The 115343-nt window shown below is 39.8% G+C and carries 105 protein-coding genes, 3 pseudogenes and 1 riboswitch (2 of these 109 running past the window's edge); of the genes and pseudogenes, 17 read left to right on the top strand and 91 right to left on the bottom strand.

Going from position 1 to position 115343, the window contains the following annotated elements; translation table 11 throughout:
* From RI196_RS07555 to RI196_RS07540, 4 genes are all read left to right on the top strand, one after another.
* A protein-coding gene (locus RI196_RS07555) for a nucleobase:cation symporter-2 family protein (RefSeq protein ID WP_375338791.1) crosses the window boundary here: on the top strand, positions 1-604 show its final stretch. It extends 719 nt beyond the left edge of the window; the window shows 604 of its 1323 coding nt (coding positions 720-1323); its start codon lies beyond the left edge, outside the window; it ends in the stop codon at positions 602-604.
* A 20-nt stretch (positions 605-624) separates the two neighbouring features.
* A complete protein-coding gene (gene uraD, locus RI196_RS07550; protein WP_066246748.1) occupies positions 625-1134 on the top strand; it encodes a 2-oxo-4-hydroxy-4-carboxy-5-ureidoimidazoline decarboxylase in 510 nt (169 codons plus the stop codon).
* Positions 1135-1405: 271 nt separating this feature from the next.
* Positions 1406-1768, top strand: a complete 363-nt coding sequence (gene uraH, locus RI196_RS07545; RefSeq protein WP_063386895.1) for a hydroxyisourate hydrolase — start codon at positions 1406-1408, stop codon at positions 1766-1768.
* Positions 1769-2764: 996 nt separating this feature from the next.
* Positions 2765-3205 carry a hypothetical protein gene (locus RI196_RS07540; protein WP_117016829.1) on the top strand — a complete coding sequence of 147 codons (441 nt, stop codon included), beginning with the start codon at positions 2765-2767 and terminating at the stop codon, positions 3203-3205.
* A 344-nt stretch (positions 3206-3549) separates the two neighbouring features.
* Here RI196_RS07540 and RI196_RS18545 read toward each other — a convergent pair.
* From RI196_RS18545 to RI196_RS07480, 13 genes and pseudogenes are all read right to left on the bottom strand, one after another.
* Positions 3550-3627: pseudogene (locus RI196_RS18545) on the bottom strand (IS3 family transposase); the annotation flags it as partial.
* A gap of 282 nt (positions 3628-3909) precedes the next feature.
* A pseudogene (locus RI196_RS07535) lies at positions 3910-4191 on the bottom strand (IS3-like element ISEnfa5 family transposase); the annotation flags it as partial.
* A gap of 167 nt (positions 4192-4358) precedes the next feature.
* On the bottom strand, positions 4359-4889 hold the full coding sequence (locus RI196_RS07530; RefSeq protein ID WP_082829479.1) for a (2Fe-2S)-binding protein: 531 nt from the start codon (positions 4887-4889) through the stop codon (positions 4359-4361).
* Positions 4871-7126, bottom strand: a complete 2256-nt coding sequence (gene pucD / locus RI196_RS07525) for a xanthine dehydrogenase subunit D (RefSeq protein WP_311067184.1) — start codon at positions 7124-7126, stop codon at positions 4871-4873. Before pucD ends, RI196_RS07530 begins: the two co-directional genes overlap by 19 nt.
* A gap of 50 nt (positions 7127-7176) precedes the next feature.
* The gene (locus RI196_RS07520; protein ID WP_311067183.1) at positions 7177-8220 is read right to left on the bottom strand and encodes an FAD binding domain-containing protein; all 1044 of its coding nucleotides are present in this window, start codon (positions 8218-8220) and stop codon (positions 7177-7179) included.
* Between the two features lie 270 nt (positions 8221-8490).
* Complete coding sequence (locus RI196_RS07515; RefSeq protein ID WP_311067182.1) at positions 8491-9516, bottom strand: XdhC family protein; 1026 nt, start codon at positions 9514-9516, stop codon at positions 8491-8493.
* Positions 9517-9578: 62 nt separating this feature from the next.
* Positions 9579-10277, bottom strand: coding sequence for an NAD(P)H:quinone oxidoreductase (gene wrbA / locus RI196_RS07510; RefSeq protein WP_063386893.1), 699 nt, complete (start codon positions 10275-10277; stop codon positions 9579-9581).
* Between the two features lie 93 nt (positions 10278-10370).
* On the bottom strand, positions 10371-11633 hold the full coding sequence (locus tag RI196_RS07505; protein ID WP_311067181.1) for an amidohydrolase family protein: 1263 nt from the start codon (positions 11631-11633) through the stop codon (positions 10371-10373).
* Positions 11599-12957 (bottom strand): amidohydrolase family protein, encoded by a 1359-nt coding sequence (locus RI196_RS07500; protein ID WP_311067180.1) that lies wholly within the window; start codon positions 12955-12957, stop codon positions 11599-11601. The genes RI196_RS07505 and RI196_RS07500 overlap by 35 nt, the downstream gene beginning before the upstream one ends.
* A gap of 42 nt (positions 12958-12999) precedes the next feature.
* Positions 13000-14010, bottom strand: coding sequence for an ABC transporter substrate-binding protein (locus RI196_RS07495; RefSeq protein ID WP_311067179.1), 1011 nt, complete (start codon positions 14008-14010; stop codon positions 13000-13002).
* 123 nt (positions 14011-14133) lie between these two features.
* The gene (locus RI196_RS07490; RefSeq protein WP_311067178.1) at positions 14134-15474 is read right to left on the bottom strand and encodes an FAD-binding oxidoreductase; all 1341 of its coding nucleotides are present in this window, start codon (positions 15472-15474) and stop codon (positions 14134-14136) included.
* 52 nt (positions 15475-15526) lie between these two features.
* The gene (locus tag RI196_RS07485; RefSeq protein WP_130158033.1) at positions 15527-16369 is read right to left on the bottom strand and encodes a creatininase family protein; all 843 of its coding nucleotides are present in this window, start codon (positions 16367-16369) and stop codon (positions 15527-15529) included.
* 164 nt (positions 16370-16533) lie between these two features.
* The gene (locus RI196_RS07480; RefSeq protein WP_063386888.1) at positions 16534-16902 is read right to left on the bottom strand and encodes a Na-translocating system protein MpsC family protein; all 369 of its coding nucleotides are present in this window, start codon (positions 16900-16902) and stop codon (positions 16534-16536) included.
* 176 nt (positions 16903-17078) lie between these two features.
* Between RI196_RS07480 and RI196_RS07475 the strand changes: the two genes are divergently transcribed.
* Positions 17079-18416 (top strand): 5'-deoxyadenosine deaminase, encoded by a 1338-nt coding sequence (locus RI196_RS07475; protein WP_063386887.1) that lies wholly within the window; start codon positions 17079-17081, stop codon positions 18414-18416.
* A 141-nt stretch (positions 18417-18557) separates the two neighbouring features.
* Here the strand turns inward: RI196_RS07475 and RI196_RS07470 are convergent, their stop codons facing one another.
* A complete protein-coding gene (locus RI196_RS07470) occupies positions 18558-19355 on the bottom strand; it encodes an ABC transporter ATP-binding protein (RefSeq protein ID WP_066248677.1) in 798 nt (265 codons plus the stop codon).
* Between the two features lie 220 nt (positions 19356-19575).
* Between RI196_RS07470 and RI196_RS07465 the strand changes: the two genes are divergently transcribed.
* Complete coding sequence (locus RI196_RS07465; RefSeq protein WP_311067177.1) at positions 19576-20319, top strand: DUF3784 domain-containing protein; 744 nt, start codon at positions 19576-19578, stop codon at positions 20317-20319.
* Positions 20320-20498: 179 nt separating this feature from the next.
* On the opposite strand, the gene RI196_RS07460 is transcribed toward RI196_RS07465, so the two are convergent.
* The 41 genes from RI196_RS07460 to RI196_RS07260 form a co-directional block, all read right to left on the bottom strand.
* Positions 20499-21704: an ABC transporter substrate-binding protein gene (locus RI196_RS07460; protein WP_311067176.1), complete on the bottom strand. Its 1206-nt coding sequence runs from the start codon at positions 21702-21704 to the stop codon at positions 20499-20501.
* A 51-nt stretch (positions 21705-21755) separates the two neighbouring features.
* Complete coding sequence (locus RI196_RS07455) at positions 21756-22463, bottom strand: ABC transporter ATP-binding protein (protein WP_063386884.1); 708 nt, start codon at positions 22461-22463, stop codon at positions 21756-21758.
* A complete protein-coding gene (locus RI196_RS07450) occupies positions 22456-23220 on the bottom strand; it encodes an ABC transporter ATP-binding protein (protein WP_063386883.1) in 765 nt (254 codons plus the stop codon). The genes RI196_RS07455 and RI196_RS07450 overlap by 8 nt, the downstream gene beginning before the upstream one ends.
* A gap of 2 nt (positions 23221-23222) precedes the next feature.
* Entirely contained in the window at positions 23223-24227 is a 1005-nt protein-coding gene (locus RI196_RS07445; RefSeq protein ID WP_066248688.1) for a branched-chain amino acid ABC transporter permease, read from the bottom strand.
* The gene (locus RI196_RS07440) at positions 24224-25090 is read right to left on the bottom strand and encodes a branched-chain amino acid ABC transporter permease (protein ID WP_063386881.1); all 867 of its coding nucleotides are present in this window, start codon (positions 25088-25090) and stop codon (positions 24224-24226) included. Before RI196_RS07440 ends, RI196_RS07445 begins: the two co-directional genes overlap by 4 nt.
* 53 nt (positions 25091-25143) lie before the next feature.
* Positions 25144-26814 carry a long-chain fatty acid--CoA ligase gene (locus RI196_RS07435; RefSeq protein ID WP_311067175.1) on the bottom strand — a complete coding sequence of 557 codons (1671 nt, stop codon included), beginning with the start codon at positions 26812-26814 and terminating at the stop codon, positions 25144-25146.
* A 592-nt stretch (positions 26815-27406) separates the two neighbouring features.
* Positions 27407-28576, bottom strand: coding sequence for a thiolase family protein (locus tag RI196_RS07430; protein WP_063386879.1), 1170 nt, complete (start codon positions 28574-28576; stop codon positions 27407-27409).
* Between the two features lie 243 nt (positions 28577-28819).
* Positions 28820-29221: a MaoC/PaaZ C-terminal domain-containing protein gene (locus tag RI196_RS07425; RefSeq protein ID WP_130158402.1), complete on the bottom strand. Its 402-nt coding sequence runs from the start codon at positions 29219-29221 to the stop codon at positions 28820-28822.
* Entirely contained in the window at positions 29218-29667 is a 450-nt protein-coding gene (locus RI196_RS07420; RefSeq protein ID WP_311067174.1) for a MaoC family dehydratase N-terminal domain-containing protein, read from the bottom strand. The genes RI196_RS07425 and RI196_RS07420 overlap by 4 nt, the downstream gene beginning before the upstream one ends.
* A gap of 22 nt (positions 29668-29689) precedes the next feature.
* Entirely contained in the window at positions 29690-30454 is a 765-nt protein-coding gene (locus tag RI196_RS07415; RefSeq protein WP_130158406.1) for a beta-ketoacyl-ACP reductase, read from the bottom strand.
* 80 nt (positions 30455-30534) lie between these two features.
* Positions 30535-31713 (bottom strand): acyl-CoA dehydrogenase family protein, encoded by a 1179-nt coding sequence (locus tag RI196_RS07410; RefSeq protein ID WP_144598324.1) that lies wholly within the window; start codon positions 31711-31713, stop codon positions 30535-30537.
* A 116-nt stretch (positions 31714-31829) separates the two neighbouring features.
* Positions 31830-33017, bottom strand: coding sequence for a thiolase family protein (locus RI196_RS07405; RefSeq protein ID WP_066248708.1), 1188 nt, complete (start codon positions 33015-33017; stop codon positions 31830-31832).
* Positions 33018-33125: 108 nt separating this feature from the next.
* Entirely contained in the window at positions 33126-34277 is a 1152-nt protein-coding gene (locus tag RI196_RS07400; RefSeq protein WP_311067173.1) for an acyl-CoA dehydrogenase family protein, read from the bottom strand.
* A 387-nt stretch (positions 34278-34664) separates the two neighbouring features.
* The gene (locus tag RI196_RS07395) at positions 34665-35645 is read right to left on the bottom strand and encodes an electron transfer flavoprotein subunit alpha/FixB family protein (RefSeq protein WP_311067172.1); all 981 of its coding nucleotides are present in this window, start codon (positions 35643-35645) and stop codon (positions 34665-34667) included.
* Between the two features lie 22 nt (positions 35646-35667).
* Positions 35668-36441, bottom strand: a complete 774-nt coding sequence (locus RI196_RS07390; RefSeq protein WP_311067171.1) for an electron transfer flavoprotein subunit beta/FixA family protein — start codon at positions 36439-36441, stop codon at positions 35668-35670.
* A 79-nt stretch (positions 36442-36520) separates the two neighbouring features.
* Complete coding sequence (locus tag RI196_RS07385) at positions 36521-38140, bottom strand: long-chain-fatty-acid--CoA ligase (protein ID WP_311067170.1); 1620 nt, start codon at positions 38138-38140, stop codon at positions 36521-36523.
* A gap of 220 nt (positions 38141-38360) precedes the next feature.
* Entirely contained in the window at positions 38361-39131 is a 771-nt protein-coding gene (locus RI196_RS07380) for a glucose 1-dehydrogenase (RefSeq protein ID WP_066248722.1), read from the bottom strand.
* A gap of 20 nt (positions 39132-39151) precedes the next feature.
* Entirely contained in the window at positions 39152-40300 is a 1149-nt protein-coding gene (locus RI196_RS07375; protein ID WP_063386868.1) for an acyl-CoA dehydrogenase family protein, read from the bottom strand.
* A 284-nt stretch (positions 40301-40584) separates the two neighbouring features.
* Positions 40585-42261 (bottom strand): sigma-54 interaction domain-containing protein, encoded by a 1677-nt coding sequence (locus RI196_RS07370; RefSeq protein ID WP_063386867.1) that lies wholly within the window; start codon positions 42259-42261, stop codon positions 40585-40587.
* A gap of 215 nt (positions 42262-42476) precedes the next feature.
* A complete protein-coding gene (locus RI196_RS07365) occupies positions 42477-43109 on the bottom strand; it encodes a HoxN/HupN/NixA family nickel/cobalt transporter (RefSeq protein WP_311067169.1) in 633 nt (210 codons plus the stop codon).
* 26 nt (positions 43110-43135) lie between these two features.
* Complete coding sequence (locus RI196_RS07360) at positions 43136-43945, bottom strand: urease accessory protein UreD (protein WP_066248729.1); 810 nt, start codon at positions 43943-43945, stop codon at positions 43136-43138.
* A 2-nt stretch (positions 43946-43947) separates the two neighbouring features.
* Complete coding sequence (gene ureG / locus RI196_RS07355; protein WP_063386865.1) at positions 43948-44556, bottom strand: urease accessory protein UreG; 609 nt, start codon at positions 44554-44556, stop codon at positions 43948-43950.
* 167 nt (positions 44557-44723) lie between these two features.
* Positions 44724-45407 (bottom strand): urease accessory protein UreF, encoded by a 684-nt coding sequence (locus RI196_RS07350; RefSeq protein ID WP_311067168.1) that lies wholly within the window; start codon positions 45405-45407, stop codon positions 44724-44726.
* A complete protein-coding gene (ureE, locus tag RI196_RS07345; RefSeq protein ID WP_063386864.1) occupies positions 45400-45849 on the bottom strand; it encodes an urease accessory protein UreE in 450 nt (149 codons plus the stop codon). Before ureE ends, RI196_RS07350 begins: the two co-directional genes overlap by 8 nt.
* Before the next feature lie 11 nt (positions 45850-45860).
* Positions 45861-47570, bottom strand: coding sequence for an urease subunit alpha (ureC, locus tag RI196_RS07340; RefSeq protein ID WP_066248737.1), 1710 nt, complete (start codon positions 47568-47570; stop codon positions 45861-45863).
* Positions 47567-47890: an urease subunit beta gene (locus RI196_RS07335; protein WP_311067167.1), complete on the bottom strand. Its 324-nt coding sequence runs from the start codon at positions 47888-47890 to the stop codon at positions 47567-47569. The genes ureC and RI196_RS07335 overlap by 4 nt, the downstream gene beginning before the upstream one ends.
* 13 nt (positions 47891-47903) lie before the next feature.
* Positions 47904-48206 (bottom strand): urease subunit gamma, encoded by a 303-nt coding sequence (locus RI196_RS07330; RefSeq protein ID WP_063386861.1) that lies wholly within the window; start codon positions 48204-48206, stop codon positions 47904-47906.
* A gap of 206 nt (positions 48207-48412) precedes the next feature.
* On the bottom strand, positions 48413-49114 hold the full coding sequence (urtE, locus tag RI196_RS07325) for an urea ABC transporter ATP-binding subunit UrtE (protein WP_094245567.1): 702 nt from the start codon (positions 49112-49114) through the stop codon (positions 48413-48415).
* Positions 49108-49857 (bottom strand): urea ABC transporter ATP-binding protein UrtD, encoded by a 750-nt coding sequence (gene urtD, locus RI196_RS07320; RefSeq protein WP_063386859.1) that lies wholly within the window; start codon positions 49855-49857, stop codon positions 49108-49110. Before urtD ends, urtE begins: the two co-directional genes overlap by 7 nt.
* Positions 49832-50896 (bottom strand): urea ABC transporter permease subunit UrtC, encoded by a 1065-nt coding sequence (gene urtC, locus RI196_RS07315; RefSeq protein WP_311067166.1) that lies wholly within the window; start codon positions 50894-50896, stop codon positions 49832-49834. The genes urtD and urtC overlap by 26 nt, the downstream gene beginning before the upstream one ends.
* Positions 50897-50907: 11 nt before the next feature.
* Positions 50908-51810, bottom strand: a complete 903-nt coding sequence (gene urtB / locus RI196_RS07310) for an urea ABC transporter permease subunit UrtB (protein ID WP_094245564.1) — start codon at positions 51808-51810, stop codon at positions 50908-50910.
* A 24-nt stretch (positions 51811-51834) separates the two neighbouring features.
* A complete protein-coding gene (gene urtA, locus RI196_RS07305) occupies positions 51835-53082 on the bottom strand; it encodes an urea ABC transporter substrate-binding protein (RefSeq protein ID WP_311067165.1) in 1248 nt (415 codons plus the stop codon).
* 335 nt (positions 53083-53417) lie between these two features.
* Entirely contained in the window at positions 53418-54215 is a 798-nt protein-coding gene (locus RI196_RS07300) for an energy-coupling factor transporter transmembrane component T family protein (protein WP_063386855.1), read from the bottom strand.
* 11 nt (positions 54216-54226) lie between these two features.
* Entirely contained in the window at positions 54227-55684 is a 1458-nt protein-coding gene (locus RI196_RS07295; protein ID WP_311067164.1) for an ABC transporter ATP-binding protein, read from the bottom strand.
* A gap of 11 nt (positions 55685-55695) precedes the next feature.
* Complete coding sequence (locus RI196_RS07290; protein WP_063386853.1) at positions 55696-56271, bottom strand: ECF transporter S component; 576 nt, start codon at positions 56269-56271, stop codon at positions 55696-55698.
* Between the two features lie 15 nt (positions 56272-56286).
* Positions 56287-56967 (bottom strand): thiaminase II, encoded by a 681-nt coding sequence (gene tenA, locus RI196_RS07285; RefSeq protein ID WP_144598343.1) that lies wholly within the window; start codon positions 56965-56967, stop codon positions 56287-56289.
* Positions 56968-56984: 17 nt separating this feature from the next.
* A complete protein-coding gene (gene tenA / locus RI196_RS07280; protein WP_063386916.1) occupies positions 56985-57662 on the bottom strand; it encodes a thiaminase II in 678 nt (225 codons plus the stop codon).
* Positions 57663-57694: 32 nt separating this feature from the next.
* Positions 57695-58960 (bottom strand): acetylornithine deacetylase, encoded by a 1266-nt coding sequence (locus tag RI196_RS07275; RefSeq protein ID WP_311067163.1) that lies wholly within the window; start codon positions 58958-58960, stop codon positions 57695-57697.
* Positions 58961-59084: 124 nt separating this feature from the next.
* Positions 59085-59185: riboswitch (TPP riboswitch) on the bottom strand.
* Between the two features lie 65 nt (positions 59186-59250).
* Positions 59251-59919 (bottom strand): hypothetical protein, encoded by a 669-nt coding sequence (locus RI196_RS07270; protein WP_063386850.1) that lies wholly within the window; start codon positions 59917-59919, stop codon positions 59251-59253.
* A 230-nt stretch (positions 59920-60149) separates the two neighbouring features.
* Entirely contained in the window at positions 60150-60605 is a 456-nt protein-coding gene (locus RI196_RS07265; protein ID WP_063386849.1) for a TlpA family protein disulfide reductase, read from the bottom strand.
* Between the two features lie 92 nt (positions 60606-60697).
* On the bottom strand, positions 60698-61246 hold the full coding sequence (locus RI196_RS07260; RefSeq protein WP_063386848.1) for a peroxiredoxin: 549 nt from the start codon (positions 61244-61246) through the stop codon (positions 60698-60700).
* A gap of 350 nt (positions 61247-61596) precedes the next feature.
* On the opposite strand from RI196_RS07260, the gene RI196_RS07255 reads away from it, so the two are divergent.
* Positions 61597-62454, top strand: a complete 858-nt coding sequence (locus RI196_RS07255; protein ID WP_311067162.1) for a mechanosensitive ion channel family protein — start codon at positions 61597-61599, stop codon at positions 62452-62454.
* 97 nt (positions 62455-62551) lie between these two features.
* On the opposite strand, the gene RI196_RS07250 is transcribed toward RI196_RS07255, so the two are convergent.
* The 12 genes and pseudogenes from RI196_RS07250 to RI196_RS07195 all read right to left on the bottom strand — a co-directional run bounded on the left by RI196_RS07250 (position 62552) and on the right by RI196_RS07195 (position 74963).
* Positions 62552-63679: an N-acetyldiaminopimelate deacetylase gene (locus RI196_RS07250; protein ID WP_066248000.1), complete on the bottom strand. Its 1128-nt coding sequence runs from the start codon at positions 63677-63679 to the stop codon at positions 62552-62554.
* A 49-nt stretch (positions 63680-63728) separates the two neighbouring features.
* Positions 63729-64439 carry a 2,3,4,5-tetrahydropyridine-2,6-dicarboxylate N-acetyltransferase gene (dapD, locus tag RI196_RS07245; RefSeq protein WP_063386845.1) on the bottom strand — a complete coding sequence of 237 codons (711 nt, stop codon included), beginning with the start codon at positions 64437-64439 and terminating at the stop codon, positions 63729-63731.
* A 74-nt stretch (positions 64440-64513) separates the two neighbouring features.
* Positions 64514-65386 (bottom strand): transcriptional regulator CcpC, encoded by an 873-nt coding sequence (gene ccpC, locus RI196_RS07240; RefSeq protein WP_063386844.1) that lies wholly within the window; start codon positions 65384-65386, stop codon positions 64514-64516.
* Positions 65387-65476: 90 nt separating this feature from the next.
* Complete coding sequence (locus tag RI196_RS07235) at positions 65477-66982, bottom strand: MDR family MFS transporter (RefSeq protein WP_094245559.1); 1506 nt, start codon at positions 66980-66982, stop codon at positions 65477-65479.
* 183 nt (positions 66983-67165) lie between these two features.
* A complete protein-coding gene (gene cbpB / locus RI196_RS07230; RefSeq protein WP_063386842.1) occupies positions 67166-67621 on the bottom strand; it encodes a cyclic-di-AMP-binding protein CbpB in 456 nt (151 codons plus the stop codon).
* Between the two features lie 218 nt (positions 67622-67839).
* Positions 67840-68031, bottom strand: a complete 192-nt coding sequence (gene abbA, locus RI196_RS07225; RefSeq protein WP_066247994.1) for an antirepressor AbbA — start codon at positions 68029-68031, stop codon at positions 67840-67842.
* 1031 nt (positions 68032-69062) lie between these two features.
* Positions 69063-70079, bottom strand: coding sequence for a FecCD family ABC transporter permease (locus tag RI196_RS07220; protein ID WP_375338790.1), 1017 nt, complete (start codon positions 70077-70079; stop codon positions 69063-69065).
* Positions 70076-71080 carry a FecCD family ABC transporter permease gene (locus RI196_RS07215; protein ID WP_066247992.1) on the bottom strand — a complete coding sequence of 335 codons (1005 nt, stop codon included), beginning with the start codon at positions 71078-71080 and terminating at the stop codon, positions 70076-70078. The genes RI196_RS07220 and RI196_RS07215 overlap by 4 nt, the downstream gene beginning before the upstream one ends.
* Before the next feature lie 83 nt (positions 71081-71163).
* Complete coding sequence (locus RI196_RS07210) at positions 71164-72081, bottom strand: iron-hydroxamate ABC transporter substrate-binding protein (RefSeq protein WP_066247990.1); 918 nt, start codon at positions 72079-72081, stop codon at positions 71164-71166.
* Positions 72032-72877 carry an ABC transporter ATP-binding protein gene (locus RI196_RS07205; protein ID WP_066247988.1) on the bottom strand — a complete coding sequence of 282 codons (846 nt, stop codon included), beginning with the start codon at positions 72875-72877 and terminating at the stop codon, positions 72032-72034. Before RI196_RS07205 ends, RI196_RS07210 begins: the two co-directional genes overlap by 50 nt.
* A 515-nt stretch (positions 72878-73392) precedes the next feature.
* A pseudogene (locus RI196_RS07200) lies at positions 73393-74437 on the bottom strand (IS30 family transposase).
* Between the two features lie 196 nt (positions 74438-74633).
* The gene (locus tag RI196_RS07195) at positions 74634-74963 is read right to left on the bottom strand and encodes a hypothetical protein (RefSeq protein WP_311067161.1); all 330 of its coding nucleotides are present in this window, start codon (positions 74961-74963) and stop codon (positions 74634-74636) included.
* Between the two features lie 709 nt (positions 74964-75672).
* Here RI196_RS07195 and RI196_RS07190 point away from each other — a divergent pair.
* Positions 75673-76101 carry a hypothetical protein gene (locus tag RI196_RS07190; protein WP_311067160.1) on the top strand — a complete coding sequence of 143 codons (429 nt, stop codon included), beginning with the start codon at positions 75673-75675 and terminating at the stop codon, positions 76099-76101.
* An 843-nt stretch (positions 76102-76944) separates the two neighbouring features.
* Here RI196_RS07190 and RI196_RS07185 read toward each other — a convergent pair.
* Together RI196_RS07185 and RI196_RS07180 are read right to left on the bottom strand one after the other, a co-directional pair.
* Positions 76945-77808, bottom strand: coding sequence for an SAR2788 family putative toxin (locus RI196_RS07185; protein ID WP_311067159.1), 864 nt, complete (start codon positions 77806-77808; stop codon positions 76945-76947).
* An 18-nt stretch (positions 77809-77826) separates the two neighbouring features.
* Entirely contained in the window at positions 77827-78804 is a 978-nt protein-coding gene (locus RI196_RS07180) for a S8 family serine peptidase (protein ID WP_311067158.1), read from the bottom strand.
* A 1560-nt stretch (positions 78805-80364) separates the two neighbouring features.
* On the opposite strand from RI196_RS07180, the gene RI196_RS18540 reads away from it, so the two are divergent.
* Positions 80365-80613 carry a transposase gene (locus RI196_RS18540; RefSeq protein ID WP_144598134.1) on the top strand — a complete coding sequence of 83 codons (249 nt, stop codon included), beginning with the start codon at positions 80365-80367 and terminating at the stop codon, positions 80611-80613.
* 197 nt (positions 80614-80810) lie between these two features.
* Here RI196_RS18540 and RI196_RS07175 read toward each other — a convergent pair whose 3' ends face one another.
* Together RI196_RS07175 and RI196_RS07170 are read right to left on the bottom strand one after the other, a co-directional pair.
* On the bottom strand, positions 80811-81050 hold the full coding sequence (locus tag RI196_RS07175; protein WP_117016837.1) for a hypothetical protein: 240 nt from the start codon (positions 81048-81050) through the stop codon (positions 80811-80813).
* Positions 81051-81097: 47 nt separating this feature from the next.
* The gene (locus tag RI196_RS07170; RefSeq protein ID WP_153028131.1) at positions 81098-82315 is read right to left on the bottom strand and encodes an EAL domain-containing protein; all 1218 of its coding nucleotides are present in this window, start codon (positions 82313-82315) and stop codon (positions 81098-81100) included.
* Between the two features lie 1002 nt (positions 82316-83317).
* Between RI196_RS07170 and RI196_RS07165 the strand changes: the two genes are divergently transcribed.
* The 3 genes from RI196_RS07165 (at position 83318) to RI196_RS07155 (ending at position 87192) form a co-directional block, all read left to right on the top strand.
* Positions 83318-84499: an IS701 family transposase gene (locus tag RI196_RS07165; RefSeq protein WP_311066339.1), complete on the top strand. Its 1182-nt coding sequence runs from the start codon at positions 83318-83320 to the stop codon at positions 84497-84499.
* A 435-nt stretch (positions 84500-84934) separates the two neighbouring features.
* A complete protein-coding gene (locus tag RI196_RS07160) occupies positions 84935-85792 on the top strand; it encodes a metallophosphoesterase (protein WP_144598129.1) in 858 nt (285 codons plus the stop codon).
* 128 nt (positions 85793-85920) lie between these two features.
* The gene (locus RI196_RS07155) at positions 85921-87192 is read left to right on the top strand and encodes a Mef(A)/Tet(V) family efflux MFS transporter (RefSeq protein WP_311067157.1); all 1272 of its coding nucleotides are present in this window, start codon (positions 85921-85923) and stop codon (positions 87190-87192) included.
* A gap of 503 nt (positions 87193-87695) precedes the next feature.
* Here RI196_RS07155 and RI196_RS07150 read toward each other — a convergent pair.
* Positions 87696-88010, bottom strand: coding sequence for an ArsR/SmtB family transcription factor (locus RI196_RS07150; RefSeq protein WP_063389325.1), 315 nt, complete (start codon positions 88008-88010; stop codon positions 87696-87698).
* A 140-nt stretch (positions 88011-88150) separates the two neighbouring features.
* Here RI196_RS07150 and RI196_RS07145 point away from each other — a divergent pair, with 140 nt between their 5' ends.
* Positions 88151-88627, top strand: a complete 477-nt coding sequence (locus RI196_RS07145; protein WP_066247978.1) for a YkyB family protein — start codon at positions 88151-88153, stop codon at positions 88625-88627.
* A gap of 14 nt (positions 88628-88641) precedes the next feature.
* Here the strand turns inward: RI196_RS07145 and RI196_RS07140 are convergent, their stop codons facing one another.
* Complete coding sequence (locus RI196_RS07140) at positions 88642-89583, bottom strand: chemotaxis protein (protein WP_063389327.1); 942 nt, start codon at positions 89581-89583, stop codon at positions 88642-88644.
* 341 nt (positions 89584-89924) lie between these two features.
* Here RI196_RS07140 and RI196_RS07135 point away from each other — a divergent pair, with 341 nt between their 5' ends.
* Positions 89925-90296 carry a hypothetical protein gene (locus tag RI196_RS07135; RefSeq protein WP_063389454.1) on the top strand — a complete coding sequence of 124 codons (372 nt, stop codon included), beginning with the start codon at positions 89925-89927 and terminating at the stop codon, positions 90294-90296.
* 114 nt (positions 90297-90410) lie between these two features.
* Here RI196_RS07135 and RI196_RS07130 read toward each other — a convergent pair whose 3' ends face one another.
* Complete coding sequence (locus tag RI196_RS07130) at positions 90411-90965, bottom strand: TIGR00725 family protein (protein WP_144598128.1); 555 nt, start codon at positions 90963-90965, stop codon at positions 90411-90413.
* Positions 90966-91316: 351 nt separating this feature from the next.
* A complete protein-coding gene (gene corA / locus RI196_RS07125; protein WP_186439280.1) occupies positions 91317-92285 on the bottom strand; it encodes a magnesium/cobalt transporter CorA in 969 nt (322 codons plus the stop codon).
* Between the two features lie 109 nt (positions 92286-92394).
* Here corA and RI196_RS07120 point away from each other — a divergent pair, with 109 nt between their 5' ends.
* Positions 92395-93549 carry an aminotransferase A gene (locus RI196_RS07120; RefSeq protein WP_311067155.1) on the top strand — a complete coding sequence of 385 codons (1155 nt, stop codon included), beginning with the start codon at positions 92395-92397 and terminating at the stop codon, positions 93547-93549.
* A gap of 15 nt (positions 93550-93564) precedes the next feature.
* Here RI196_RS07120 and RI196_RS07115 read toward each other — a convergent pair whose 3' ends face one another.
* Together RI196_RS07115 and RI196_RS07110 are read right to left on the bottom strand one after the other, a co-directional pair.
* Positions 93565-95358: a PAS domain S-box protein gene (locus tag RI196_RS07115; RefSeq protein WP_066247971.1), complete on the bottom strand. Its 1794-nt coding sequence runs from the start codon at positions 95356-95358 to the stop codon at positions 93565-93567.
* A 566-nt stretch (positions 95359-95924) separates the two neighbouring features.
* Positions 95925-98000, bottom strand: coding sequence for a peptidoglycan D,D-transpeptidase FtsI family protein (locus RI196_RS07110; protein WP_066247970.1), 2076 nt, complete (start codon positions 97998-98000; stop codon positions 95925-95927).
* Between the two features lie 345 nt (positions 98001-98345).
* Here RI196_RS07110 and RI196_RS07105 point away from each other — a divergent pair, with 345 nt between their 5' ends.
* On the top strand, positions 98346-99131 hold the full coding sequence (locus RI196_RS07105) for a CAP domain-containing protein (protein WP_066247968.1): 786 nt from the start codon (positions 98346-98348) through the stop codon (positions 99129-99131).
* A gap of 145 nt (positions 99132-99276) precedes the next feature.
* Here the strand turns inward: RI196_RS07105 and RI196_RS07100 are convergent, their stop codons facing one another.
* The 13 genes from RI196_RS07100 to RI196_RS07040 form a co-directional block, all read right to left on the bottom strand.
* The gene (locus RI196_RS07100; protein WP_311067154.1) at positions 99277-100146 is read right to left on the bottom strand and encodes an NAD(P)-dependent oxidoreductase; all 870 of its coding nucleotides are present in this window, start codon (positions 100144-100146) and stop codon (positions 99277-99279) included.
* Between the two features lie 95 nt (positions 100147-100241).
* Positions 100242-101027 carry an SDR family oxidoreductase gene (locus RI196_RS07095; RefSeq protein WP_130158864.1) on the bottom strand — a complete coding sequence of 262 codons (786 nt, stop codon included), beginning with the start codon at positions 101025-101027 and terminating at the stop codon, positions 100242-100244.
* Positions 101028-101460: 433 nt separating this feature from the next.
* On the bottom strand, positions 101461-103443 hold the full coding sequence (locus tag RI196_RS07090) for a methyl-accepting chemotaxis protein (protein ID WP_066247963.1): 1983 nt from the start codon (positions 103441-103443) through the stop codon (positions 101461-101463).
* Positions 103444-104082: 639 nt separating this feature from the next.
* Positions 104083-105798, bottom strand: a complete 1716-nt coding sequence (ptsP, locus tag RI196_RS07085; RefSeq protein ID WP_311067153.1) for a phosphoenolpyruvate--protein phosphotransferase — start codon at positions 105796-105798, stop codon at positions 104083-104085.
* On the bottom strand, positions 105798-106064 hold the full coding sequence (locus RI196_RS07080) for a phosphocarrier protein HPr (protein WP_063389338.1): 267 nt from the start codon (positions 106062-106064) through the stop codon (positions 105798-105800). Before RI196_RS07080 ends, ptsP begins: the two co-directional genes overlap by 1 nt.
* Before the next feature lie 127 nt (positions 106065-106191).
* Complete coding sequence (gene ptsG / locus RI196_RS07075; protein ID WP_311067152.1) at positions 106192-108261, bottom strand: glucose-specific PTS transporter subunit IIBC; 2070 nt, start codon at positions 108259-108261, stop codon at positions 106192-106194.
* Positions 108262-108432: 171 nt separating this feature from the next.
* The gene (gene glcT / locus RI196_RS07070; RefSeq protein ID WP_063389340.1) at positions 108433-109272 is read right to left on the bottom strand and encodes a glucose PTS transporter transcription antiterminator GlcT; all 840 of its coding nucleotides are present in this window, start codon (positions 109270-109272) and stop codon (positions 108433-108435) included.
* A 216-nt stretch (positions 109273-109488) separates the two neighbouring features.
* Positions 109489-110364, bottom strand: coding sequence for a cation diffusion facilitator family transporter (locus RI196_RS07065; RefSeq protein WP_311067151.1), 876 nt, complete (start codon positions 110362-110364; stop codon positions 109489-109491).
* A gap of 252 nt (positions 110365-110616) precedes the next feature.
* The gene (locus tag RI196_RS07060; RefSeq protein WP_063389342.1) at positions 110617-110763 is read right to left on the bottom strand and encodes a YvrJ family protein; all 147 of its coding nucleotides are present in this window, start codon (positions 110761-110763) and stop codon (positions 110617-110619) included.
* A gap of 66 nt (positions 110764-110829) precedes the next feature.
* Positions 110830-111048, bottom strand: a complete 219-nt coding sequence (locus tag RI196_RS07055) for a DUF2922 domain-containing protein (protein WP_311067150.1) — start codon at positions 111046-111048, stop codon at positions 110830-110832.
* A gap of 19 nt (positions 111049-111067) precedes the next feature.
* Positions 111068-111286 carry a DUF1659 domain-containing protein gene (locus RI196_RS07050; RefSeq protein ID WP_063389344.1) on the bottom strand — a complete coding sequence of 73 codons (219 nt, stop codon included), beginning with the start codon at positions 111284-111286 and terminating at the stop codon, positions 111068-111070.
* 360 nt (positions 111287-111646) lie between these two features.
* On the bottom strand, positions 111647-112606 hold the full coding sequence (gene pfkA, locus RI196_RS07045) for a 6-phosphofructokinase (protein ID WP_311067149.1): 960 nt from the start codon (positions 112604-112606) through the stop codon (positions 111647-111649).
* Between the two features lie 97 nt (positions 112607-112703).
* Positions 112704-113399, bottom strand: a complete 696-nt coding sequence (locus RI196_RS07040; protein ID WP_311067148.1) for a thermonuclease family protein — start codon at positions 113397-113399, stop codon at positions 112704-112706.
* A gap of 208 nt (positions 113400-113607) precedes the next feature.
* Between RI196_RS07040 and RI196_RS07035 the strand changes: the two genes are divergently transcribed.
* Positions 113608-113829, top strand: a complete 222-nt coding sequence (locus RI196_RS07035; protein WP_082829436.1) for a hypothetical protein — start codon at positions 113608-113610, stop codon at positions 113827-113829.
* Positions 113830-113856: 27 nt separating this feature from the next.
* Here the strand turns inward: RI196_RS07035 and RI196_RS07030 are convergent, their stop codons facing one another.
* On the bottom strand, positions 113857-115343 hold the 3' portion of the coding sequence (locus RI196_RS07030) for a heavy metal translocating P-type ATPase (protein ID WP_063389348.1). It continues 412 nt past the right edge of the window; only the last 1487 of its 1899 coding nucleotides appear in the window; its start codon lies beyond the right edge, outside the window; its stop codon occupies positions 113857-113859.

Genomic DNA, 115343 nt, shown 5'->3' with positions numbered 1-115343 from the left:
AGTGGGCATTGTCATCATGATTGAATCGACTGGCGCCTTTTTAGCCCTAAGCAAAATTTGCGGAAAAGATCTTAGCGACCAAGATCTTGCGCGCGGATATCGTGCCGAAGGATTGGCTTTCATCATCGGCGGTTGTTTGAACGCTTTCCCGTACAACACGTTTGCTCAAAACGTCGGACTTGTGCAGCTGACAAATATAAAAACAAGAAGCGTTGCGATCGTTGCCGGCTTTATACTTGTCACCCTTGGATTTATTCCGAAAATTGCTGCTTTTGCCACGATGATCCCAACATCTGTATTAGGGGGAGCAATGGTGATCATGTTTGGCATGGTCGTTGCTTCAGGCATTAAAATGTTAAGCACTGTTGATTTTCAACAGCAAAGCAATTTGTTAGTAATTGCCTGCTCCATTTCCCTCGGATTGGGTTCCACAGTTGTTCCTGATTTGTTTGCACAGCTGCCGCCTATGCTGCGAATTCTTTTTAGTGATGGGATTATAACAGGCAGTCTTACAGCCATCTTTTTAAACTTATTTTTTCACTATTTCTCACTGAAAAAATCTTCTGCTGCCGAACAGTTAAAACCGACAACGATCAAATTTTAAAAACGAAAGGAGAAAGCCGAATGGACATAGAACAAGTTAACCAACTCAGTGCGGCTGAATTTATTGAGAAGCTAGGCGGGATATTTGAAGATTCAACATGGGTGTCAGAAAAAGCAGAAAAATTCCGCCCGTTTTCTTCCGTGCAATCGCTTTTTTCCAAAATGGCTGAGATCGTGGATCAAGCTGACGAACACGAAAAATTGGCGCTTATTCGCAATCACCCTGCTTTAGGCGCAAGAACAAAAATGACCCGATTTTCGCAAACAGAACAACAAAAAGCGGGGCTGCAAAAACTGACAGATGAAGAATTCGATCGATTGTTAAAATTAAACGAAACGTATATGGAAAAATTTCAATTCCCGTTTATTTTGGCTGTGCGCGGCAAAACAAAGCAGGAAATATTTGCATCGATTGAACAGCGAATCAAAAACAATGCGGAAGCAGAGATAGAGCAAGCAATAGCAGAAATTAAAAAAATTGCCTATTTTCGACTGAAGGATATAGTGAAAGAAGAGAGAAACCTATGCTGACACGTACATTCCATTTTGATAGAACAAATTGACTTTCGTTATTTTTGATCTTTTGCACAGTACGAAGCCATATTCTTTTTAAGCGCCATAAATGGCGGTACAACTGAATCTGCTGAGAAATAATAACCAAAGAAATTACACGCTTGTTAAATAGTGAAAGAAAGCCGTGATTCAAATGCCATGCCCCGTCAGACAAGCGCTTCCAAAGTAACAAAACGGGCTTCCAAAATGAAAAACGAGGCAAATAAAAAGGTCAATAAGGAGATGGAATATGAAAGGATTAACAACACATATTTTAGATTTAACTCACGGTACGCCTGCACAAAACGTCAAAATCGAGCTGTTTTCTGTTACAAATCAAAACGAAACGGAAAAACAGCTGCTCAAAACCGCATTCACAAACGAAAACGGTCGGGTTGACGAACCGCTCATCACTGAGCAGCAATTAACACCGGGAACTTATGAACTTTTGTTTTACATTGGAGATTATTTTAAAAACAAAGGTTTATCCTTGAAGGAACCGCTGTTTCTTAATCACGTCGTCGTCCGCTTCGGCATTTCTGATGCAAATACCCATTATCATGTTCCATTGCTTATTTCACCGTGGGGGTATCAAGTGTATCGGGGAAGTTAATCGGATACAAATACTTTCTTCAACAACGTCATGAAAAAACGGGGCCTTCCAAAAGTCAGCGTTACTGACTTTTGGGAGACCCCCTTTATTTAAAAAAGCAAAAAAATCGTCCCTTCTAGTAAAAGAAAGTTGCCTCACAACATTTCAGAAAGGACGATTTTATGAGCAACAATTGGAAGCTGGAGCGAAACAAAAGAAAAACAATCAATACAGATAAAGATGAGAACCAAACCTAGAGGAAGCCGCTATGAAATTAGAAGAAAAAGTGGAAAAGTTATCAGAAGAAATCGAAAAGGAAACAGATACAAACATACATAAGGACAAGCAACAACAGCGCAGTCAATGAAAGAAATTTGTGAAGCAAATTCGAGAAGATTTTATCCTACGGCAGGTTAAATACAAGGAACAAAAAGAAATCTTTGGCAACCGTAACAGCTATTCTAAAACGGATAAAGACGCAACCTTCATGCGCATGAAAGAAAACCGTATGAAAACGGAACTCATCAATATATATTCAAATTTACTATTTACGTTCATCTCCTCTATCAAATACATCAGGCTATCAGCAAACAGGCTTACGCCCATAATAATGCGATTCGCTACTTTTATTTTACATTCAACAAACACTTTGGATATGAGGATAAATTTTTTAATATTGTAAAAAGACTAGTAAATGTGTTAATATTTTAAAAAATCAGAAATAAGTAGGATTTTAAAATGCTTAAGAAAATAGGTTTATGTAATTGCATTTTTATTTTCCCTAAATTTAGTAGAATTTGCTGCAGAAAACGATGCAAATGTTAATGAAGACAGTCTTACACAAGAAGAATTAAACTATCTGTAAATGAAGTTGGCAACACTCAAGAAGAAGCTGATGCTCTGCCCATTGAAGTTGCTAGACAATTAATTGAAGAGGAAGCTAAAGTTATAGATTCTGGACCAGAAATTATTACTATATATGAACCAAAAGATGTTAAACCAGGACAAATTAGTACTATGGGAACTATTGCTTCTTCAACTTTAAAATTAGGTGGAACAGTATATAAAGTAACTAGTGATCGTTCAAAAGAAGATAAATTTTATATATATGGTAACTTTCAATGGTTAAAAACACCTTCTTTTCATTTAGTTGATAAAATGACTATTGGTTTCCCTTCAAATTCAGGATTATATCTACCAACTAGCGGAGGAACAGTAAAACAGCACCAACATAGATATTCTCAAGATCCTCAAGGAAATGGACGTTCGATTGATTATTCAATTAAGTATTCTCCGAGTAATTGGGAGCCAAGTGCTGGTGTGGCTGGCTCATATGATTTAAAACCTTCTACTAGTCATACAAAACACAAAGGGTACATTGGTCAATATGTATATGTTCCTAAATCAAAAAATGCTAAAAATGGAATATGGTCATCAAAGAATTGCTGGAACACCTAGTATATCAGTTTATCCAGCAGGTTTATCAATCACGTCAACTCCAAAAACAGATACAAAATCATACGCATTAACTTTATCTTATTAATCTAGTTGGAGTGGTAAGTCTATGATACAAACGATTGCCAACTTTATTCTTATTCTAGTTGTATCGGTCATTTTATTTTATATACTTAATTATGATACTTCTTTAGATAGTGAATTAATACTATCTCTTTTAATTATCATTTCTCTACAAACATCATTGATATTAGCTATTTTATTAAAAAGAAAATAACTTTCTTAAAGGGATTGTCCAAAAGTTGAACTGTCCCCTGTCAAGCAGACAGTGGAAATCATAAATTGCTTTAAACGGCTTGAGCTCTAAATTCTAATGGGCTTAAGCCGTTTAATTTTTCTTGATCGCGTTTGTTATTATAAAACTCTTAATCGCTTGTTGTAACGCTTTAAACGTTTCATATCGCTTCAGATCATACCTTTCACACGTTCAGGTTGCCCAAAAAGATTCCATTGGGGCGTTTTCCATGCAGCGTCCCACTCTTGACATACTATGTGTTCGCTTTACTTCGATTATTCGCTTCTCAAGCCCATGAGATGTACTATAAATCAAAAGTTGTTTATGTTCTTTTAAACTTGTGATAGATTAAGTCCTGAATGTTGTGTAAAAAAAGCAGCGGTTTGATTTGCCAGGAATCTAGGGCAGGGTTGGACTTGACCCTTGCGATTGCGTGATCAACTGTTTGAAACACAAGTTGATGATTGTTCGAATGCCCTAATACATAACTATACAGATCTAGAATTGCACTCAAATACGCTTTTTTACCGTTTCCTATCTTGAATTCCGTGACATCCGCCAGCCATTTTTCATTTGGCTTACTTGCTGTAAATTTGCGATTTAATACATTCTCAGCCACATGCACCGCTGATGATGAAACGTAACGGTTCTTTTTACAACGAATCACAGATTGAATACCGGCTGTTTTCATCAGGCATATATTCGTTTATGGGCCACTTATTTTCGATGTATGACGAATTTCATTCGGCGATAGCCATAAATTTTTAACGCTGCAGACAAGGAAACAAGCCGAAAACGCTAAAATCTATAATTTCTTTCAACTGATCATGTTAAAAAAAATCGCCGAACTGCTCCGCCTTCTTAACATTTGCTGTCTAAGCGAGATGTTTCTTTTTCAGCAAGCTTTTGAACTGCTCTAATAATACCGGAGTAGCCTGTGCATCGGCAAAGATTTCCTGATAAACCGTCAACTATTTGCTGACTAGTTGGATTCGGATATTGATCCAAAATCGCTTTGACAGCCATAATCATTCCTGGGGTGCAATATCCGCATTGGAAACCTCCCTCTTCCAAAAACGCCTGCTGAATCGGATGAAGCCCTTTTTCCGCAAGTCCTTCAATTGTAACAATTTCTTTTTCATTTGCTTGATAAGCTCTAACTAAACAGGCATTCACTAGCCTGCCGTTCATGATGACAGAGCAGGCGCCGCAGCGGCCAATTCCGCAGGAAATCTTTGTGCCAGTCAGATGCAGCTGCTCTCTTAAAATGTCAACTAGCCGAGCGGCCGGATGAATCTCAAGCTCTTTCTTTTTACCATTCACAAAAATCGACATGCGCATTCGTTCTTCAGACGGTAATTTTATGCTTGCGCTCATTTGCTTGTCAGCCATTTGCTCATCTCCGTTTCCATCATCTTATTGACGATTTCTTCCCTTGATACCGGCAGCTTATTCACCCAGATGCCAGTCGCATCATAAATGGCCATTGCGATGGCAGGGGCAACAGCAACCGTGCCAATTTCCCCGACGCCTCTTGGCCCATAATCATCCTCTTCGCACAGCTCCTCGATTGCGGTGATGTCAATCGAAAGGGGGACATCCTTTATCGTCGGAATTAAATACGTATCAAAGTTTTCCGTTACATATGTTCCGTTTTCCATCAGCACTTCTTCCGTTAATGTATAGCCTAACGCCATCACGGATCCGCCTTCAATTTGTCCCAAATATCCTTGCGGAAAAATAACTGGACCAGCGGCAATGGCTTGCTCTAATTGTTTTACACGAACAAATCCAGTTGCCAGATCCACTTCCACCTTAACGGCACAAGCTGCAAACGAATATAAAAAATGTCCGCCTGGTATGGAGCAAGGGGTTGCCGGAAAGTCAAATCGAGTTTCAATGATCAGCGGCTTGTCTATCGTTTGTTTTGCCAGTTCTTTGTATGAAATCAGCAGCTCATCTTGGTGCCAAACACCTTTTTCGCCTATTTTTAATTGGCTGACGGGCACATCCGTACATTGCGAGGCTCTTTCCAACAGGCTGTTTTGAAACGGAGCTTTCATCCGTTGAATGGCTTGCCAAACCATGCTCGTACCCCTTGAAGCAGTTGATGATCCTGAACGCGGGACTTTGTCCGTATCGCCGATGACAATGTGTAAATCCTCTCGGGAGCAGCCTATTGCTTGAATGGCAATTTGTTCAATCACTGCGAGCAAGCCTTGGCCAAATTCTTCAAACCCAAAAGCAATTTCGATTTTTCCTTCCTCGTTCAATGAAATTCTCCCGCCAGCCGGATCTAAACGTCCATAGCCCAGCCCTCCGCCGTGCATGGTGATTGCCACCCCGACGCCTGTCTTAATCAAGCCGTTATGATCTTGTTTTCGGCAGCTGTTTAATAGTTTCGATTGGCTGATCTGTTTTAAAACTTGTTGAGCGCCGTCAGTTGGGGCGATTTTTTGCCCGACAGGCCCGGGATCATGTGCCTGGCGCAGATTTTTTTGTCTGAGTTCAAGCGGACTCATTCCAAGCGTGACCGCCAAGCGATCGATTTGCCCTTCCAATGCGAAGGTTACTTGGTTTCCACCAAAGCCTCTAAATTCACCGGCAACGCCGTTATTCGTAAAAACCGAATAGCCTTCAACTTGAATATTCGGGATCATGTATGGGCCTATCGCATGTTCAACCGCAAAATCCAATACTGCGGGGCCTAACGTTGCATATGCGCCGGTATCCGCTATAATTCGCACTTGATGGGCGATGATTTTGCCGTTTTTTTTCGCACCTGTTTTCATTTTAATTTTCATCGGATGCCTTTTGATACCTGACCGCACCGATTCCCTTCTCGTTTGATGAATTTTTACAGGAAATCCCGTTTTCAGCGCCAATAAGGCTCCGTACGGCTGGATGTTTAATTCGTCTTTTCCGCCAAAAGAGCCGCCAAGCGGGCTTGAGACGACGCGGATGTCTTCTTCCGGCATATTTAAAATGCGGGCTAATTGATATCGGTCTTTATATCCATGCTGAGTGCCGGCATACACCGTCAAAGTGCCGTCTTTTTCCGGAACAAACACCCCGCCCTCTGTTTCCATGTACGCATGCATTTGCCTTGGAAGTTGATACGTTTCCTCTACAATACAGTCGCATGATTGAAATGCTTCTTCCACATTGCCGCTTTGATAAGATGCTTGGTGTAGGATATTCCCGTTCGGATGGAGCTGCGGAGAAGAAGGGAGCATAGCCTGTTCCGGATCATCAACAACCGGCAGCGGCTCATATTCCACTTCGATCAGCTGAAGCGCCGCTTCAGCGATTTCCTCTGTTTCCGCAGCAACAGCCGCGACAGCATCGCCGACAAAACGAACTTTATCTTTGCATAAAACAGGCTGATCAGGAAAGATTAAGCCAAACCCGTTTAAACCTGGAACATCCTTGCTAGTAATGACAGCCCGAACTCCCGGCAATTCCTCCGCTTTTTCCGTTGAGATCGAAACGATATTGGCATGCGGATATTCGCTTCGCAAAATTTTTGCAAACAGCATATTCGGAAACGAAAGATCTGTTAAAAACTTTAAATGTCCAGTTACTTTTTCTACTCCGTCCGGTCTGATGCACACTTGTTTCAATCTCAATCCCTTCCCTTCTTCATAATCCAAATTGAAAAAGCTCGTATCTGAATATATTAATCTTTCTCCTCTAATTTTTTTAGCTCTGCTATGACTATGTTGGCGGCGACCCGCCTGCGGTAATCCGCTGAAAAAAAAGCATCGCCGACAGGTTGAAATTCAGAAAAGACCGCCTCATGCACCTTTTTTAGCATAGCGGACTCAACCTTGCGTCCGGCCAGCAATTGCTCCGTTATTCTTAACCGCCTTGGACGATTCTCGCCTCCGCCTGCTGCCAACCGCGCAAAGTCAATTGTTCCGTTGTCATTTTGGCCGATTATCCCTGCAATGGTGACGACAGAACCTGAAAACGCCTCTCTCCTCCCAATTTTTTGATAAAAATGGACATATGATGGCGGAGCTGAAATTTCCGGCACCACTATTTCCGTTATAAGATCATCCTTGAATTCTTCATTCAACCAATGATCTAAATCGATTTTTTTTATGTCGTCCCCATCAAAACAACCGATTTTCGCTTCCATCACTAACAGGGCGGGGATGGCATCACCAATTGTTGAGGCGACGTTTCCGCCGATCGTTCCAACATTGCGCACGGCTGGTGCAGCAATGGTCTTGACAGCTTTGGTCAATAAAGGCCATTTCGCTTTTATAATGGGATAGCGGAGGCAGTCAGCCAATCGGATAAGCGCCCCCAAGTGAAGAAAGTTTTGGCCGCCATCTTCTTTTTCATATATCGCTTCTAAAATTTTTATGTTCTCAAGGCTGATTAAATGAGATGGCTGCGGTGCTCCTTTTTCCCATTTTGTTTGCCATAATGTTCCGCCGGCTATAAAGTGTGATTCTAATTGCAATAGCTGCCGCAATCGCCATGCTTCTCTTAAATCTGTTGGCATCCATATTTTTGAGGACAATGTTTTCAACTTCATCCCCCTTCCTTTGATAGTAAAATAACGTGCTTTTGCAACCATATTGCGATAAGAAACGGAAATGCCTTGTGGACGTCCGCATTTGACCGATTGTGCACCATTATCGCCTGTCCGCTTCCTTAAATGGGGATAACAAAATCGGCGGACTCGGCAAGCGATCCAGCTTGGCAGCATCCTCATCAAACAACTTATTGCTGCGTATCAAGTTTCGTATTGAAAAATGAGATCGTTGATGATTTCCAGTTGAATAAACGGCTGTTTTGTGCAATTGCACCGCTTGCTCTGCTATCGACTTTTCCAAGCCGACTGTAAAAGAACTCTAAAAAGGGGCTTGACAAGTTTAGATACCGCGTCGGTACATAACCATCGGTTCGTCTATTGGTCAAGTGAGCTTTGGCATTCCGATTAGTGCCTGGCTTTTTGTGAAATGTGATTGCGGCTTCATTATGCACGCACCTTCTGAGGAGATCGAAGCTTTTTCAATTGAATTAATTCTGCTAAAATGCTGATCGCAATTTCTTCAGGGCCTTCTGCCCCAATAGACAAGCCGACAGGTGAATGAACGTTTCGGGGAATTTCCTGATCTCCCAGCAAGCGTTTTGTCCGTTCTTTTGAACCGATGACCCCGATATATCGCAGGTTTTGCTGCAACAACAGCTTTAAAAGCTCTTGATCCTGTTGAAATTGGTGTGTCAGCAGCACAACAAAATCGCGGGGGGAAAAAGATATTTTCGTTGCCGCTTCCCGCGGGAAAGCGATGATAAGCTGATCGGCATCAGGAAAACGCCATCTATTGCACAACGCTTCTCTCCAATCACTAACGATAACCGAAAAACCGGTCCGCGAAGCGAAATGCGACAGTGGTACAGCATCCGAACCGGCACCGAAAATAATCAATCTCGGTTTAGGCTCAAATCGCTGAACATATACATATGAGGACAGTTCATTGCCCCAAACTAATCCGCTTTTCTCTTGCGCAGCTATGGCATCGATTTGTTTCGGCACCGCACCAGCCCATTCCCCGAACGTTTCCGTGTCTTCTGTAAAAAATAAATAATTGCTTACGGAAAAATTTTTGCCGAGTTGTTTTAGGATGAAAACGTCCTTGCCGTTTTGAAGCAAATCATGCAGCCGGGATAAATGCTTTCGCAAACGGTCATCGATGCACTCCAACAGGATGCGTATGACGCCGTTGCAGCCGGCGCCTTTTCCCCACGACAAGTCATCTTCGCTTTTCAAGTCATATACGATACATTGCGACTCGCCCTCAAGCAAAAGCTTCGCCCTTTCTTGCAGGTCATTTTCAAGGCAACCGCCGCTTATTACGCCGATTGTTTCCCCATCCTCCTGAATCAGCATTGCTGCTCCTTCTTTTCGGTAAGCGGAGCCTTCCACATCAATAATAGTGGCAAGCACAGCCTTTTTTGGCTCAGTTGTTGCAATCTTTAAAATTTCATGGATATAGTCCATAACAATTCCCCTCTTACTGAAAGAAAAGTAATGAGAATGATTGTTTTGTTCAAACGCAATCATCAACTGTTTCTTTCTCTTTGCATACACAATGCGTTGGCAATATACGCCACGTTTCTCCCCAGGCGACCAGCCATTTTTAATTCTTCATCAGACGGCTTTCGCGAACCATCAGGGCCGGCTAAAACTGTTGGTCCATACGGAGTTCCGCCAATGGGGGCGTCTGTTAAATATTCCGGATTTTGAGTATAAGGTAATCCGATAATGATCATTCCGAAATGGAGAAGCGGTACGATGGATGTTAAGATGGCCGCTTCATGCCCGGAATGAATGGAACCAGCGCTTGTAAAGATGCCCGCGGGCTTTCCCTCCAGTACGCCTTCCACACAAAGGTCGCCGATAGTTTCTAAAAAATATTTAACTTGGGACGGCATCGATCCAAAATACGTCGGAAATCCCCATATCACTCCATCTGCCCAGTGGAAATCTTCTATTTCCGCTGTTTTAAATATTTTCTGCTTTTCGCTTTCACGCTCATAATTTTCTTTTCTTTTTCCAATTTGAAATGTTGCGGAAATTCCTTTTTTATCAATCATCAACGGATTTTCTCTAATAGCCGGAATTAAACGATCAGTAAATTCGGGAATTTTTACACATCGTACATCTGTTTTCTCAATCGCCTTTGCTCCTTCGCAAACAGATTGCGCCATTTGTCTTATATGTCCGAAAGCACTATAAAAAACAACTAAAATATTTGCCATAAAGCTTTCTGCTCCTAACCTTTTAAAATTACAAATAAAAACCGATTTGAATATTTCTATATCAGTATTGGGACAGAATCAAAGCCTTTTAAATTACATATAAAAAACGGTTTCCATCGGATTGGTGTGAAGCAAAACTCTGCCCTTCTTTATCACATAGCGGCAATGGGGCTGAAGGCGAATCAAATCTATAGCATGATCAACCGGGAACGTAATGATATTTGCTTCATTTCCTACCTTTATTCCGTAATCGTTGATTTGCAGAGCTTTAGCTCCGTTTATCGATATCATGCTAATCAATTCCTCCAATTCCTTCATTCCCGTTAAATGACCTGCATGAGCAGCCATATGTGCAGCCTGCAATATATTCCCGTTACCTAACGGATAAAACGGGGTCATGATATCGTCATGGGCGATGCAAACATTGATATTTTTTTGCAGCATCTCTTTTATTCTCGTAATCCCTCGCCCTTTAGGATAGGAATCATATCTTCCTTGCATTGCCGTGTTGATCAGAGGACAAGCTACAATATGAATTTTGGAACTCGCAATCAAATCTAATAATTTGGCAGCATAATTATCCGGATAATAGGCCATTGCACACGCATGACTTGCAGTCACTTTGTCCTCCAGTCCTGATGAAATCGCCAATGATGCAACTGTTTCAATAAACCTCGATTGCGGATCATCGATTTCGTCACAAAAGAAATGAAGAAATAGGCCGTATTTTTCAGCCAAAGAAAAGCAGAATCGAATGGATTCGATCCCTTCCTCCCTCGTTCGCTCCAAGTGAGGAACAGCACTGACCCCGTCAGCGCCCAGCTTGATTGCTTCAAGCATCCGTTCCTGATTTTCCGGACATGAGAATAAACCATTTTGAGGAAAAGCAATGATTTGCAAATGGATGATATCCTGCAAGTCTGATTTCAGCTTCAGCAATGTTTTGAAAGCAACGAGACGTTCATCGGAAATATCTGCGATCGCTCTTACATATAAAACACCGAATTTCATTAACTGATTCAGCGCCTTCCTGGCTCGCTCGTAGACATCTTCCATCGTCAAAGTTTGCTTCCGTTCGTTCCATAATAAAATTCCTTCTAATATCGAGCCGCTTTGATTCCAGCTCGGCTCTCCGGCAGTAAATGCCGTATCAAGATGAATATGTGGTTCGACAAATGGCGGCATGGCTAAATCTCCACAGCCGTCTATCACTGCTTTTCCTTGCAGGGGATAAGGGGAAATTTCAGCAATGATCCCGTTTTGAATCCCGATAAAATGATGCCTTTCTTGATTGGGTAGTCTGATATTTTCTAATACAAGGTCATACATATTGTAAATTCCTTTCAAATTTTGCATATTGGCTTTCCGTCTCGTGCTGATACATCAACAACTGGCGATCGTTCCAATGTTCAGCTTTTTTAGATTGATAGAGCAGTTTTCCGTTTCGAAACACATATCTTTCAACAGGCAGATTCGTAAAGATGTCTTCTACTGATCTAGCTTTTAATAGAACGAAGCTTGCCTTCGTTCCGCATCTTACACCGTAATTTTTTAAATTTAATAATTTTGCCGGATATTCGGTAATCATCCGAATAATTTGTTTTAGGCCTTCACCGCTTCCTAAATGGGCAACATATGCAGTTAGCAAACCGATTTGCAGCAAATCCGCCTTCCCGAATGGATGAAATGGATCATGAACATTATCGGAAGCAGCCGCAAGCGTCGCCCCGCTTTGCAAAATTTCATGAATTCTTGTGACGCCACGGCGGACAATCCCTTGATCAAATCGACCTTGCAAGTACATATTGGCACCCGGCAGCGTCATCGCTCCAATTTGTGCCGCCGCCATCCGTTCAATTAAAGAAAGAGCTTTTTCTTGTTCCATTGGCGCCAAAGAGCAAAGGTGGCCGGCTACAACTCGATTGTGAAATTGCCGCTCCATTGTTTTTTGGATAATATAATCCAGTGTGCATACGTTCGGATCATCACTTTCATCTACATGCAAATCAATCGGTTTGTCGTACTTTTCTGCCAACGAAAACAAACCGTCAATTTGCTTCTCAGGGTTTTCAGCTAAATGAGGAGCTCCGCCAATTCCATCAGCCCCCATTTTGATCGCTTGTTCAATCCATTCCAGCTCTCTTTTCGAATCGTCGTCAGGCAGTAAAAACATTGGAATGACTTGAATCGTAATGTATTGTTTTAATTTTTCTTTTACGTTTAAAACAGCTGTCAACGCCCGGAACACAACGTCTTCCCCTAAAGGCAATTCAAAATTGACATGTGTGCGAATGGCTGTTGTACCATGGCTTAGTGCATTCAGTGCAGTTTTCATCGCCCGATACTCAATTTCTTCCACCGTGAAATGGGGAGATTGCTTCCGGTAATTTATTACTGCTTCTTGAAGCGTCCCGCTTGCGTTCGGAACTTTACTGAGAGAATAGGCTTTATCTAAATGCATATGAGCATCAACAAAGCCGGGCAGCAACACATATCCTTGACAATCAATGAATGAATCGGAAGATGAGTTAAGGGCCTCTAAAGTTTTAAAGTCTTCGCGCTGAAGATAAGAAGGCTGCTTTGTGATTTTTTCATATCGATCATCGTTAATGATGATTTCAAAGAGAGAACCAGGATCTTCAAGCGGCAGACAAACATTCAGCAAATGCAGTTGACTCATAGCTTTCTCCCCTTTTTGTCCAACTTGCTCCGAGGCGCATTTTTAATTTTTCGCCAAAAACTCGTTTGTGTAGGCATTGGCGATATCTTCTTTCTTTTTAATTAAACCTAGTTCATAGAGTTGATTTTGCAAGGTGTTCCACCGTTCTTGAGACATATAGCCGAAGCCGTGGTCTTTCGCATCGTGCCCGAAAATTAAGTTCAGCTGCTGTTCAGCCCCATATTTGAGCGCCTCCATTGATAAATCAGGATTATATTCATGTATAAATGGATTTACTTCATCCGAATGATCTTTATAATACTCCCACCCTTTCGTTGTCGCTTCCATAAACCGTTTGACGAGTTCAGGTTTTTCTTTGACCATTTTTTCGGTTGTAAATATTACATTGCCATAAGGCTGGTAGCCGGAATCGTGAATCAGTAAATATTTCGTTTCGATTCCTTGCTGCTTTAAAGCGAAAGGCTCCGCCGTAATGTAGCATTGGGTAACTGACTCTTTATTCTCTATAAATGGAGTCAGCTGTCCGCTATATGCCATTTCTTTCGCATTGTCGAGCTGATAAGCCTTTTTTATATATGCCCAGTACCCTGTTCCAGGTGCCGTGTACACCGTTCGCCCATTCAAATCGGAAAAATCTTTAATATTTTGATCAGCATGGTACAACAACGCCTGCGGATTCACTTGAAAAATGGCTCCGATCGCCACAATGGGTATTCCTTTATCGCGAGCTAATAAAATATCGTCAGCTTGAGTGATTCCAAAATCGGCTTCCCCAGATGCCACTATTTGAATGGGGGAAACTTGCGGCCCGCCTGGCTCTATTGTCATATCAATGCCTGCTTCTTTATAAAAGCCTTTCATCAAAGCTGCATAGTTGCCTCCATGTTCCGGTTCGGCAAACCAGTTCGTGACTTGCTTCACTTTTTCCAATTTTTCTGAGTCCTCTTTGACTTCTTCGTTATTAGTTGAAGCTGATTGGCTGCCGCATCCAGCTAAAAGAACGAGTAGAAATAAAATGAAGATTTTTGTATATCCCTTCCCTTTTGCCTGCATACGAATCCTCCTGCTATTTTTGATATTTTTCTAGTTACATTTCTGCTTCATGCCAAGAACCTAGTGCCGATAATAAGAACTTTTTTCGGTATATTTCAGCCGTTTCAATTCATTTTCCCATCGTTACACTTGTGCATAAGAGGTGACGTCCGCTATTTTTCCTGGATTCAGCAAATGAAACGGATCATTTTTTTGCTTGGTTTTTATGATTTCATCCATTCGTAAACTCCAACCGCCGAATCCCAACAAATAAGTATGCGGATCATGCACTTTAGCTCCTATATTCAGGAAAAATTGTATGATTTCATACAGCCGTTTCTCGCTTGTAAAGCGAACGACCGGCAAGGCCGTTGGAATAATTGCTCCGTTTCTTTTTATAAATTCAAAATGAAGAAGGACTTCTTCACCAAATTCCTTTTTTAACAAATGGACTTGATGATAAAGGTGTTGAATATCAAACTCAACTTGCAAGTAAGTAATATTGTCTTCATTTTTGCAGGCCCACAGCGTGGAGTGGTTCCAAGTAAAATCCGAAAGGCGGACCCCTTTTCGATACTGCTTGGCAGGAATGGTATGTGCCAATATTCCTTTATGTTCGGCAACGAGTTCGACAAATTCACTTTTTGCTTTTTCATCGACCTCAATCATCGTTAACGTTTTTTCAGGCAAAATATATTGTTTTAAAGGAGCGAAATGCTTTGTCAAAGCTCCTTCACATACTGATAAGAGCCTTTTTTTCATAGTTTCTATGCCCGAAAATTGATGGGCGAAATTTATCGCTTCATCTAAATGGTCATGAAAAACCATTGCTTGCATCCAATCTGTTTTCTCCTCGATCGGCAATTGCAGCTCTGTCATGACACCTAAAGTTCCGTAATTGTGAATATATTGCTCGAGTTTATCGCCTGAAACAACAATTTTTCTCGGCTTTTCCTCAATTGTGTAAACCAAAGCGCTGTGCACATTGCCATCCCACAAATTGCCCCATGTAATGGAGCCGATTCCTCCCGATCCTCCCGCCACAAAACCGCCAATCGTTGCTTGAATATATGTGCTCGGCATAATTCGCAGCTCTTTTCCGTTTCGCTCTAATATCCGTTCAAGCTTGCCGATTCTTATTCCCGCTTGTACCGTTACAGCGTTTTCGCCGATTTCAAGTACTTGATGAAACCTCGTCATGTTGATCACAATACCGCCTTGAAGAGGTACGGCCTGACCATAATTTCCTGTTCCAGCACCTCTGACCGTAATCGGAATTTTTCTTTTTACGGCGAATGATATTAACGAAACTAATTCCTCTTCTGACTCCGGAAAGGCGATGCAATCGGCCAGTTTATCCTTTAGCTTTTGTGTGAGAATGGGTGAATACCAATAATAATCTTTAGAAAATTTTCCTCTTGAAGCTGCATCGAACAGAACTTTTTCCTTCCCTAAAAGCTGCTGTATTTCTTTTTTCCAAGCCATACTTCCACACCTCCAAAGTTTTCTTTATGTTTGAAACAATTGATCATCCTTTCTATGTCAAAGGACTGTACTGCTTTTCGGTAGAAATGTTGATGAGATCATCCATTTCGAATTCCGCCATTTCCCGCAAAACAACCGCCAGCTTTTCACCCAAACGGTTGGCGATGATTTCTCCCGTTTCTTTTGAAGCTTTTTTTGCATTTCCTAAAACCCCGGATTTCGAAATATCTTCCATCCTCCAAGCAACATAATGGCTGCCTTTTAATTGAAGATGCTTTGCGCTTTCCGGAAACTGGATGAACTCATCGGGACAAAGCTCTTTTTTCACCCAATCGGTTTTGAAGGAAAGAATGAAGGATGTTTCGATTTCTCCCCCGTGGATTCCGTATGCAGCCTCTTTTTCCTCAATGAGATCCTCTGAGACATTGAAGTCATAGCTGTTCAACCGGAAAGTCATCAAACCTGTTTCAATGCGGATATCGCGGGCAACGGAATTGAGTAAATCATGGTTTCCTCCATGTGAATTAAATAAGACAAATTTTCTAAATCCGCTTTTTTTCAGACTTGCGGCAATATCCTTGATCATTGCCTCTAAAGTGCTCCCAGATAATGAGATGGTTCCTGCATATCCGAGATGTTCGATGCTTTTGCTGTACGCAATTGGAGGCAAAATCCAAATATTATCTTCTTCTTTTAAATGTTTGCAAGCTGAATGCAAAATCCCCTCCGCTATTAAAGAATCAGTAAATACCGGTAAATGAGGCCCATGTTGTTCAACTGCACCAACCGGCAAAATGATTAAAGCATTTTGCTTTGGCAATTCAGCAATTTCCTTACTCGTTAGTCTTGCAAAAAATTTCTGTTCAAATGCTTCTCCCTGGTAGCGAAATTCCATGCCGTTTCCCCTCCGAACAAATGATTACTTTTGTGAAAAAAGAAAAGCCGCAGGAAAAGAAAAACAATAAGTTTTTTCTTTCCTACGGCTTGTTTCCATCCCGTAAACAGGATCAAAACAATACCGAATGATCTATGGATAGCCTAAAGGACGGAAAACGTCCTTCAAGCTAACTCATTTTTTTTAAGAATAATTGTCATGCATGCTGAGCCAGTGGAAGGATCATAATCTTTTAAAACCGAAAAAACGTTTAGTCCGACAATTGTTTCCATTTTATATTTAAATCGCTTTTTAAATTCATCAATTAATAACGAATCTGCCCACATTGTCAAAGCTCCATCTACTTTTTCAAGAATTTGCAAAGCAGGATCCCGTTTATGCAACCCGAAAATTAAAATTTTTTCATCCGTTACTTCAACTCGCAGTTGAATCACACCTGTTTGAAAAATTTCTTTATTTACTTCGTTGTAAATTCTCGCAATATCTTTTTTTAATGATTGCCTCTGTTCTGTCAAAAGGCTTTTGTCTTTCAAAAAACCACCTCTTTTCTTAAAAATGATTTTACAATTTTTCAAAATGTTTGATTATTTCTTTGTTAAGTTTTTTTCCACATTTTTTTATTTTTGTCATAAATTCTTACACTTTTATTGAATTTACCTGCATACATTCTTAGAATGAATTTCAATACTTATAGCAAGGAGAAAGGAATATGAAGAGCCTGTTGATCAAAAACGCACAAATTATTACGATGAATCATGCGGATGAAATTTTCACGGGAGATATTTTCATCGAAAATGGCATCATAAGCAACATAGGGAAAAATCTTGCATGTGACGCCGATCAAATCATCAATGCAGAAAATCGGACCGTCATTCCGGGCTTCATTCAAACCCATGTTCACCTATGTCAGACACTTTTCCGCTCACGGGCGGATGACTTAGAATTGTTAGATTGGCTGAAAAAACGAATTTGGCCATTGGAAGCAGCACATGATGAGGAATCGATCTATTATTCTGCATTGCTCGGCATTGGAGAATTGATTGAAAGCGGGACCACAACGATTGTCGATATGGAAACCGTTCACCATACAGAAGCAGCGTTTCAAGCGATTGCAGGAAGCGGAATCAGAGCTTTATCAGGCAAGGTGATGATGGATCGTGGCGACGATGTGCCAATGGAGCTTCGCGAAAAAACAGCTGATTCTCTCCAAGAAAGCGTTGATTTGCTTGAAAAATGGCATATGTTTGCAAACGGAAGAATTCAATATGCCTTTTCTCCCCGATTTGTCCTTTCATGTACAGAAGAACTGTTAAAAGAAGTTCAACGGCTTTCTGAAATATATCAAGTAAAAGTTCATACTCATGCAGCGGAAAATCAGGAAGAAATCATGCTGGTTGAACAGCAGACAGGGATGCGAAATATCGAATATCTTGACTATCTTGGACTTGCCAATAAACGATTGATTTTGGCGCACTGCATCTGGCTGGATGAAAAAGAAAAGAAAATCATTAAAGACAGAGGAGTAAATGTTAGCCATTGCCCCGGGTCTAATTTAAAATTAGCTTCAGGAATTGCGGATATTCCCGGGCTGATGGAAATGGGAGTTTCGTTAAGCTTAGGCGCAGACGGAGCGCCTTGCAACAATAATTTAAATATGTTTCAGGAAATGAAGCTTGCTGCCCTCATCCAAAAGCCGAAACACGGCCCTTCCGCAATGAAAGCAAAAGAGGTATTTAAAATGGCGACCATCGGCGGGGCAAAAGCGGTCGGATTGGAAAAAGAGATTGGCAGTATTGAAATCGGCAAAAAGGCAGATTTAGTGATTCTAAATTTACATCATTTTCATACTTTCCCTTCCTTTGAGGCTGATCCGATTTCGCGGATCGTTTATTCTGCTTCAAGGGATAATGTAGAAACAACCATTATAAATGGGGAGATTATAATGGAAAACAAAAAAATAAAAACACTCGACAAAGAAATTGTTTTAAGAGAAGCAGACCGCTCGATCAAAAGAATGCTCAAAAAAGAAAAAGCAGTTTTCCACTGAAATCCGAAAAAGGGGGTGTCTAATAAGTCGTTTTTACGGATTATTGACGCCCCCATTAATGTTTTAGAAACGTTGATATATCGGTGTTTATGATTTTTTGTTTTCAATGGGGATTTGACTTTCTGGACAGCCCCACTCTCCCTATGACAATCTATTATGATTGTTTTGCAAAAGCTTCGCATAATATCGGCCATGAAAATTTTCCACCTCGATGCCTGCTTCAAAAAAGTCTGACAATCGTTCACTTGAAAGCAGCTCTTCTGTTCTTCCCTCAGCAAAAACCTTTCCTTCCTTTAATAACAGGGAATTGGTGAAGCAAGGCAAAATTTCTTCAACATGATGCGTCACGTACAGGATCGTTGGCGCATTGGGCCTTTTGGCAATTGTTTCAATCAGCCCTAAAAGCTCTTCTCTCGCCAATAGATCAAGACCATTACACGGCTCATCTAAAATAAGGAGCTTCGGCTGAGGCATAAGCGCACGCAAAATCAGCACTTTTTGCTTTTCCCCTTGGGAAAGGCTGTCATATGTACGCCCGCTTAGTTTTTCCACCCCGAATAGCGTCATCAAAGACCGCATCTCTTCTAAATCGTGTTCATCCGGTGTTTCATATAAGCCGATTGACGCGAATTTTCCGCTCAAAATAACTTCTTCAACAAGATCATGTCCGTAAATTTTTTCTTGGAGCGATGAGCTGACAAGACCGATTTTTTTCCGAACCTCGCGAAAATCTGCCTTGCCAAAAGTAAATCCAATGACGGAAACCGTTCCTTTTGAAGGAAACAAATAGCCGTTTAACAAATTGAGCAATGCTGTTTTCCCCGCTCCATTTCTTCCTAAAATACACCAATGCTCGCCTTCATCAACATTCCAATTTATATTCTCCAAAATATATTTTTTGTTGCGAATGAGCGAAACATTTTCAAGTGCAATCACCATACGCTTGCTCCTCTCCATACGTTACATTATAATTATTATTCCAAAAATTTCTGTTGAAGGAAAGAGAGGATCATTGAAAAATCTGATTTTTCCATCAAAAGTGTTTCCTTCTTTCTTCAGATTGGTTTAGTTCCATTAGGTATTTATGCGAGTGAAACATTTGTAAGATAAAACCGTAGAAATAATCAAAATGTTTTGTAAAGCGTAAGGGGGAAGCATTGTGTCAACAGATACGATCGTTTTTTTAATCACTATGGGGTTCACACTTATTATACACGGGGGCCTGACGTATTTAGTCGTAAAGAAGCAGGATTACAGCTTAATATCGGGCTTCTACAACAGACCGGAAGAAGAACAGCAGCGATTAATTGAAAACGGTTATCCGCAGGCAATTGGTAGATTGCTGCTTTATACGTTCATCATTTTGTTCATTTCGGTCATTTTAGCACTTTTTCAAATCCCATATGGATTTGAAATAGGCATGCTGCTGTTTCTCATCGTACTGCTCGGCGGTTCGATCTATGTACAAAAATATGAACTAAAGCATAAACGGAAAAAATATTATTGGATTACCGGAATTATTGCGGCTATTGTGATCATATTCGTTATCGTTTTAGGCTATTTGGGACTTGAGGAGCATGATGTGATCATAAATGACCGTCAGTTAAAGGTAACGGGTTTATATGGGGTGGAATGGCCGATTGATGAGATTGACCGTGTGAAGCTGTTGGATGAACTTCCCGATGTCGTTGCCAAAAGTAATGGCTTTGCGGCTTTTAATCGTTTGAAAGGATCTTTTCGGCTAAAAGAGCCGTACGGTGGAGGAGGAAAATTGTTTGTTTACAAAGGGCGTGCACCGTATGTATATATCGAAAAAGATGATGATTATATCATTTTGAATCAAAAAGACGGGAGCGAAACGCAAAAGCTGTATGACAAATTACTGGAAAAGATAAGCGAATGATAATTGTGCACATGGAACCCTGATCTACAAATATATAACGGAAACTTTACAGCAATTCTCTTTTTCATGCCCGATATCCGAATATTCATTAACATTGCATTGGAAAATGTATTTAGAGGCTCCCCATTCAGGCAGCCTCTTAAATTTTCAATCATTGCTCAATCCGATCGGAAAACCTATTAATCTACTACTTTCAAAACAATTTGACCATCTTCTACTACCGCGACTTTTCTTTTCACTTCCAATCTTCCGTCATCACCGATTGATGGAATCTCGTATACACGTTTGTCTTTTGGCAGATTATCCAGTCCATCTTGCATATGTTTGCGAATAGCTTCCGCATCGTCAACAGTTTTTGCTGCTTTCATCGCTTCAACGAAAATATACGTAGCGATATAGTTGAGCCCTGATTCAGAGCTAGGTTCATCTTTAAATTTTGCTCGATAGTTTTCGACAAATGCCGGCGCTCCCGGATCATTAGATTTTACGAGCGGCAGCACTCCAACAGAACCTTCTAATACGTCATAGGAACCTGTTATTTTTTCCATAAAATCCAGTTTTGCCTGATCCATGATAATGAATCCGCCTTTAAATCCTAGCTCTCTAGCTTGCTTTGCCACTTTTGCAGTAGGTTCTGAAGCTCCGCCTATAAATAGAACATCCGGTTTCTCTTTAAGAGCATTGGTGACAATGGTGAAAAAGTCGGTTTCCTTTGAAAAATCAATGGATGAATGATATACAACCTTTCCGCCCTTCTTTTCCCATTGTGGAAGCAAAGTTTTTGTCCAGTCTTTCCCATATTGGGTAGACGGCGGAAGAGCGGCTAATTTTTTGCCAAACCGTTTCATGGCATAATCTGTAAAAGGTTCCACGTAGCCGTCATAACGCGGCGGTATGCCGATCGTAAGGGAGTTCCCGGCATCAGTTACATCCGGTTCACTCGTATAGGCACCAATCAAAAACTTTTCAGTCTCATTAAATACTTGAAGCGCCATCACTCCACCGCTGTGCGGCGTAAAAATAATAGGTGTTTTATATTCTTGAAGAAGCCGTTTGGCATTAGAGGCTGTTTCATTCGGCAAATATTTGTCATCAAGAGGGACGATGTTTAATTTATAGGTTTTTCCATTTATTTCAAAGCCTCCGTTGTTATTAATTTCTTCTGCGGCCATTTTTATGCCGTTCAGTGTCCGTTCTCCATATAAAGCAGCCGGTCCGCTTAAAGGACCGCTAAAGCCGATATTTACCGTTCCTTCTCCGCTTTTGCTTGATGATTCCTTCTGGCCGCCAGTAGATTGGCTAATTTGAGAGCCTGCACAAGCTGCTAAACCAACCATCATTAAGAGCAGAAGCCCCGCAGCAAAAAGACGTTTCAGTTTTTTCATATTTTTCCCTCCGGTTTTATTTTCTTAATTTTCAATAAAATTAAAAATGATTTATGCACCGAGATATGCCTTCCTTACGTTGTCATCAGCAAACAATTCCTCTGATGAACCTTCGACGACAATGGAGCCATTTTCAAGTACATAGCCTTTATGCGCAATATGAAGCGCTGCATTAGCATTTTGCTCAGCAAGTAAAATCGTCGTTTCGGTCTTATTAATCTGTTTGATCACTTCAAACATTTGGGCAACGATGATCGGTGCGAGCCCGATTGACGGTTCATCAAGGAGCAAAAGCTTCGGTTTTGACATTAACGCTCTTCCAATCGCTAACATTTGCTGCTGTCCGCCGCTTAAAGAACCTGCCAAATCGTTTCGTTTTTCTTTTAAAATCGGAAACAACTCATAAACTTCGTGTAATGTGTTTTCAATCTCTTTTTTTTGTTTGCGGTGAATAAACGCGCCCATCATAAGATTTTCGTATACGGTCATTCTTGGAAATAATTTGCGGCCTTCCGCACATTGAACAATGCCTGTTTTGACAATCTGAGCCGGGGAGCTTTGATCAATTCTCTTTCCTTCAAACATAATTTCTCCTTCTGTACACTTGTGTAAGCCCCCGATCGTTTTGAAAACTGTGCTTTTGCCGGCACCATTAGAACCCAATAAAACTACAATCTCACCTTTGCCCACTTCGATGTCGACATTTCTAACAGCCTTATATGCTCCGTACTGAACGGAAACACCCTTTAGTTTAAGCAATGGCACTCCCTCCAAGATAAGCCTTAATGACTGTTTCATTATTTTGTATTTCTTCAGGTGTTCCTTCTGCAATTTTTTTCCCATGATTCAGAACCATTATTTTATGAGCCAAATTCATCACCATTTTCATTTTGTGTTCGATTAAACAAACGGTAATGTTATGTTGAACGATTTTTTCGATTAAGTTTGCCAGCCCCTCCGTTTCTTCCGGATTGATGCCGGCAGCAGGCTCATCTAGAAAAATGATTTCCGGCTCTGTTGCAAGTGCAAGTGCGATCGCCACTCTTTTTTTCTCTTCCTGCGAAATGTTGGCGACGATCTTATTTTCCATATTGGTTAATCCGACAAACTTTAAAACTTCGAACGCTTTTTCCTTCGATTGTTCCTCCTCCCTCTTTAACCGCTTTGTAAGAAATAACGCATCAATCAGATTGGATTTTGTTCGCAAACGAAACCCGATCAAAACGTTATCCAATACATTTGCCTGTTCAAAAAGATGGGTTGTTTGAAACGTACGGGCAATTCCAAGCTTGGCAATTTTGTTGGGAGGAAGACGAGTAATGTCCTGCCCTTTAAACATCACTTGTCCTGAGCTCGGCGGATAAAAACCGCTGATCAAGTTGAAGAAAGTCGATTTGCCTGCGCCGTTAGGACCAATGATTGCATTGATTTTTCCTTTTTCAACCGAAAAATTCACATGATCTACAGCTACAAGACCACCAAATTGTTTCGTTAGCTGGCGGGTTTCCAAAAACAATGTTATCCCTCCTCCGCTCTTTGTGTGGCTGACTTAGCAGACATTGAAAGACGCTTCTTTTTTTCTTGCATTTTCATTTTCCAACTGAAAATTCCACCGACAATGCCTTTCGGATAGAAAATAATTAACAAGGTTAATAAAGGGCCAAAAATAAGCATTCTATAATCTTGAAGAAATTGGAGCTGCTGAGAAATCCAAACAATTAACAGCGTTCCAACAATCGGACCGGAAAGAGTTCCAATTCCTCCGACAAGAAGAAAGATTAAAAAATCAAATGTCATCGTTATATAACTTATATCTGGACCGATAAAACGAATAAAGGATGCATACAAAATTCCCGACAATGCAGCAAAAAAAGTTGAAAGGACAAAGGAAACCAATTTATTTTTCATTGTGGATATTCCGATCGTCTGGGCCAGCTCTTCACTGTTTCGAATGGCGATCAACGTTCTTCCTGTCAGCGAATGAACAATCCGGTACATCATGAAAATAGCAGCAAGCAGGAAAAATAAGTTAAAATAATATTGACTGACGGGTGAACGGAACGAGATAGGGCCAAGATCAGGCGGAACAGGAATCCCAATCAGACCTCTCACTCCGCCTGTTAAACTTTCCCATTTATCAATCACGAGATAAATTATATAGCCAACACATAGCGTATAAATGGCAAAAAAGTGTTCTTTTGTTTGTAAGGCAACGAGGCCGATGACCAACCCAATGATGCATGTGATCGCACATGCAAGAAAAAAGGCCAGCCAATAATGAATCTCGAATTTTACCGTTAATATCCCCAGCGAGTAAGCTCCGATAGCAAAAAAGCCTGCGTGCGCCAAAGACAAATATCCCGTATAGCCAGCTATTAAATTTAAGCCGTACACTCCGATCATCCAAATAAATGACAGCGTCATGATATGGAAAAAATAATCATTTTGAATGATGAACGGAAGCAAAAGGGCAAGGAGGACAATGCTCAATACAACAGCTTTTTGTTTGAAACGAGCTGTCATGAATGTCCCCCCTTTGCGAATAATCCGGTCGGCTTAAATGTTAAGATGAGAACGAGGAGAATAAAAGCAAAAATATCTTTATAATCGTTCGATATATATGTTGCCCCTAAGCTTTCAGCAAACCCTAAAATGTATCCGCCAATAATCGCTCCCGGGATGCTCCCCATCCCTCCAATAATAATAATGACGAACGCTTTTAAGATCACAAGATGACCCATCCCCGGAAAGACAAGATTGATAGGGGATGACAAAGAAGCTGCAATCGCAGCAAGCGCTCCGGAAATCATAAAAGTAAGCATTGCCATTTTGTTTGTATTGATGCCGACTAAATGAGCACCCTCTCGGTTTTGGGACATCGCAATAATAGCAGATCCAATGAACGTTTTTTTCAGGAATAAAAACAGTAATATCATCACGACAACGGTAGAGATAATAATAAGAAGCCTTTGCATGGTGAACGTTAACCCCATTACGGAGACCACCTGACCATATGGGGTCGGCATTGTTTGATAGTCAGCCCCCCAAACAAATTGGGCAAACGCCTCAAGAAACAGGAGAATTCCGATTGCGGCTATTTTATCCTGTATCGGCGGAGCATCTCTTAACGGATAAAAAATAAACCGCTCCATCAGCACTCCCATCAGCCCGACTATTACCATGGAAATCATGATGGCAATCCAATAATACAGCCCAAATTTCGTCATCATGGTTAATGTTATATATCCCCCCATCATATAAAGGGCTCCGTGGGCAAAGTTAGGGATATGCAAAATGCCGTATACAAGCGTTAATCCTAAAGCAACCAAACTGTAAACGCTTCCAACTGTTAGTCCATTAAAGATCTGCTGCGCAAAAATCTCCATCATTCTCCCCCTTTCGCAGAATGAAAACATTGCTTACAACAAATTGCGACAAATTAGTTACCCGCCGTTTTTTTCTTTTCTTCCTCTTGAAGCTGGCGCCATAAAATTTTGCCGCTGCCTGTGACAGGCAACTCTTTTCTAAATTCAACATAGCGAGGATACTTGTAAGCAGCCATATGCTTTTTTGACCATTCAATCATATCGTCGACACTTATTTTTCCTTCATAACCTTCCTCTAAAACGATAAAGGCTTTAACAGTTTCTCCTCTTTTCGGATCGGGAATTCCGATTACACATGCTTGCTTAACAGCTGGATGTTTATAAAGGTACGACTCTATTTCAGACGGCCATACTTTAAATCCAGATATATTAATCATTCGTTTGACTCGATCGACGATGAAGAAATATCCATCATCATCATAACGTCCTAAATCCCCTGTTCGAAAAAATGTTTTTCCATCCAATTCGATAAAGGCTTTGCGATTTTCTTCTTCTCTGTTATAATAGCCGACCATCACTTGCGGACCATGAACGATAATTTCTCCTACTTCGCCAACTCCTAGTTCTTGCAGTGTTTCCGGATCAATAATGCGAGCATCCACATCAAAAGTCGGGATGCCGAGACATTGCCATTTTGGTCTGTCAGAAGGATTCAAGTGAGTTTGCGCAATGGTTTCAGAAAGACCGTATCCTTCGATAAAATATAGTCCGGTCATTTTATACAGCTTCTCTCCCAGCGCTTCAGGAAAAGCCGCTCCTCCTCCTGAAATAGAAGTTAAGGAAATCAAATCTTCCGCTTTTAGGCTAGGATTGGAAAGGAAATCAACAAGCATCGTGCTGATCGTAACCCAATGAGTGCATTTTTGGCTTTTGATCAGCTCAACTGCTGCTTCTCGATCCCATCTCGTCATGATCACGATCCGGCTTCCTGCAAAAATTGGTAAATGCATGCCCATGATCATGCCTGTTACATGAAACATTGGCAAAGTTGCAAGATGAACCGTATTTGCTGTTGCCCGAGCCCAATAATATCCTCCAACAATGTTGGCTTGGACGGTCTTGTTCGTATGCATACAACCTTTTGGCACACCAGTAGTACCGGATGTATATGGAATAACTGCTAAATCTTCAGGCAAGGCAAAATGTTCGCCTGGAATATCATTCGCCTGAATGGCATCCATCCATAGAAACTGGTTATAACTGTTAAAACGAATTGGAGGCATTTTCACTTCTTTTGGCAGCTTGCCATCAAACCCAACTCCAACATAATCCGAGTATGCTGCGATGAGAAGCTTCGTAAGAGATGTGTTGTGGAGCAGCGGTTCAACCTTTTCATTTAATTCCTGACCGATAATGGCAGTTTTTATTTCAGCATCTCGAATATAAAACTCCAGCTCCTTTGTTGTCAGCATAGGGTTAATGGGAACTACAACTGCATTTGCTCTTATGATTGCATAGTAGGCAATGATAAATTGCGGGGAGTTTTGCATAAACAATAAAACTCGTTCTCCTTTTAATACATTGAATTTTTGCTGTAAAAAACCAGCTATTCGATTTACTTCTTCATCCAGTTGGCGATACGTGATCGAACGGCCGTAATAATAGATAGCTTCATGATCAGGATAGCGTCTTGCTGTTATTTCTACATTTTCGTAAATAGAAGTTTCCGGAACCGTTAACGATTTCGGAAGTTTAGGCCAAAATTTGTGATGAAGTGTCAGCAAACGGACCACTCCTTCATGAAATATATTCAAGAAAGCATAAGAATTTAAAAAACAATGATTAATATTTTATCTAAAAAAAACTCTATTGATTATTGGCAAAAAGAAAGGGGAAATCTTTTTAAATATCTAACATCTGCCCATTTAACACTTTTAAAATAAAATTTTGCAAGTTTTCCTCCGAAGCTTTCCCCTTCAGAATAAAATCAATTGTCACCCATGAAATTGCAAATTCCCACTGCGGAAAATGCTTTTTAATCCTCTTTGCATTCCGATTTCAATCAATGTTTGACCTCGTTTCCCCTTTCTTTCAATGCTGTGGAAGCTAAACGACGCATGTTTTTTAGGAAATTGTTGTAATATGCCTATAGGCGATTTCAGGCAAATTTACGGTGCACCTCAATTTCTTCTTTAGTTTCAATAGATTTTCAATGGAACTGATGCAAATATTTTTAACAATTCTTCTTTGTTAACAAAATAATCTCATTGCCACACCTATCAAATGAACCGTTTCTTTAATACTTGTTTTGATTATTGCCTTGAAAATTTTTTCATTTTTCTATTAAGAGGCGAAGAGAGGCAGTTTTTACTTTTGTTATTCCCGTTCGATAATCGTTGCAATTCCCTGTCCCCCGCCGATGCAAGCTGTTATTAAAGCATACCTTCCTCCTGTTCGCTGCAGTTCATAGACAGCTTTTGTGATTAAGATCGCGCCCGTTGCACCAAGCGGATGGCCGTGAGCAATCGCTCCGCCGTTTACATTTAATTTTTCAGGGTTTATATTTAACTCCCTGTCGCATGCGATGACTTGAGCGGCAAACGCCTCATTTATTTCAATGAGATCGATATCGTCCAAAGTCAGTCCTGCTTTTTTCAGCACCTTTTTTGTTGCTGGAACGGGTCCAATCCCCATAATATTTGGATCTACTCCAGCTACAGCATACTCGCGAATGGCTGCCAACGGGGTTAAACTTAATTCCTCTGCCTTTTCCCTTGACATAACAACTAATGCTGAAGCGGCATCATTTAAACCAGAGCTGTTTCCAGCCGTAACTGTTCCGCCTTCTAAAAAAGCCGGCGGCAGCTTTGACAAAGCCTCCATCGTCGTTTGAGGACGGGGATGCTCATCCGTTTGAAAAACGATCGGCTCTCCTTTTTTGACAGGGATGGCTATCGGAACAATTTGCTCGTCAAACCGCCCCTCCTTCATGGCGGCGGCCATTTTTTGCTGGCTCTTAAAAGCGAATGCATCCTGTTCTTCACGACTGATCCCATACTTTTTCGCAAGATTTTCTGCAGTAATTCCCATTGGCGGATCACCAATTTCCTTTGGTGACAATTGGGACTTCCGAAAGCTTGGAGGCTTCGGACTATATGGTTTTTCCGGCCGGTCCATTAAATATGGCGCTCGACTCATGCTTTCGGTTCCGCCGGCAATATACACATCCCCGTCTCCAGCCCGGATTGCCTGCGAGGCAAGGTTTACCGCATTAATGCCAGAACCGCATTGCCGATCAACGGTTACGCCGGGAATTTTAATCGATAAACCTGTTTGCAGTGCAGTCAGCCTGGCAATATTCCCGCCGCCGCTTAATACATTTCCAAAAATCACATCATCAATCATATCTGGTCGAATATTAGCCCGTCTTACCGCTTCTTTTATCACTTCAGCTCCAAGCACGTGTGCCGGAACAGAAGCTAGTGCACTGCCTTGTTTTCCTATTGCTGTACGTACCGCCGAAACAATCACGGCATCTCTCTTCACTAATCTCGCGCCTCCTTTATATGCTTTCTTTCACCTTGCAGTTTAAAGCTTTTGAAAAAACTTGAATCTATGTCGGCCAGCTTAGATTGTAAAAACGTATTACGGCAGCTTTTTCCTCATACATTAGAAGTTTACGTACTGCACTTTAGAACAAGCGAAAACTTACATTAATGCGTTTTGGTCTGCTGACCCAACAATAGTGAACTTTTTGACAGTAATGTAGGGCCCCCTCAAACTTTCTCCTTAATATTTCGAAAAGATGACCTCTCCTTTTACGACTTCGCTGTCATGTTGATTTACGGCCGCCACATCAAAACGGTATTGTTGGTCGAATTTTTCTTTTAATGTCGCTTTCAACGTGATCACATCATTTAGAAACACTTTCCCTATAAATCTTACAGAATAATCCTTCACAAACCCTTCATGATAATAAGGGGTAAAAAGTTTTGCCAGATTCCCCATTGTCCACATGCCATGTGCTATAATGCCCGGCAAACCAGCTTTTCTTGCTTCTTCATCTATTGTATGAATCGGGTTATAATCGCCTGAAGCTCCAGCGTATTTAATTAAATCTAATCTTGAAACAGGTTTGAGCTGAATGACTTGTAATGACTTCCCCTCTTGTAAATCAGACAGGCTGTTCAAACGATCATCTCCTTTCGAACCGCTTCCGTAATAATAATCGTTTGTTTAGAAGTAAAAATTATTTCACCGGTTGGATCTTCTCCAAAGCCTTTGAGGACTAAAAATCCCATTTTACCGCTCTTTCCCGTTTTCTCTACATAATCCTCCACTTTTAACCAACAAAAAATTTCTTCTCCTACTATTAACGGCCGTACATAATGAAACACCTGCTCACCATGAATTAGCCCTTTTTTCGGCAGATTCAATCCGGCAATTACCCCAAAATCAAATACTCTCGGAAATGTCGGCGGTGCAATATTGCGTTGATAGCGTGATTTTTTTCCTGTTTCTTCATCGATGAAAATCGGGTGAGGATCTCCGATAGCTTCGGCAAATTTCTTTACAGCACCACTTTCAACGATATTTTTTACCTTGTTAGAACACTTTCCGATATGCTGTTCAAACATTTGGAACCACCCCCGTCGATTTCTAGTTTTTCGGGCCCCCGGTTACATATAACACTTGCCCGTTCACAAAAGACGATCTTTCATCTGCAAAAAATGCTACCGCGTTTGCAATATCAAACGGCTTTCCGCTTCTGCCTACAGGTATATTGGCAGCTCTAGCGCTTACAAACTGCTCAAACGGCACGCCGATTCTTCTAGCTGTTTCCTTCGTCATATCAGTTTCAATAAATCCAGGCGCAACCGCATTTACCGTAATCCCAAACTTGCCAAGCTCAATGGCAAGCGTTTTGGTAAATCCTTGGATCCCTGCTTTTGCTGTTGCATAATTTGCTTGGCCGCGGTTGCCGAGAGCGGAAGTCGATGAAATATTAACAATCCGTCCGTATTTTTTTTCAACCATATATTTTTGAGCAGCCCGTGCGCAGTAAAAAGAACCTTTTAAATGAACATTCATCACGGTGTCCCAATCAGAATCTGTCATCTTGAACAATAAATTATCTCGAATGACACCGGCATTGTTGACAAGAATATCTATCGAACCGAATGTATTCACGACCTCTTCCATCGTACCTTCCACTTGTTCTCGATCAGTCACATCCGCCGCTTTTGCAAAAACCTCAAATCCCTTTTCTTTCAGTTCATTTGCTGTGGCCTTTAACGCTTCCTCATTTAGATCAATAAATGCCACTTTTGCTCCTTCCTCAGCGAAAAGCTCGACAATACTTTTGCCGATCCCACGGCTTCCTCCTGTTATAAAAGCAACTCTCCCATCAAATCGACCAGCCATTTCTGCTCCTCCTAACCATATTTTCGAAAAATTTCGTCATTTCCGGTTAAATTTGTATTAAAGTGACGTTTCATGAATGGTTAAATAAATTGACCGATTTTTACATGTCCTTTTAAAAGGTTTCTTGCAATGATCATACGTTGAATTTCATCTGTACCGTCATAAATTCTCCAAAGCCTTGCTTCCCGGTACCATCTTTCAATTGGCAATTCTCTTGTATATCCCATTCCGCCGTGAATTTGTAAAACTCGATCCACTACTCGATTCCCCATATTTGCGCCAAACAGCTTCGCCATCGAAGCTAAATGCCGATTATCCTCTCCTTGATCAAGAGTATAGGCAGCATTTAATACCAGCCATTTTGCCGCTTCGATTTCAACAGCTGAATCAGCAATTTGCCATTGAATGGCCTGTCTTTCGGCAATCGGTTTTCCAAAAGTAATGCGCTCTTTTGCGTAGTCGATCGCCATTTGCAAAAGACGCTCAGCTGCGCCGACTGCTCTTGCTCCGACAACCCATCTAGCAAAGCCGATCCATTCCAGTCCAAGGCTATAGCCTTTATGCAATCCACCTAAAATATTTTCTTCCGGGACGCGAACATTTTCAAACACCAGCCCGGCCGGTCCCCATTCTCCCATCGTATGAATATACTCTGATCTCCACCCCATTTCTCGATCAACAATGAAGCATGTAACCCCTTCACGGCCATTGGATTCTTTATGCTTTTCTTTATCTGTAATGGCAATGACCATGACAAAGTCTGCTTCGTTTCCGCCAGTGATGAACGTTTTTTCACCGTTCAGCACCCACTCATCGCCGTCTTTTACGGCAGTCATCTTTATGTTTCGTGTATCTGACCCTGCACTTGGCTCAGTCATGGCAAAGCATGACTTCTTCTCCCCATTGATCGTCGGTATTAAATATTTTTTCTTTTGCTCTTCATTTGCATAGTAAAGAATATTATCTGCTGAACCGCCAAATTTAAATGGTACAAACGTTTTCGCAACCTCCATATAGACGATCGCCAGCATAACATTTCCTAAATCTGCTCCTCCGTATTCGGCTGGTGTGTTAATTCCCCAAAAACCAGCTTCTTTCGCTTTCAGCTGAAGCTCTTCAAGCTTGCCAGGCGGAAGGCTGGGCTTTCCTTCCCTTTCATTTCTGAGCACTTCATTTTCCAAAGGCATTAACTCTTTTTCAACAAATTTTTTTATCGTTTTTTGAACCATTTTTTGTTCTTCAGATAGACGTAAGTTCATGTTAATCTCTCCATCCTTTTCCAATTAAGATGAACTATTGATTCTCCTATACTACCGGCCAGAATGCATATCCCTTTGCAGCGGATTTTGATCAGGGGCTTTGAAGCGGTTGATTTTTAAACGATCAAATTTTCAATCAGCATGGCCATTCCCTGTCCACCGCCTACACAAAGAGTTGCTATACCATATCGGTTATTTCTTCGCATCATTTCATAAAGCAATGTCGTGACAATCCGTGCTCCGGTCGCACCTAAAGGGTGGCCGAGAGCGATCGCCCCACCATTCACATTTACTTTTTCATAGTCAAGGTTTAGTTCGCGAATGACTGCAAGCGCCTGAGAAGCAAACGCTTCATTCAGTTCGATTAAATCGATATCTTCCATCTTTTTTCCTGTTCGCTCCAGCAATTTTTGCACCGCTGGAACGGGTCCGATCCCCATAATTTCCGGGGATACGCCTGATTGCGCCCAATTTACAATCCGGGCTAATGGCTGAATGTTCAACCTTTTTGCCTTTTCTTCGCTCATGATGACCAATGCGCTCGCGCCGTCATTTCTGCCGCACGCATTACCTGCTGTCACCGTTCCGTTATGCCGAAAGGCCGGTTTTAATTGCTGCAATTTTTCCAAGGTTGTATTCGGGCGCGGATGTTCATCTGTATGAAAAATGAACGAATTTTTCTTGCTGTTGATTTCAATCGGAACAATTTCAGCTTGAAAATTCCCTTCTTGGATGGCTCTCTCTGCGCGCTTTTGGCTTTCTAATGCAAATAAATCTTGTTCTTTCCGTGAAATATTATATTTTTCCGCAACATTTTCTGCGGTTATGCCCATTCCCAGCTGATCTCCATAGATTTCATTCGGCTGCTGACCTGCCTCAGTATTGGAATCTACCAAATACGGCTGTCCCGCGCCAAAGCGAACACCTCTTAAATAGAAAGGCGCCCTTGACATATTTTCCGTGCCGCCGGCAACGACAATTTCCGCATGGCCTGTTAAAATTTGCTGTACAGCTGAAGCGATTGCCTGCATTCCTGAGGCGCATAAACGATTCACAGTAAAGGCGGTTGCCGTTTCAGGGATTCCTGCCCGCAATGCAGCGACTCTGGCAACATTTGAAGATTCCGTCGTTTGCCTTACCTCGCCTAAAATCACTTCATCTACTTGGGTTGGCCCGATTTTTGCTCTTTTTATTGCCTCTTTGATAACATGACTAGCCAAAAATCCGGAATTGATATCCTTTAATGCTCCGCCATACCGGCCGATCGCTGTTCGAACAGCGCTGGCAATGACTATGTTCTCCATGTACGTTCCTCCCCCGGAGAGCAGCTTTAAAATTTTTTTATATTATTTTTCCAGCAATCTTTTGTTATCCGTTTCGAAACACTTGCATTTACAGCATGACCATAATGGTTATTGGCCGTATTCCTTTTGTAATTGGCGGGCAATGATGTTTTTTTGAATTTCCGATGTTCCTTCATAAATTCTCGTAATCCGGGCATCTCGATAAAATCTTTCAATTGGATAATCTGAAATATAGCCGATACCGCCATGAATTTGAACAGCTTTATCTGCGACACGGTTATACACTTCCGACCCGTATAGCTTTAACATTGCTGCCTCTTTTATCACTTTCATTCCTTGATCTACCATCCACGCAACACGGTAGGTAAATGAACGCAATGCTTCAATTTCCATTGCCATTTCTGCAAGCATGTGAGCAACAGCCTGGTGTTCAATAATCGGAACATCAAATTGAATGCGTTCTTTTGCATATTGAACGGATAAGTCTAAAAGCTTTTGACAAGATCCTAAATTTCTGGCTGCTAATCCGGCTCGGCCATTCGCTAAAATTTTTAATGCATTCACATATCCTTGGCCTTCCTCCCCTAAAATATTTTCAGCTGGAACCTCGCAATCTTCTAAAATAATTTCAGCAGAATGAGAGCCTTTCAACCCCATTTTCTTTTCAACTGCTCCAACACGAAAGCCGGGGAAGTCCTTTTCTACGATAAAGGAAGTGATTCCCTTTGATCCTTTAGATGCGTCTGTTACGGCCATGACGGTGAAAACATCCGCTACCGTAGCGTTTGTTATATAATGCTTTGTGCCATTCAAAATATATTTATCTCCTTTTTTGATCGCGGTCGTTTTTAAGTTGGTTGCATTGGAACCAGCGCTTGGCTCCGTCAAAGCAAATGCTCCTATTTTCTCCCCCCGCGCCATGGCTGGCAAGTATTTTTTCTTTTGCTCTTCATTGCCCATTTCGACAATTCCGACTGTGCCGATGCCAGTGTGTGCTCCGATTAATGTTGTAAAACCGTTATGGGTGGCGCCAATTTCTTCATATAAAGCACATTTCCCCACCATCCCGATTCCAAGCCCGCCGTATTCTTCGGGGATGCTTAATCCAAACAAGCCCAGTTCCTTGGACATTTCCACAATATGTTCGGGGATTTTATCTTCTTCTTCAATTTGTTTCGCAACTGCTTCGACTTCTGCTTGAACAAAATCTCGCACATTTCTTTTTAACAATTCGATTTCTTCATCCAGCTGAAAATCCATTTTTTCACCTCTTTTGTCCCCAATTTATAGCTTGCTTCACTGATGGTTTATTCGAGCAAACCGGTTGGATGAAGCCGAATCGTCCATCTCTGTCCGCTTCACTCTGTCATAGAAACGGTTCACCCAAGATGCTTGCAATACATGCAAACAAGTTAGCCGTTTGATCAAAAGTGCCGACAAGACAAATTCATTCCCTGAGGGAAAACTTTCAACGTTTTAAAAACGCTTTCCTTTCATGCTGCGAATCGCACCCGTTTTCCGAATAACTATCTAGCATATAGAGATTTTCCCTAATCCTCTCTCTCTTCATGGCAGCTTTGCTAAAAACAGCACAAGACTTTTGAATGGAAATTCCGATCTTCAGGAAAACCAAATTTTTAATGCGGTTTAGAAACTAAGGACCTTTAACTTTTTAAATTCCTCTGTCAACATTGGGACCACGTCAAACAAGTCACCGACAATTCCGTAATCCGCCACTTTAAATATGTTTGCTTCCGGATCTTTATTAATGGCGACAATCACTTTTGAATTGGACATGCCGGCTAAATGTTGAATCGCTCCAGATATTCCGCAGGCAATATATAAATCAGGTGTAACTACTTTGCCAGTTTGGCCGATCTGCATCGAATAATCGCAATATCCAGCGTCACAAGCTCCGCGGGATGCCCCGACAGCTCCTCCCAATACTTCCGCAAGCTCTTGGAGCGGTTTAAAGCCTTCTGCACTTTTCACTCCACGACCTCCGGCGATAATTACTTTTGCTTCTGAAAGATCAACACCTTCAGAAGCTTTTCGAACGACGTCCTTTACGATCGTGCGCAAGTCTTTTATTTCAACCGATATGGAAGCAACTTTACCTGTTCTTTCCTCATTTTTCTCCAATGGCGCTATATTGTTTGGTCGAACAGTAACCAACATAATCCCCTCTGTTACCACTCTCTTTTCGAATGCTTTTCCCGAATAGATGGGTCGTATAAAGGTGATATTGTCACCGTCTGCCTCAATAGCTGTTACATCAGAGACGAGCCCTGCGTTTAATTTTGCGGCAATTTTCGGTGAAAGATCTTTTCCTAGTGACGTATGACCGAAGACAATTCCTTCTGGTTTTTCCTCCTCAATCACTGCCATAAGCGCTTGAGCATACCCATCAGGAGTATAATGCTTAAATTTTTCATTTTCCGCCACTACCACCCGATCCGCTCCATAGGCTATCATGTCTGAAGCAAGATTTGCTGCTTTTTCACCTATTAAAATTCCAACAACCTCTCCTCCGTTTGCTAACACTTTTGCAGCTGCAATTGCTTCAAACGAAACATTGCGCAGCGCTTTATCGCGGATCTCTCCTAAAACGATTACTTTTCTTGCCATCCTCATCTCCCCTTTGTCGTGATTAAATGATATTTGCTTCGCTTCTTAATAATGAAACAAGTTCTTTTGCCTGATCTTCTAATTCACCTTTTAATATCTTGCCCGCCTCTTTTTTCGGAGGTAAGAAGATTTCTAATACTTTCGTTTTTGGCTCGACATCATCTTCTTCCAAATCCAAGTCATCTAATTCTAATTGCTCCAGCGGCTTTCTCTTTGCTTTCATAATGCCTGGCAAAGATGGATAACGGGGCTCATTCAATCCTTGTTGAGCGGTGACCAGCAAAGGAAGCGACGCTTCAATCACTTCTACATCCCCTTCGACATCACGCTCAATTTTTACTTTTCTTCCGTCAATTTCTAGCTTTGTGATCGCTGTTACATAAGGTATTCCAAGCAGTTCGGCAACGCGAGGTCCTACTTGGCCGCTTCCGCCGTCAATCGCTACATTACCGGCTAAAATAAGGTCATAGTTCTTTCCTTCTAAATAGGTTGAAAGAACTTTTGCTGTCGTCCATTGGTCTCCATCCTCAACATCCTCCTCAAGTTTAATGAGAACTGCTTTATCTGCCCCCATTGCAAGAGCTGTACGCAATTCCTTTTCACCGTCTTCATTTCCAGCCATAACAGCTGTTACTTCTCCGCCTTGTTCATCGCGAATTTGAATGGCTTCTTCAATGGCGTACTCGTCATATGGATTGATGATAAATTCTGCTCCTTCCTCCTGAATGATTCCATCAGTCAATATAATTTTCTCTTCCGTATCAAACGTTCGTTTGATCAAAACGCATATGTTCATATTTATCACTCCAGTCTTTTTTTAGAACTTAGTGTGCTGACCGCTGCCAATTTTTCAGCTGATCGTTTTTTAAAAAGCTTCAAACATTTCTTTTCTGTGATTTTTCCTCTTCTACTAATATTCTTTTTAATAGTTTTCCAACCGAATTTCTCGGAAGGCTGTCACGAATCTCGAATTCTTTTGGCACTTTATATCTTGCTAATTTGGCATAACAAAATCCTTTTAATTCTTCAATGTCCATTTCGCTATTATGTTTCGGAACAATATACGCCTTCACGATTTCCCCTTCGTTTTGATGAGGAATCCCGACAACTGCTGCTTCTTTTACATTTGGATGCTCATATAAAACGCTTTCAACTTCTTGCGGATATACATTAAATCCGCCAACGATGATCATTTCTTTCTTTCTGCCGACAATATAGAAATATCCTTCATCATCCATCATGGCCAAATCCCCTGTATAAAGCCATCCGTTTTGAATAGCCTGTTTGGTTTCCGCCTCATTGTTCCAGTACCCTTTCATCACTTGCGGCCCTTTAATTAAGAGCTCCCCGATCATTTTCGGACCTAGCTCATGATCATTTTCATCGACAATTTTGCAATCTGTAGCCGGCAACGGAATGCCGATGCTTCCAACTACCCGTTTTCCAAATGGCGGATTGCGGTGGGTGGTCGGCGAAGCTTCGGACAAGCCGTACCCTTCACCAATTGCCGCTCCTGTCAGCTTTTCAAAACGTCTTAACACCTCCACCGGCAAAGGTGCTGAACCTGAAGTGCAAACTTTTAGTTTTTTTAAATCATATTGATCGATGTCAGGGTGATTGACAAATGCGTTATACATCTTCGGAACGCCTGGAAATTGACTTGGCCGATATTTCTGTATTTTTTCAAGAATATCTTGAACGTCAAACTTTTGGAACAACAGTATTTTGGCACCAATGTAAATCCCTAAATTCATCGCACATGTCATCGCATAAACATGATACAAAGGGATTGCCGTCAAAATGATTTCTTCTCCGAAAATCATTTTATCGCCATACATCAAATAACTTTGAATGACATTGGAGGTTAAATTATAATGTGTCAGCATCGCACCTTTCATTTTCCCTGTAGTCCCACCAGTATACTGAATCACTGCCACATCCTCTTTTGCTTGGACATCCGTACATTTTTCAAGCTGTTTAGAATAATCTATTAAGGCTTTCAAATCGATAAATTGCCGATCTTTTTCTTCCGTGTTTTTTTGAGAAACGAAGATCTTTTTAAAAGGATATATGTGTTTTGCTTCTTTTATTTTTATTAAAGCGTTTTCATCAACCACTATATATGAGATTTGTGAATCAACGATAATTTGCAAAAGCTCCCTAACCGTGTAAAAAGGGTTAATTTGCACAACGGTTAAACCTAATGCAAGTGCTGCGTAATATGAGATAATATAATGAGGATGGTTGGCAAGCATTAACCCGATTCTTTCCCCTTTTTGAAGCCCCATTTCGTTCCATGCTGCAGCTAGTTGATCGACTCGGCATTTTAACTCGTTATAAGTGATTTCTTCATTTTCAAAAATGACGGCAATGTTTTTGCCAAATCGCTTTGAAGTTTGCTCCAAAAAATTGTATAAAGATACTTCTGGAAAATTGAATGTTGACGGTTGATCTTTATACCATTTGCTCCACGGGCGTCCTTCTAGCAATTCCAAAATTGCAACCTCCTGCGCTTTTTATTGAAGACAAATAGCTTCTTTTCAGTTTATGACCCTTAACGTTCAAAACTGTTCACATCTATGCCGTTATTTTTTCTGAATTTTCATAAAATTAATTCGTTAGAAGGCACTTCTTTTCCTCTTATCTCGAAACAAAATTGCCAAAAGCTTCCCACCTGAATCCGATTCAACCAAAGCATCTAACAGTTCCCCGTTCTTACAGAGAACTGCCTCCATCAATTGCGACAATTTGGCCTGTCACATAATTGCTGGCAGGGCTTGCAAAAAAGAGCACCAAAGCCTTTAATGAATCCGTATCACCGATTTTTCCTAACGGGTTACGTTTTTTTATTTCGTCTCCTTTTTGGCGAAGGGTATAATCTGTCATTTTTGTATGGAAAAATCCCGGAGCAATCGCATTAACATGAATGTTGTGCTTTGCCCACTTACGGGCTAGCTCTTTTGTAAAATGATGAATGGCTGCTTTGCTTACGCTGTAACCGGTCGCATTTAAAATTTCAGGAGATTCAGCTTTTAATCCGGCAACAGAACCAATATTGATAATTTTTCCATATTGTTGTTTAATCATATGCTTGCCTGCTTCTTTCGACATGAGGAAAGTACCTGTTATATTCACATCGATCACTTTTTGCCAAGCCTCAAGCGGCATGTCTTCAACATCGGCTCCCCAAGTTGTGCCGCTATTGTTGATTAAAATATCGATTTTGCCAAAATCATTGATCACCTCGGTTATAAATTGCCGGACGCTTTCTTCATTTTGAACGAAGCATTGATACCCTTTCGCGTGAATATTGTATTGTTTTTGAATGTTTTCAGCTGTTTGCCTGCAATTTTCAACCTTTCGGGAACAAATCGCCACATGACAGCCTGATGCTGCTAAAGCCTCTGCCATATGTTTTCCCAGCCCGGTCCCGCCGCCGGTAACGACGGCCACTTGATCGCGAATATGAAAAAGTTTATTTAGCACAAGCCATTCACTGCCTTTCCTTAAACTTCTTCGAGAATTTTTCTTGCGATAATGATTCTTTGAATCTCATTGGTTCCTTCATATATTTTTGTAATTCTGGCATCCCGATAGTACCGTTCAACTGGATATTCCGATACATACCCCATCCCGCCATGAATTTGGACAGCGCGATCTGCAACACGGTTAAAGACTTCAGAAGCAAATAGTTTGGCCATTGCTGCTTCTTTCATCACGTTTTTCCCTTCGTCCACCATCTGTGCGGCCTTTAACGTTAACGTTCGAGCCGCTTCTGTTTCTGTCGCCATATCCGCAAGCATCCATTGAACCGCTTGAAAATGAGCAATCGGCTTCCCAAACTGGATTCTTTCTTTTGCATAGGCAGCTGACATCTCAATAAGCTTATCACACGAGCCGACCGACCTGGCCGCCAGCCCAATCCGTCCTTCTGCCAAAATTTTTAAGGCTGATATATATCCTTTGCCAACCTCGCCAATAACGTTTTCTTCTGGAACTATGCAATTTTCCAAAATGACTTGTGCTGTATGAGATCCTCTTAATCCCATTTTTTTATCTTTTTTCCCTATGATTAATCCAGGAAAATCCCTTTCAACGACAAAGGCTGTAATCCCTCCTTTCGCTCCTTTCTCCTTATCCGTTACCGCAAAAATGGTAAAAATATCAGCTATCGGGGCATTTGTTATAAAATGTTTGATTCCGTTTAAAACCCAGTAATCTCCCTTCTTTTCCGCCCTTGTTGAAATATTTGTAGCATCCGAACCAGCCCCAGGCTCGGACAAGGCAAAACAGGCTATTTTTTCTCCGGCCGCCATTGCTGGTAAATATTTTCTTTTTAATTCATCAGAACCGAGCTTCACTAATCCTGTGCTACCGATTCCTGTATGTGCACTTATCATGCTGACAAAGCCGTTATGCGTACGACCAAGCTGCTCAAGAACGATCGCTTTACCAAGCGTATTTAAACCGATCCCGCCGTACTCCTCAGGAATACTGATTCCGAACAGGCCCAGTTCTTTCGCTTGATCGATGATATGTTGGGGAATTTGATCCTCTTCTTCTATTTGTTGAGCATATGGTTCCACTTCATTGTCCACAAACTGCTTCACCATTTGCTTCATCTGGTCGATTTCCTGTATCGTTGTTTCAAGCATGCAGCTTCCTCCTCAACAAGTTTTCATTTTTTTATAAGCAATAAGCGTGCCAATGACACATGATCGTTTTATTGCTTTTTTCCGAAATGCAGCGGGGGAAAATAATTCATAAATAAATCACTTTGTAGAAAAGTCTTTATTTCTCGGAAAAATATTTGATTCAAATATGAATCGATCAAATCAGTTTTGATTCACAAAAAAACTCCAATCCTTTCTTGAAAAAGATTGGAGTAAATTTATTTTTATCAGCATTGTTTAAGAGGAGTATAAATGATCTTTGCATGCTAGTTTTCATGACCATTTATATTTAAGTTGTATTTTCTCAGCTTTCGAACCACTGTTGGCTGACTCGTTTGCAGTGCTTCCGCTATTTCATACGTCGTTTTATATTTTTTACAAGCCATTCTTAAAATATTCTTTTCAGCTTGCTCCATCGCTTCCTTTAAAGATGGAATATTCGAATGGAACGTATTTTCATTTTGATATTCCGGCGGCAAATGATGAACCTTTAACAATTGATCCCGATTTACGAGCACAATTCTTTCAATCAAATTGGACAGCTCGCGAATGTTTCCCGGCCAATGGTAATGGTAAAAAAAGTCTTTTAATTCAGGGTCTATTTTCTTTTGCTTCCGATATTTTTTGTTTACATTTCGCAAAAACACTTCTACTAATGGCAAAATGTCCTCTTTTCTTTCTCTTAGAGGAGGGATGTGAATCGGGACGACATTTAAACGATAAAATAAATCTTCTCGAAACTCCCCTTTTTTGACCATTTCTTTCAAATCACGATTTGTTGCTGCAATAATTCTCACGTCTACCTTTTTTGTTTTCGTACCACCCAACCTTTGTACTTCTCTTTCTTGAATCACGCGCAATAATTTGACTTGCAAGTTTAATGGCAATTCTCCCACTTCGTCTAAAAACAGCACGCCCTTGTCAGCCGCCTCAAACAAACCTTGTTTTCCCTTTGCATTCGCTCCGGTAAAAGCGCCGCCTTCATATCCAAAAAGCTCAGATTCCAATAATTCAGGGGGAATGGCTCCGCAATTGACCTTAACAAATTCCCCTTTAAACCTTCTTTCGCTATTGTCATAAATATGCCGAGCCAACACATCCTTCCCAACGCCCGTTTCGCCTAAAATCAATACGGTTGCATCTACATTGATAATTCGATTGGCAGTGTCGTAAATGAATTTCATCTGCTGGCTATTGACAACGACATCATGCTCATCTTCCTTGTTTCTTTTTAATCGGTCAATCTCTTTTTTATATGTCTCATTTAATTCATTTGCTTTTTTTAAGGCTTTCTGGAGCTCATTTAATTCGGACAAGTCGCGAATATTTGTGACAACTCCCTCAATTTCGCCGTTTTCGTTAAAAATCGGATTGCCTGTTAACAATGTTTCTCTTCCTGAATAGTTTAGTTGGACAACTGACACCGTTCTTTTTGTTTTCAAAACTTTATGAGTTACAGAGTCTTTTAAAATCCCTCTCTTTTGGAGATAATCTACCTTTTTCCCAATATAGTATTCTTTTGGAATTCCAGTAATTCGTTCGATTGCCGAATTCGTTTTAATCGTAACACCTTCTTTATCCGTAATATAAATGCCGTCGTAAGAGTTTTCGATAATGGCGTCTAATTCACGGTTAAGGCGATGGGTCTCTTTTAACTCATCAAGCAATGAAATTAAATCTAAGGAAAAAGTCCCTATATAAAAGAAATGTTGAGATTCTTCTATTTTCGTTTTCAGAAACATGCAGCTTTTCCCTTCCACCTCCGTTCGCACAACTTTTCCATGTTTGAATTCTTCCCATATATGAAATATGTCGTGTATTTTTTTATGTTTAGTAGAAGTACGGACGTATTCATTGAATACTTCGTTGCCAAAGAGGATTTCTTCGTTGGGGGACATGACAAAATAGGGAAAGGGGATTTGAAATTGAACGGCTGAGCTCATCTAACCACCTCTATCTCACAGTTTTGCGGATTTTTTAGGTTGGCGATTTTTCGCCTCTTTACATATATTTGATTTACGAACCAGTTTCTACAAAAAATGTGGATGATTATTAAAAGAATACAATACTTTAATGATTTAGTAAATAATCCCAATACACATGAAAAAACCCCATTTGGATGGAGTGATCCAAACGAGGTTTTAAGCAATTAATCGATTTATATAAACAATCCGTCTTTAAAGCCGATTTCATAAATATAAAAGGTGCCGTATAATATACTAATTGCTCCGGCAAGCGAGCAAATGAACGGAACATATTTTTTCACTTTGCTTCCGAGAATAAACGGCAGACCGAGAATGGTTGTAAAACAAAACATGCCGACGATCGTCCCGACTCCGAAAATGCAGATGTATAAAAACGCTTGAAAATAGCTTTCAACAGTTGTCATCGTTAACAGCACCATTGTCGCGCTTCCTGCCAAACCGTGAATAAAACCGATGATCAATGATTTAATATTTGTATATTCCGTTTCATCGTTTCGCGCCAGTTTGTGCCTGCCATCGCGAAGACTTAAAATTCCTAAAATCACTAACATAATCCCGACGAATAATTCCAATGTCAATGAAACCTTCTCCGGAATAGCTGTTTTTAATCCGATCACGATCATCCCGATCAACAAAAGGGTAGCGGTGTGTCCAATTCCCCAATATACTCCTGTTAAACTGGATTTCTTTAAAGTTTTTGTCCTGCTGGCAATTGTGGACACAGCAATCACATGATCCGGTTCAGTTGCATGTTTCATCCCGAGAATCAATCCGAAAAAAAGCACGGATAAAAAATTGACTGACACATTTTTCACCTCTTCTATTTATCTCTTTAATATTTTCGTAATAGGATTGGAGGTTCTTTTAATAGATAAGCTCTCGCCAATCGGTGAACTTCCAAAAACAGCCCCTCAATGTGATCGGTATGGTTTCCTAAAATTCTAATCATAAAGGCAGATGGCAAAAATCTTGAAATGCCGATCCGTCCATCAAACGGTCCTCCCTGCAACTGGCATGAAATCTTTTCCATTAATTTATCATCCACTTCGTCAGAAATAACGAGGAACGAACCGTAATGTGTATAGCCTTCCATATTCAATAATTGATCAATTCCCCGATCCCCTTGTTGATAAAAATGATCGAACAAAATCAATCGATTTTCCTTATAAACTTTTAATTTTAGCCGAATTGCATCGAAACAGAACGGCTGCCCGGTTTCAGACCAGCCCGGCGTAATAATTTCTTTGTACAAAAAGGCTGCACCCTTTTCCATATGGACGATGGTTTCCTGCTCAAAGCGAGCCTGTTCATAAACGATCAACGGATCTGACAAACATTCCAGCACGCTGTCTTTTTGCAATGTAAACAAGAATTTCTGCTTGACAGGTTTTTTCGGTGTTTTATAAATTTTCGTTGAAGATTGTGACGTCACCGCAAGCCTTGCCTTTTCACCTAAGGAAATTTCTTGTGCGTATTCATCCCCGTCTACACATCCGCCGCCGACATGAATCACATAAACGATCGGTATCGACGATTCCGTATAGACCGGCTTTGTCATTTTCAAAGCTCCTTGAAAAAAGTGATCCGTAATTACGGTCCGCTCCCCTTTTTGCTCCGCGCGAATCTGCAAAATTCCTTCCATTTCTACAACCCTGCCAGCAGCGCATTTCGTTTAATCCAATTGATCACATTATCTAAACCAATTTCTTCCTTTAAATTAGTAAAAAAGAACGGTCGCTCCCCCCGCATCATTTTCGTATCTTGTTCCATGATTTCAAGACTTGCACCGACATAAGGAGCGAGGTCGATTTTATTGATGATAAACAAATCAGACTTAATCATCCCTTGTCCCCCTTTTCTTGGGATTTTTTCCCCTTGGGCAACATCAATGATATAAATGGAGAAATCGACTAATTCCGGGCTGAAGGTTGCCGCTAAGTTATCTCCACCGCTTTCAACAAAAATCATATCTAAATCCTCGTGTCTTTCTTTTAACTCATCAATTGCCGCAAAATTCATCGATGCATCCTCACGAATGGCCGTATGGGGACAGCCGCCTGTTTCGACGCCGATAATCCGATCCTCCGGAAGAACGCTGTTTTTTATTAAAAATAAGGCATCCTCTTTTGTATAAATATCATTAGTGACAACAGCAACACTGAATTCCTTTGACAAATAGCGAGTCAATTTTTCCACTAGCAGCGTTTTGCCGGCTCCTACTGGCCCTCCAATTCCGATTCGTATAGGTTCCATTTTGACTGATTCGGGATTAGCCCCAAATCTTCCCCCCCTTATCTTTTGATCAAGCTTTGCAGTTTTTTTTGAAAAGAAGCAGATCGCTTCTTACGCTTTCCAGCCTTTTCGCTTCAGCCAAGCATGCAGAGAGTTTGTAAAAATAATGAAACTCTGAAAACAGTCTGTTAAGACATAAAAAGTCTTACATGCAATTGCTCATGCCTCATTTGTGCAATTTCAAGGCCAGGTGATTGCGCACCTAAATCGTCGATCGATAGTTTGCCAATTTTTAAAACAGCTCTCCTCACATCCTCCTGCAAATCTTTTAATAGCAGCTGCCCTTCTTTTTGACCGATCGGAATGCCGCGGACTCCGTTTTGTACAAGCGTTTGAATAGTGGAATACAAATACGTTACAAGCGTTGTTTTTTCATCCGCTCCTATTTTTATCCCGACAATGGCAAAAACGAGAGCCGCATGTCCGTAAAGCTCCTTCGCTTTTATTTTTTGAGCATATTGTTGCAGTGTTGGATGAGGGTAAATATTTAAACAAAGCTTCAGCATTTGCTCGCCAATTCTTCGGTTCCCTTCTTTCGTTTCTTTAGCCATTAAGCTGGCGTAAAGAATCTCATCCAGCTTCCAAAGCTCCTCTTGTTTCCCTTCTTTTTCAAATTGATATGCAAGCCGGCAAGCCAGTCCGTCCGTATAGACGAGCTGCTTGTCAATGTACGTTTTTAAAAAACTTTTAAATGTACTTGCATCTTTTATTTTCTGCTCAACAATATATGTTTCGAATCCGAACGAGTGGGAGAAGGCTCCGGAAGGAAAGTTTGAATCGCATATCTGCAATAAAGGCAGCCAATCAATCATGGTGATGATGTCCGACATATCGAAAAGGTTGTTTTATTTTTCGTTTCTCCCGTTTACATGGAATGTTCAGCTCGTTTGCAAGTTGTTCTACAAGATGATCGTATTGCACGATCATTTCATTTCCTTCAAACTGAGCCGGCAAATGTCTGTTGCCGATTTGATGTGCAATTTCTCCCATCTCTTTCAGCGTAGCCGGACAAATGACAAGGACATCTTCAGGCAGGACAGAAATAATGATCATATTGTTTTCATCTTCATATAAAATGTCACCATCTGCCAGCTTCTTTTCCTCCTTTAAACGAATCCCTATTTCGTTCCCGTGGTCTGTTTTCACTCGTTGAATTCTTTTGAGCAGATCATCGCTTCTTAAATAGACGCGCTCCACATGTTTTTCCTTTACTGCTTTTGCATAAATATTTCCAAGTGTTTCTTTAATAATCATCCGTCTTCACCTCAAAACAGAAAATATCTTTGCGCCATCGGAACAACTTCAACCGGCTCACAATTGATCAATTCACCGTCTACCTTTACCTCATACGTTTGTGGATCGACTTCGATAGAAGGAGTTTCACCATTAAAAACCATGTCCTTTTTCGTCAATGTACGAACTCCTTTGACGGGTTTCACGATTTTTTGCAACTTTAACTTTTCGGGAATGCCGGCTTTTATTGCTGCTTTTGACAAAAATGTGATCGATGTTTGTGAGACAGCTTTGCCAAATGATCCGAACATCGGACGGTAATAAACAGGCTGCGGAGTTGGAATGGATGCATTTGGGTCTCCCATCAAACTATAGGCAATCATTCCGCCCTTGATGATCATTTCCGGCTTCACCCCAAAAAAGGCCGGATTCCAAACAACTAAATCCGCCAATTTGCCGACTTCTACAGAGCCGACATATTCAGATATTCCGTGGGCAATCGCAGGATTGATCGTATATTTTGCCACATATCTTTTCACTCTGAAATTGTCATGATCTTGGCCGTCTCCCTTTAAGGAGCCCCGCTGCTTTTTCATTTTATCTGCGGTTTGCCATGTCCGCGTAATCACTTCGCCGACCCTTCCCATCGCTTGCGAGTCGGAACTGATCATGCTGAATACGCCAAGGTCATGAAGAATATCTTCCGCCGCAATCGTTTCTTTGCGAATGCGGGAATCTGCGAAGGCGATATCTTCAGGAATAGCCGGATCCAAATGATGGCAAACCATCAGCATATCTAAATGTTCCTCGAGCGTGTTGACTGTAAACGGTCTTGTCGGATTTGTCGAAGAAGGCAAAACGTTTGGCAGGCTGGCCATTTTCATAATATCCGGAGCGTGTCCCCCGCCTGCGCCTTCCGTATGGTATGTATGAATGACCCGGTCTTTAATCGCTGCAATGGTGTCTTCTACAAAACCGGCTTCATTTAACGTATCTGTATGGATGGCAACTTGCACATCATACTCGTCAGCTACGGATAAACACTGATCGATCGCCGCCGGTGTTGAACCCCAGTCCTCATGCAGTTTTAAACCAACTGCACCTGCTTTGATTTGCTCCTCTAACGCTTTTTTTCCGGATGAATTTCCTTTCCCTAAAAAGCCGAAATTCATAGGAAAATGTTCAACTGACTCCAGCATTCTATAAATATTCCATTCACCCGGTGTACAAGTCGTTGCATTTGTCCCTGTTGCAGGCCCCGTTCCTCCTCCTATCATTGTTGTAATTCCAGATGTCAAAGCTGTTTCAATTTGCTGAGGGCATATAAAATGAATATGGGTATCGATTCCGCCTGCCGTAACAATCATTCCTTCTGCCGCAACGATTTCGGTTGAAGCTCCGATTACCATTGTGACGCCATCCATTAATAATGGATTTCCCGCCTTTCCGATCGCGGCAATTTTCCCATCCTTTATGCCGATATCCGCTTTATAAATACCTGTATAATCAATAATAATGGCGTTTGTGAGAACAAGATCCATCACGTCTTTCCTTTCGGCAAATGGATGCTGTCCCATTCCGTCGCGAATCACTTTCCCACCGCCGAATTTTACTTCATCTCCGTATACGGTAAAATCTTTTTCGATTTGAATGAAGAGTTCCGTATCAGCCAATCTAATGCTGTCTCCAGTTGTCGGGCCGAACATATCGGCATATTGTTTGCGCGGCATTTGAAAACTCATTTGTCCGCCTCCTTTGTCAACGGTCCGTTCGTCAAATTATTTAAACCGTACACTTCTTTTTTTCCCGAAAATTCAACGAGCTCTACGATTTTCGCATCGCCCGGCTCAAACCTTACCGCCGTTCCGGACGGAATGTTTAAATGCCTGCCGAACGCCAGCTGCCGGTCAAATTCGAGCGCCCTGTTTACTTCAAAAAAATGAAAATGCGAACCGACTTGTACTGGACGGTCCCCTCTATTGACAACATTGAGCCTGATCGCCTCTTTCCCTTTATTGCAAACAATCGGAGCTGATTTTAATCGATATTCCCCTGGAATCATTTTTTCACCTCTTTTACCGGATCGGATCATGGACGGTTACAAGCTTCGTTCCGTCTGGAAATGTTGCCTCCACCTGGATATTTTCGATCATTTCCGGAACGCCTTCCATCACATCATCTCTAGTTAAAATTTTTGTGCCATATTGCATCAACTCCGAAACCGTCCGTCCTTCCCTTGCGCCCTCCATAATCTCATATGTGATGATGGCCACTGCTTCCGCATAGTTCAGCTTCAAGCCTTTTCTCTGCCTTCTGCGCGCTAAATCTGCAGCAACAACGACCATCAATTTTTCCTGCTCTCGGGCTGTCAGCTTCATAACACCCTTCCTTTCTAACAGACAATCAAAAATAACACGATTTTCTTACATTCCATTTCCCTCAATGGGTTGAAGATAAAAGGTGTTTTTATGTTATTTTTTATTACAAATATAATTCACACTATGTGAAACACCAAGTGTTATGTTATATTTTTTAACATGGAAAATTTAAAAAAATTTTTCTAGGGGGAGGAGGAAGTTTTAAATTAAACTACTAAATATTGTTGAATGTCTTCAATATTTGTGTTTTTTACTACACCCTTTGATACAACAGTTCTTTTGTCCAAAATATAGTATTCATCAGAACAGGCAAATGCTGAATCTATGCTGTGCTCAACTAAAACGACGCCAATTCCTTTTTTGGACGCAATTTTTACAATGACCTCCTGTATTTGCTCTACTATAGATGGTTGAATCCCTTCCATCGGTTCGTCCAGCAATAATAGCTCGGGCTGCCCGGCAAGAGCCCTCGCAATGGCCAATTGCTGCTGCTGCCCGCCGCTTAAATCTCCTCCTTTTCTCTTCAACATTTCCTTTAAAACAGGAAAAAGCTCGAAAATTTCCTCTAAAACAAGCGTTTTTTCTATCTTTTTCGAAACAGCTTCAAAGCCTAAAATGAGATTTTCTTCCACAGTCAGCGAAGAGAAAATCTCCCTGCCTTGGGGAACATATCCGATTCCTTTTTTTGCCCTCCTTTCCGGAAGCTCATGTGTAATTTCCTGATCATTCCAATAAATAGTCCCGTCCATCGGCTTTAACAATCCAACAATCGTTTTGATCAATGTTGTTTTTCCCGCCCCGTTTCTTCCCAGAATGGAAACGACCTTTCCTTTTTCAACTTCAAGATGAACATTATTCAACACCATCGTTTCATCATATCCTGCTTTCAAACTAGATATTTTTAGCACACCTTTGCCTCCCTTCCTAAATAAACCTCTGCAACAAGCTCATTTTGCTGCACTTCCTCCATGGAACCTTCACACAAAATTTTCCCTTCATGCATAACTGTTACCTGTTCAGCAAAATTCCGAACAAAATCCATATCATGTTCAACAATCAGCACTGCGCATTTCTCAGCTATTTCTTGAATAAACAAGCCGGTTTTTTCCCTTTCCGCCCCAGTCATGCCGGCAATCGGTTCATCAAGAAGTAAAACTTCCGGTTTTTGCAGCAGCTGCATGCCGATTTCAAGCCATTGTTTCTGGCCGTGGGACAGCAAGCCTGCTGGGTCATAAGCTCGATCTAAAAGATCGGTTCTCTCAAGCATTGCCGTAATTTCGTCTTTTTCATCCGCGGTTAATTTCGCCTTCATAACGGAAAAAAGATTTCTATTTTGTTTGATCGATAACTCCATGTTTTCAAATACGGTTAATTCAGTAAAAACGGACGGATTTTGAAATTTTCTAGCGATTCCATGCCGAACGATTTCGTGCTCTCTCCGCTTTGTCAAATCTACTCCTTGAAACATCACTTTTCCATCTGCTGCTTTTGTTTTGCCGCAGATGACATCAAGAAGAGTCGTTTTGCCCGCACCATTCGGACCAATTAAAAAACGAATTTCTCCGTGATGAACATCTAAATTGACACCTTGAAGCGCTTTAAAGCCGTCAAAATCAACAATAATATCATGACACGACAGAATCGGATTCACCTTTTTTCACACCTTTTTCAAAAAATTTCGCAATACGCTTTGGAAAAGCTTCGAACAACCCGGCAATTCCTTTCGGGAAAAAAACAACGATCAAAATGAATAGAATGCCTAAGCAGAAAAGCCAAACATCCGGATATGTTTCACTGAAAAAGCTTTTGGCTCCGTTTGTTAAAATCGCTCCGATTATGGCGCCGAATAACGAATGACGGCCGCCGATGGCTACCCATAAAACCATTTCAATTGAAGGGATAATATCCATCATCGAAGGAGAAATGAGACCGACCTGCAAAACAAACAACGCGCCAGCTATTCCGGCAAACGAAGCCGATAAACTGTAAATAAACACTTTAAAAACAGCCGGATCAAATCCTAAAAACCGAAGGCGGTTTTCGCCGTCCCGAATGGCAATTAATACATGGCCAAGTCTGCTTTTGGTAATCCAAACAGATAACATAAAAATGGCAAACAAAGCGAAAACGGTAATAGCATATAAAACAATTTGTACTATTGGTGAGGATAAAGAAAACCCAAAAACGGTGCTAAAATTGGTTAATCCGTTTGTACCGCCTGTCAAATCCTGTTTGGCAATTAAAAGTGTGACGACGACAACAACGACTGCCTGTGACAAAAGAGAAAAATAGACGCCTTTGATCCGGTTTTTAAACGTAAGCATGCCCAAAACCGCTGCCAGCATAGCTGGTATGAAAATTGCTGCCATTATGGAAAAGAAAGGATTAAAGAAGGGCTTCCAAAACCACGGAAGCTCCTGCACTCCGTTCCATTCCATAAAATCCGGCAACGCTCCTTTTGAAGCCTCCAATTTTAAATACATCGCCATGCAATAAGCTCCAATCCCAAAATACACGCCGTGACCTAAGCTTAATATCCCGGTGTACCCCCAAATAAGACAGATTCCTACTGCAATGATCGCATAGCAAAGAAATTTTCCGAGCAACGCTAAGCGGAATTCGGTTAAATAAAACGGGGCCAGAAGTAAAATCAGGAAAAATAACAGATAAATCATTTGTTTTCTGCGCATAATCCGTCCTCCTAATCCAATGCCCTTGTGCGATAAGAGAAAATACCTAACGGTTTCCACTGCAAAAATAAAATGATCACTGCAAATACAATGACTTTTGCCATCGTGGCGCCGAAGGAATATTCAACAACAGTGCTAAGCATTCCAATGCCAAATGCGCCGATAATCGTCCCTTTCAATCCGCCAATTCCTCCTAAAATGACAACCATAAACGCATCGACAATATAGTACGTTCCAATTGTAGGGCCGATCGGTCCTAATAAAGTTAAGCTACAGCCAGCGATTCCGGCTAATCCAGCTCCGAGAGCAAAGCCTAGAGAATCTATTTTTCTTGTAAAAATTCCTAAACAAGAGGCCATATTTCTATTCATCGTGACCGCTCTTATTCTCAAACCGGTAGACGTTTTGTTTAAATAATAATAAAGCAAAGCGATACAAACGATTGACAGAGATAAAATCAACAACCTTTTATAAGGCAATGTAATGCCAAATATTTGCCAGCCTCCATCCATCCAAGCAGGTGCAACAACCGCAACATTCGGAGCGCCAAATATGGATCTGGCAATCTGCTGCAAAATCAAACTAATTCCCCAAGTGGCCAAAAGACTGTCTGTTGGTCGATTATATAGAAAACGAATGATTCCTTTTTCAAGCAGATAACCGATAAACGAAGCAACGAGAAATGAAATCGGTATAGCAATAAAGTAGTAATAATTAAACAAGTTTTCCGGCAAATATTTAGAAAAAATGAGCTGCATTACATAGGTTGCATACGCACCGACCATAATTAATTCACCGTGGGCCATGTTGATGACATTCATTAAGCCAAACGTTATAGCTAAGCCAAGGGCGATCAATAACATGATCGATCCAAGGCTCAGCCCGTTAAACAGTTGACTGATGAAAATTGACAAGCTGTTCACTCCTATCAATTTAGATTATTCATTATTTTTAGATAATTTTTCCGCCCAAGAATAGCTTTTTAAATACGGATCCGGCTTCACCGGCTCACCAGAATTCCAAATTTCTTTAAATTGGCCGTCCGGTTGAATTTCGCCGATTCTTACTGTTTTCCACAGATGCTGATTCTCCCCTTCTATTTTTACCGTGCCGCCCGGAGCTTTGTACTCGATTCCCTTCGCAGCTTCCTTGACCTTTTCAACCTCAAAAGATCCCGCTTTTTTTACTGCTTCTGCCCATAAATGAACAGCTATGTAAGCCGCCTCAATCGGATCATCCGTTACACGCTCTTCACCATAAGCTTCTTTATATTTTTCAACAAACGCTTTGTTTTCTGGTATATCCGTTGTCTGGAAATAATTCCATACCGCTAAGTGGCCGGCTAATACTTCACCGCCGATTCCTCGAATTTCTTCTTCAGCAATGCTGACCGACATCACAGTAACATCCTTCGATGTGATTCCGGCATCCTTCAATTGTTTGAAAAAGGCGACATTGCTGTCTCCATTTAATGTATTAAAGACTACGTCAGGTTTCACTTTTTTCATTTTATTGATGACCGTGCTGTAATCAGTATGTCCTAAAGGTGTATATTCTTCGACAACTACCTCTCCGCCTTCAGCTTTTAATTGTGCTTTAATAATACTGTTTGCCGTGCGCGGAAACACATAATCCGAGCCAATTAAAAAAAACTTCTTCCCTTTATTGTTTAACAGCCAGCTGACAGCAGGCACAATTTGTTGATTGGTGGTCGCCCCCGTATAAAAAATGTTCGGAGAAGATTCCATTCCTTCATATTGAACGGGGTACCAAAGCAAGCCTTTATTTTGTTCGACTACCGGCAGCATGGCCTTTCTGCTTGCGGAAGTCCAGCCGCCAAAAATCGTCGCTACCTTATCCTGTTGCAGTAATTTCTTTGCTTTCTCAGCAAAAGTCGGCCAGTCAGATGCGCCGTCTTCAATAACCGGTTCAATTTTCTTTCCTAAAAGCCCGCCTGAGTTGTTAATTTCTTCAATCGCCATTAATTCTGCGTCCTTTAAAGAAACTTCACTGATCGCCATCGTGCCGCTTAATGAATGGAGAATACCGACTTTCACAACATCCGTTTCATTTTGTTCGCTATTCTGTCCATCGCTTGATTCCTTTTCCTCTAAAGCAGAAGACATGGCACATCCACTTGCGAAAATTACAGAGAAAATCGTTAGAAATAAAAAAATTTTTTTCATTATTGTCCCCCTTTTTAACACTTTATGTAATTTTATATAACAAAAATACCGATTCCCTTTCCTTCATACAACAAATACGGAAAAAATGTTAACATGATTTTTCAAAAAAATACCTCTAGGTGTTTCCCCTAGAGGCTCTTTTTCATCAAACAAACTCATTCACTTTTTGCTTCAAAATGGTTTACTTCTTGTTCCTTTTCAGAAAAAATTGTTTGACACTGTCCATCGTTTCGTAAGTTGGGACAATCACTTTACTTGGATGCTTTCGGGACTATTCAATCATTTAAATCTACCATGCAGCGATTATGAAAAAGCATTTTGCAGCCGACTGCCATTTATTCAATATACCTTACATCTGTAACCGGGAAAAACGGAAGCATCTTAGCTGCATAGTAGCTTAACAAAATAGCGATTATAAAATAAAGGACAAAGCAAAGATCGTATTTGGAAAACCCGATTTCGTAGTAAAACGTTCTTTTTGTGTCATTCGAAAATCTTTTCGCCTCCATCGCTACAGCAATTCTGTGCGCTCTGCGAATGCTTTGCGATAGCAGCGGAATCGAGTATGCTTTCAATTTATGAAAAAAATTCGCTAAGCCTTTTCTTTGCTCGACACCTCTTACAATCATCGCTTGCCGTATTGTTTGAAACTCTTCGATCATAATAGGGATTAAACGAATGCCTGCCATAAAGCTGTAAGCATATTTAGGCTTCAACTTTAATTGCTGCATTAACGAATAAAATAAAAAAACCGGTCTTGTCGTTAACGAAAACATTAACCCAAGCAGAGCGAAGATAAGGGCACGAAATCCTAAATGAAGACCGCGATAAAAGCTTTCTTCTGTAATATGGATCAGCCCCCATTCCCACCATGTTGTCTCACCTTTTCCAAAAAAAATCATGGAGGTAGCAGTCGACACAAAAATAAGCACGAATGGAATCAGCAATAAAAGTATGCGCTTCATCGGATGACCGGTAAAAAAAGCAAATAAAAGAAAGGCGGAAACTGTGTAGTTGATTAAAAAATTAATGTTGTGAATAAACAGAACACTAATAAATAAAACGATCAGAAACAATAGCTTTAAGCTCGGGTTGATTTTATGCAGCCATGTTTCTTTTATGTCAAAATCCATTGTAGATCCCCCTATATCTGAACATACATCTGCTCATCCTCACAAGAATGAATTTCATCCTCTACGAGCTTCCCGCCTTCGATCCGCCAAACTCTTGTCGCCATATGCTTTGCTATTTGTTCATCATGTGTCACCATCAAAATGGTAGACCCTTGTTTGCGATAATGTTCTAAAAGCTCCAAGAGCTGAAATGTATTGGATGAGTCTTGCCCAAAAGTCGGTTCATCTAAAAGCATGATCGGCTGTTTTTTAATGATTGAAGCGGCAACACTCAATCTTCTTTTTTGTCCCATTGAAAGCTGATAAGGGTGTTGATGGCGGTGCTTCTGTAAATGAAATAATTCGAGCATTTCTTCTACTTTTGTTCGAATTTCTTCTTCTTTCATCCGTTCAATCCTCAACGAATAAGCAATTTCATCGTAAACTGAATTGGTGACAAATTGAAATTCCGGATTTTGAAAAACGAACGACAGCATGTTGGAAAGCTTTTTTATTTTCTTTGCTTCTTTTTCTAACAGCAAATAAGTGCCGGTCGTTTGTATAAACTGCATCAATGAATGTAACAAAGTGCTCTTTCCGGCGCCGTTTTTCCCCACTATCGCAATCCATTCACCTGCATGAACCTTTCCATATGGTACATCGATTTTGACTTCCTTCTTTCGATATCCTTTAAATTGCTCAAGCTCAATCACGACCTGTTCTTTTAAAGGGGTCTTTTTGTAATACCCCTGCTTATCACGAAGATAATCCTCCCATACACCGGGATACCAAATGCCGTCTTCGCGAATTTCTTTCCGATACCGAGAAAAAATTTGTTCTTTCGGACCGTCTGCGACGATTTGTCCTTTTTGATTAAATAAAAGTATGCGGTCGACAAAGTCAAGAACATGATCAATTTTATGTTCAACGATGATAACTGTTTTATCTTGAGCTGCTTGTTTCATCGTGTCCCATACCGCTTTTGTCCCTTCCGGATCCAGCATTGCAGTCGGCTCGTCCAAAAATAACACGTCTGGATGCAATGCTAAAACAGTGGCGATCGCCAGCCGTTGCTTCATGCCGCCTGATAATGATTGAATGCTGATATGAAGATCATCAAAATGAAGGCCGACCATTTCCAGGTAAACTCGCATTTTTTCATGCATTTGTTCTCTTTGCACTTGCAAATTTTCCAAAACAAAAGCCATTTCTTCATCTACATACGGCATGCAAAATTGCGTGTCAGGATCTTGAAACACATATCCCCAAGATGACGGAGTCAAGATTTTTTCTGCTTTCATCGGCACTTCAATAGATTTTGGAATTAAACCGCTTAGCACCTGCAAAAACGTCGATTTCCCACAGCCGGAAGGACCAAGAAGCAAGACTTTTTCTCCCTTATAGAAAGAAGAGGATACATCCTTAAAAAGCAAGGATTCCTCTCCAGGATATTTTAATCGTAAATTTTTCACTTCGCATACTAGATCCATGTTTGCCACCTCTAGTTCAGTGCGTCATAATCTTCATGCGACGCAGGTCTTACTAAATTAGTCACTCCTGTTGCTTCCAAAGATTTCACTAGATAATAGGCAAACGCGCCGGCAATAATGATTGAGCCAATCAATCGAGCTCCAATGAATAATAGCAAGTTCCAAAATACTAAGTCATCTATATAGCCTTTATAAAGATCCATAATTAGCGAACCAGCTGCTGAAGCGGCTGCAGCCAGCATGACAACACCGATATTAAACTTTTTATATCGAAAAATCGCAAAAATGATCTCTGCAAATAGTCCTTGGACGATTCCGTAAAGAAGAACCTCTATGCCGAATTCAGAGCCGGTTATAAATTCTGCAGATGCCGCTGCTGTTTCCGCTATCAGCGCTACTCCAGGCTTGCGAATAATAAGAAAGGCGACCGTCGCAGCAATAAACCACATACCGTATATGAGCTGGTCGACATGCAGCCCGATCGGCTTGACCGCATAGTAAAGCGGTCCCCATAGTTTATAAACAATTCCAAAAACGATCGAAATAACAATTGTTACTAGAATGTCTGTCAGTTTTAATCCTTTCATTATGATCAAACTCCTTTATTGACTGATTTTTGGTTCCACTTCCCATTTTTCTAAACGGTAAGCCATTTCCCAAAACGCTAATTCATATTGACTGCTGATGATAAAATGCTCTTCCATTCTTTTTAGATCGGCTTCTATCGTTTGTTGTGCGATTTCATCCAGCCTGTCAATTTGTTCTTCGACAAGCTGCTTAAACCAATCGCCCCCATAAGCCGCAATCCATTGTTGATAAATCGGTTCTTTTGGCTTCGCATCTTTTAATTTTTCGCCAATTTCGTAATATAGCCAATAGCACGGAAGTATTGCAGCAATAATATCGCCTAAGTGACCGTTGATCGCCGCTCGATATAAATGGGAAGTATAGGCGTACGCCGTTGGGGCCGGCTTAAAATTCGCCTTCTCCTCCTCTGTGATTCCCAGCTGTTTGGCAAATGTTTCATGAAGAGATAATTCCGCTTCAAATGTTCCTTGTGCATGCTGAGCCATTCGCGATGTCGTATATAAATCGTTTGCTTTTGCCGCTCCATACGATTGCACTTTTGCAAAATGGCTTAAATAATACGAATCTTGCAAAACGTAATAACGAAAACATTCAAGCGGCAAACTCCCATCGGCAATACCTTTTACAAATGGATGATCGAAGCTGGCCTGCCATATCGGATCTGCTTTTGTTCGAATTTTTTCAGAAAATTTCATGTTCATTCTCTCCTATATTAAGAATTGATTTCGATTGGCCACATTTCTTTTCGTTCAGACATTTCCCAAAACATATATTCGTATTTGCTCGTTGTGACAAAAATATCTTCCAGCCATTTCAATTCTTCTTCCCGTTTTCCTTCTGCAAGCTCATTCATTAAATCTTTCAGCCATTTTGCCAATTCACCGAATTCTGTTGATGCGTACATTTTTACCCACTCGCCGTAAAACTCATGTTCACTGGCACCAGGAATCTCATGTAAGCGTGTGCCGATTTCATAATAGCTCCATGTACATGGAAGGACTGCGGCAACCAGTTCTGCCAATGATCCTCGCTGCGACACATTTAACATATAGCTCGTATATGCAACGGTTGTAGCAGCAGGCTGAACTTGTTCTAATTTTTCCTTCTCTATTCCTATTCTTTCAGCGTATTGACGATGCAAATCCATTTCCACTTTTAACGTCGAATGTAGAAGATCAGCAAAAACTGTCATTGTTTGAAGATTGTGAGCCTTTAAGCTTCCAAGGGCAAACAGGCGGCAGTATTCGATTAAATAAAGATAATCCTGCTCCATAAAAAAGCGAAATTTGTCGATATCCAGCGTCCCATTGCCGATTCCTTGAACAAACGGATGATGGTAACTCGCTTCCCAAATCGGTTTTGCAGTTTTATACAATCGGTCTGTAAACATTTGAATTACCCCTTTCGCAGCTTTTGTAATTGTCATCGTTTTTTCTGATACCAATCAAATAAAAACGCGATCAGCGATTTTGTAAATGTTTTTAATTGGGGGATGGACAGCTTTTCATTCACCGAATGTGCATCTTCAAGCGTGCCCGGTCCATATAAAACGACGGGAATTCCCGCTTCACTCAGCCAGCCGCCGTCTGTCACAGTAGGGGACATCGTCAGCTTTGCTTCCTCATTAAATGCCAGTTTATGTGCTTTTTGTAATGTTTTCACTCCGAGTGAATGTTCGTCATATGAAAAAGCTGGGAAAATTTCTCCTCGATCTTCAATCATCGATGTGCCGCCCCATTTAAATTTCGGAGGATATTTCCGAAGCCATGGATCAGCCATTGCAACATGATGGATATGTTCTTCAATTTCCCGGATCACCTCTACATAATGCTCTTCCGGGTAATAGTGAACGGTAATCCAAAGGGAACATTTATCGGCCACAAAAGCGGCGTGCCTTCCACCTTCAATCACTGCTGGATTAATTGTGGCAGAACCAGGCGGAAAGCCTTTGCTCGTTTTCATCACTGCCCAATGCTGTTCAAGCTCTCGCAGTCCTTCAATAATTTTCATCATTTTTTCAATCGCGCTTGCCCCAAAAAGCTTCCCGCCGGCATGAATCATTTGTCTTCTCGTGCCATCGTGAAATGTCTCGGGGCTTTCAATCGTAATCCAGCCCGTGATCACCCCGCCCTGCCCTTGTATTTCACAGTTGCTTGAATCGACAACGATGGCAAAATCAGCTCGATATCCCCGGTCGCAGCACGATTTTGTTCCTGCTTCGCCTACTTCTTCACCGACGACGGACTGAAAAATGATATCCCCTCCCGGCTCAATGCCGTTTTCTTGCAGCAGCTTTAATGCAAACAGACTGGCAGCCATTCCCCCTTTCATATCCGCTACACCGCGTCCATATATGTAATCCCCTTTAACCGTTGCCTCAAAAGGAGGCGTTAGCCATTCTTCTCCCTCTTCGATTGAAGCGACATCAATATGCCCGTTAATAATTAAACTGTGGTAATTTTCTGGATCTTTTCCTTTTTTCGTTCCTACTACGACTGGATCTTGTTCATATAAATCCCATTGATCAATGGAAAAGCCGATGTCTTCCAAATATGAGGCGACATACTTTTGAGCCTCTTTTGCATTTCTTGCCGGAGGGCTCGGCGTTTCAAACGATACGAGTGTTTTTAGAAGATTCAGAAGTTCTTCTTCCCTTTCATCAATTTGCTGAAATAGCGTTTGTAACACGTTGTCTCCCCTTTCTTAACATTTTGTTTTGAAAAATGGTTTGCCAACCAGCCTTGTAATGCAAAAAGCCCGTTCCCAATATAAGGGAACGGGCAAGTATATACAAAACCTATAGACAGGTTTCGATATTACTGCACCACTTCCCTACGCTAGTATGATCTAGATCAGGTTCAAAGGGTCAAGGCACACGCCTTTCTCAGCCTTTCGGCTCCCCTAGTGGTATGTTAATATTATGAAATTTTCATTTAATTTCATTAAATCATAAAATATAGAAAAATACAAGCTAACGGTTAATTGATCCTTTTTGCCGTCTTTAATAATTCACGATAACCAATTCGAGTAAATTGCAAATGTTGATCAATATAATTAGCCTTTTTCAAATGCTCGATGGATTGTTCAGAAAAACTGCCGCTAATTTCCTGAAACCTTTGATTAATTTCCACTAACGAATGATTTAATATAAAATCCGCATCAAGCAGCAGGACAATCCGCTCGATCTCAGGATCTCTTTTTAAAATCAAGTTGGCAATCCGGCCTTTCATGAATGCCAGCTCTTGTTGAAGCTTTGAAGCTTCATCCTCTTTTTCTCTAATTTTGGCTCGGTACTTTTGTTTTTCTTCCTCTTCGATACCGGCTTTTGTTAATAGCTCCTCCAACAATTGCGTTTTATCAAGCTCCAGTTTATTTAATTGCTGTTCTTTTCGCGCCATTTCTGTTTCATCAGGCAGCTTTTCGGTTTGAATAGGCTCTTTTCGTTCTTCTTTCATCTTTATCATATAGTCTATTTTCCGATAGACAAGGAAGGCGAGAACAACTAAACATCCATTTAATAGCAGAGATATAAAACGCACGACGACGTCGTTAAACGCAAGCAAATAAAATAGGAAAAGGATAACGATGACAGCCAAAAGCACCTTTAATAGATTCATAATGGAAAAAGTTTGTGATTGTTTTGCCATCCACCTATGCTCCTTTTTGTTCAAACTAGCATCATTTATTATAGCATGTTGTGATTTGGAATGTGAATCATTTCTTTAGGATTGAAGAGCTGGAAAAAGGATGCCGGATGAATGGTAAATGGGAAATGCTTATCTTTTGAAAGCTTCGAAGCAATAAAAACAAGTCCTTTCAAAGGCGAAAAGCCGTTTCTAAATGAAAAACCACCTGCAATGTTTTGCAGATGGTTAAATCATTCAGCGTTTTCTGTTTCCGCTAACACACGATTAACACGTTTTTCCAGCATTTTCATTCCGCTTCCTCCTGCTTGGAAGTGGCGAAGAATGCCGTTTTTATCAAAAACATAATATGCAGGTACATATTGATTTTCAAAAGCATCGGTTAATTTATGTTCGTTGTCAACAAAGATCGGTTGCGTAATCCCGTGTTCTTCCGCTACTTTTTTAATATCATCAATATCTAAATCCTTTTCGGAGCGAGGCATATGAACAGCTACTACGTTCAGTTTATCTTTATATTGATCGCGGAACTCATTTACTTTCGGCATTGCTTCTTTACACAAATGGCAGCTGATTGACCAAAAATGGATTAATGTTGGTTTTTCACCGATTAATTGCTCTTTCGTTACTTCGCCATTCAGCCAAGTTGTTGCTCCGACTAATTCAGGCATTGGCTCACGTAATTTCATTTCCGTTTCCTCCTTGAAGAATGAATATCAAAAAAATAATCGTTTGAAAAAAGGCCTAACGTACCGCTAGGCCCTTTGAATGAAAAGCTTCATTATACTTTAAGCGTTTCTTGACCAGGCTTCCAGTTTGCTGGGCAAAGTCCGCCAGTTTGAAGCGCTTGAAGTACACGCAATGTTTCATCAACATCGCGGCCAATGTTGTTATGGAATACTGTTTGATATTGAAGTTCGCCTTCTGGATTGATGATGAACAATCCGCGAAGAGCAACTCCTTCTTCTTCGATTAAAACGCCGTAGTCTCTTGATACTTGATGATTTGTATCTGCTGCAAGCGGATATTTAATATCGCCTAAACCGTTCTCTTCGCGAGGAGTTTTAATCCAAGCTAAGTGTGTGTGAATTGTGTCAGTTGATACACCAATCACTTCTGCATCAAGATCTTCAAATTCTTCATAACGGTCAGAAATAGCTGTGATTTCAGTTGGACAAACGAAAGTGAAGTCCATTGGATAAAAGAAAAGAACTGTCCATTTTCCTTGTTTCATGATTTCTTCCAAGCTTACTTTACCAAACTCTTTGTTTGGCAAAACGGCATCCATTTCAAAACGTGGAGCTTGTTTACCAACCAAACGCTCTGCCATTATGTAACCCTCCATTTTAAAATTTTATTTTAAAGGAAACTTTTTGATTGTTTCCTTCAAAAACAAATGAGAATGAATTGAGTATTTTCTCAATATCCTTCCTCCGATTACTATTATATATAACAACAAAATTTTAGTCAATTTTAAGTAATAATTAATTTAAATAATCTGTTTTACATTTTCATTGCGGTGAAGAGAACAATAATACTATTTCCAATTTTCGCCGCTATCATTAAAAAAATGTAACAATCATTGAAAATTCCTTTTTCTATGTTAAACTTTCAACTGTACATTCAGTTTAACATGATCCCGTAAAATAACCAAATGATTGGCTTGAAAAGAAAGGGGAAATGGTTTTGAACTTTTTTGAATCTATTGATTGGGCTGATCTGGCTTTAAAAACAGGAGAAGTTTTGGCCAAGCTTATTGGAATTTACATTGCATATATTATCGTCAAATCAATCGGCAATAAAATTATTCACAAAATGTTTGAGGGGCTTGAGAATCGGAAGGAAATTTCCATCACGCGGGCTAAAACGCTGCAAACATTAGTATTGAATTTCTTTCATTATGCCCTGTTTTTCATTTTTATTGTTACCGTTTTTCAAGTGTTTGGCTACAATGTCACAGCGCTTTTAGCCGGGGCTGGGGTTGTTGGTCTTGCGATCGGCTTTGGAGCTCAAGGGCTCGTCAGCGATGTTGTGACAGGATTTTTCCTTCTCCTAGAAAAACAACTTGATGTTGGAGATTATGTCACTACAGGCAATTATTCAGGCATTGTGGAAGCTGTCGGTTTACGAACGACGCAAATCCGAGGCTTTGACGGCACATTGCATTATGTTCCAAACAGGCAGATTGTCGGCCTTTCCAATCATTCTAGAGGAAATATGCAAGCCCTTGTTGATATCAGCATATCGTATAATGAAGACTTAAATAGGGTCATGTCCATTCTTCAAGAAGCTTGCGACCAATTTGCAAAAGAAACTGAAGAGGTTGTGGAAGGTCCGGACGTTTTAGGAGTGCAAAATTTCGGCTCGTCTGATGTGATCATCCGCATCATTGCCAAAACGAAAAACATGGAGCAGTGGGCTGTTGAAAGAAAGCTCCGGAAACGGCTAAAAGAAGTGCTTGATGAAAACGGCATCGAAATTCCGTTCCCTCATCAAGTGATGATTCATAAGAACGAGCAGCAAAAGGAAAGAGGATGATATCTCATCCCCTTTCCTTTTTAATTATGACTTCGTGTTTGTATAGAACGTATTTCTAATTTTTTTCTCTTGCTTTATGCAGGAGGCTATGAATCTTCTATTTATTGCCTTTCCATTCAAAATATTGACAAATAAGATCGACCGCTTTAAAGATTGCTTGTTCATTTGGTGAAAGCTTCGCATGATGAAGGCCGTAAGGAGAATCAACTCCAAGCCAAAACATAAATCCCGGAATTTTCGCCAGCATATAGCCGAAATCTTCCCCAGTCATCGCTTCTTTGCATACGTGGAGTTGAACTTCTGTTTCATTCTGGACAAACTCCATAAATTCTTTTGATAACGCTTCATCATTCCACACTTGATAATACATCGAACCCCAGTCAATTTCTGCTTTGCATTGGTAGCCGATTTCTATACCTTTGACCATGTCTTCAATCCGCTTTTTCACTTTTTCCATCGATTCGACAGAAAATGTGCGAATCGTTCCTTCCAATCTGGCATGATCGGCAATTATATTTTGTATCGTGCCGCTTGCAATTTTTCCAATGGTAATTACAGCACTTTCCAAAGGATCTATATTGCGGCTAACGATGGATTGCAGTTGGGTGACAAGGGCGCAAGCAGCGACGACCATATCATGTGTCGTGTGCGGAAAAGCGGCATGGCCTCCCTTCCCGGTTAAATCGATAAACAACTCGGACGTATTGGCAAAAAGTAGTCCAGGCTTCATTCCGATAGTTCCAACCGGAAGCTCCGGAGCAATATGAAGCGCAGTGATCATATCCGGCATCCATTGTTGCATAATCTCGCTGTTTAGCATCGGCTCTGCACCGCCAGGCCCTTCTTCTGCCGGCTGAAAGATGAATAGCAGATCATCTTGAATCGGATGATAGGCGAAATGAGTTAAAACCCCCAAAGCGATCGTCATATGAAAGTCGTGACCGCAAGCATGCATCAAGCCTGGATGTTCTGATTGAAATGAAAGCCCCGTTTTTTCTTCAATCGGCAATCCGTCAATATCTGTCCGGTAGGCTATCATTTTTCGAGGATTTGTTCCATGGACCTTCACGAAAATACCTGTTCTCCATGTTTTCACTTCAAGCCTTTCGTTCGGCAGCGAATGAATATAATCTAATAAATATTTTTGTGTTTTATGTTCTTGAAATCCGAGTTCAGGTATTTTATGCAAATCACGGCGAATGGCAATAAGCGCATCCTTATTCATATGAGTCCCCTCCTAAAGGATAAGCGTGGACGCTGTCCACGCTTCGAATTTAGAGCTGCCGCAATTCTTGCTTAATTTCAATTTTCGCTTTCGTTTTTTCGTCAATATCTTTAATTTTTTTCGCAGGAACACCTGCAACAACTGTGTACGGTTCAACATCTTCCACTACAACAGCACCAGCTGCAACAACCGCGCCTTTTCCTACTCTTACACCTTCTAAAATGACGGCGTTTGCTCCGATCAAAACATCATCTTCGATTACGACAGGTTTTGCAGAAGGCGGCTCAATTACACCAGCTAAAACCGCTCCGGCACCAATATGGCAGTTTTTACCAACCGTTGCACGGCCGCCCAATGTTGCATTCATGTCAATCATCGTTCCTTCACCAATGACGGCGCCGATATTGATCACTGCCCCCATCATGATGACCGCATTATCGCCGATTTCCACTTGATCACGGATGATTGCACCTGGTTCAATTCTCGCTTTTACGCCTTTTAAATCAAGAAGCGGGATCGCTGAGTTCCGGCGGTCATTTTCAACAACATAGTCTTCAATTTTATCTTTGTTTTCTGCTAGTGCTTGTTCAATTTCAGACCATTCTCCAAAGATGATGCCTGTGTTTCCAGTAATAAATGTTTTGGACTGTTCTCCAAAGTTGATTCCTTCTAATTGACCTTTTACATAAACTTTTACAGGAGTCGTTTTTTTACTGTTTTGTATAAATGAAATAATTTCGTTTGCATCCATCATTTTCATCGCAATACTCCTCTCTGTTTTTCTGTACCCCCATTACTGTATCAAAGAAAAGAATCAATTGACAAGCAAATTTATCATTCATTAATAAATTGATGGACGATTTCCATAAACGCCTGCACTTGTTTAAGCTTTAACGATGATTCATGCCCGATCAACCAAGTATCCCTTTTAATCGGCTTTCCTTCATGATCAATGAGCGGCAGTCGAAAGATCGAACCATCCTTTTCATCAATGCTGACAGAAGGCAAAATCGCAAAGCCGATACCATGATACGCCATTTGCTTGCACGTCTCGATCTGATCAACGACAATTGTCCTTTTTGGCGGGTTTTTAAATTGCCTGTGCCACCATTCTTGTATTTCTTGATAGTATGTAGAATCACTTTTAAATTGTATAAAAGGCCGCTCTGTGTGTACTAAATCATCGATGCTTTGAATTTCTGTGTCAACTAAATACAAAGTATCTTCCAGCAAATGCTGTTTAAAACCTTTCCAATCAGGGTTTCCGCGTATGATTCCGATATGAATATCATCTTCATATAAACATTTTAATATTTCGCTTGACCACCCGGTTATAAGTGAAATTTCCGCCTGAGGGTATTTTTGTACATATTTTTTCAAAACTTTTGGAAGCCAGTGCTGGCCGATTATAGATGCCACTGCAAGCTTTAACGTCCCGTACACTTCTCCTTCCAAAACAGAGATTTCCTCTCTTACCTTCTCTTCCTTTTCAATCATTTCTTTTGCAAACTGGACAACTTTTTCTCCTGCCGGTGTAAGAGTCAATCCCTTTTGTGAGCGCAAAAAAATTTTAAATCCCCATGCTTTTTCGATCGACTGAAGACGCTGCGACAAAGCAGGCTGGGAAACAAAAAGTCGGTCAGCCGCTTTTCTCATATTTTTTTCTTCAGACAAAGTCACAAGGATTTGCAATTCCGAAATTTGCATCGCTAAACCCTTTCCTTAGTGGATTCAATAGTTCAAAAACATTATAAAATATTTTTGCTTCTCCGTCATAACAAGTTTAGCAAAAAACATTCATTTTAATTCTCTCTTAGGAAGAAAGAAAATAAAAAGAACGCTCAAAATTGCTAATAAAAAGACGACGAAATAAACATGGTGAAGAGCAATGCTCAAACCAGACTCAAGAACCTCTTTTATAGGACCGGAAAGATCTGATTCTGGATTCAAAAGGTTGTTGGCCGAATCAATGTTTAAGTTTTTTCCAGCACTATGCTCCTCCAAATATGTTTGCAGCTTGCTGTTTAAAATCCCGCCGAGCAAAGCGGCGCCGACGGTGTTGCCGAGATTTCGCATAAACATATTGGTGGCGGTGGCAATTCCGCGTTCTTTCCAATCAACTGCCGATTGAATGGATACGATGAACGAGGTCGATGTCAGCCCCATTCCGACGCCGAGTAAAAAAGAGCCGATCATAGCGTGAACAGGTCCGTCATCTGCTGAAAGCATAACAAAGACAAGACTGCCGGCCAATAAAAAAATGCCTCCTAAAATTGATGTGGCACGAAAGCCGGCTTTTAAATAAATCCTCCCCGCTACTGTTGAGGCAATCGGCCATCCGATTGACATCGTTGTCAGCGTGAATCCAGCCACCATTGCCGATTTTCCCATAACACCTTGCACAAATGTCGGCAAAAAGGTGGAAATGCCCATAAGCATCATCCCGGTCGTCAAGGACGTTACATTCGCAAGCAAAATGGAGCGATTTTTCCAAAGCGAAAGCGGCATCATCGGATCATCGGCCCGATTTTCCTGAAAAATAAACAATATAAAGAAGCAGCATGCAACAGCTAATAACGCCGCAACCTCCCAGGAAGTCCAAGACCAGCGGACTCCTCCTTCGACAAGGACGATCATCAACAAGCTGATCGCAATAAGCATGAACATGGCGCCTGCATAATCAATGCTCGACTTTTTCTTATCAATGCGTTCATTCAAAAACAGACCGATTCCTGCCATTGATAAAATGCCTAAAGGAACATTCACCCAAAATACAAACTTCCAGCTTATGTACTCAACGAACAAGCCACCTAAAACGGGACCGATTATTGCAGAAATTCCCCATACACTGGACAAATATCCTTGTATTTTGGCTCTTTCTTCTACTGTATAAATATCGCCGACAATTGTTGTGGCGACTGGCATCACAGCTCCGGCTCCAATCCCTTGTATAAATCGGTATATAATTAAAGTTTCCATCGAATCGGCGAGACCGCAAAGCACAGAGCCAATTAAAAAAATAATGATGCCAAAAGCAAAAATCGGTTTTCTTCCAAACAAATCCGCCAATTTACCATATATTAAAATCGTTACGGAATTCATTAATAAATAGGAAGAAAAAATCCAGCTATATTTTGAAAAACCGCCAATTTCTGCGACAATGGCAGGCATTGCTGTGGAAACGATCGTTGCCTCAACTGCAGCCATAAACATCGCCAGCATGACGGCAGCTAAAACGAACGGACGCTTTGTTTCTTTATGGTCTAGTTTTCCCCTATCTTTTTCAATAAGCGCCTCTTTCATCACGATCACCTCATTTGAAAATCACTTTCAATCGTTTGTAAGCATGAATTCATTTTGCCATAGCATTCGCATTCGTTCAATTGCTTTCCCAAAAAAACAATATCTATATTTTCATTATTTGAAGGTTGGATGGATTCGAAACTATTGAGCCAATATGAAATAAAAACGCCGGCAAGGGCGTTTTTATTTGGGAAACCTGGAATTTAATATCATTAGTTGTTTATGGAGCTTTTTTAAGATGACCCTTCTTGTAAAAATCCCCTCTAAAACACCGTCCTCATTCGTTATACATACAAACGTATGATTAATAACGAGCTTCAGCGCCTTCATCCAATCATCCGATACATTCAATCTGGAAACATCTTTGTTCATTACTTCTTCTACTTTCATATTTTGCAAACGCTCAAATTCGATTCGTTCCAATCCTAAAATTGAATCCATGATCAAATTCGTCGTAATCAGCCCGTGCAAGCGATATTGAGCATCCAAAACCGGAACAGCTGTATAGCCTGTTTTCGTCAACACTAATAATGCATGCTCTAAGTTATTTCCCATTTGGACATGAGCCACTTTATCTGCAGGTATCATCAAATCTTTAATCGAAATATTTGTAAATTCTTCAGAAAAAACTTTTGTCATTCGTTTCTTCCTCTCACTTTGACATTTCATTTTAATCATAACATATGATCTGGAAAATGTGTTCCATTTACCAAAAAGAAACTTCCTATTTTATGATATCATTATGTAAGCGTTTTATCACGTGATAAACTTACATTTCTGCGAAAAGCGATGCTCTTGCAAAGAGCATCGTTGAGATGCCTCTCATACTCAAAAACTGGTCCTCACAAGGATACAGGTTACGTATGCGAACGGATTTTGTCATAAAGCTCCACTAATTTTTTGTATGTACATAAATCAAACTCTTTTTTTCCGCATTCAATATCATTGATTTCGCTCACAACCAATTCAATCGCAAAATGGTTGCGAAACAAAATTGCGACAAGCAATTGCTTTTCTTCTAGAGACAATACCGGTTGAACAGCTCGCATCGTTATTCATACTCCAGTGCCTTCATTTTAAAAAACATCCTAACCATAACATATAATGAGCAGCTTTAAAATTATGTCGAAATTTGCTTACATCATGAAAAATAATATTCCTTTTTTCGCAGCTTTCAATTACAAGAAGCTGGAAATCGAATCAGAAGCCCGAAGCTGGAGCATGTGCAGATTGTTTTTTGTTTAATTAACCAAGTCGATTAAATGACATCACCGTTCGAACCGCTGCATTCAGTTCCTCTGGCTCCGGCAATTGTGTTTATTTACACTGATTCTAAATGATAGATACGTTTCTTCGCCAATAAAGTGTTGGAACTGATGCGAGGGCTTCTCCCCTTTGAAACCGTATGCTCTCTCTGTTATATGAAAAGATTTGATTGAAATGAAATGGGAAACATGGACCCATTGCTCAATAATCTTTGAGGCGGAAGCGAACAATGAAGCCAGCCAAACTTTCTCAAAAATAGTTGAACTAGAGCAAAAGATCATGTAGAGCTGTATTTCCGGTCATTTTGTACGTCAGACAGCTCGAATTAGGACAAAGAGTTGAAAGATGCTAATCAATGCGTCATTAGGTGGGAAAAATGTTCAATTTTAAATCATCACGGTTGAAGCTCTTGGAGACAAAAATACTCTTTATGAAAGGCTGCACATAAAACGAAGAAGAAAAAGAAGCTGTCATTACCTTCAGTAAAATGTTCGATCAACTGCCAAACTTCTTGAATTCTGCTAAAAAATGAGCATTTAAAGAGAGTCTATGAGGCAAACTTTTTCACACTGACAAAGGCAGGAACGGCGGAGGGAGATCTCAGCCCTCCTGCCGCCCAATTTTTATTAAATAAGGCATCAATTTGTCTTACTTCCAGCCAGATGTATTACGAGTATCATGTAAGCAAATAGATGCCGTCTAGCTAAAAAAGGATGAACAGCCAGCCGACACATAGGAGTAATGGAAGATTTCTAAATTACTATCAGCTATTTTATTCCTTTCCTCATTCTTTTCTAAACGAAATGTGCCTCGATCATGATGATTTTTTCAATAAAATATAGATAAAGTAGGGCGCCCCGATTAAAGCTGTCATAATGCCCGCTGGGATGCCGTCGGGAAGTGCGATGTTTCGCCCGATTGTATCGGCTAGTAGTAGAAGCCACCCTCCCAACAAAATCGCAATCGGAAGATAAAGTTGATTGCGGGGACCAATCAGTGACCGTGCTAAATGGGGTGCCAAAAGACCGATAAACGCTACACCTCCCGTTACAGAAACCGCAGCTGCGGCAAGCCCGACAGCAGCCAATAGAAGCGTAATTCGCTCCCTCTCAATCTTCAAGCCAACCCCGACAGCAGTAGGATCGTTTAAACTTAATAAATTTAATTGTTGAGCTCTGAAAGCAATAAACGAAATTAAAATGACAATCCAAGGTAAAATTGCCAAAATAAACGGCCAATCTGCCCCCCAAACGTTCCCTGCCAGCCATTTGGCGATAAAATCAACTTTTTGCCGTTCTGCAGAAGAAATAATGACGATCATGGTTCCTGATAAAGCCATGGCGAAGCCGACACCGATAAGGACTAATCGAACGGGGTTTAAACCGGCATTTCGATCATAAGAAAAAACGTAAATAGCCCCTGCCGTTAAAAGAGCGCCGATAAAAGCTGCGACTGGCAGTAAATACACAAATGAGCCGACATCAATTGGAAAAAATAAAAAGAACACTGCAATAGCTACTCCTGCTCCGGCATTAATCCCAATGATCCCCGGCTCAGCCAAATCGTTTCTTGTAATATCTTGAAAGATCGCCCCGGAAACCGCCAAAGCCATTCCTGCCAATAAGGTCACAATGATCCGCGGCAAGCGGACGGAAAATAAAACGAACTCCTCTTTAAACGTCCCGTGGCCGAGAATAGTTGGAAGCAAGCGATTCATCGAGACGGAGGAGGTGCCTAATCCCATTCCGATGATGGCCGTTGCAGCAATTAAAAGAATCAGAACAAGTATGATCAGCCGCTGCTTTTTTACAATTGCCGGATGTATGATCATGTGATAGCTTTCCCCCTTTTTTGCACAATGAACAGGAAGAAAGGCAAACCTAAAAAGGAAACAATGGCCGCCACCGGTGTTTCGTAAGGAGCATTAATCGTTCTGGCAAGCGTATCAGCGATTAATAAAAAGCAGGCGCCGAATATCGCAGACATTGGGAGAATATAACGATAATCGGCCCCTACGACCGAACGGACGATATGCGGAACCATTAAACCGATAAATGCCATATTCCCAACAAGGGCTACAGATGCACCAGTAAGCAATATAATGATGATAAACAGCACCATTTTTATTTGTGCCGTTTTTTGTCCTAACCCGACTGCCACTTCTTCATTTAAACTTACAATGGTCAGCTGCCTTGAGAAAAAAAGAGAAATGGTGATCCCAACGAGAGCAATCGGTATGAGGATCTTGAGCTGTTTCCATGTTGCACCGACAAGTCCTCCAGCTGTCCACATCGAAACATTTTTGTAAATATTAAAATATAAGCTGATTCCTTCCGCGACGGCAAAAAGAAAAGCAGACACAGCAGCCCCCGCTAAAACGATTTGAAAAGGAGAAATCCTTCCTTTTTTTACCGCACCGATTCCAAAAACTAAAAAGGCGCCAGCTGCTGCTCCAATAAAGCACGCAATGGTCATACTAAAGTAATTTGCGTTTGGAAAAAGGGCAATTGTCAAAGCGAGTGCAGCATTTGCTCCGGCTGTCAGCCCTAATAATCCTGGATCTGCTAATGGATTGCGAGTCAATCCTTGCATGATTGCTCCGGCTACTGATAAAGAAGCGCCGACAAAAATAGCGCCGACTTCGCGCGGAAGACGAATTTCCCGAATCATATCAATCGTCTTACCAGCCGCATCTGTCGTTAGCGCCAGCCAAACATCTTTTACACTAGTGTCTGCCGCTCCAAACACCATCGCTAAAAAAAACGAACCAATCAGCAAAATGACTGCGAATATGAATTTAAAGAAAAATGAAGCGGAATCGTTTTTTAGCATACATCTCATCTCTTCTATTTTTCTATTTTATAGATGGAAAGAAGAGAAATTCATGCCTGCTGAATTTCTCTTCTTCTAATTATTTATTTTTTTCCAAGAAATTTTTCTCGAAAGAATTCAAGCTGATATTCCAATGTCAGTCGATCATTGAAATAAAATTCATTAGCATTTACTTCAAACACGCGATTGTTTTTGACAGCCGGTATGTTTTTATAAGTATCTGTTTCTTGGAAAGAGTTATCAGCATCCGAATACTTACTGACGATCAAATAATCCCCTGCAAAATCCGGAAGCACTTCAGTCGATAAAGCATAATAACCTTGTTTTAAAGCTTTCTCTTCCACTTTTTTAGGCATTTTTAGCTTCATGGCTTGGTATAAAATTTCTGTTCCTCTTCCCCAGTTGTTCCCAAACACATATAATTGCTTATCAAAACTTTCAATGACTGAAACAGTTGCATCTTCCCCAATTTTCGCGCGAATTTCTTCTCCTGTTTCTTCAGCTCTTTTTTTGAAATCCTCGACCCATTCTCTTGCTTCTTTTTCCTTATTTAAAAGCTTGCCGATTTCTATATGCTGTGTTAAATAATCGACTTTTCCATAAGTAAACGTAACAGTAGGCGCTATCTTTTTCAGTTTATCTACATTTTTAATCGTCGATAATCCGATGATTAAATCCGGATTTAGTTCAATGATTTTTTCTAAATCTTCATCAGATACTTCTGCAACATCTTTCAATTTGTCTTTCCAGCGCGGATTCATTTTTGACCATGAATCAACACCAACGAGATTTACTCCTAAAGACATCACATCTCCGGCAAATGACGAGAGAACAACGACTCTTTTAGGATTAGCCGGGACTTCAACAGGACCGTTTTCCGATTGATATGTAATCGTTTCAGGTTTTTCTTCTTTCTTTTCAGCGCTGTCTTCCTTTTTATTACCACAAGCGCTAACTATGAGAACCAACAAGAACAGAATTGGAATAAGACGTTTTTTCATGTTTTTCTTCTCCTTTTATTAGATTGTACGTGATGCATATTGGTTTATCTGTTCGGGGATCCCGTCCTATTACAGCATCAATTTGAAATACTTCTTTCAGCACGTTGCAGTCGATTACTTCGTCACTCGTCCCGGCTTTGATAATTTGTCCGTCTTTCAACGCTATAATATAATCGGCAAAACGAGCTGCTTGATTGATATCATGAAGCACCATGACGATTGTCCGCCCCTGCTCTTTGTTTAACTGCTGTAGAAGCTCTAGTACTTCAAGCTGATGCGCCATATCTAAATAAGTGGTCGGTTCATCCAAAAAGATGATGTCCGTTTCTTGAGCGAGCGCCATCGCTATCCAGACACGCTGTCTTTGACCGCCTGACAGCGCATTGACTGGCTGGTGTTTAAAATCGGCCGTTTTCGTAACTTCTAAAGCCCAGTTTATGACCTCAAGATCTTTTTTTGTTAATCTGCCGAAGCCTTTTTGATATGGGTAGCGGCCGTAAGATACAAGCTCTCCAACGGTAAGGCCGGCTGGACTTTCTGGTGATTGAGGAAGTATGGCCATTTTTTTCGCCAGTTCTTTCGTATCCTGCTTTAAAATACTCTCGCCATCAAGAATAATTCGACCGGATTGGTGCGGAATAATCCGAGTTATCGCTTTCAACAAAGTGGATTTTCCACAGCCGTTGGAACCGATTATCGTTGTAATTTTTTTATCTGGAATTTCAATTTTCATATCTTTCACAATCAGTCGATTGCCATAGGAAATTTGTAAACGATCTGTGTATAGGCGGATCATGGAAAACCTCCAATTTATTCCAAATTGATAATGATTATCATTTTCTTATACAAATATAATATAATACCACCCTTTCTCCTTGTCAATTATCATTTTTTTAAGAGAAAGAAGAAACCCGGCCTCCAAAGCCGGGTTTCTCGTCCGAATGTGTAACAAAGGGGGAGCGGGGGTTTAGCCGCGATGTTTCACTTCAAGACGTCTGTGAACTACTTCGTCTTACATTTATAATGATAATGATTATCAATATCGATGTCAACACTTTTTATAAAAAAATTTTTCAAAACAAAATTTCCGTAAATTGCAATATTAAATGCAACACTTAATAAAAAGCCAGAAAACCTATGATTAAATAAAATGGGGAACTTCGGGCAACATCACTTGGAGTGGCGGGCATGATAGCCTTGTTAGGCGATGCCGATGTTGTGACATCTGGCTTCTCGGCTAAGGAATCATGCCCGCAGAGGCTCCATGTCAAGTTGCTAACCACTTTCCTATCGGATCCCCCTGTTTAAATATCAAGAGGCCAACAGAGCCAACTCCTCCTCCAAGCATTCTTGAGGTGTTTTATATCCTAGAATCCACCGTGGAAGTTGATTACACCATGTTTCTGCATAGGAAATGGTTTGATCGGAGACAGCGGAAATGGCTTTCCCTTTTGGAATGAAACGGCGTATTAGTCCATTGTGGCGCTCATTCGCACCCCTTTCACAGGAGGTATGGGGTGGGTGAAATAGATTTTTAGTCTCATCTTTTTCAACGATTTTACTAAGGTCGGCGAATTCAGAGCCATTGTCATCCGTAATGGTTTTGAATATCTTTGTGAACTGCTCACCATACTTCTTCTTCAAATCGTAAACGGCCCCACGGATGGATGGAGCGTCTTTGGCATTGACTCTTATGATGATCTCATGGCGTGTTTTGCGCTCCGTAAGAGTCAATAGGGCTTGATCATTTGAATTTTGGCCAATGACTGTATCGATCTCCCAGTGACCGAATTCCTGGCGATCAGCCACTTCAGCCGGGGACGTTCTTCAATACTCTTGCCTAGAACCTTTTGGTTTTGACGGGAACGCTGCTTCTTGGTGTTTAGCCGGACTTTCATGGGCAAGTCAATATTTTTAACGCCCAGAAGGTTCATATCAATATAGTTGTCAAGGGTTTTGGTGCAAACGCTGTTTCCTTCAAATAGTCCATGGCGTTTAGCATAACCAGAGACGCCATCGGGTGACCATCCTTCTTGAAGGATCTTTGCCTCGACAAACTGGATGAATTCCATAGCGTTATCTAATTTATACTTGGCACCAAAGGATTTCCTATTTTTCTCGTAGATTACTGGCCTGTATCTGGAAAATAAGCTTCAAACTTTTTACCATCTGTTTTCATTTGGGCAACCGTGCCTCGCTTCAATTCCCGGGAGATCGTGCTTTTATGGCAGCCTACTGCATCAGCAATGGCTTGCATGGACTTTCCCTCTGCACGCAGCGCAGCGATCTTTCCGTGGTCAAAGGATGTCAGATGTTTAAAACGTGATAGAATGGAAACTTTTGTTCTCCTTTGCATTATTTCATTTTTAGTGTACTTTGAATATTTTTTATACTTATCCTTAATTTTTTGGGAAATTGCATAAATCGTAGTAATATGCTGTTTGCACAAGATGATGTATAAAAGTTTGTGTAAAAGATTTTGCTAGACCTAAAGAAAAAAGGTAGGGTATTCTCTGATTTGACCAACAACACATTCCAGAGAAAGGAGAACCCTACCTATGTCTAAAAGTATACCGAATGTAGACTGGCTCAATCAACTCGAAAGTGCGATTCGCCAAATTGTTTAGCCATTCAACAATGGCCTCTGGTCCTTCTGATATAACATTATAAGGCAGACTTTCAATAGCAGAAAGAACTTTTAAAGCGTCTTCAAGACCTTCCTCAACATCTGAATCGTTAATAAACTCTTGATCTAATTCAGAAGTTAATCCCAATTCACTCTTCGTGTCATTAGCTTTGGCTTCTGCAAAGCTTGATCGGCTCATAGATGTAAATAATGTTAAACATAGAAGTGAAACTACTAACTTGGTATAAAACTTCATTTGAATAACCCCCCTTTTTTATCTAATCAAAATAACATAATTAACCTAATTTGTAAATATTTATATTTTGTGTTATAATAGATAATGAGAGGGTTATTATGACTAAATATTCAATTATTGTTGCCCTATTTTATTAATAGCAATTAGTGGTATTTTCAATACGTTTGGAGACAATGAAATTATAAACAATGTCGTTACTTTTACTAGTTTATTCTTATGTGTAATTTTACTTCTGGTAACTAGAATATCTCGTAAGAATTTAATGAATATCTCAAGAAATTAAAAGGAAAGCAAGAGGGACTCAATTATTGAAGGTGTTGCAAAACGCATAATCCATGCATAAATGACGCAAAAAATCCACCATCTTGGAAATCATATACAGTGACTAGAAAACACATTTCCAAGGGGTGGACACTATCATGATTTCCAATATTGTCATCAAACATGCACTGTCTAGAGAAATCGATCCTCTTTTACAGGCTTTATTTCAGTACATTGACCAACTTTCTTTACCAGAAGCACCTTATGTTGTTTAGTGCAAAATAAAAATACAGAGTTCTGCAACGAAAAGTGCAGAGCTTAATGGCATAAAAAAGGCTTGCCAGCTCCTAAAATACCTTCTACTGTTTAAGGTTGTGGACGTTTTGCGACCCGAATTAATTTATCTAGCGCAAATACAGATGAAGTCATTAAATGAGAGGGGTTTTCTATGACATATTATTATTACCTTGCCTCAGATATTAAACTACCATCAGGTATATACTCTAAAAGTGGTTTTATTAATTTAAATGAGAGTAAAATAGCTCTTGATCAAACTCTTGACTTAACAGAAAGTGATGAAAAAGTAGATGGATTCGATTATCCCGTGCAAATTGAAATTGTTTATGGTTTGTGTGATCCTGAAACTTTAGAAGCATATGATGATTTTGGATTGCCACTGCTTCATAAATATATTATCGACGTATGCAGTTACTATAAGACATGTACCATTCAAATTGCTCACATTTTAAATACACACCGACACCCTTTAAAAATTGTAGAACGGAGAAAACTCTTATTGAATCAATTATCGAATCCTAAACAACTCGCTCTACATCATGGTGAATTGCTGACGATCAAGAAGATTCCGGAGTTCTAAGTTGATTAGACCGATGAATTTACGAACAGTTGCATTTTGTTATTATGGGTAAAATGAATTTTAGTTTACTTATTCCTAGTGTGTAGATCTTCCATCAAAAAACTTGGATGTCTTATCCGTTGCTAACGACAAGGGATCGATCTCCCAAGTATTCTTTGTATAATCAAAACCCTGAGAGGGGACCTAATATGTGTCTAGTTGGGATACAAATTTGAAAGAGAAATGTTCTTATTATAAAAACTGCTCCTGAGCTTTGGCCGTTACCAAGCTTAGGAGCAGTACAATCTAAATTTTATTCAGTTCTTGAAGTAATTCTAAATACTTTTGAAATTCTGGACTGTTTGGGGCTGAACTTTCTACACCTAAAAGGATAACAAGTTCCTTAATCAAAAATCAAACGCTGACATTCTCTTTGAAGCGTACATCCACTCATGGACTTTTTAAAATTTTTTCTTGTAAATTATGATGTTGATTCTTTCTCCTTCTTCAATATCATTCCACATCTTAATGATTTGATGGTCACTTTCCGGATATAATTCTATATGATCATCTGACTTTTCTTTATTGTATTTAATTTAAGCTAGATGTTCATTTTTTTCCGCACTAGTGTAGATAGAGTTTAGTATTTTCTCATCTTCAATTACAAATACCTTCTAAATCTTCTTCCTATCTTAGATATTCGGGTCTAGTTTGAAGAACTCAGGAAGTGGAATTTCCTTTTCTTTATAAGCAGATAGAAAAGTTTCTTTTATTTCTTCTAAAGAATACTTTGTTGGTAACCCACTCTGTACAAAGTCTGGTATTGGCTATTCTGAGTCAAATATTAATCCCTCCTTGATTAACTTATTGAGGATTCCCATAGAATGCATGCACACTTGGAGATCTACCATAAGGGTGATAATGATAAAACTTTCCTTTTCGGTTACTATCTATTTCAGGCCCCACAGGTTTTAAACCATTTCTCACACCTCTGGCAACTTTTTTAGCAGCCGATTTAGATGTAGACCAAGTATCATGACCTTTGCCTTTTTTAGACCAATTAACGGCAGAAGCATATCCTACCCCATTACCTATATATAACTTACCGTTATAGATAGTGGCTTTAAAGTGCTCGAATTTTCTAGACTTCTTTGCCTTAGTAAATAAAATAAATGTTGTCCCTAATATTGTTATAGCAGCACCAATAGAAATCAAGTGGGATAATAGCCAACTGCCAATACCGATACCTATTGGAATGGCCGGTGCAAATGAAGCACTGACTTCTCCAAAATTATCAAGGGTATAAGTCTCTCCTGTTGTTAAATCTGTAAATTCAACTTTCAGCAGATTATTATCTTCGACTAAAATTTCTGCGGAGTATGTAGTATCTTCAATGATTGTATTTCCCTCAACGGTTTTTTCGTGAAGTAAAATGTTATCAGTACCTTGTTGAACTTCCAATTTAACCTCTGTTGATACTTCTTCCGTCACTTCAACGATTGTTTCAAAGGTAGTTGTATCTTCTTCATGAATAACTTTTATCTTTGCGTTCTCAAATAATTCTCCGTTAACTTCAATGTCTTCAGGTATATTTTTCACAATATTTTCTAAATTATCAGTAACTTGTCTAGGCTCTTCTGCAGACACAGGTGATATAGCAAAAGATAATACCAAGTTTAATATCATAAATAATATTAAAAGTTTGGAGAAATATCTAGTCTTTATCATTAATCCTAACCCCTTTACTTATTTTTTAAATTTCACAATTCCATTTCCATAAAATTTACTAACGTTTTCAGTTTGCGAAGGCAATACAGACATAGATTTCAAATCTGAATATACTTGAGTGAACTTTGTTTTATTATCAGGATAAGAATTTTGGGAAAGTAGATTAGCTACAACCCCTGTAACAAATGCTGTTGAAAATGAAGTTCCGCTATATAACACGTATTCTCCATTATTATCTATTGATTTAATATCCTCACCAGGTGCAACAAAGTCAACTTTTCCAGAAGCCCCAAATACAGATTTTTTTAAGTCCTCACCAATGGAACCAACAGAAATGACGGAATCATATTTTGCAGGGTAGTCAGCACTCAGACCGTATTTATTTCCGCTAGATGCAATAATAATAATTCCCTTTTTATTTGCTTCATTTACAGCCTTTTCTAATTTCGGATTAGACTCAGACGTTCCCACACTAATGTTAATAATATCAACATCTTGTTCTATAGCCCATTCCAATCCTTCAACAAGATTATCAACATTCCCATTTCCGTTTTTATCCAGAATTCTCACATCATATATTAAAGCTGTAGGAAAAATGCCACAAATACCTTTCTCTTTATTTTCACCTGCAATAATGGCTGCTACTGCTGTTCCGTGATTCAAAAAATCTTCATGATTTTCACTTTCAACCGTGTTGAAAGAATCTATAATTTTTCCTTGTAATTCTATGTGAGTTTGATTAATGCCGCTATCGAGGATAGCTATTGATACTTTTTTTTGATCCTTTTCTGCTGGAGAATGGCCATTCATGATTAATTCATATCCCCAATTACAACTTTTTTCATTATGTTGAGAGGGATTACCAGTAGAATTGGGTAAACTCAAAACTTCAGTGGAATTATTATGTACTTCTTCTTTGGAGCTATTTGAATTTAAAACACAACCGGTCAAGAGAAAGGCTAATAAAAAAATTAAAAAACATTTTTTTTTAGCCATATATACCCTCCTTTCAAGTTGTTTAGTATTCTACTTATCTTTCAACAATTCATTCTTTATAAAGCTGACGATATAAAAAATAATATAACCAGTGAATAATATGAAAGATATATTAATAAAACTTGGTAATTCTTCATGTCTAAATAAAACTATTAATCCCATTCCAAAAAAAGGGACGATCATATATCCATGGTAATTTTTCCACCATAAAGAAAATTTTTCCATAACAATCAAACCTTCCATTTTAAATTTTAATTTTCTTTAAATTCTCACGTTTTCTCTAAATTTTCCTAACATCTGATATTCTTTCAGATTCAGTGAAATGGTCGTGGAATCCACAATTTTCAATCCATTCACCTGACTGGAGGAGTTCGTGAACATCTGACGGATTTGATTCACTAAATCCAGAAAGATTTCTCCAGTCATTCGGGTTTTATTTGGCGATGTTTTCGGGAAAGTTGTGAAACATTAATAGAAGTCAATCCTAATTCTCGCTGAAAATCATCCAGTAACGCATCATCGGTGATGGCGCACAGTCCTTCTCGTTGTTAAAGTTGAGCATGTAAAAACAAAAGTAAATGCGATTTTATGGTTATTTTTTTCGTCTCTTCAATTATTTGTGTAAATTTGACAGAATTGAGAGGAGTGACCCATTTACCAAATGAAGAAAATATTGTATCCATGTCCATAGGATTCATCCTTTATATTGGATTTGGACAGGGGCCACCTGTACCATCCATTATAAAGGATTTTTTATGATTTTTTTCAATTCGGAATTTTCGAATTAAATTTATGCAACGCTAGTGATTTATTTTATTTTTGAGATTGATCATTCACAAATAAAGATATTTATATTAAATTACAATATTGTCATTTATTTATATATTATGTTTAAATTTACATATTTTCCAATTCTATTTTAATAACGAGTATAAAAAAATGTCAATTTAAACATATCAAAGAAAGAGAACGAAACAGGAGAGAACCCCCTTCATGAGCAAAAGGTTCTTATGGATCGTGTACTTTCCGAGTATGGAGTCCCTTACGATCCAAAAATGGAAATTGGTAGTGGTGATAAAATTTCTACCCGTCCAGTATTCCAAGTGATGTTAGTCCAGATTATAGACACAACGAATAGAGAAATGTACAGTAAATCTATCAATCATAGGGAGTGTCTATAATGGCTAGACGTTTTGATAAAGAATTCAAAATACATGCAGTAATGTGCAAATCAGGACAGAGAATCAGTTTATCTTGTTTTATCCCATTCATCATCAACTACCAACCGATACGCGTTGCTTTATCTCACATTTGGAGAAGCTAGCGTCCACTTCATTACCGATGCCCCAAACAGTTATTGCGGATGCAGGATATGGTAGTGAAGAAAACTATGTATATGCAGTTGGTGATGAGAAAGAGCCCCGGTTTGAATTTCTGATTCCTTATGAAAGAACAAACACGTACATACAAAAAAGACATTAAAAATGCCAAAAACGAGGCCTATTGTGAAGAGGATGATTGTTTTATCTGCCCAAATGGAAGAAAAGTGACATTTAAAAAATATCAAAACAAAAGAATCAGTCTGGTTATGAACAAAGCTTCAAAATATACGAATGTGAAGATTGCACCGATTGCCCATTAAAAGCAAAGTGCACAAAAGTAAAAGGCAACCGACAAGCTCAATGGAATACGATTTTCGAAGAAATGAAAGCAAAGGCCAAAGCAGTCCTTGAATGTGAAGAGAAAGCGATCTACGCTCGGAGCAAAGTCGAAGCAGAAAGTGCGTTCGGTCACATCAAGGGCAATTGATCTTTCCACAGATATTTTTTGGGGGCTCGACAAAGTACATGTCGAGTTTGGGATTGCGCTTTAGCCCACAACATACTAAAAGTAGACGGCATCCGCCAGCTACTTTCAGATAAAATCGAAAAAATATAAAAGCAAGTGGAGAGAAACGCATTGTTTTTCTCCACTTGCTTCATTTTAGGGACTTATCGGACTGCCCCCTACCAAGTAGTTGAAAAGCTAATATAAAAAATATAAAAAAGCGCGAATGCAATCAGCACGATATAAGCAATAAAAATCGGATTTCGAATATACGGGCGCTTTTCAACTTTTTCGCTTACTTCTGTATCATACTCGCTTTGCCTTTTTTCCATCTGGCTGCCCACTTGTAACGTATAAAACAGGCCGACAAGCAAAACTAACAAAAAAACACCGCCGATGATCAAATTAGTAAATTGCATAAAAACCCCCCTTTTTCTCTATTATTTGAGAAAAAAGGGGGGTTTATTCAAAGGAGACCGTCTTGTTCATATAAATAAGAATATGGAATATCGATAAACAAATAATGATCGTCATCAAGCGGATAGGAAAACGTGCGGATCGTCTCCCCTGTTTCGATATCACTATACAAATCACTTAAAAACCCTTTTTTGTTGACGCGCATGCGAATAATATTTTCTAAAAAGTACGGGCGCCAGCTCCAATTTTTCATATAATATTCTTTTTGAAAAATCCATCGGTCTTCTTTTCGGAAAATATTTCCTGACTTTTGAAACCCGTTTTCATCACAAATATAAATACGAAAGCTCATGTCGCCAAGCTCTTCTGCTAAATGGGTAATTAATTCGTCAAATTGGCTGATAGCTTTTTTATATTTGTTCACTAGTTGTGACACCCGCTGATGAAACTGGTCGGAATATGAATAAAGTGTTTCAAGCTTTTTCTTTTCAAATTGAATGAAATGGTTGAATTCCTGCTGCAGTCTTTCTTTTAGAACACATCGATCAATAAATTCTCTTTCCGGATAATGAAGATAATATCCTTGATAATATCTTCCGCCATTTTTCCACGCATATTGCAATTGAAAGTTTGCCTCGATGTCTTCATATAAAAGCGTCGCACCGATTTTGCGCGCAAGTAGTGAAATCGAAAATAAAACATCGAAATACGATTGGCTGGGTGAAGCTAATTTTAATGGCTGCAAATCGATTTTCAAAATATCAGGAGATAATAACCCAATGCGGTCCAAATTGCTCGATTCTTTCCCAATATTGTCAATCGCAATTTTGATTCCGTAAGTCCGGTAATAAGTGAGCAAATGATGGAGCTGTTCGATATCTCCTAAATAATTGTGTTCCGTAATTTCCAGAACAATCCGGTTTAAATCAAGTCCTTTCTCTTTTTCTTCCAGCAGCAAATTTAAAAAGCTTTCGCCGTGATCGATCATAAGCAGATTTGGATCCCTGTTTATAAAAATGAGAAGATCATCATCCAGTTCTTTCATTTCCTCCAATGCTTTTTTGACGACTGTATCATCTACTTCCATTCGGTATTCTTCAGGGATCGAATCATCATGGAAAAAAAAGCCTAAGCTTTTGTATTCCCCTTCCATATGAATTCTGCCTAAAATTTCGTAGCCAATCACCTTTTGTTCATCTGCGCTAAAAATCGCCTGATAATAAGGCACAATTTTTTCGGTATTGGTTATGACATCTAGTGGGTCCATGGGCATCTCCCCGCTTCTTGTACTCTCATATGATACATGATTATAGCATTATTTGGAACATTAGAAAATGTTGAAGAACCGTTTTTGCGCATTTGCTACATTCCCATTTTTACATAATTGGAATGAGGCCCATCCTGGATGCAACGGTTGGCCTCTCAATTGATTTTATGTTTTGCGCCCGCTTCCACAATCAACAAAGTAGTTTGTTTTTTCAATGACCATACAAGCAGAAAACCGAGCAATAAAAGAACAGAGAGCAGAAACATTCCGTTTGCAAATGAAAAATAGCCGAAAATCATCGGACCGAAGGAAAACAAAGTAATTTGAGTGTTCTGGCTAAAATACCGATAGAGATATACAGGAATGAACGAAAAACAATTAACGGCATTAATCTCAACAATTTACAATCTGTTTGAACGAGTTTCATCAAGGCTTCAGCACTGCTGCTCCGATCTACGACTTTGCAAATGAAGTGATTGCTTCCATAAGTATGACGGGTCCAGATAAAAATATTCATCAAAATGACTTTTTTCTACACGGAGAAAATCGTCTAAGCAGAAAATATATTCAAAAGGATGGAGTTTTTCTCTTGCTGATTCGAATAGGGGATTTTGAGGTGTCCTCTAAAATTATTTGAATTAGTTATTCAACATAAACGAATTTACTTTTTCTTTTTATCAATTTCAAAACTAGACTGTTGATTTTTATTGGTTTTAAATGAATCAGTATCATCATTTCATTAATAATCATTGACTAATTATTATTTTTTTCCATATCTTTTCATTCAATAGGTTTTATGAAGATATTTGTCATTACTAATACCTTCTCTTTGCAAATTTTTTATTTTATTTTTTGCTTATCTTTCAAATTTCTGTTATTAACTGTAGATGAGCAAAATCACTAACATAAATTTACATCGAAACAAAAAAGGAGACATGAACCCGATTCCTTGGTTAGAATAGATGTGCCAACAAACCATTCACACAAGGAGGTTCATGTCTCATGAATAGATTAGCACATCATCAAGGAATCCACAAGTTTTTCACGATGTTGGGGTTGGCACTTTATTTTTCAAAACCTGTCATGAAGCATCTCGTTCATATCGTGGATGCGATGATCACGAAAGGCTTTTCTGGAACGTTGACCGATCTTCATCATTGGAGCTTTCACCCCAATCATCGAACGACACTCAGCCATTTTTTCACGAAAAGCCCTTGGGATGAAGAGACGCTGCTTCGCAAACTCCAGCAATGGATGCTTCATCGTGTCGAACGGATCGCCAAACAGAAAAATCAACCCCTTTTTGTTTCGATCGATGATACGATTTGCCAAAAAATCAAGCCTTCGTCACGGGCAACGCACGCCATTCAAGGGTGTGATTGGCACTATTCTCACACAGAGAAAAAGTCGATCTGGGGACATTCTCTTGTTTGGCTCATGGTTCATACGATGACCCAAGCTTTTCCCTTTGCGTTCCGCCTCTACGACAAGGCGGCTGGGAAAAGCAAGGGGGAACTCGCGATCGAGATGCTTTCTTCTTTGGATGTACGCCGTCCCGTTTATGTGCTGATGGATTCGTGGTATCCATCGCAAGCGCTCGTGGAAGCCTGTCTGAAAAAAGGATTTCACGTCATCGCGATGCTCAAAACGAACCGGATTCTCTATCCGAAAGGCATCGCCATCCAAGCCAAACAGTTTGCCCGCTATATCGAACCGAACGACACCCATCTCGTCACGGTGGGAGAAGAGCGTTATCGCGTGTATCGCTACGAGGGATCGCTGAAAGGTCTCGATGATGCCGTTGTGTTGTTGGCTTGGAAAGCCGATCAGCCGATGACACCCGAACATCTTCACTGCGTCTTGAGCACCGACCGGGAGCTAAGCGATGAAGAGATCTTGCGCTACTATGCCCAGCGTTGGTCGATCGAATGCTTTTTTCGACAAGCGAAAGACCAGCTGAAGCTCGATGGGTACCGCGTTCGTCAACGTCGTGCGGTGAAACGGTATTGGATCTTGGTGCAACTCGCTTATGTGTACAGTATGGTCGAGTCCAACCGGGATTTCTCTACTGGGCTTGATCTTCTCCGAACGAAGAAAGGGCATAGTCTCGTCGAGTTCATTTACCATGCAGCGAAGCAAGATATTCCCATTGATGTTGTCAAAAAACAGCTCCATGTGGCATAAGGGGTACCCTGTTTGTCTCTTTTGGTATGGTAATTATTGTTATGAAAATTGCTCATCTACAGTTATTAATAAATCTTCTTGCATCATTTCCTCTTACAATAGGTTTTTCCCTTAAAGTGACACCATTTTAATCCTCCTTCCTTAATAGCAATTTTACTAGAAATTTAAATCATTACATAGCTGCCCTTTATGTTTTATGAAAATTACACCATTCATTTCTCAATTCCTAAAGACTTTCTCGCTCCAGCAGAAGAGTTAAACCTTTTTCATCATATTTTCCAAATGATTGTTTTAATGTTGTCCATAGATGATAACAAAATAGTTAATCAGAAAAAACGTGCATGTGAAGATTTGTCAAAAAACATTAAACAAGATGTTGAAAGTTTTATGTTATAATTTTTTCGATTGCTATAAAAACTGAAATGGTTGGTAAGAATGAATAAGTTGACAAGAAGACAATTTTTAAAGCATTTTTTCTGGACGGCTGCGTGCAGTTTATTCGCGAGCAGCGGTTTATACATCTACTCAAGATATATTGAACCGAGAAGACTAGAAATAAAAAAAATAAATGTTTCTCATCCAAAAATACCAAAAGGTTTTGATGGTTTGAAAATTGTTCAATTCAGCGACACACATCTAAATAACGACTTTACAATTGCAAATCTGGAACGGATCGTCAATCAAATCAATCGTCTAAACCCGGATATAATTGTTTTTACTGGTGATTTAATCGATGAGCCGAACAGTTATCCCGCTGTGCATCAGATTGCCCCGATTTTAAAACGCCTCCGTGCCGACTTCGGAAAATTTGCAATTTATGGAAATCACGATCACGGCGGATACGGCACTGATGTTTATCGCAATATATTACAAAATGCAGAGTTTCATTTACTGCAAAATGAAAAAAAAGAGATACAGCTGATTGACGGAAGCAAATTGATTGTCGCCGGCCTTGATGATGTCATGCTTGGAAGACCTGATTTTCATCAAACAATGGGCAATATTGACAAAAACTATTTTACTATTCTTTTAGTCCATGAACCTGATACAGTGCTTCAGGCTAAAAATTACAATGTTGATCTCCAATTATCTGGACACAGCCATGGAGGACAAGTAAAAATCCCTTTTATAGGTCCGCTTTACACGCCTCCTTATGCAAAATCCTTTTCGGAGGGCTTTTATACTGTTGATCATACGAAGCTTTATGTCAATCGCGGGTTGGGCACAACTAGACTGCCCTTTCGTTTTTTGGCAGTTCCAGAAATCACCTTGTTTACATTATATTCCAAATAATCCTCTCTTTTAACCGGCTTAAAAGTACTTGGCTTTCATTTCTCTAACCAAAATATGAAAAAAAGATGTTCATATTGAATTAGGTAAATTATAATAGCTACTGTAAGTGTCAGTTAAGGGGAGTCGCAATGGATATTTTTAAAAACCGCAATTTTGTCAAATTGTTTTTTGCAGCGCTTGCTTCACAAATGGGTTCAACAGTTGGCAATATGGCGTTTGCTTTTTATTTGTTGGAGCATTTTAGCAGCAAACCTTATTACGCAACTATTGCTGAGCTGATGTATTCTTTGCCGACTGTATTTGTTTTTGTCATTGTCGGTGTAGTAGCAGACCGCTTCGATCGAAAAAAGGTGGCAGAGAACTGCGACTGGATTCGTGCAATTATGACTGCATGTTTGTTTTTCGCCTTATTTACAAATTCGATTCCGCTCATTTTTTTCATCTTGTTTTTGCGGAGTGCTGTCACGAAATTTTTTTATCCAGCCGAATCCAGTTTAGTACAAGCTATTTTGCGAAAAGATCAATATGCGCAAGCTTCAGGTTTGAATCAAGTACTTTTCAGCATTTTTTTAGTGTTTGGTGTCGGATTAGGGGCATTGGCTTATCGAACAGTTGGAATTCATGGGGCCGTATTGGTTGATTTAATAAGCTTCGTTCTTTCCGCCTTGCTCATTCGCTCGTGTAAAATCCCTAAATCAGCAAGGCTACCAAACGGTCGAGTGTCATGGAAAGGTTTACATATATCATCCGCTGTTTCCGACTTTTTGGAAGGTATTCGGTACATTTTACATAATCGGCTTTTATCGCTCATTATTTTTGGTTTTTTCATTTTCGGCTTTGTTCAAGGAAGTTTTGCCGTTCTTCCGTTATTTACAATGAAATATGAGCTGGCACCGAATTCTTATGAAATGTATTCATCTTTATTTGCCATTTTTCTCGGTGCGGGTCTTTTAGTCGGCAGTACAGTTTCAACATTTTTTGCTAAAAAAATAAAACCGTTTCCAATGTTTGTTACACCGATATTTTTGACAAGCATTTTTGTTTTTCTCCTTGGTTTTGTGGATGAAGTAGAATTTTACTTGTCGATTATTTTTTTGATCGGCATGTGCATCGGTCCTGTGAACGTAGCAATTGGCGGTTGGATTCCGAATATCGTTCATCCAAAGCTAATGGGACGTGTCAGCGGATGGATCGACCCGTTAATGATGTTTGCGCAGTCTGCTACGCTTTTATGTATTGCACTATTGTTTCCAAACATCATTCGAAACATCGATTTACTTTATTACGGTATGGCTCTTATCATTCTTTTCGTCTTTTTCTTTTATATGATCTTGATGCCGAAATATTTAAACGAAAAACGGCATCGGCTAGGTAAAAACACAATCAAATCGGTTTTATAACAAAAATGTGTTTGACAGTCAGACTTATACTCCCAATCATGTGGATCATAGTGGATGAGAATTCACCCTACAACCGCATTGATTGGGAGTTTTTTTGTGATATTCGTTTGAAGGAAAGTGATAATAATAAACTTTACCGAAAAAATTCATCATTAGTTTTGCTTCTACCCTCAAGAAAACTTCTACTAAACGTATAACAAGCAAAAAAGGGGGTTCTAATAAGTCGTTTTTACGGCTTATTGACACCCCCATTAATGTTTTAGAAACGTTGATATATCGGTGTTTATGATTTTTTGTTTTCAATGGCGATTTGACTTTCTGGACACCCCCTCCCTATCATGCTCCGAAAGAAATTCGAATCTTTTACAGAATGTGAAATAAATAAATAAATGAATGAAATCAGCCCCGCTGCCAATAAATTATAAAAGATGACCCCGGCTCCATACCGAGATCATCTCTTAACCGTTTAGTCCCCTGATCAAACTGCCCACTCGACGCCCATTTTAATTATGCCGAGCATGGTCAATGGTTTGCTCTAGTATTTTTTTTACATGCTCATCATCATGTGAATAGTAAACGGTCGTTCCTTCCCTTCTAAATTTGACTAAACGCAAATTTTTTAGAAACCTCAATTGATGGGACACGGTTGATTGCAAAAGCTCAAGCTCGGCAGCTATTTCATTCACAGAACATTCTTGTTTTTCCGCTAGTAAATGTAAAATCCGAATTCTAGTCGGATCCGATAACGCTTTAAACGTTTGCGACACGATAAAAAGCGTTTCTTCGTCTATATCTAGAAATTCCTCTTTTCCGCTCATGACCCACCCTGCTTTCTAAAATATTTCATAATAACTATTATAGGCATAATTAATAGACTGTAAAAACTGGTTGCATTTTCTATTCATGAAAGTATAATGTAAATAAAGATTACGGAAAATAATGAAAAAGGAGAGACATCATGGACGATATCAGTCATTATAAGCTACGGGATGAGACGCCGGAAAATATAGCACGAGCCATCTATGTTGTCAATCGGCATGCAAAAACAGCGCCAAATCCTAAATATTTATATTATTTAAAAAAGAAGGCGCTGCAAAAACTGATCGCTGAAGGAAAAGCAACAAAGAAAGGACTGCATTATTCAAAAAATCCAAAATTAAGCAAACAGCAGTCAGATGTTCTGGTGTCGGCAGGAAATTATTATTTTCATATGCCTCCTACAAAAGAAGACTTCCAAAACCTTCCTCACTTAGGTTCCTTAAATAATTCATACCGAAACCCGAAAACAAATCTATCATTGTCAAAGGCAAAAAATTTATTGGAGTATTATATCGGTATGGATAAAGCGAATCGACCGCTTTCTTCTCCCAAACGGTTCCATCGTCATACATATCAAAAACCGGTGTTTAAACGATTAGGCGAACGGTATGATTGAGTAAAAAGAGAGGCTTATTCAGCCTCGTCTTTTAATTCATCATCTTCTTCATTTTTAAATAACAATTCATCGATTTGCTCAATTAAGTGATGGACCTCAGGTTTGCTAATTTGGGCATTTGCACCTACCTGTTGTCCTTTATGTTTTAAATCATTCGTAATCAATGAGGAAAAAATCACAACCGGAATATGATCCAGCTCTGGATTTTCCTTAATTCGCTTCGTCAAATGCAATCCGTCAAGCTGCGGCATTTCGATGTCCGTAATGACTAAATCAACACGCTCCTTAACCGGTTCGCCTTCATTTACAATATTCTCTAAATAGTCCAGTGCATCCTTGCCGTTTTCAAAAAACTCAATCTGTTGAAATCCCGCCTCCGTCAATGTGTCGTTCAACAATCTGCGCAACAGCGGGGAATCCTCGGCAACGACAATTTTTTTATCAGATCTGTCCCTCTTTTCCAGTTTTTTCGCTTTTTCCTGCTGGATTCCGGACTCAGGATTAATTTCAACAACGATTTTTTCAAAATCAAGCATTAAAATCATTTCGTCTCCCATTTTGACAACGCCGGTAATTTGAGTTTCCAATCCTTGATACATTTCAGAAGGCTTTTCAATTTGCGACCAAGACACACGGTGAATTTGGGTTACTTGATGGACGCGAAACACAACTTTTTGTTGGTTAAATTCCGTTACTATCAGCTTATCTTTTTCGCTGGGCTCGCAATTCGGATCGCCGATCGCCTTCGGTACGTTAACTACCGGGAGCACTTCTCCTCTTAATTCAATAATTCCTTCAACGTATGGATGGACGTGAGGCACGCTCGTTACAGGAAGAGGCTGAATGATTTCTTTTACTTTCATCACATTTATACCGAATTTATTCGAGCCGACGAGAAACTCTACAAATTCCAACTCGTTCGTACCGCTTTCAAGCAAAATTCCCTTTTCGTTCATATCTTTCTTCCTTCCGTCTAATATTTGCGAACGTTTCTTCTTCACTTTTTTATATCGGTTTTATTCTTTGTTCATTTAATACTTCTTTCGCTACAAATCGATGGGAAATAAGTCTGAACAGCGTTACTCACAAAACGTAAATGATACATTTTATTTCGACAAAGACGACTTGATTTCCTTTTTTTATAAAAAACTTTTATGTAGGTCAAACACCTTAAAAGTGAAGTTGCATATGTTATGGTGAACAACTGAAAAGTGAAAGGAGCATGAACGTGTATCCATTCTATCGACAAATCCTCCCGGGAGTTCAACAGCCAGAATTTTTTCCGGGATTTCCAGGGATGGGTGGAGGATTTCCTTCGTTTCCTCCTACGGGGACTGGTCCCGGTTTCCCTCCATTCGGCCCTCCTGGAATCGGCGGAAGTCCGAGTGACGGTTTTGGACAGCAGCAAGGACCGCCTTCAGGACCGCCTCCAAGTTTTATTCCTCAAGAATCACCCGGAGTCGGAACATTTGCAGTTGATCCCGGAGGCATTAGAAGATGTTTACATCGTTTTACATTTATCCGATTAACAAACGGCAGAAGCTTCTGGTATTTCCCTGTGTTTGTAGGACAAAGGTCCATTGCCGGGTGGCGCTGGAGACCTCGCCAAAATCGATGGGAATATTTCGGCATTGATTTAAACAGAATCTCTTCCTTCTCATGTTTTTAAGATGACACTCGGGGCAGTCTAATAAGTCGTTTTTGGCTTATGGACGCCCCTTTACTATTTTAGAAACGTTGATATATTGTTTTCAACCGATTGGACTTTTTAAACATCCGCATGCTAGTCACCTATTAAACCGGTATTTTTATCGGGATCAACAGGGTTGTAAATGGATTGAAAAGCAAGATCTACAGCTGATTTAGCCGTTTTAGCGAACTGAATTTCGACTGTTCTCCGCTCATCTAAATAACAGCCTTCAAAGGCGATTTGCTTCACGGTGTTCGACCATCCTCCTGAATTTTCAACGATGATGACACGTTTTTTGTTCATATATGCGGCAGACAATTCTCCAAGCGTTCCATTTCCTCCTCCAATCATAATGATGGCATCTGCGGAATGAACAAGCAAAACGCTTCTGTAATCAAAACCTAATCCAGTATTAATCGGAATATCAATAAATTCGTTTGCTGCCAGTTTGTCGTCTCCAGCCAAAATACCTACGACAAGGCCGTTTGCTTGTTTGGCCCCTCGTGAAACTGCCTCCATCACTCCGCTTCCGCCGCCTGTCAAAAGAACAGCTCCTCTTTTAGCAATTTCTGAACCGATTTCTTCAGCCAGGAGGCGGACATGTTCCGGAATCAAGCCGGATTGACCAATTACTGCAATTCTCTCCATCATAAGCCTCCATTTCAAATTTTTTGCTGTTTTATATTATAGAACGAAGCTTGTGAACAGCTTGTATTGCTGTCACTGTTTAGCCTTTTATAAAAAGAGTTCCTTTTGATTGTTTACCTTACAAAAGAATTTGAGGGGGCGCATACTGAATTTTTTCTTACTCTCGCCTTTGTTTTCCTTTTTATCTTCTATGTATGCTTGTCAAGTCTTTCAAAACCGCTGTATCGATAAATTGAAAGAGCAATTTTCCGCCTTTCATTGTTAAATTTTGCACTCTTCAAGTTTCTTTTTTATAATGTGCAAAAACTTACCCATCCTATTTTTTACGAAGCAGGCCGCATTTTTTGCCCGCTACAATTTTGGACCTTTATGAAACCGGAACCAACCCATTTTATAAAAAATATAAAGCATTCCTGTTCCGATGAGAGCCATGACTCCTAATACAATATAATAGCCATACTTCATTTTCAGCTCGGGCATATATTCAAAATTCATTCCATAAATTCCTGCGATAAACGTAAGAGGCATAAAAATAGACGAAATAACCGTCAATGTCATCATAATCGTATTCATCCGGTTTGAGTTGTAAGATAAATAGCTGTCCCTTATATCAGCCGCAAGCTCCCGATTTGCCTCCGTCATCTCGACAAGCTTGAGTAAATGGTCATAAACATCATAAAAATACAAATCTTCCTCCTTCATTTCGTTCAGCCTGTTGGACGAGATGATCCGGTACATCAAATCCCGCATCGGAATGATTGTTCTTCTTATTTTTGATAATTGAGACCTGATGGAAAAAAGCTCTTTCATTAACTCATTGATCGATTTGTTTTTATTGTTTTCCTCAATTTGATTTAATAAATCTTCCAAATGGTACACGGGCGGAAAAAAATCATCAACGAGCTTATCAGTCAATTGATGCATGATTTTCATAGGCCCTTTTTTTAAAGAATCGTCTTTTTTGATTCTCAGCCAAATGTTGTTTAGATCTCGAATGGCATTTTTGTGAAATGTGACGATTCCTTTTTCGTTTACAAATAAGTCAAGCTCTTCCGGTTCCAGCGTCTGTTGATGAATTCCGTGCAACACAACAAACATATAAGAGTCATAAAAATCTATTTTCGGCCGTTCAACATTTTCGACACAATCCTCAATGGACAAAGGATGAAAATGAAAAAATTTCCCTAGCAATCTAATTTCATTTTCCGTCGCCTTGTAAAAATCGACCCAGTACCAAAGAACTTCCTTTTTTCGAATCTCTTTTAATGCCACATCATATTTAGCTTCCAAATCAGTTGTAATGACTAATGTTCGTATCATAGACATCACACTTTCTAAATTTTTTTGGACATAAATTTAGTTTACCAATAAAAGCTTGGGACAAACATGATAAAATATAAGACGACACTTATTAAAGCAGGTGATTTGTATGGAACATTTGATTAACCAAAATGTAAAAAACATTGCGATTTCCGGCATTCGAGCTTTTTTTAACATCGTTTCCAACTATGACGATGTCGTTTCGCTAACGATTGGCCAGCCTGACTTCCCAACGCCTTCACATATAAAAGAAGCGGCAAAACAGGCAATTGATGACAACTATACAACGTATACGCATAATGCTGGATTGATCGATGTAAGAGAAGCAGCATGCCAATTTGTACATAAAAAATATCATCTCTCCTATGATCCTGGTTCGGAAGTGATTGTTACAATCGGGGCCAGCCAGGCGATTGATATAGCGCTTCGAACGATTTTGGAGCCCGGGACGGAGGTAATGCTGCCAGGTCCTGTTTATCCGGGGTATGAGCCAATTATTCAATTGTGCGGAGCAATACCCGTTTATGTTGATACGACAAAAAACAAATTTAAATTAACTGGGGATTTGATTAAACAAAATATAACAGAAAAAACCCGATGCATAATTTTGCCTTACCCGTCCAATCCGACAGGCGTTACATTCACTGCAGAGGAGCTGATAGAGATTGCCGATGCCGTTCGCGGGAAGGATATTTTTATTTTAGCGGATGAAATTTACAGTGAATTAACGTATGATGCACCTCATACCTCGATCGCTTCTTTTTTGCGGGAGCAGACGATCGTCGTCAATGGACTGTCCAAATCGCATAGCATGACTGGATGGCGGATCGGATTTCTTTTTGCGCCGAAAGATATCACAAAACATATGTTAAAAGTGCATCAATATAATGTTTCATGCGCTTCGTCGATCTCTCAAAAAGCTGCTTACAACGCTTTAACGGAAGGGTTTCATGATGGTCAAATAATGAAAAAAGAATATGAAAAACGATTGGAGTACGTATACGGTCGTCTCGTTGAAATGGGATTTGAGGTTGTTAAACCAAGCGGAGCCTTTTATTTGTTTCCTTCGATTCAATCATTTGGACAAAGCTCTTTTGATTTTGCTTTGGAGCTGGTTGAGAAGGCTGGTGTTGCGGTCGTCCCGGGGAGCGCTTTTTCCAAATTTGGAGAAGGGTTTATCCGCATCTCTTACGCTTACTCGACAAAAGAGCTGGAAAAAGCTTTGGACAGGCTTGAGCATTTTGTGCAACTGAAAAGAAAATAGAAAAACAGTGCGCTTTTAAAGCACTGTTTTTTGTTTTGGCAACTTAATTGTGAAAACGGTGCCTTTTTCGCTGCTCGACACATCGATCGTGCCTTTATGATTTTCAACAATTTTATATGTGATCATTAATCCTAGACCTGTTCCTTTTTCTTTTGTCGTTAAAAAAGGCTCCCCTAATCTTTCTAGCAGCTCTTTCGGTATCCCCTCTCCTTCATCTTTTATTTCAATTACAATGGAAAAATTTTCAGATTTAGTAGAAATTGTAACTGTTCCTCCATTTGGCATTGCTTCAATTGCATTCTTAATGAGATTGATAAAAACTTGCTTCAATTGGTTTTTATCGCAAACAACTTCTTGAATCTCATCAGAAAATTTTTTCTCAATCACAATATTTCTTAATATTGCTTCCGTTTCCAGCAGTGTAACAACTTCGCGTAAAATCGTTTTGACATTTGCTTTTTCAAAAACCGTTTCTTGCGGTTTCGCAAGCATCAGCAATTCACTCAAAATCATTTCAATTCGATTCAGCTCTGAAAAAATGATTTCAAAATATTGATTATCTTTTTCGATTTCACCATGCATCAGCTGTAAAAAACCTTTTATTGCTGTTAACGGATTGCGTATTTCGTGGGCGATACCTGCTGCCAGCTGCCCTGCAACAGAAAGCTTTTCAGAGCGAATCATCAATTCTTCCGCATGTTTATGTTCAGACAAATCTCGTAAAATTATTTGAACCGCCGGTTCGCCAAAATATGTTGTCGGAATGCAAACCATTTCGGTATGGACAATTTTTTTCGAATATGTATACCAGCTTTGCTTGGTCACGATTGTTTCCGTTCTTCCGTTCGTTATGTCATCTAATTGATCTTTGACATGCTGATGATATTCCGGGTGTAAAAAATGATAGATGCTTTTGCCCAATACGTCCGGATAATCTTGCGCACCGAAAAGCTTGATCCCCGACTCATTCATAAAAACCCATTTATCATTATGAATCACTGCAATTGTATCGATGGAATTTTGAATCAGCCTTTGATACTTTTCCCTGCTTTGCTGCAAAATGCTTTGGTATATTTTTTTGGATGAAATATCGGTAATGACAAGCAGTTCTGCTTGTTCGCCTTTATATGATATAAGCACGCTCTTCAACTCAACATAGATCTTGTTCCCGTCCAAAGATGTCCAAATTTGTTCTAAAATTCCGCTATCAATTCCTTTGTGAAGATTTTCAATCGTTTCATGGACAGATTCGTGAAACATTTTGTCAATAAATTGGAAAACCATTTTTCCAACAATATCTTCACTGCTAGTCGCCACAAGCAGCTTAACAGCAGCCGTATTAGCATATTGAACTTTCCCTTTTTTTGAAATTATGAGCGGGCACGGAAGCTCGTGCACAAAATCAAGAGCACCGTCAGCACGTATCGGATTTACTTCTTTGGGAACTTCATCTATCTTGTCATCCGCCGAAGTGACAGCAAACTTTAAGACAAATTCTCTTTGATCCTTGTTCAAATGATTGTATATAACATCAACTGACGTTTTCATCCAAATATAGGATCCATTTTTCTGCAAAAAACGGAAGGAACAAGGAAAGATATCATCTCCATGATATAAAAAGCTTTCAAATATATTTATATCTTCTACATGCAAGTATTCTGAAAGATTGGAACCGATTAGTTCTTTTTGTTTATATCCGAGCACTTTCAAACAATTTGAGGAGATGTATTCAAAATAGCCTTCATTAGAAATAATCGAATAAATGATTTCTGTTTGATTGTGCACACCCTTTTGTATTTGTTGACTCATCCCTGGCCCCCCTATTACTACCCTTTCCAGAAAGAAAAAGTCTATCTTGCTCATTGACCTGCTACTTTTTGTCCACCTAAAATTTTAATATAGTTTTACAAAATAAACATCTAAAAATGTGTCAATCTTACTATTTAAAATGTTTTTTCGACTTTTTCCACTGCATTTCCTTCCCTATAAAAAATATGTATGTATCAACATTTTAAAAAATACTGGCCAAAAAAGGGCTAGTTTTTTTTGTCTTATGCGGATTTTTCGGTTATTTTGCGGACTTTGCGCTTTCTTTGGATTTAACAACGCACCGGAGGTATGCAAGAGGTGGTATGAGCTTTACCGATTTTGCGGCCATGTGCGGTTTTTGCGCTTTCTTCGGGTTTCACACCATTCGGAGATATGCAGATAGGACAAAAGTTTGCGGTTTTTGCGGCATGTGCGAATTTCGAACCGTTTATCGAAAAATCTTTATGCGAATGCGGCATCGTTCAATTTATATGAATGGTTTTCGATAACTAATAGAAAAGCCATCGCTCGTTAAAAAGCGACGGCCCTTCAATATAATTTATTTTTTATTGCTCGTCATCATTTGATTTTGCATTGGAATTTCCGGCGTATTCTTTCTGTAAATCGATGTATGCTTTTACAATATCTCTCGCTATACGTTTATTCACATCTTCGCTTCCGGTTCTTTTTGTCCAAGGGACGACAACACTGAAAGCAACCTGCGGATCTTTGGCAGGATAATAGCCGATAAATGTTAAATTATAAACGTCTGTCCCCCAGTATTGGCGCTTCGTACCATAATAAGTCGTTTCCGCTGTTCCGGTTTTGCCCGCAACATTTAATCCATGTAACTGAGCGTAAGCTGTTCCGCGTCGAGTATTCGTCACTAGATAAAAGCCTTGTTGGACGCGTTGAATATCCTCTTCCGTATTGTTTATTCGGTTTAACACTTTTACCGGCATTTCTTGAGCAATCGGTCCGAGCCCATCGTCAGTCGGTTCAAGAATTTCTGTTACAAGCCGCGGCTTAACACGGTATCCGCCATTTGCAATCGTTGAAACATATTGGGCCATTTGCAGCGGTGTGTACGTATCAAACTGACCAATGGCAAGGTCAAGCAATTTCCCTCTGTCAGTTCCAGGATCAGATTGCTGCCCTGCGGACTCCTGCGGGAGATCAATCCCTGTCGGAACCCCTAAACCAAATTGGGCATAGTAATTCCGCATCTTTTGAAAATCTTCGTCTTTAGCTGGAAAACTTCTTCCCGGATAATATTGTATACCAGCAATTTTCATAGCGATATGGAACATATAAACGTTTGAACTTCTTTGCAACGCTGTTAGGTCAGATACAGCCCCCATATTTTGATAAGAAGATTTTTCCGGAGTCCCTTTTAAACGAATTGGTGCGTCATAAAAGACGGTTCCGTGTCTAAGACCAAATTGATATCCTGCTAAAACTGTCGCACCTTTAACGGTAGAACCCATTTCATATTGCGTCCCAAATGCACCGTAATCAAAGTTCAACATCTCTCCTGAATCGTACATTCGTCCGACCATCGCCAAAACGTCTCCTTTATACGGATCCATCATGACAACGAAAGCGCGGTCAACTAAATAATTTCCACGTCCTCTTGCTGCTTTGATCTGCTGATCAACAATTTTTTCAATTCTTTTTTGCAGTTCGATATCGATGGAAAGTTTTAAATCGAATCCTCTTCTGCCGTCATCAATTTCCTTTTGTGAAATCGTATTTCCATCTTTATCAGATATATATTGAACTTTTGCTTTTCTTGGGTTTAGATAATCCTCATATTGCTGCTCCAAATAGCTTTTTCCAACTCGTTCATTTCGGGCATAGCCTCGAGCTACAAAAAATGATTTATTGTCTTCTGGTATCCCTTCTTTTGGAGATGAGATTTTCCCTAAAATCGTTTTAAATACGTCATCATAAGGGTACACCCTTTCCCAATCTGTGATGACATCGACACCCGGAAGATTTTCCAGCTGTTCCGCAACCCTTGAAACTTCTTCTTGGCTTAAGTTCGTTGCGACAATCTGCGGCTCATACGCATATCCGGATGAAAATTTCGTATATAGAGCGGCAAGCTCCAATTCTTTTGGATCCTTCTCGATTTTTTTAATTTCTTCTTCCGGAACCCGTTCAACCTGAAGTGGATATGTTTCCTTAGGTTCTAATTTTTTCTCTTTTTCCGTCAATAAGTTTTCTGCCTTTTTTGGATTTTTGGCTATCCAATAATCCCGCAAATCTCTTTCTCTTAGAAAAGATGTGTCGAGATCAATCAGCTGTGCTAATTTTTTTGCTGTTTCCAGCTTGTCTTTCGTTTTGGTCGTCTTCTCCACCGTATAGGTCACAGCAGGAACATTTTTGTTGTCTACAACGATTCTCCCGTTTCGGTCAAACATTTTTCCTCTTGGTGCAGGATATTGCGCAACATTCACTTCTGTCCGGCTGACTTCTTTCGCATATTCTTCACCCTGAACAATTTGAACGATGCCAAGGCGGACGACAAGTGCGGCAAATAAAAGAAAAACGATAAAAAAGAAAAAATTGATACGAAAAATTCTCGCTTTCCTTTGCCGTTTTGTCTCAGAAGGAGTTGTTTCCGCTTCTTTTTTCACGAAGGAATCTTCCTTTCTTTTCTAATATAAATCATGTTTCAGTCGACTCATGAACTTGTAAATATATTGTAACATACATTACAAAGTTTTGTTTTCTATACAGATTGTCAACCCCTAATTCTTATCAATTTATAGACATTTTGCTTAATTTTGTCACTTCTTGAAGGAAGTATATCATATATTCCCTTGGTTGGAACCCTATAATTTCAACAATTACATGATAATGTTTATAAACTTAAAATCTATTATTTGTCAATGGAAGGAATAGACAAAAATATGACAAAAAACGCATGTTATGATAGTTTCGTAAATTACATGAACAAATTTCAAGGAGGTAGAAAACGCATGAAGAAATCTATTATTGCTTCTATTGCAGCAGCTGCCGCCATTTTCACTGCAGGCGCTGGCACAAATGCCAATGCAGCTGAAATTCAAAACCAACCAGTTCAAATCAAAAGCTACGTACAAACTTTCGGACCTTATCATATAAACGAAGATCAATTGAAACAGCTCATTCAATCAGCTGATTCAAAAGAATTGCAAAATCTATTAAACAACTGTTTACAAAATCCAAGCATAGAAGCAAATAATGCTATAAAAGAAGCAATTAAAAGAAACACAAACCAGCCTGCGAACAAGCAAGCTGTGAAAAAACCAGCCCAAACTACTCAAAAAACAACTCAGCCAGCACCATCTGCCAATGACAAAGCAACCAACAACCAAACACCAAAACAATCACAAACCGCTTCATCCGTAAATGCATTTGAGAAAAAAGTAGTTGAACTAACAAATGCTGAGCGGCAAAAACAAGGTTTAAAGCCTCTTGTTTTAGATGAAGCTTTAAGCAAGGTAGCTCGTGAAAAATCTTTAGATATGCAAAGAAACAAATATTTTTCCCACACAAGCCCGACTTACGGATCTCCGTTTGACATGATGAAAAAGTTCGGCATTTCCTTCAGAACAGCAGGGGAAAATATTGCAATGGGGCAGCGTACTCCTGAAGAAGTTGTTAATGCTTGGATGAACAGCTCTGGCCACAGACAAAACATTTTAAATCCTAACTTTACTCATATCGGCGTTGGTTACGTAGAAAATGGAAATTACTGGACACAAATGTTTATTGGAAAATAATAGATCGGACAGTTCACTCATTTCAACTGTTCAAAAGGTGTGGGGGACATGCCCCCACATTTTTTTTGAAAATAAATTGGCTGAGAAGCTGAGAAAAAGAAGAAGCTGACTAAAATTGTGTGACTTAAAAGAATGATGTGCGTTTTTATTTTTTCCACAGCTTATATAATGCATGTATTCCGCTATTTTCTTCTCCCATTTCAGCCAGTTTTTCATACAAGCTTCTCGCAAGCTCAAGCCCTGGTACGTCTAATTCCATTCTTCTTGCTTCCTCTAAAGCAATGTCCATATCTTTTATAAAGTGCTTGACATAAAATCCAGGCTCAAATTGATTCGAAAGCATTCTCGGTGCATAGTTCGACAAAGACCAGCTTCCAGCAGCCCCGGAGGAAATGCTTTTCAACACCTTATCTGGATCCAGCCCCGCCCGAACAGCGTAGGCAAGCGATTCACAAACACTAATGATGCCGGCAGCAATCGCAATTTGGTTGCACATTTTTGTATGCTGCCCCGCACCGGCTTTTCCTTGATAAACAATATTTTTTCCCATTTTCTCAAAAATTTCAAAACATTCATCGAACGTCTCTTGATCTCCTCCGACCATAATCGATAGCGTTCCATTTTTTGCTCCGACATCTCCTCCTGAAACAGGCGCATCTAAAAAGGAAATGCCTTTTTCCTTTGATTTTTCGTATATTTTTTCGGCAAGCGATGGTTTTGTCGTTGTCATGTCAATACATATAGCTCCTGGATAGGCATTGGCTAAAATTCCATTTTCACTAAAATAAACTTCTTCAACATCTTTCGGGAAACCAACCATTGTGATAATAACATTCGCATCTTTTGCGAGATCTTTGATCGATTCTTTCCAAACAGCACCTTGTTTGATCAAATCTTCGGCCTTTTCTTTCGTCCGGGTATAAACCGTAAGCGGATAACCCGCTTCAAGCAAATGACGTGCCATGCTTTTTCCCATTACTCCAAGCCCAATAAAACCGATTGTTTTTTTTGACATATTGTTCACCCTTTCCCCATTTCAGTGTATACGGCTTAGTAATGAAACTGTTCTGCTATGAAACGCTTGCATTTCAGCTTTCAGTGCACACCCGATTAAATGGACTTTACTAAACCGCCGTCAATCAAAAAGGTTTGTCCAGTCATATATGTATTCAAGTCAGACAGAAGAAACAGCACATAGTTCGCAAATTCATTCGGTTCTCCGTAGCGATTGAGGGGAATCGCTTCCAAATATTTGTTCTTGATCTCTTCTTTCGGAATACCGAGTTTCGCTGCATTCCATTCTTCCAATTGATCAATCCGTTCTGTTGCAATTCTGCCGGGTGATGCCGTGTTAATTAAAATATTGTACTTTGCAAATTCTGTTGCTAACGTTTTCGTCAGCCCCACAATTCCTAAGCGAAACGTGTTGGATAAAATTAAACCCGGGATCGGCTCCTTCACGGAAGAAGAAGCAATATTTACGATTTTCCCTCCTCTTTGTTTCATATGCGGAAGAACCTCGCGAATGGTACGGATATAGCTGAGCAAGTTTAATTCAAAAGCATTTTGCCAATCTTCATCAGTCATTTGCTCAAATCCTCCTGCAGGGGGACCGCCAGCGTTGTTAACGAGTAAATCAATTTTGCCAAACTCTTTTATTGTCTGATTAATTAGCCTGCTAATTTCCTCTTTTGAAGTAATGTCTGTTTTAATAAAGGCTGCTTTTCCTTTTCCAAGCGCATTTAATTGATTTGCCACGTCTATTAGCTTTTCTTCATTTCGGCTTGTGATCATCACGTCGGCTCCTTCTTCCACAAGCCTTGTTGCAATCGCTTTACCTAATCCTTGACTTGATGCCAAAACAAGTGCTGTTTTACCTTTGAAACCGAAATCCATTGACATTCCATCCTTTCACCTTTTCTTTCATCTTATCATGATCTTATCAAAATGTGGGAACTTTCGTTTTACTCCCATTCTGAATTTTTAAACGGCATAGAGCTTCTTTTGTTTGCTCAACACTGTCAAAGGCGGCTTGCGAAGGTGCGTTTAAGCTTGTCTTCTTTCACGCAGTAGTATGTCCAAAATTCAAATTTCAAAGGGAGCTTTAAACCCATGCTTTTTCTTGACATCAACTGTTATGATTTTCTTATCTGCCTGCTCATCTAGGTGAATTGCATTCAAATCAAAAATGAAGAAGGAGCTGTCCAGAAAGTCAAATCCCTATTGAAAACAAAAAATCATAAACACCGATATATCAACGTTTCTAAAACATTAATGGGGGCGTCAATAAGCCGTAAAAACGACTTATTAGACACCCCCTGCATATTTTTTATAACTTAAAGCGTTCTACTAAGCCTTTTAAGCGGTTGCTTTCTTCGCTTAACGATTCCGCTTTTTCCGCAACCATTGAGAATGCTTTGACTTGCTCGTTCGTTGTTGCACTGACTTCTTCCGCAGAGGCAGCTAGCTGCTGGGTTACTGCAGAAATATTTTCAATCGATTCGACGACTGTTTCTTTTTGCTCATTCATCCGATCGATCGCATTTAATGTTGATTTAATGGCATTAAGCAAATCTTCCATTTTAATTGCAATTTCATGAAACGCATTGCCTGTCACTTGAACAGCTTTGTTTTGTTCTTCATGAATTTTCTTCGAACGACTCATTGCATCGTAGGCATTTTTCGTTTCAATTTGGATTCCTTCAATCATATTTTTAATGTTTTCTGTCGCTTTTGCCGATTGTTCAGCAAGGTTTCTTACTTCCTCAGCGACAACTGCAAATCCTTTACCTGATTCACCTGCTCTTGCTGCTTCAATACTTGCATTTAAAGCGAGCAAGTTCGTCTGATCTGAAATTTTGGAAATGGTCGACACGATATCAGAAATTTTTTCAACTCGATCTACAAGATTTTGTAGTACGGATTGGACCATCTCAGATTCTTTGTCAGCCTCATTTGATTTTATTTGAAGCTCATTTAGCTTTTCTAAACCATTGTAGCTGGCATTTTGTGATTCGTAAGATAAATTTTCGACATTTTTTACATCATTGTTTACTTGTTGAATACAATCTTCTAATTGTTTGATTTGTCCGTTTATAATTTCCGTACTGTTTGCCTGCTCACCTGAGCCTTTTGCAATTTCCTCAATTGCAACGGAAATTTCCTCACTTGACGCAGTAGCTTCTTCCGAAACCACGTTTAATGTTTGAGCAGATTGCTGCAGCTCCTTCACGGATCCGTCCAGATCGAGGAGAATTTGTCGGATGTTATCGGTCATCTTCGTAAAGCTATTAGCCAATTTCCCGATTTCATCTTTATTTTTCACTGTTAATGTTCCGGATAAATCCCCTTCAGCCATTTTGTCGGCGTTTTTAGCCAAAAGCAAAATCGGCTTTGAAATGCTTCTCGAAACAAAACTAGTGATGAAAAATGCCACAATCAATGCAGCAATAATAATGGAAACGTTAATGCTCCGGATTGTGCGGGCTGTTTGCTCCAGATTTGCATCCGAATAGACTACACCGATTTTCCAATTTAGTTCCGTGATCGTTTCAAAAATAATGGTTGAATCTTTTCCATTTTCTTTTATAGAAGCTATACCACGTTTTTGGTTTTTAATCGCTGCCATAAGACCGTTGTTTTTATATAAATTTTTTCCGGTCATTTTCGGATGAGCGATGGCAACTCCATTTCTATCAAGCAGGAATGTATACCCTCCAAAGCCAGCTTCCACTTGCTTAACAAATTCATTAAACGTTGTTAAATTAATATCAATTCCAATAACGCCAAGCAACACCCCATCCTTTGTAATGGCCTTTGAGGCGGTAACAACATATTCTCCTTTTTCCCCATCACGATAAGGCTCTGACCACGAAACAAAGTTTGGACTTGTTACAGCGCTTTTATACCAAGGTCGTGAATTGATTATCAAATCTTCCTTTAAGTTTAACTCAGGTTCTGCAGCAACAAGAGTCTTAGTGTTGGCTACATAGACAGACCGGACCAATTGATTAGCGCTTAAAAACGATTGAAACGTTTCCTTTACGGACTGTAAAGATTGATCGTCATTTTTTTCAAGCAGCTGTGCGATTTCCGGTTCATTGCTGAAAAGCAGCAAAATTCTTTCATATTCCTGCATCTGTAAAAGCAGGTTCTTTTTCGCTTGCTTAACAATCGATTGCCCCGTATGAAACGCATCTGATTTAATGTTCTTTTGAACAAAATAATCAGACGTGAAAAAAACAACCAAAAGTGAAAAAATTAACAATATGGTGATGAGCGCTGTCAATTTCCACTGAAGCTTTTTAAACATTTGTTCCATCTCCTACATAAATCTTTATTTAATAAAAATAATTAAGAAAACTTATACGTTTTCTAATGTATATATCGGCAATCTGATTTATCTTTTTACAAAATGAAACTAATTATCTTTTTCATATTTCCAATTGGCTTTGTTTTTGGGAGCGATCTTGCATAAAAAAAGCATAGGCTGCATGTGTTTCTTCTTAAAAAAAGATACCGCCGTAGCGGTGCCGGCTGTGAAAAAGAAAAAAAGTTTTAGCAAATTGGAGGAAAGTAACAAGAAGAGATTCGGATATCGAGGGCTTCAAATTTTTGCATTTGCAAACTTATCCTAATTTATATCGTGATACCCCGTCGTTTTAGTTGCTCAAACTACAAAAAGCTTTTTATGAACTGCAGCTGCTGTGTTTTGCTTTCTATCGTTTGCATCAAATTAGCTATACGCTCGCTGCAAATCATTTTTATATTTTGATGGACTTTATCGGGATAATAAAGCGGATGTAAAAATCAAAAAATGCTGATCTCAGCGTTTTTCATATTCCATTTTACTTAGAGCCGAAATTCTTTTATATTCACCTTCCGTAAATAAATCGGCTCTTGCATCAAAAAAAGAAGCCGATTCAGATTAAACTGATCGGCTCCTTATCTTTTATATTTGGAACGTTTTTTTAACAAAAGAAACGACTTCTTCCGTTGTTTGCATAGAAAGAACTTTTTCTTTAAAGCTTTCTGCTTCCTGTTTTGAAAGCTTTTTAATTTGTGAACGCGCAGGCAAAATAGATGTTGCGCTCATGGAAAATTCATCTAATCCAAGTCCAAGCAGAAGCGGTATAGCAATCGGGTCTCCTGCCATTTCTCCGCACATTCCAACCCATTTTCCTTCTTTATGAGCTGCATCGATCACAATGGAAATTAATCGGAGGATGGCCGGATTATACGGTTGATACAAATATGAAACCCGTTCATTCATCCGGTCTGCTGCCATTGTATATTGAATTAAATCATTTGTTCCAATGCTGAAGAAATCAACCACTTTGGCAAATTGATCCGCCATAACAGCAGTTGATGGAATTTCAACCATTATTCCAACTTCGATATCATCAGCTACTTCAATACCTGCTTGAACAAGTTTTTCTTTTTCTTCGAGCAGAATAGCTTTCGCTTGATGGAATTCATCGATTGTCGCAATCATTGGAAACATGATTTTTAAGTTTCCATATTTGCTTGCGCGAAGCAGCGCTTTAAGCTGTGTCCGAAAAATATCTTGCTTTTCTAAACAAAGGCGGATGGCGCGGAATCCAAGAAAAGGATTCAGCTCCTTTGGAAGATTCAAGTAAGGAAGCTCTTTGTCCCCGCCGATATCCAATGTACGGACAACAACAGGTTTTCCTTCCATTCTCTCAAGAACTGTTTTATATGCTTCAAATTGTTCTTCTTCTGTAGGCATTTGGTCTCGTCCCATGTATAAAAATTCCGTACGGTAGAGACCTATTCCTTCACCGCCGTTGTCAAGAACACCTTGTATGTCATTAGGCGTGCCAATATTAGCGGCAAGCTCGACACGATGTCCATCCTTCGACAACGTCGGCTCGTCTTTTAATTTAGCCCATTCCGCTTTTTGCTCTTCATATTTTTCTCTTTTCTTTTCATATTCGGCAATACAATCTTCACTTGGATTTATGATTACTTGTCCTTCAATCCCATCAACAATGACTAAAGCACCGCTTTCAATTTTGGCGGTAGCTTCCTTTGTTCCGACAACAGCAGGGATTTCCATAGAACGAGCCATGATCGCAGAATGGGATGTTCTTCCTCCAATATCAGTTGTAAATGCTTTAACAAAATTTTTGTTTAATTGCGCAGTATCAGAGGGTGTTAAATCTTCTGCAACAATAATGACTTCTTCATTAATTAAACTTGGATTTGGGATTTGAACGCCTAATAAATGGGCTATAACCCTTTTCGTGACATCCCGAATATCCGCTGCTCGCTCGCGCATATACTCATTTTCCATCGCTTCGAACATCGCAATAAATTGATCAGCTGTTTCCCTCATCGCAAATTCAGCGTTTACAGCTTCGTTTTCGATTTTCTCTTTGACTGGATTTAACAGCTCAGGATCGTTCAAAACGAGCAAATGCGCTTCAAAAATCGCTGCTTTATCCGCACCAAGCCTTTCTTCTGTGCTGTTTTTAATTACCTCGAGCTCTGCTTTGGCGCTTTCGACAGATTGTTCAAAACGCTCAATTTCTGCTCGAATATTTTGTATTTCTTTTTTTGATACGGTTAAATCCGGCTCTTCTAGACGGTATGCCTTCGCAATAGCGATACCGTTTGATGCTGCAATCCCAGATAGCTGTATCATTATTCGCCTAACCCTTCTTTTTTGATTGTCTCTTCAATCGCTTGAAGTGCATCATTTTCATCAGCACCTGATGCTGTAACTTTAATGGTTGCTCCTTTTGGAATACCTAATGACATAACTCCCATAATAGATTTTAAGTTTACTGTTTTTCCATTGTATTCCAAATTAATGTCGGCTTCAAATTTGCTTGCCGTTTGCACTAATATAGTCGCAGGTCTTGCGTGAATTCCTGTGTCAGCGGTAATGTTGAATGTTTTTTCAGCCATTTGCATCAAATCCTTTCTGCTATTTTCTTTAAAAATTTTATCAGTGCATGTCGAGTTGTGCAAGCTGATAATCAATTATTTGTGAAACCAGCCTTGTCCGATTTAAACAAGGCCGGTTTACTAACTGCTACCGAATGGCAATAATGTTTTCTTCGCCCTTGTTTACTTTGCCTACTTTTTTCAATTCAATTGCTTCACCTTCTTTTAAATTAGTGAAGACAATCGGCGTCATAATAGAAGGAGAATGATTTTTAACATATTCAAGATCCACTTCAAGAAGTTTGTCACCCAATTTTACAGTATCGCCTTCTGAAACGAAAATGTCAAATCCTTTTCCTTTCAATTTCACTGTATCAATACCAAAATGGATCAATATTTCATGGCCAGAATCAGACTGCAAGCTAATAGCATGTTTCGTAGGAAATACATTTAACACTTTACCGTTAACAGGAGAGACGACGACACCTTCTTCAGGTACAATAGCAATCCCATCTCCCATCATTTTTCCAGAGAATACTTGATCCGGTACTTCTGTAATCGGATGAAGAGTACCTGTCATAGGCGATGAAAATGTTAAGCTTTCGCTTTGTAATTCTTCCGGCATAACATTTTCCACTTGTTCTTTAACTTCCTGCTCTGGAGAATGAACTTTTTCTGCTCTTGGAGTTCTTCCATTCATGATGTCTTGTATTTGAGTTTTTAAATTGTCCGATTTAGGGCCAAAAATTGCCTGGATGTTGTTGCCCACTTCTAAAACACCTGAAGCGCCGAGCTTTTTCAAGCGTTCTTTATCAACTTTCTTTTGATCATGAACAGATACGCGCAGCCTTGTGATACATGCATCAAGATGCTGAATATTTTCATTTCCGCCAAGCGCCTCTAAAATGTTATATGGAAGATCTCCGGCTTTTTCGCTCTCCTGCTCATCATCAGACGTTTCAACACTTGCATCTTCCCGTCCAGGAGTTTTCAGGTTGAATTTTCGGATGGCAAATCGGAAACCGAAATAGTAAATGACCGCAAATACAAGCCCAACTGGGATAACGAGCCACCAAGCTGTTCGATTCGGAAGGACGCCAAATAATATAAAGTCGATCACTCCGCCTGAAAAAGTCATTCCAATTTTAACATGTAAAATATGCATGACCATGAAGGATAGTCCTGCAAATATCGCATGAATCGCAAATAAAAGCGGTGCTACAAACAAAAAGCTGAATTCAATCGGTTCTGTAATTCCTGTTAAAAACGATGTCAACGCGGCAGAACCCATAATCCCTGCGACCACTTTTTTATTCTCGGGTTTTGCTTCGTGATAAATAGCGAGTGCTGCGGCCGGGAGACCGAACATCATAAACGGAAATTTACCTGTCATAAACGTTCCAGCTGTCAATTCCACACCGTCCTTGATTTGGGCAAAGAAAATGGCCTGATCGCCGCGAACAACGTGCCCTGCTTCGTTTACATAAGAACCAAATTCATACCAAAAAGGAGCATAGAAAATATGATGTAATCCAAACGGAATCAATGAACGTTCAATCACACCGAAAATAAAAGCGGCGAGCGTTTTGTTCGTCTCAAGTATTCCTTGAGAAAACTGGTTTAATGCCCCTTGGATCGGCGGCCAAATAAAGTACATCGCAATCCCTAATAGAACAGCGGACGCAGCTGTCACAATTGGAACAAACCGCTTTCCGGCAAAAAATCCTAAATATTGCGGAAGCTCAATTTTATAATATTTGTTGTACATATAAGCAGCTATGATACCTACTATGATCCCGCCAAACACACCTGTTTGCAAAGTCTCAATTCCGAGAACGTTTGCAAATGCTGGATCAGAACTAATATCTTTAGGCATTTGACCCAAACCTGTTAAAATACCGTTCATTGTAACATTCATAATTAAGTAGCCGATGACTGCTGCAATCCCTGCAACTCCATCGCCGTTTGCAAGACCGATCGCAACGCCGACTGCAAATAACAACGGCAGGTTGGAGAATACAATTTGCCCAGCTTGCTCCATGACGCTTGCGATAAGCACGATCCAGTCGTTCGTTAAAGCAGGAATTCTATCTGTTAAATCCGGATTTTGCATAGCATTACCAAATGCAAGCAAAATACCTGCTGCAGGAAGAAGCGCTACCGGCAGCATAAGCGCGCGTCCTATTTTTTGTAAAACACCGAAAATTGATTTAAACATAACATGACCTCCTTATAATTATCATTTGACAAATGCAGCAAGAATAATCGATGTATTAGAAAAAACAAAAAAGGCATGGTGAAACAAGGCGTCAACTGTACGAAAACAAATCCCTATACAGTACACCTTGCTCACTCATGCCTGATCGAATCAGTAACACGTGCGCAAAATTTATTCTTTTTTTGCTATTCGATATAAATGCATCGTTAAATAAACAGCTTCTGCTTCATCAATTTGTTTTTTCAATACTTGCTGCATCATTTTAATCATTTTCCATGCAACATTATAGCATAGAGGATATTTTTTTTTCAACAATAAAGCTAATTCTTCTGGTTCTTCCGTTTTTTCCTCTTTGAGAACCCTTTCAATTGTTGCCTGAAGATGCCTTACAAGCCGCAAATAATTAAAGCTTTCTTTATCAAGCTGGATGTTTAAGGAATCTTCTGCAACTTCGATTAACTGAGCAATAAGCTGAGAATGGCGGTTCACTTCAGAAATTGATTTATGCGTTATGGCGCTGTGAATGTGGAGAGCGATGAAACCGATCTCACCTTTGGGCAGCTTGATTTTCAGCTTATCTTCAATAATGGACACCACTTCACTAGCAATATTATATTCTTTCGGATAAAGCACTTCAGTCTCTGATAAAAAAGGGTTTTTGATGTCCATCCCCTGCTCGATCCTCTTAATTGCGAACGTAATATGGTCTGTTAAAGCTATATGAATATGTTCATTCAGAGGAAGTCCGACTTTCTTTGAAATGTGGGCAATACAGTCTGAAACAACTTCTATCATCTTCTCGTTTGTATAAGGAAGAAGTTTTTTATATTGTTCCTGTTCTTGTTCGTTTTTCAGCACAAATATCTTTTCAACTGTTTCGTTGGAAATCAGCTCCCCCCTTTTTTTTCCGAAACCGATTCCTTTTCCAATCAAGACGACTTCCTGAAAGGTGTCGTGGCCAGCTATTAATACATTATTATTCAACACCTTTTTTACTTTAAAGGACCCCATGTTTAAAAAGACGCTCCTTTACCAGAAATCTATATAATCGTACAAAAAAAGAACGGGGAGGTCAATGCATTTTGCACTCAGCAAAAGCAAGAAAAAATTTACAATCGAACACCTAAGACTGGGGGTGAGGCATCTAAAATGGAAATAGAAAATTTAGTTTTTTCATCTTTCTCGGCAGTTCATACTTTCCTTTCCAAAAATGAAGAGTCCGTTTTTTCAACTGTCGCCTTTTAAAGGTTCTATATGCACATGTACGTTCGTAATATTAAATTCTTCCGTCAGCCTTCTTTCCACTTCATCACAAATCGCATGGCTTTCAACGACATTTAAATTAGAATGAACTTTAATGACAACATCAACATATACGGTGCTTCCGACATATCTGGCTTTAATATCTTCAAGCGATTGAACTCCGGGTATATTGTTAATCGTTTCTTTATATTTGTCTAACTCCTTCTCGGAAAATCCGTCCGTTAAGGAATGAACCGCTTCTTTGAAGATATCCCAAGCAGTTTTGCAAATAAGCACTCCGATGATCATCGCAACAACTGTGTCCATCCATGCGATATGAAATTGCGCCGCCAAAATCCCTAGGAATGTTCCGACACTGACATATGCATCGGATCGATTGTCCATAGCTGCTGCCGTGAGCGCTTGACTTTTTATTTTTTTCGCAAGTCTTACATTAAATAAATAAACGGAAAACATGACGATTGCTGAGCCAATAGCCGTCCATGCCGCGATCAAATCAGGTGATTCTGTTTTCGGGTTTATGATTGATTTTGCTCCTTCAGTAAGAACTTCAAAACCAACCATGACCATAATCAATGATGCAATTAAAGACGCAATGGTTTCTGCCCGAAAATGTCCATAGTGATGATCTTGGTCAGGAGGACGCTGCGATATTTTTAATCCGACTAAAACCGCGATCGAAGCAATTACATCAGTCCCGTTGTTCAGTCCGTCAGCCATTAAAGCTTCCGAATGAAAAAAATATCCGACCGCTATCTTTACAACGGTCAACAAAATATAGGCTGCAATGCTAATCCATGCTCCCCGTTCACCCTTTTTTAAATTTTGATAAACTTCCACCTTCCACTAACTCCATTCGTTTAGTCTGCCATTTATACTATCAAAAAAACATGTAAAGGTCTATACATACAGATTATTTCCTTGTTACAAAAGGTTTAATATCAAAAGGTTTTTCTGAAATCAAAGCGATCATTCCAATATGGAGATTAGTAAAACAAGGAAAAATATAAATTATTTCATTTTTTTTACATTACATTAAAAAAATATAGCAACCAAACTTTTTACAGTTTGATTGCTATCAATCGAGAGAGATTAATTTTCTTTTTGTGTCAAATAAACCGGGATCATTTGAATCGAATGGTTTAGGTCATCAAGCTTGCCTTCAATCCGGTGAAGCAAATAGAGTGTCACAACAATAGGAAAACCGACATCGCTGATAAACGACAGCCAATCGTGCAAACCAATCCCTCCCTTTATGGCATCTGAAATCCGGCCTGTTCCCGAACCGGAAACAGGCCGCTTCCGTCAGCTCATCGTATATTCTGTCACCGTTTGCTCAATAATTCTGGCTCCTTTTTTTGAAACGAGCGAACCCCCAGAAGAAGTAAAAACATTTGATTGAATGATTGTTTCCATAGCTTGACCAATTTGCTCTGCTGTTAATGAATCCTTAGGTTCATCAACATTAATTCTGACTGTCTTTCCTTCCATATTGGCAAAAAGAAGATCGAGCGATTTAGACATTTTTTCACCCCCAGATTACTTATGCATTAATTTGATGCGTATCGTTTCGTTCCACTTTGGCAAGCGGCATTTTTTGAAGACTGGCAATTGCTTGGGCTGCTCTAAGCAAATCATCTGCACTAGCTGACGTTTTAATATTGCTGTAATTTTTATAGCGATACAGCGGCTTGCCGGAATGATCAAAACCTTCTTCAAAAACAAGACGCAATTGTGATTTGACCGGTTGAACCTCAGCCATTTGCTCGCACCTCCTTTCACCTTCTTTATATAAAGAAATGAAAAAAAAGGGGCAGCAAATATGTAAAAAGGTGAAAAAAGAAATGAAAACGGAGCCCTGTCGCTGCAGACAACGGCTGTTGATGCCGTTTTGACCATTTCCAATAAACGGAATCTCTTTGGTTTCGTCAATATTTTATTTGGATAAAACTAAATGTTAGAGTAATGAATTTCATCAAAATTAAAAAAGCATTTACGAAGTGCTCTCTTTTATTATGAAAGTGGTCAAACCCCATTAAAAAAGGAGACTTCGTAAATGCAAAACTATTGTGTATCACAAAACGGAACGGATGAAAAAATAAAAGAGCGGTGTCCGCTCTTTTTAAATAGAAAGCTGTTTTGACAACGTATATAATTCTCCGATTGGTTCGCTCTTTTCTTTCAATATCTCTTCAATATCATGATCAACGATTTGGTTTTTCTGTATTCCGACTGCTCTTCCGCCTTTTCCTTCTAACAGAAGCTCAACTGCTCTCGCTCCCATTCTGGAAGCAAGAACTCTATCAAATCCAGTTGGAGAGCCGCCGCGCTGAATATGTCCTAATACCGATACTCGCGTCTCAATGCCGTGTTTTTCCTTTAAAATATCGGCAAGTTTTGATGCGCTCATAACTCCTTCAGCTAACGCAATAATGGAATGTTTTTTCCCGCGTTCAACACCATGCTCCAACCGCTTGACAATATCATCTAAGTCAAACGATCTTTCAGGGATTAAGATCGTTTCAGCGCCTCCAGCTACTCCTGCCCAAAGCGCTATATCACCAGCATGCCGCCCCATCACTTCGATTATAAAAATCCGCTCATGGGATTGCGCTGTGTCCCTAATTTGGTCCATTGCCCTTACAACCGTATTTAGAGCTGTATCAAATCCGATCGTGAAATCTGTTCCTGGAATATCGTTATCGATCGTTCCAGGCAATCCAATGCAAGGGAAGCCTTTTTCCGTCAGCTTCAAAGCCCCTCGGTATGATCCGTCTCCGCCAATTACAACAAGACCTTCAATTTCAAATGATTTTAATTGTTGAATCGCAAGAAGCTGTCCTTCTTCTGTTTTAAATTGTTCAGAGCGCGACGATTGGAGAATCGTGCCGCCGCGGTGAATAATGTCCCCTACAGAGCCAAGCTCTAATTTTTTTATGTCACCGTTAATTAATCCTTGATATCCATGGTATACTCCATAAACTTCCAACCCATGAAATATCCCTTTTCTTACAACTGCACGTATTGCAGCATTCATCCCCGGAGAATCTCCGCCAGACGTTAATACAGCTATTCGTTTCATTCCATCACCTCATTATGCAGTTCAATAATTGCTGCCATCTCATGTTTTAATAAAATGTATTATATCAAAAAATTTTCCCGCTTAAATGATTTTCTCGTTATTCAGCTTTTCGAAATCCGGCTTCTTTTGCTTCCTCCTCTGTACAAAACATCATTTCTGGTTTTGTTATATAATAGTGCCTGCTGCCAGGCATATGGTATATTTTTTCACCTTTTGAATTAATGTTTCCTTTTATGTCGCAGCCCTCTTTTTTGTCGTCTTGTCCAATCTTATCATTAAATCCATCGTTTGTAACATAGTTTTCTATACTCCAGATTCCGATTTCTTTTTGCTGGGCTTTTTTTTGAACATCCAAAAAACGGTCTACATATTTTGTATTTGGCTGATGAACGTATGCGACGCGGGCTAGCCCGTTTTCAAGCAGCATTTCATTAAACATTTGTCCGTTTATATATAAATAAACAAGCAATCTTCCATACTTGTCACGTTCTCTAACGCCAAGCTCTAATTCAACTTTTTTGTCTGACAGCATTTCTTTTGCAAAATTGCTTGCTTCGATTGCAAATGGCTGCACAGGCTTCGTTGGGTGTACAGATTCAGGAGTATCGACAAGAAGAAGTCGGATTGTTTCTTTTTTATTGTTGACGATGACTTTCATCGTATCACCATCGACGACATCAATTACTTTGGCTTCCAACCGATTGTTTACGGCTGAATCATCTTTTTGCCAAAGCTCCCATCCGAAAAATAATGCAAGCAAACCAAAAAATAAAACAATCCATTTTCTCCACATGATGTTCTTCCTCTCTATTGTGTCCATTCAATGAAATATCATTTTAAGCGAAAAGAACATTCATATCAATAAGAAATGTGGAGGATTTTTCACCTTCAAAGTTATTTTAAATGTTGTTTACATTTTTCTCGGAATATTTTATAAATAAAACCATTCTAGTATAATAATAATGGTAAAGCAATCGGGGGAGTTAAGGAGTGTATTTTTTGTGACATTTATCAAAAGAAATATCGTCCCGATCCTCTGCTTGGCGGCATTTTCGTCACCCATAATCGGCATGATGTTAATTGATGTGTATTATTACAGTTCGGTAATCGGGTGGGTGGTTGGATTCATTTTTATTGTAGCTGCATACATAATTGTAACGAAACGACCCGATGACTCTGAACCAAATGACTTTTTAAAAGAAAATAAAAGGCGGATCATATAGCTTAATCCGCCTTGTTATTCTTCTTATTTATGATCTTAATAGCCGCAATCCATTTAAAATGACAAGTATGGTGCTTCCTTCGTGGCCAATGACTCCGAACGGCAAGTCAATGACTTGAAGGAAATTAGCACATATGAGAAGGGCGATGACCGATAGAGAAAAGGCAATATTTTGTTTCACAATTTTGTTCATTTTTTGCGACAATTCGATCGCTTTGATCAATTTCGTTAAATCGTTTTTCATTAATACAACATCTGCTGTTTCCAAAGCAACATCCGTTCCCTCCCCCATTGCTATACCGACAGATGCTGTTTTTAAAGCTGGTGCGTCATTGATACCGTCGCCGATCATCGCCGTTACGCCGAATTGTTTATTCAACTGCTTTATTCGGTCAACTTTGCTTTCAGGCAGACATTCACCGTGAAATTCATCAACGGATGCCTCTTTAGCAATGGCTTCAGCTGACGCTTTCGTATCGCCCGTCAGCATCACCGTATAGATGCCTTTGCTTTTCAATTCATCCATCAAATTTTTCATATCAGGTCTAAGTACATCTTTTAAAGCGATGCTTGCGGCAATTCCTTTTTCGTCTTTAACATAAACAACCGTTTTTCCTTGTTTGTATAATTTCTTGGAAACAGAGTTTTGAAATTGTTCAGCCTCTTCTTTTCCGACAAACGCAGCTTTCCCAACGAATATTTTCTGCCCGTTCCAAGAAGCAGAAACTCCAAACCCTGAATGTTCATCCACTGATACCCATTCATCTTTCAGTCCTTTTACATTTTCCTGAATATAAGCTGTAATAGCTTTGGCAAGAGGATGGGAGGATTGCCGCTCAATATTATAAACTGCTTGTAGCAGCTCTGTTTTTTCGATGTCTGGGCGTACGATTACGTCCGTGACGATCGGCTCGCCTTTTGTCAAAGTTCCCGTTTTATCAAACGCGACCGCCCGAATTTTATTAAGACGCTCTAAATGTACGCCCCCTTTAAACAAAATGCCGTTTCTTGCCCCGTTAGAAATAGCGGATAACGTCGCCGGCATGATCGAGGCGACGAGCGCGCACGGGGAAGCCACTACCATAAACACCATCGATCTGTAAAAAGCTTCCTGAAAGCTCCAGCCTAATAAAAATGGAGGAGCAAACATCAAAACAGCCACTGCAATAAGCACACCTTTTACATACGTTCCTTCAAATTTTTCAATAAATTGCTGGGACGGAGATTTTTCAGATTGGGCGTTTTGCACCAGTTCAATAATTTTTTGAAAAAGCGTTTCCGATGCTTTTTTCGTTACGCGAACGGTGATCGATCCATTTACGTTTACAGTCCCTGCATACACTTCACTTCCAGGCTCTTTCTCAACCGGGATGGATTCGCCCGTTATAGCTGATTCATCCACTGTCGTATGACCATTTATGAGCTGGCCATCCACCGGAATGCGGTCCCCGGGCTTCACAATGATCAAATCTCCAATCGATAAAGTGGAAACATGCACTTTTTCTTCCCGTCCAT

Origin of the sequence: Aeribacillus composti, assembly GCF_031760945.1 — a bacterium.
GTDB lineage: Bacteria > Bacillota > Bacilli > Bacillales > Aeribacillaceae > Aeribacillus > Aeribacillus composti.
Note: the sequence above shows the minus strand (reverse complement) of the source record. Positions and strands in the feature narration are given on the sequence as shown.

Coding starts and splice junctions, on each gene's coding strand:
- RI196_RS07445 (WP_066248688.1), bottom strand. CDS start 24,227: ATGACAGCTCGTTTCAAACAAAAAGCTGTTGTATTGAGCATTGTCCTC.
- RI196_RS07505 (WP_311067181.1), bottom strand. CDS start 11,633: ATGCAAAATTTGAAAGGAATTTACAATATGTATGACCTTGTATTAGAA.
- RI196_RS07335 (WP_311067167.1), bottom strand. CDS start 47,890: ATGATTCCAGGGGAATATCGATTAAAATCAGCTCCGATTGTTTGCAAT.
- RI196_RS07130 (WP_144598128.1), bottom strand. CDS start 90,965: ATGGAGAGAATTGCAGTAATTGGTCAATCCGGCTTGATTCCGGAACAT.
- dapD (WP_063386845.1), bottom strand. CDS start 64,439: ATGAAAATGATGGATGCAAACGAAATTATTTCATTTATACAAAACAGT.
- ureG (WP_063386865.1), bottom strand. CDS start 44,556: ATGGAACCTATACGAATCGGAATTGGAGGGCCAGTAGGAGCCGGCAAA.
- RI196_RS07370 (WP_063386867.1), bottom strand. CDS start 42,261: ATGAGCTCAGCCGTTCAATTTCAAATCCCCTTTCCCTATTTTGTCATG.
- RI196_RS07395 (WP_311067172.1), bottom strand. CDS start 35,645: ATGGCAAGAAAAGTAATCGTTTTAGGAGAGATCCGCGATAAAGCGCTG.
- wrbA (WP_063386893.1), bottom strand. CDS start 10,277: ATGGCAAATATTTTAGTTGTTTTTTATAGTGCTTTCGGACATATAAGA.
- RI196_RS07215 (WP_066247992.1), bottom strand. CDS start 71,080: ATGCTAAAAAACGATTCCGCTTCATTTTTCTTTAAATTCATATTCGCA.
- RI196_RS07515 (WP_311067182.1), bottom strand. CDS start 9,516: ATGGACTATATCCATGAAATTTTAAAGATTGCAACAACTGAGCCAAAA.
- RI196_RS07260 (WP_063386848.1), bottom strand. CDS start 61,246: ATGGCAGAGCGTTTGGTTGGTAAACAAGCTCCACGTTTTGAAATGGAT.
- RI196_RS07095 (WP_130158864.1), bottom strand. CDS start 101,027: ATGGATTTCGGTTTCAAAGGTAAAACAGCACTTGTTTTGGCATCAAGT.
- RI196_RS07410 (WP_144598324.1), bottom strand. CDS start 31,713: ATGAACTTACGTCTATCTGAAGAACAAAAAATGGTTCAAAAAACGATA.
- ureC (WP_066248737.1), bottom strand. CDS start 47,570: ATGAGTTTTCAAATGCCGCGCAAACAATATGCCGATATGTTCGGCCCG.
- glcT (WP_063389340.1), bottom strand. CDS start 109,272: ATGGGGTCCTTTAAAGTAAAAAAGGTGTTGAATAATAATGTATTAATA.
- uraH (WP_063386895.1), top strand. CDS start 1,406: ATGAAAGGATTAACAACACATATTTTAGATTTAACTCACGGTACGCCT.
- RI196_RS07490 (WP_311067178.1), bottom strand. CDS start 15,474: ATGGCTTGGAAAAAAGAAATACAGCAGCTTTTAGGGAAGGAAAAAGTT.
- RI196_RS07205 (WP_066247988.1), bottom strand. CDS start 72,877: ATGATCCGCCTATACACAGATCGTTTACAAATTTCCTATGGCAATCGA.
- RI196_RS07520 (WP_311067183.1), bottom strand. CDS start 8,220: ATGCTGCCAAGCTGGATCGCTTGCCGAGTCCGCCGATTTTGTTATCCC.
- RI196_RS07120 (WP_311067155.1), top strand. CDS start 92,395: ATGGAACATTTGATTAACCAAAATGTAAAAAACATTGCGATTTCCGGC.
- RI196_RS07115 (WP_066247971.1), bottom strand. CDS start 95,358: ATGAGTCAACAAATACAAAAGGGTGTGCACAATCAAACAGAAATCATT.
- RI196_RS07295 (WP_311067164.1), bottom strand. CDS start 55,684: ATGGATCTAGTATGCGAAGTGAAAAATTTACGATTAAAATATCCTGGA.
- RI196_RS07190 (WP_311067160.1), top strand. CDS start 75,673: ATGACATATTATTATTACCTTGCCTCAGATATTAAACTACCATCAGGT.
- RI196_RS07175 (WP_117016837.1), bottom strand. CDS start 81,050: ATGCAATTTACTAATTTGATCATCGGCGGTGTTTTTTTGTTAGTTTTG.
- RI196_RS07540 (WP_117016829.1), top strand. CDS start 2,765: ATGGGAACTATTGCTTCTTCAACTTTAAAATTAGGTGGAACAGTATAT.
- RI196_RS07055 (WP_311067150.1), bottom strand. CDS start 111,048: ATGTCTAAATCGCTCGATCTTCTTTTTGCCAATATGGAAGGAAAGACA.
- ureE (WP_063386864.1), bottom strand. CDS start 45,849: ATGATTATTAAAGAAACACTTGGAAATATTTATGCAAAAGCAGTAAAG.
- RI196_RS07360 (WP_066248729.1), bottom strand. CDS start 43,945: ATGGAAGGAATTTTGCAGATTCGCGCGGAGCAAAAAGGGGAGCGGACC.
- RI196_RS07170 (WP_153028131.1), bottom strand. CDS start 82,315: ATGGACCCACTAGATGTCATAACCAATACCGAAAAAATTGTGCCTTAT.
- RI196_RS07140 (WP_063389327.1), bottom strand. CDS start 89,583: ATGAACGAAAAGGGAATTTTGCTTGAAAGCGGTACGAACGAGTTGGAA.
- RI196_RS07530 (WP_082829479.1), bottom strand. CDS start 4,889: ATGGCTGACAAGCAAATGAGCGCAAGCATAAAATTACCGTCTGAAGAA.
- RI196_RS07415 (WP_130158406.1), bottom strand. CDS start 30,454: ATGGCTGGTCGATTTGATGGGAGAGTTGCTTTTATAACAGGAGGAAGC.
- uraD (WP_066246748.1), top strand. CDS start 625: ATGGACATAGAACAAGTTAACCAACTCAGTGCGGCTGAATTTATTGAG.
- RI196_RS07050 (WP_063389344.1), bottom strand. CDS start 111,286: ATGGCTGAGGTTCAACCGGTCAAATCACAATTGCGTCTTGTTTTTGAA.
- RI196_RS07145 (WP_066247978.1), top strand. CDS start 88,151: ATGGACGATATCAGTCATTATAAGCTACGGGATGAGACGCCGGAAAAT.
- RI196_RS07270 (WP_063386850.1), bottom strand. CDS start 59,919: ATGGCAAAACAATCACAAACTTTTTCCATTATGAATCTATTAAAGGTG.
- RI196_RS07290 (WP_063386853.1), bottom strand. CDS start 56,271: ATGAAAGGATTAAAACTGACAGACATTCTAGTAACAATTGTTATTTCG.
- urtA (WP_311067165.1), bottom strand. CDS start 53,082: ATGAAAAAAATTTTTTTATTTCTAACGATTTTCTCTGTAATTTTCGCA.
- RI196_RS07155 (WP_311067157.1), top strand. CDS start 85,921: ATGGATATTTTTAAAAACCGCAATTTTGTCAAATTGTTTTTTGCAGCG.
- tenA (WP_063386916.1), bottom strand. CDS start 57,662: ATGTTTACAGACCGATTGTATAAAACTGCAAAACCGATTTGGGAAGCG.
- RI196_RS07220 (WP_375338790.1), bottom strand. CDS start 70,079: ATGATCATACATCCGGCAATTGTAAAAAAGCAGCGGCTGATCATACTT.
- RI196_RS07350 (WP_311067168.1), bottom strand. CDS start 45,407: ATGATTGATTGGCTGCCTTTATTGCAGATATGCGATTCAAACTTTCCT.
- RI196_RS07330 (WP_063386861.1), bottom strand. CDS start 48,206: ATGAAGCTGACAGCCCGAGAGCAGGAAAAATTGATGGTCGTTGTTGCT.
- RI196_RS07460 (WP_311067176.1), bottom strand. CDS start 21,704: ATGAAAAAACTGAAACGTCTTTTTGCTGCGGGGCTTCTGCTCTTAATG.
- RI196_RS07180 (WP_311067158.1), bottom strand. CDS start 78,804: ATGGCTAAAAAAAAATGTTTTTTAATTTTTTTATTAGCCTTTCTCTTG.
- abbA (WP_066247994.1), bottom strand. CDS start 68,031: ATGCGAGCTGTTCAACCGGTATTGTCTCTAGAAGAAAAGCAATTGCTT.
- RI196_RS07080 (WP_063389338.1), bottom strand. CDS start 106,064: ATGGCTGAAAAAACATTCAACATTACCGCTGACACAGGAATTCACGCA.
- corA (WP_186439280.1), bottom strand. CDS start 92,285: ATGATACGAACATTAGTCATTACAACTGATTTGGAAGCTAAATATGAT.
- ccpC (WP_063386844.1), bottom strand. CDS start 65,386: ATGCAAATTTCGGAATTGCAAATCCTTGTGACTTTGTCTGAAGAAAAA.
- RI196_RS07470 (WP_066248677.1), bottom strand. CDS start 19,355: ATGGTGATTGCACTTGAAAATGTTTCGCTCATTCGCAACAAAAAATAT.
- RI196_RS07135 (WP_063389454.1), top strand. CDS start 89,925: ATGGGTGGAGGATTTCCTTCGTTTCCTCCTACGGGGACTGGTCCCGGT.
- RI196_RS07195 (WP_311067161.1), bottom strand. CDS start 74,963: ATGAAGTTTTATACCAAGTTAGTAGTTTCACTTCTATGTTTAACATTA.
- tenA (WP_144598343.1), bottom strand. CDS start 56,967: ATGAAATTTTCTGAAAAAATTCGAACAAAAGCAGATCCGATATGGCAG.
- RI196_RS07400 (WP_311067173.1), bottom strand. CDS start 34,277: ATGGATTTTCAGCTGGATGAAGAAATCGAATTGTTAAAAAGAAATGTG.
- RI196_RS07090 (WP_066247963.1), bottom strand. CDS start 103,443: ATGTTTAAAAAGCTTCAGTGGAAATTGACAGCGCTCATCACCATATTG.
- RI196_RS07440 (WP_063386881.1), bottom strand. CDS start 25,090: ATGGAGATTTTTGCGCAGCAGATCTTTAATGGACTAACAGTTGGAAGC.
- pfkA (WP_311067149.1), bottom strand. CDS start 112,606: ATGAAACGAATAGCTGTATTAACGTCTGGCGGAGATTCTCCGGGGATG.
- ptsP (WP_311067153.1), bottom strand. CDS start 105,798: ATGATACAGCTATCTGGGATTGCAGCATCAAACGGTATCGCTATTGCG.
- RI196_RS07485 (WP_130158033.1), bottom strand. CDS start 16,369: ATGGAATTTCGCTACCAGGGAGAAGCATTTGAACAGAAATTTTTTGCA.
- RI196_RS07160 (WP_144598129.1), top strand. CDS start 84,935: ATGAATAAGTTGACAAGAAGACAATTTTTAAAGCATTTTTTCTGGACG.
- RI196_RS07495 (WP_311067179.1), bottom strand. CDS start 14,010: ATGCAGGCAAAAGGGAAGGGATATACAAAAATCTTCATTTTATTTCTA.
- RI196_RS07105 (WP_066247968.1), top strand. CDS start 98,346: ATGAAGAAATCTATTATTGCTTCTATTGCAGCAGCTGCCGCCATTTTC.
- RI196_RS07390 (WP_311067171.1), bottom strand. CDS start 36,441: ATGAACATATGCGTTTTGATCAAACGAACGTTTGATACGGAAGAGAAA.
- RI196_RS07185 (WP_311067159.1), bottom strand. CDS start 77,808: ATGATAAAGACTAGATATTTCTCCAAACTTTTAATATTATTTATGATA.
- RI196_RS07100 (WP_311067154.1), bottom strand. CDS start 100,146: ATGTCAAAAAAAACAATCGGTTTTATTGGGCTTGGAGTAATGGGAAAA.
- urtC (WP_311067166.1), bottom strand. CDS start 50,896: ATGCGCAGAAAACAAATGATTTATCTGTTATTTTTCCTGATTTTACTT.
- RI196_RS07420 (WP_311067174.1), bottom strand. CDS start 29,667: ATGTTTGAACAGCATATCGGAAAGTGTTCTAACAAGGTAAAAAATATC.
- RI196_RS07040 (WP_311067148.1), bottom strand. CDS start 113,399: ATGTGGAGAAAATGGATTGTTTTATTTTTTGGTTTGCTTGCATTATTT.
- RI196_RS07265 (WP_063386849.1), bottom strand. CDS start 60,605: ATGAAATTACGTGAGCCAATGCCTGAATTAGTCGGAGCAACAACTTGG.
- RI196_RS07375 (WP_063386868.1), bottom strand. CDS start 40,300: ATGCTTGAAACAACGATACAGGAAATCGACCAGATGAAGCAAATGGTG.
- RI196_RS07165 (WP_311066339.1), top strand. CDS start 83,318: ATGAATAGATTAGCACATCATCAAGGAATCCACAAGTTTTTCACGATG.
- RI196_RS07250 (WP_066248000.1), bottom strand. CDS start 63,679: ATGAATAAGGATGCGCTTATTGCCATTCGCCGTGATTTGCATAAAATA.
- cbpB (WP_063386842.1), bottom strand. CDS start 67,621: ATGACAAAAGTTTTTTCTGAAGAATTTACAAATATTTCGATTAAAGAT.
- RI196_RS07300 (WP_063386855.1), bottom strand. CDS start 54,215: ATGGATTTTGACATAAAAGAAACATGGCTGCATAAAATCAACCCGAGC.
- ptsG (WP_311067152.1), bottom strand. CDS start 108,261: ATGTTTAAATCAATTTTCGGTGTTTTACAAAAAATAGGACGCGCGCTT.
- RI196_RS07210 (WP_066247990.1), bottom strand. CDS start 72,081: ATGAAAAAACGTCTTATTCCAATTCTGTTCTTGTTGGTTCTCATAGTT.
- RI196_RS07255 (WP_311067162.1), top strand. CDS start 61,597: ATGGTTTTGAACTTTTTTGAATCTATTGATTGGGCTGATCTGGCTTTA.
- RI196_RS07405 (WP_066248708.1), bottom strand. CDS start 33,017: ATGGAGAACATAGTCATTGCCAGCGCTGTTCGAACAGCGATCGGCCGG.
- RI196_RS07475 (WP_063386887.1), top strand. CDS start 17,079: ATGAAGAGCCTGTTGATCAAAAACGCACAAATTATTACGATGAATCAT.
- RI196_RS07150 (WP_063389325.1), bottom strand. CDS start 88,010: ATGAGCGGAAAAGAGGAATTTCTAGATATAGACGAAGAAACGCTTTTT.
- RI196_RS07500 (WP_311067180.1), bottom strand. CDS start 12,957: ATGAGTCAACTGCATTTGCTGAATGTTTGTCTGCCGCTTGAAGATCCT.
- RI196_RS07235 (WP_094245559.1), bottom strand. CDS start 66,982: ATGAAAGAGGCGCTTATTGAAAAAGATAGGGGAAAACTAGACCATAAA.